Source organism: Vibrio splendidus (genome assembly GCF_003345295.1).
In the GTDB taxonomy this organism is placed as follows: Bacteria; Pseudomonadota; Gammaproteobacteria; order Enterobacterales; family Vibrionaceae; genus Vibrio; species Vibrio splendidus_K.
Genome location: NZ_CP031055.1, coordinates 807,402 through 922,744 on the forward strand (window position 1 = coordinate 807,402; position 115,343 = coordinate 922,744).

General features: G+C 44.3%; 110 protein-coding genes, 1 riboswitch and 1 other annotated feature (1 of these 112 only partly in view). Of the genes, 70 read left to right on the forward strand and 40 right to left on the reverse strand.

All coding sequences use genetic code 11. The features are described from left to right. The first annotated feature begins 537 nt into the window (after positions 1 to 537). The 4 genes from DUN60_RS03610 to DUN60_RS03625 all read left to right on the forward strand — a co-directional run bounded on the left by DUN60_RS03610 (position 538) and on the right by DUN60_RS03625 (position 4,151). Entirely contained in the window at positions 538 to 1,473 is a 936-nt protein-coding gene (locus DUN60_RS03610; protein ID WP_114633199.1) for a LysR family transcriptional regulator, read from the forward strand. Between the two features lie 217 nt (positions 1,474 to 1,690). Further along, the gene (gene gloA / locus DUN60_RS03615) at positions 1,691 to 2,068 is read left to right on the forward strand and encodes a lactoylglutathione lyase (protein WP_054546693.1); all 378 of its coding nucleotides are present in this window, start codon (positions 1,691 to 1,693) and stop codon (positions 2,066 to 2,068) included. A 14-nt stretch (positions 2,069 to 2,082) separates the two neighbouring features. Continuing rightward, on the forward strand, positions 2,083 to 3,180 hold the full coding sequence (locus DUN60_RS03620; protein ID WP_114633200.1) for an alkene reductase: 1,098 nt from the start codon (positions 2,083 to 2,085) through the stop codon (positions 3,178 to 3,180). A 110-nt stretch (positions 3,181 to 3,290) separates the two neighbouring features. Continuing rightward, the gene (locus DUN60_RS03625; protein WP_114633201.1) at positions 3,291 to 4,151 is read left to right on the forward strand and encodes a DMT family transporter; all 861 of its coding nucleotides are present in this window, start codon (positions 3,291 to 3,293) and stop codon (positions 4,149 to 4,151) included. Between the two features lie 90 nt (positions 4,152 to 4,241). Here the strand turns inward: DUN60_RS03625 and DUN60_RS03630 are convergent, their stop codons facing one another. Together DUN60_RS03630 and DUN60_RS03635 are read right to left on the reverse strand one after the other, a co-directional pair. After that, positions 4,242 to 4,670 carry a MarR family winged helix-turn-helix transcriptional regulator gene (locus DUN60_RS03630; RefSeq protein ID WP_054546690.1) on the reverse strand — a complete coding sequence of 143 codons (429 nt, stop codon included), beginning with the start codon at positions 4,668 to 4,670 and terminating at the stop codon, positions 4,242 to 4,244. A 16-nt stretch (positions 4,671 to 4,686) separates the two neighbouring features. After that, entirely contained in the window at positions 4,687 to 5,331 is a 645-nt protein-coding gene (locus DUN60_RS03635) for a cytochrome b/b6 domain-containing protein (protein WP_114633202.1), read from the reverse strand. A 208-nt stretch (positions 5,332 to 5,539) separates the two neighbouring features. Here DUN60_RS03635 and DUN60_RS03640 point away from each other — a divergent pair, with 208 nt between their 5' ends. Next, the gene (locus tag DUN60_RS03640) at positions 5,540 to 5,977 is read left to right on the forward strand and encodes a c-type cytochrome (RefSeq protein ID WP_114633203.1); all 438 of its coding nucleotides are present in this window, start codon (positions 5,540 to 5,542) and stop codon (positions 5,975 to 5,977) included. Positions 5,978 to 6,107: 130 nt separating this feature from the next. Here DUN60_RS03640 and DUN60_RS03645 read toward each other — a convergent pair whose 3' ends face one another. From DUN60_RS03645 to DUN60_RS03660, 4 genes are all read right to left on the reverse strand, one after another. Beyond that, positions 6,108 to 6,602: a peptidylprolyl isomerase gene (locus DUN60_RS03645; protein ID WP_004736286.1), complete on the reverse strand. Its 495-nt coding sequence runs from the start codon at positions 6,600 to 6,602 to the stop codon at positions 6,108 to 6,110. 202 nt (positions 6,603 to 6,804) lie between these two features. Continuing rightward, positions 6,805 to 7,404 carry a thiol:disulfide interchange protein DsbA/DsbL gene (locus tag DUN60_RS03650; protein ID WP_114633204.1) on the reverse strand — a complete coding sequence of 200 codons (600 nt, stop codon included), beginning with the start codon at positions 7,402 to 7,404 and terminating at the stop codon, positions 6,805 to 6,807. An 89-nt stretch (positions 7,405 to 7,493) separates the two neighbouring features. Next, positions 7,494 to 7,868, reverse strand: a complete 375-nt coding sequence (locus DUN60_RS03655; protein WP_065205574.1) for a hypothetical protein — start codon at positions 7,866 to 7,868, stop codon at positions 7,494 to 7,496. 102 nt (positions 7,869 to 7,970) lie between these two features. Then, positions 7,971 to 8,579, reverse strand: coding sequence for a TetR/AcrR family transcriptional regulator (locus DUN60_RS03660; protein ID WP_114633205.1), 609 nt, complete (start codon positions 8,577 to 8,579; stop codon positions 7,971 to 7,973). Between the two features lie 197 nt (positions 8,580 to 8,776). On the opposite strand from DUN60_RS03660, the gene DUN60_RS03665 reads away from it, so the two are divergent. Further along, positions 8,777 to 9,733, forward strand: a complete 957-nt coding sequence (locus DUN60_RS03665) for a glycosyl transferase family protein (RefSeq protein WP_054546684.1) — start codon at positions 8,777 to 8,779, stop codon at positions 9,731 to 9,733. Positions 9,734 to 9,832: 99 nt separating this feature from the next. Here DUN60_RS03665 and DUN60_RS03670 read toward each other — a convergent pair whose 3' ends face one another. Further along, positions 9,833 to 10,129, reverse strand: coding sequence for a hypothetical protein (locus tag DUN60_RS03670; RefSeq protein ID WP_114633206.1), 297 nt, complete (start codon positions 10,127 to 10,129; stop codon positions 9,833 to 9,835). A 184-nt stretch (positions 10,130 to 10,313) separates the two neighbouring features. Next, positions 10,314 to 10,547, reverse strand: a complete 234-nt coding sequence (locus DUN60_RS03675) for a hypothetical protein (RefSeq protein WP_004736278.1) — start codon at positions 10,545 to 10,547, stop codon at positions 10,314 to 10,316. 283 nt (positions 10,548 to 10,830) lie between these two features. On the opposite strand from DUN60_RS03675, the gene DUN60_RS03680 reads away from it, so the two are divergent. From DUN60_RS03680 to udp, 4 genes are all read left to right on the forward strand, one after another. Next, positions 10,831 to 11,247 carry a CBS domain-containing protein gene (locus DUN60_RS03680; protein ID WP_054546682.1) on the forward strand — a complete coding sequence of 139 codons (417 nt, stop codon included), beginning with the start codon at positions 10,831 to 10,833 and terminating at the stop codon, positions 11,245 to 11,247. 185 nt (positions 11,248 to 11,432) lie between these two features. Beyond that, positions 11,433 to 12,896 (forward strand): MATE family efflux transporter, encoded by a 1,464-nt coding sequence (locus DUN60_RS03685; protein ID WP_114633207.1) that lies wholly within the window; start codon positions 11,433 to 11,435, stop codon positions 12,894 to 12,896. 174 nt (positions 12,897 to 13,070) lie between these two features. Then, positions 13,071 to 15,419: a zinc/cadmium/mercury/lead-transporting ATPase gene (locus DUN60_RS03690; protein ID WP_114633208.1), complete on the forward strand. Its 2,349-nt coding sequence runs from the start codon at positions 13,071 to 13,073 to the stop codon at positions 15,417 to 15,419. Positions 15,420 to 15,704: 285 nt separating this feature from the next. Next, positions 15,705 to 16,463 (forward strand): uridine phosphorylase, encoded by a 759-nt coding sequence (gene udp, locus DUN60_RS03695; RefSeq protein WP_004736272.1) that lies wholly within the window; start codon positions 15,705 to 15,707, stop codon positions 16,461 to 16,463. A gap of 239 nt (positions 16,464 to 16,702) precedes the next feature. On the opposite strand, the gene DUN60_RS03700 is transcribed toward udp, so the two are convergent. After that, entirely contained in the window at positions 16,703 to 17,869 is a 1,167-nt protein-coding gene (locus DUN60_RS03700) for a DUF1887 family protein (protein WP_004736271.1), read from the reverse strand. Between the two features lie 197 nt (positions 17,870 to 18,066). Beyond that, on the reverse strand, positions 18,067 to 20,058 hold the full coding sequence (locus DUN60_RS03705; protein ID WP_054546680.1) for a methyl-accepting chemotaxis protein: 1,992 nt from the start codon (positions 20,056 to 20,058) through the stop codon (positions 18,067 to 18,069). 277 nt (positions 20,059 to 20,335) lie between these two features. On the opposite strand from DUN60_RS03705, the gene hinT reads away from it, so the two are divergent. From hinT to DUN60_RS03740, 7 genes are all read left to right on the forward strand, one after another. Then, positions 20,336 to 20,686 carry a purine nucleoside phosphoramidase gene (gene hinT / locus DUN60_RS03710; protein ID WP_004736268.1) on the forward strand — a complete coding sequence of 117 codons (351 nt, stop codon included), beginning with the start codon at positions 20,336 to 20,338 and terminating at the stop codon, positions 20,684 to 20,686. A gap of 486 nt (positions 20,687 to 21,172) precedes the next feature. Then, complete coding sequence (locus tag DUN60_RS03715; protein ID WP_054541057.1) at positions 21,173 to 22,564, forward strand: COG3014 family protein; 1,392 nt, start codon at positions 21,173 to 21,175, stop codon at positions 22,562 to 22,564. Next, positions 22,564 to 22,947: a YcfL family putative periplasmic lipoprotein gene (locus tag DUN60_RS03720; protein ID WP_017060222.1), complete on the forward strand. Its 384-nt coding sequence runs from the start codon at positions 22,564 to 22,566 to the stop codon at positions 22,945 to 22,947. The genes DUN60_RS03715 and DUN60_RS03720 overlap by 1 nt, the downstream gene beginning before the upstream one ends. A gap of 86 nt (positions 22,948 to 23,033) precedes the next feature. Then, the gene (gene lpoB / locus DUN60_RS03725) at positions 23,034 to 23,624 is read left to right on the forward strand and encodes a penicillin-binding protein activator LpoB (protein ID WP_004736264.1); all 591 of its coding nucleotides are present in this window, start codon (positions 23,034 to 23,036) and stop codon (positions 23,622 to 23,624) included. 205 nt (positions 23,625 to 23,829) lie between these two features. Continuing rightward, the gene (locus tag DUN60_RS03730; protein ID WP_065205568.1) at positions 23,830 to 24,684 is read left to right on the forward strand and encodes a phosphotransferase; all 855 of its coding nucleotides are present in this window, start codon (positions 23,830 to 23,832) and stop codon (positions 24,682 to 24,684) included. Positions 24,685 to 24,792: 108 nt separating this feature from the next. Beyond that, the gene (ycfP, locus tag DUN60_RS03735) at positions 24,793 to 25,332 is read left to right on the forward strand and encodes an alpha/beta hydrolase YcfP (RefSeq protein WP_017093527.1); all 540 of its coding nucleotides are present in this window, start codon (positions 24,793 to 24,795) and stop codon (positions 25,330 to 25,332) included. Between the two features lie 510 nt (positions 25,333 to 25,842). Continuing rightward, positions 25,843 to 27,132: an NAD(P)/FAD-dependent oxidoreductase gene (locus tag DUN60_RS03740; RefSeq protein ID WP_004736261.1), complete on the forward strand. Its 1,290-nt coding sequence runs from the start codon at positions 25,843 to 25,845 to the stop codon at positions 27,130 to 27,132. A 95-nt stretch (positions 27,133 to 27,227) separates the two neighbouring features. On the opposite strand, the gene DUN60_RS03745 is transcribed toward DUN60_RS03740, so the two are convergent. The 4 genes from DUN60_RS03745 to DUN60_RS03760 form a co-directional block, all read right to left on the reverse strand. Continuing rightward, positions 27,228 to 27,773, reverse strand: a complete 546-nt coding sequence (locus tag DUN60_RS03745) for a GNAT family N-acetyltransferase (RefSeq protein WP_114633209.1) — start codon at positions 27,771 to 27,773, stop codon at positions 27,228 to 27,230. Between the two features lie 147 nt (positions 27,774 to 27,920). Further along, a complete protein-coding gene (locus tag DUN60_RS03750) occupies positions 27,921 to 28,688 on the reverse strand; it encodes a peptidoglycan binding protein CsiV (protein WP_114633210.1) in 768 nt (255 codons plus the stop codon). Between the two features lie 63 nt (positions 28,689 to 28,751). After that, positions 28,752 to 32,213 carry a transcription-repair coupling factor gene (mfd, locus tag DUN60_RS03755; protein ID WP_114633211.1) on the reverse strand — a complete coding sequence of 1,154 codons (3,462 nt, stop codon included), beginning with the start codon at positions 32,211 to 32,213 and terminating at the stop codon, positions 28,752 to 28,754. Between the two features lie 6 nt (positions 32,214 to 32,219). Next, positions 32,220 to 32,789: a hypothetical protein gene (locus DUN60_RS03760; protein ID WP_004736257.1), complete on the reverse strand. Its 570-nt coding sequence runs from the start codon at positions 32,787 to 32,789 to the stop codon at positions 32,220 to 32,222. A 227-nt stretch (positions 32,790 to 33,016) separates the two neighbouring features. On the opposite strand from DUN60_RS03760, the gene lolC reads away from it, so the two are divergent. The 3 genes from lolC to lolE are packed head-to-tail and all read left to right on the forward strand — an operon-like array spanning position 33,017 to position 36,155. After that, complete coding sequence (lolC, locus tag DUN60_RS03765) at positions 33,017 to 34,225, forward strand: lipoprotein-releasing ABC transporter permease subunit LolC (protein ID WP_162808206.1); 1,209 nt, start codon at positions 33,017 to 33,019, stop codon at positions 34,223 to 34,225. Further along, positions 34,218 to 34,910: a lipoprotein-releasing ABC transporter ATP-binding protein LolD gene (lolD, locus tag DUN60_RS03770; RefSeq protein ID WP_017073299.1), complete on the forward strand. Its 693-nt coding sequence runs from the start codon at positions 34,218 to 34,220 to the stop codon at positions 34,908 to 34,910. Before lolC ends, lolD begins: the two co-directional genes overlap by 8 nt. Further along, positions 34,911 to 36,155, forward strand: a complete 1,245-nt coding sequence (gene lolE, locus DUN60_RS03775; RefSeq protein ID WP_102551560.1) for a lipoprotein-releasing ABC transporter permease subunit LolE — start codon at positions 34,911 to 34,913, stop codon at positions 36,153 to 36,155. A 226-nt stretch (positions 36,156 to 36,381) separates the two neighbouring features. Here lolE and DUN60_RS03780 read toward each other — a convergent pair whose 3' ends face one another. Next, positions 36,382 to 36,894, reverse strand: coding sequence for a DUF2062 domain-containing protein (locus DUN60_RS03780; protein ID WP_017078948.1), 513 nt, complete (start codon positions 36,892 to 36,894; stop codon positions 36,382 to 36,384). Between the two features lie 17 nt (positions 36,895 to 36,911). Between DUN60_RS03780 and DUN60_RS03785 the strand changes: the two genes are divergently transcribed. The 11 genes from DUN60_RS03785 (at position 36,912) to pyrF (ending at position 48,511) form a co-directional block, all read left to right on the forward strand. After that, positions 36,912 to 39,239, forward strand: coding sequence for a DNA internalization-related competence protein ComEC/Rec2 (locus DUN60_RS03785; RefSeq protein ID WP_114633213.1), 2,328 nt, complete (start codon positions 36,912 to 36,914; stop codon positions 39,237 to 39,239). A gap of 31 nt (positions 39,240 to 39,270) precedes the next feature. Then, a complete protein-coding gene (gene msbA, locus DUN60_RS03790; protein ID WP_114633214.1) occupies positions 39,271 to 41,019 on the forward strand; it encodes a lipid A ABC transporter ATP-binding protein/permease MsbA in 1,749 nt (582 codons plus the stop codon). Positions 41,020 to 41,033: 14 nt separating this feature from the next. Further along, a complete protein-coding gene (gene lpxK / locus DUN60_RS03795) occupies positions 41,034 to 42,041 on the forward strand; it encodes a tetraacyldisaccharide 4'-kinase (RefSeq protein ID WP_114633215.1) in 1,008 nt (335 codons plus the stop codon). Continuing rightward, the gene (locus DUN60_RS03800) at positions 42,022 to 42,201 is read left to right on the forward strand and encodes a Trm112 family protein (protein WP_004736429.1); all 180 of its coding nucleotides are present in this window, start codon (positions 42,022 to 42,024) and stop codon (positions 42,199 to 42,201) included. The genes lpxK and DUN60_RS03800 overlap by 20 nt, the downstream gene beginning before the upstream one ends. Then, positions 42,201 to 42,947 carry a 3-deoxy-manno-octulosonate cytidylyltransferase gene (gene kdsB / locus DUN60_RS03805; RefSeq protein WP_114633216.1) on the forward strand — a complete coding sequence of 249 codons (747 nt, stop codon included), beginning with the start codon at positions 42,201 to 42,203 and terminating at the stop codon, positions 42,945 to 42,947. Before DUN60_RS03800 ends, kdsB begins: the two co-directional genes overlap by 1 nt. A 292-nt stretch (positions 42,948 to 43,239) precedes the next feature. Then, on the forward strand, positions 43,240 to 43,920 hold the full coding sequence (gene cmk, locus DUN60_RS03810; RefSeq protein ID WP_017060237.1) for a (d)CMP kinase: 681 nt from the start codon (positions 43,240 to 43,242) through the stop codon (positions 43,918 to 43,920). A gap of 106 nt (positions 43,921 to 44,026) precedes the next feature. Beyond that, positions 44,027 to 45,697 (forward strand): 30S ribosomal protein S1, encoded by a 1,671-nt coding sequence (gene rpsA, locus DUN60_RS03815; protein ID WP_017057038.1) that lies wholly within the window; start codon positions 44,027 to 44,029, stop codon positions 45,695 to 45,697. A gap of 121 nt (positions 45,698 to 45,818) precedes the next feature. Continuing rightward, positions 45,819 to 46,103 carry an integration host factor subunit beta gene (ihfB, locus tag DUN60_RS03820; protein WP_017073307.1) on the forward strand — a complete coding sequence of 95 codons (285 nt, stop codon included), beginning with the start codon at positions 45,819 to 45,821 and terminating at the stop codon, positions 46,101 to 46,103. Positions 46,104 to 46,232: 129 nt separating this feature from the next. Continuing rightward, positions 46,233 to 46,505: a LapA family protein gene (locus tag DUN60_RS03825; protein ID WP_004734544.1), complete on the forward strand. Its 273-nt coding sequence runs from the start codon at positions 46,233 to 46,235 to the stop codon at positions 46,503 to 46,505. A 12-nt stretch (positions 46,506 to 46,517) separates the two neighbouring features. Next, positions 46,518 to 47,693 carry a lipopolysaccharide assembly protein LapB gene (gene lapB, locus DUN60_RS03830; RefSeq protein ID WP_114633217.1) on the forward strand — a complete coding sequence of 392 codons (1,176 nt, stop codon included), beginning with the start codon at positions 46,518 to 46,520 and terminating at the stop codon, positions 47,691 to 47,693. A gap of 122 nt (positions 47,694 to 47,815) precedes the next feature. Further along, entirely contained in the window at positions 47,816 to 48,511 is a 696-nt protein-coding gene (gene pyrF, locus DUN60_RS03835) for an orotidine-5'-phosphate decarboxylase (RefSeq protein WP_017078954.1), read from the forward strand. A gap of 105 nt (positions 48,512 to 48,616) precedes the next feature. On the opposite strand, the gene miaE is transcribed toward pyrF, so the two are convergent. Further along, the gene (miaE, locus tag DUN60_RS03840; protein ID WP_012604394.1) at positions 48,617 to 49,411 is read right to left on the reverse strand and encodes a tRNA isopentenyl-2-thiomethyl-A-37 hydroxylase MiaE; all 795 of its coding nucleotides are present in this window, start codon (positions 49,409 to 49,411) and stop codon (positions 48,617 to 48,619) included. 102 nt (positions 49,412 to 49,513) lie between these two features. Then, positions 49,514 to 50,278 carry a hypothetical protein gene (locus DUN60_RS03845; RefSeq protein ID WP_004734562.1) on the reverse strand — a complete coding sequence of 255 codons (765 nt, stop codon included), beginning with the start codon at positions 50,276 to 50,278 and terminating at the stop codon, positions 49,514 to 49,516. A 322-nt stretch (positions 50,279 to 50,600) separates the two neighbouring features. On the opposite strand from DUN60_RS03845, the gene cysB reads away from it, so the two are divergent. After that, on the forward strand, positions 50,601 to 51,575 hold the full coding sequence (gene cysB, locus DUN60_RS03850) for an HTH-type transcriptional regulator CysB (RefSeq protein ID WP_114633218.1): 975 nt from the start codon (positions 50,601 to 50,603) through the stop codon (positions 51,573 to 51,575). A 342-nt stretch (positions 51,576 to 51,917) separates the two neighbouring features. Beyond that, positions 51,918 to 53,126, forward strand: a complete 1,209-nt coding sequence (locus DUN60_RS03855) for a methyltransferase (RefSeq protein ID WP_114633219.1) — start codon at positions 51,918 to 51,920, stop codon at positions 53,124 to 53,126. 200 nt (positions 53,127 to 53,326) lie between these two features. Here DUN60_RS03855 and ald read toward each other — a convergent pair whose 3' ends face one another. Continuing rightward, positions 53,327 to 54,451 carry an alanine dehydrogenase gene (ald, locus tag DUN60_RS03860; RefSeq protein WP_004734559.1) on the reverse strand — a complete coding sequence of 375 codons (1,125 nt, stop codon included), beginning with the start codon at positions 54,449 to 54,451 and terminating at the stop codon, positions 53,327 to 53,329. 156 nt (positions 54,452 to 54,607) lie between these two features. Between ald and lrp the strand changes: the two genes are divergently transcribed. The 7 genes from lrp (at position 54,608) to DUN60_RS03890 (ending at position 62,467) form a co-directional block, all read left to right on the forward strand. Next, a complete protein-coding gene (lrp, locus tag DUN60_RS03865) occupies positions 54,608 to 55,102 on the forward strand; it encodes a leucine-responsive transcriptional regulator Lrp (RefSeq protein ID WP_004734558.1) in 495 nt (164 codons plus the stop codon). A gap of 14 nt (positions 55,103 to 55,116) precedes the next feature. Then, complete coding sequence (locus tag DUN60_RS24650) at positions 55,117 to 55,284, forward strand: hypothetical protein (protein WP_157940053.1); 168 nt, start codon at positions 55,117 to 55,119, stop codon at positions 55,282 to 55,284. Then, on the forward strand, positions 55,265 to 58,447 hold the full coding sequence (locus DUN60_RS03870) for a DNA translocase FtsK 4TM domain-containing protein (protein WP_114633220.1): 3,183 nt from the start codon (positions 55,265 to 55,267) through the stop codon (positions 58,445 to 58,447). The genes DUN60_RS24650 and DUN60_RS03870 overlap by 20 nt, the downstream gene beginning before the upstream one ends. Positions 58,448 to 58,522: 75 nt before the next feature. Further along, positions 58,523 to 59,119, forward strand: coding sequence for an outer membrane lipoprotein periplasmic chaperone LolA (gene lolA / locus DUN60_RS03875; RefSeq protein WP_004734556.1), 597 nt, complete (start codon positions 58,523 to 58,525; stop codon positions 59,117 to 59,119). Between the two features lie 64 nt (positions 59,120 to 59,183). Further along, the gene (locus DUN60_RS03880) at positions 59,184 to 60,539 is read left to right on the forward strand and encodes a replication-associated recombination protein A (RefSeq protein WP_017089177.1); all 1,356 of its coding nucleotides are present in this window, start codon (positions 59,184 to 59,186) and stop codon (positions 60,537 to 60,539) included. Positions 60,540 to 60,681: 142 nt separating this feature from the next. Then, positions 60,682 to 61,989 (forward strand): serine--tRNA ligase, encoded by a 1,308-nt coding sequence (serS, locus tag DUN60_RS03885; RefSeq protein WP_004734554.1) that lies wholly within the window; start codon positions 60,682 to 60,684, stop codon positions 61,987 to 61,989. Positions 61,990 to 62,200: 211 nt separating this feature from the next. Then, positions 62,201 to 62,467, forward strand: a complete 267-nt coding sequence (locus DUN60_RS03890; protein ID WP_004734553.1) for a DksA/TraR family C4-type zinc finger protein — start codon at positions 62,201 to 62,203, stop codon at positions 62,465 to 62,467. A gap of 104 nt (positions 62,468 to 62,571) precedes the next feature. Here the strand turns inward: DUN60_RS03890 and bioA are convergent, their stop codons facing one another. After that, entirely contained in the window at positions 62,572 to 63,849 is a 1,278-nt protein-coding gene (gene bioA / locus DUN60_RS03895) for an adenosylmethionine--8-amino-7-oxononanoate transaminase (RefSeq protein ID WP_114633221.1), read from the reverse strand. Between the two features lie 160 nt (positions 63,850 to 64,009). On the opposite strand from bioA, the gene bioB reads away from it, so the two are divergent. From bioB to bioD, 4 genes are read left to right on the forward strand one after another with little or no spacing between them, the layout of a single operon-like run. Beyond that, the gene (gene bioB, locus DUN60_RS03900; RefSeq protein ID WP_114633222.1) at positions 64,010 to 65,062 is read left to right on the forward strand and encodes a biotin synthase BioB; all 1,053 of its coding nucleotides are present in this window, start codon (positions 64,010 to 64,012) and stop codon (positions 65,060 to 65,062) included. Then, on the forward strand, positions 65,049 to 66,260 hold the full coding sequence (bioF, locus tag DUN60_RS03905; protein ID WP_114633223.1) for an 8-amino-7-oxononanoate synthase: 1,212 nt from the start codon (positions 65,049 to 65,051) through the stop codon (positions 66,258 to 66,260). The genes bioB and bioF overlap by 14 nt, the downstream gene beginning before the upstream one ends. After that, positions 66,261 to 67,064, forward strand: coding sequence for a malonyl-ACP O-methyltransferase BioC (gene bioC / locus DUN60_RS03910; protein WP_114633224.1), 804 nt, complete (start codon positions 66,261 to 66,263; stop codon positions 67,062 to 67,064). Further along, positions 67,061 to 67,744 carry a dethiobiotin synthase gene (gene bioD, locus DUN60_RS03915; protein ID WP_054546661.1) on the forward strand — a complete coding sequence of 228 codons (684 nt, stop codon included), beginning with the start codon at positions 67,061 to 67,063 and terminating at the stop codon, positions 67,742 to 67,744. The genes bioC and bioD overlap by 4 nt, the downstream gene beginning before the upstream one ends. A 110-nt stretch (positions 67,745 to 67,854) precedes the next feature. Here the strand turns inward: bioD and DUN60_RS24520 are convergent, their stop codons facing one another. Next, the gene (locus DUN60_RS24520; RefSeq protein ID WP_133146056.1) at positions 67,855 to 68,043 is read right to left on the reverse strand and encodes a hypothetical protein; all 189 of its coding nucleotides are present in this window, start codon (positions 68,041 to 68,043) and stop codon (positions 67,855 to 67,857) included. A gap of 256 nt (positions 68,044 to 68,299) precedes the next feature. On the opposite strand from DUN60_RS24520, the gene htpX reads away from it, so the two are divergent. Beyond that, complete coding sequence (gene htpX, locus DUN60_RS03920; protein WP_054546660.1) at positions 68,300 to 69,163, forward strand: protease HtpX; 864 nt, start codon at positions 68,300 to 68,302, stop codon at positions 69,161 to 69,163. Between the two features lie 260 nt (positions 69,164 to 69,423). Here the strand turns inward: htpX and purB are convergent, their stop codons facing one another. The 3 genes from purB to mnmA all read right to left on the reverse strand — a co-directional run bounded on the left by purB (position 69,424) and on the right by mnmA (position 72,740). Beyond that, a complete protein-coding gene (purB, locus tag DUN60_RS03925; RefSeq protein ID WP_114633225.1) occupies positions 69,424 to 70,794 on the reverse strand; it encodes an adenylosuccinate lyase in 1,371 nt (456 codons plus the stop codon). A gap of 143 nt (positions 70,795 to 70,937) precedes the next feature. Beyond that, positions 70,938 to 71,555 (reverse strand): high frequency lysogenization protein HflD, encoded by a 618-nt coding sequence (hflD, locus tag DUN60_RS03930; RefSeq protein WP_004734565.1) that lies wholly within the window; start codon positions 71,553 to 71,555, stop codon positions 70,938 to 70,940. 48 nt (positions 71,556 to 71,603) lie between these two features. After that, positions 71,604 to 72,740, reverse strand: coding sequence for a tRNA 2-thiouridine(34) synthase MnmA (gene mnmA / locus DUN60_RS03935; RefSeq protein ID WP_114633226.1), 1,137 nt, complete (start codon positions 72,738 to 72,740; stop codon positions 71,604 to 71,606). 203 nt (positions 72,741 to 72,943) lie between these two features. On the opposite strand from mnmA, the gene DUN60_RS03940 reads away from it, so the two are divergent. Then, positions 72,944 to 73,213 carry a hypothetical protein gene (locus DUN60_RS03940; protein ID WP_004734567.1) on the forward strand — a complete coding sequence of 90 codons (270 nt, stop codon included), beginning with the start codon at positions 72,944 to 72,946 and terminating at the stop codon, positions 73,211 to 73,213. Positions 73,214 to 73,315: 102 nt separating this feature from the next. Then, positions 73,316 to 74,620, forward strand: coding sequence for an inosine/guanosine kinase (locus DUN60_RS03945; RefSeq protein ID WP_004734568.1), 1,305 nt, complete (start codon positions 73,316 to 73,318; stop codon positions 74,618 to 74,620). A gap of 173 nt (positions 74,621 to 74,793) precedes the next feature. Here DUN60_RS03945 and DUN60_RS03950 read toward each other — a convergent pair whose 3' ends face one another. Continuing rightward, positions 74,794 to 75,204: an H-NS family histone-like protein gene (locus DUN60_RS03950; RefSeq protein WP_004734569.1), complete on the reverse strand. Its 411-nt coding sequence runs from the start codon at positions 75,202 to 75,204 to the stop codon at positions 74,794 to 74,796. A 364-nt stretch (positions 75,205 to 75,568) separates the two neighbouring features. Further along, positions 75,569 to 75,746: riboswitch (Lysine riboswitch) on the forward strand. Positions 75,747 to 75,858: 112 nt separating this feature from the next. Between DUN60_RS03950 and DUN60_RS03955 the strand changes: the two genes are divergently transcribed. From DUN60_RS03955 to hisIE, 9 genes are all read left to right on the forward strand, one after another. Next, positions 75,859 to 77,451: a Na+/H+ antiporter NhaC family protein gene (locus tag DUN60_RS03955; protein WP_102557357.1), complete on the forward strand. Its 1,593-nt coding sequence runs from the start codon at positions 75,859 to 75,861 to the stop codon at positions 77,449 to 77,451. A gap of 189 nt (positions 77,452 to 77,640) precedes the next feature. Next, positions 77,641 to 77,776 (forward strand) — a sequence feature (His leader region). Positions 77,777 to 77,829: 53 nt separating this feature from the next. After that, positions 77,830 to 78,726: an ATP phosphoribosyltransferase gene (gene hisG / locus DUN60_RS03960; RefSeq protein WP_065205548.1), complete on the forward strand. Its 897-nt coding sequence runs from the start codon at positions 77,830 to 77,832 to the stop codon at positions 78,724 to 78,726. Next, the gene (gene hisD, locus DUN60_RS03965; RefSeq protein ID WP_017094422.1) at positions 78,726 to 80,045 is read left to right on the forward strand and encodes a histidinol dehydrogenase; all 1,320 of its coding nucleotides are present in this window, start codon (positions 78,726 to 78,728) and stop codon (positions 80,043 to 80,045) included. Before hisG ends, hisD begins: the two co-directional genes overlap by 1 nt. Before the next feature lie 9 nt (positions 80,046 to 80,054). Further along, complete coding sequence (hisC, locus tag DUN60_RS03970) at positions 80,055 to 81,095, forward strand: histidinol-phosphate transaminase (protein WP_017108410.1); 1,041 nt, start codon at positions 80,055 to 80,057, stop codon at positions 81,093 to 81,095. A 131-nt stretch (positions 81,096 to 81,226) separates the two neighbouring features. Beyond that, positions 81,227 to 82,315, forward strand: coding sequence for a bifunctional histidinol-phosphatase/imidazoleglycerol-phosphate dehydratase HisB (gene hisB, locus DUN60_RS03975; protein ID WP_114633227.1), 1,089 nt, complete (start codon positions 81,227 to 81,229; stop codon positions 82,313 to 82,315). A gap of 25 nt (positions 82,316 to 82,340) precedes the next feature. Continuing rightward, positions 82,341 to 82,955, forward strand: a complete 615-nt coding sequence (hisH, locus tag DUN60_RS03980) for an imidazole glycerol phosphate synthase subunit HisH (RefSeq protein WP_114633228.1) — start codon at positions 82,341 to 82,343, stop codon at positions 82,953 to 82,955. Positions 82,956 to 82,998: 43 nt separating this feature from the next. After that, positions 82,999 to 83,736 carry a 1-(5-phosphoribosyl)-5-[(5-phosphoribosylamino)methylideneamino]imidazole-4-carboxamide isomerase gene (gene hisA, locus DUN60_RS03985; protein ID WP_012604374.1) on the forward strand — a complete coding sequence of 246 codons (738 nt, stop codon included), beginning with the start codon at positions 82,999 to 83,001 and terminating at the stop codon, positions 83,734 to 83,736. Further along, on the forward strand, positions 83,718 to 84,491 hold the full coding sequence (gene hisF, locus DUN60_RS03990; protein WP_004734577.1) for an imidazole glycerol phosphate synthase subunit HisF: 774 nt from the start codon (positions 83,718 to 83,720) through the stop codon (positions 84,489 to 84,491). The genes hisA and hisF overlap by 19 nt, the downstream gene beginning before the upstream one ends. Next, positions 84,488 to 85,138 (forward strand): bifunctional phosphoribosyl-AMP cyclohydrolase/phosphoribosyl-ATP diphosphatase HisIE, encoded by a 651-nt coding sequence (gene hisIE, locus DUN60_RS03995; protein WP_004734578.1) that lies wholly within the window; start codon positions 84,488 to 84,490, stop codon positions 85,136 to 85,138. Before hisF ends, hisIE begins: the two co-directional genes overlap by 4 nt. Positions 85,139 to 85,322: 184 nt before the next feature. On the opposite strand, the gene DUN60_RS04000 is transcribed toward hisIE, so the two are convergent. From DUN60_RS04000 to DUN60_RS04015, 4 genes are all read right to left on the reverse strand, one after another. Continuing rightward, a complete protein-coding gene (locus DUN60_RS04000) occupies positions 85,323 to 85,847 on the reverse strand; it encodes a YchJ family protein (protein WP_114633229.1) in 525 nt (174 codons plus the stop codon). Positions 85,848 to 85,965: 118 nt separating this feature from the next. Beyond that, on the reverse strand, positions 85,966 to 87,183 hold the full coding sequence (locus DUN60_RS04005) for an EAL and HDOD domain-containing protein (protein ID WP_114633230.1): 1,218 nt from the start codon (positions 87,181 to 87,183) through the stop codon (positions 85,966 to 85,968). A gap of 123 nt (positions 87,184 to 87,306) precedes the next feature. Next, positions 87,307 to 88,041, reverse strand: coding sequence for a UDP-2,3-diacylglucosamine diphosphatase (lpxH, locus tag DUN60_RS04010; RefSeq protein WP_017078987.1), 735 nt, complete (start codon positions 88,039 to 88,041; stop codon positions 87,307 to 87,309). Between the two features lie 84 nt (positions 88,042 to 88,125). Further along, entirely contained in the window at positions 88,126 to 88,620 is a 495-nt protein-coding gene (locus DUN60_RS04015; RefSeq protein WP_004734582.1) for a peptidylprolyl isomerase, read from the reverse strand. 191 nt (positions 88,621 to 88,811) lie between these two features. Between DUN60_RS04015 and cysS the strand changes: the two genes are divergently transcribed. Together cysS and DUN60_RS04025 are read left to right on the forward strand one after the other, a co-directional pair. Then, positions 88,812 to 90,197, forward strand: coding sequence for a cysteine--tRNA ligase (cysS, locus tag DUN60_RS04020; protein WP_004734583.1), 1,386 nt, complete (start codon positions 88,812 to 88,814; stop codon positions 90,195 to 90,197). Between the two features lie 97 nt (positions 90,198 to 90,294). After that, the gene (locus tag DUN60_RS04025; RefSeq protein WP_004734584.1) at positions 90,295 to 90,873 is read left to right on the forward strand and encodes a thymidine kinase; all 579 of its coding nucleotides are present in this window, start codon (positions 90,295 to 90,297) and stop codon (positions 90,871 to 90,873) included. 135 nt (positions 90,874 to 91,008) lie between these two features. Here the strand turns inward: DUN60_RS04025 and DUN60_RS04030 are convergent, their stop codons facing one another. The 3 genes from DUN60_RS04030 to DUN60_RS04040 form a co-directional block, all read right to left on the reverse strand. Beyond that, entirely contained in the window at positions 91,009 to 91,701 is a 693-nt protein-coding gene (locus tag DUN60_RS04030; protein ID WP_114633231.1) for a YdcF family protein, read from the reverse strand. Beyond that, a complete protein-coding gene (locus DUN60_RS04035) occupies positions 91,694 to 92,548 on the reverse strand; it encodes an NAD(P)H-binding protein (protein WP_114633232.1) in 855 nt (284 codons plus the stop codon). The genes DUN60_RS04030 and DUN60_RS04035 overlap by 8 nt, the downstream gene beginning before the upstream one ends. A gap of 114 nt (positions 92,549 to 92,662) precedes the next feature. Further along, complete coding sequence (locus DUN60_RS04040) at positions 92,663 to 92,893, reverse strand: TIGR02647 family protein (protein WP_004734587.1); 231 nt, start codon at positions 92,891 to 92,893, stop codon at positions 92,663 to 92,665. Positions 92,894 to 93,150: 257 nt separating this feature from the next. Here DUN60_RS04040 and DUN60_RS04045 point away from each other — a divergent pair, with 257 nt between their 5' ends. Together DUN60_RS04045 and focA are read left to right on the forward strand one after the other, a co-directional pair. Next, entirely contained in the window at positions 93,151 to 94,458 is a 1,308-nt protein-coding gene (locus DUN60_RS04045; protein ID WP_114633233.1) for an ATPase, read from the forward strand. A 363-nt stretch (positions 94,459 to 94,821) separates the two neighbouring features. After that, positions 94,822 to 95,664 carry a formate transporter FocA gene (gene focA / locus DUN60_RS04050; protein ID WP_114633234.1) on the forward strand — a complete coding sequence of 281 codons (843 nt, stop codon included), beginning with the start codon at positions 94,822 to 94,824 and terminating at the stop codon, positions 95,662 to 95,664. Between the two features lie 352 nt (positions 95,665 to 96,016). Here focA and DUN60_RS04055 read toward each other — a convergent pair whose 3' ends face one another. Continuing rightward, positions 96,017 to 96,811: an ABC transporter permease gene (locus tag DUN60_RS04055; RefSeq protein WP_054546649.1), complete on the reverse strand. Its 795-nt coding sequence runs from the start codon at positions 96,809 to 96,811 to the stop codon at positions 96,017 to 96,019. Positions 96,812 to 97,248: 437 nt separating this feature from the next. Here DUN60_RS04055 and torE point away from each other — a divergent pair, with 437 nt between their 5' ends. The 3 genes from torE to torA are packed head-to-tail and all read left to right on the forward strand — an operon-like array spanning position 97,249 to position 101,152. Further along, positions 97,249 to 97,431, forward strand: coding sequence for a trimethylamine N-oxide reductase system protein TorE (gene torE, locus DUN60_RS04060; protein ID WP_004734591.1), 183 nt, complete (start codon positions 97,249 to 97,251; stop codon positions 97,429 to 97,431). Between the two features lie 52 nt (positions 97,432 to 97,483). After that, positions 97,484 to 98,665, forward strand: a complete 1,182-nt coding sequence (gene torC / locus DUN60_RS04065) for a pentaheme c-type cytochrome TorC (RefSeq protein ID WP_114633235.1) — start codon at positions 97,484 to 97,486, stop codon at positions 98,663 to 98,665. Positions 98,666 to 98,689: 24 nt separating this feature from the next. Next, positions 98,690 to 101,152: a trimethylamine-N-oxide reductase TorA gene (torA, locus tag DUN60_RS04070; protein WP_114633236.1), complete on the forward strand. Its 2,463-nt coding sequence runs from the start codon at positions 98,690 to 98,692 to the stop codon at positions 101,150 to 101,152. 431 nt (positions 101,153 to 101,583) lie between these two features. On the opposite strand, the gene DUN60_RS04075 is transcribed toward torA, so the two are convergent. Continuing rightward, entirely contained in the window at positions 101,584 to 102,798 is a 1,215-nt protein-coding gene (locus DUN60_RS04075; protein ID WP_114633237.1) for a putative manganese transporter, read from the reverse strand. A gap of 201 nt (positions 102,799 to 102,999) precedes the next feature. Between DUN60_RS04075 and DUN60_RS04080 the strand changes: the two genes are divergently transcribed. Together DUN60_RS04080 and DUN60_RS04085 are read left to right on the forward strand one after the other, a co-directional pair. Continuing rightward, a complete protein-coding gene (locus DUN60_RS04080) occupies positions 103,000 to 103,905 on the forward strand; it encodes a manganese-dependent inorganic pyrophosphatase (protein WP_114633238.1) in 906 nt (301 codons plus the stop codon). 149 nt (positions 103,906 to 104,054) lie between these two features. Beyond that, a complete protein-coding gene (locus DUN60_RS04085; RefSeq protein ID WP_004734596.1) occupies positions 104,055 to 104,444 on the forward strand; it encodes a DUF2750 domain-containing protein in 390 nt (129 codons plus the stop codon). Between the two features lie 94 nt (positions 104,445 to 104,538). Here the strand turns inward: DUN60_RS04085 and DUN60_RS04090 are convergent, their stop codons facing one another. The 7 genes from DUN60_RS04090 to pspF all read right to left on the reverse strand — a co-directional run bounded on the left by DUN60_RS04090 (position 104,539) and on the right by pspF (position 111,718). After that, positions 104,539 to 105,318: a DUF2927 domain-containing protein gene (locus DUN60_RS04090; protein WP_114633239.1), complete on the reverse strand. Its 780-nt coding sequence runs from the start codon at positions 105,316 to 105,318 to the stop codon at positions 104,539 to 104,541. A 36-nt stretch (positions 105,319 to 105,354) separates the two neighbouring features. Then, a complete protein-coding gene (locus DUN60_RS04095) occupies positions 105,355 to 106,137 on the reverse strand; it encodes a peptide ABC transporter ATP-binding protein (protein WP_004734598.1) in 783 nt (260 codons plus the stop codon). Beyond that, complete coding sequence (locus DUN60_RS04100) at positions 106,134 to 107,135, reverse strand: peptide ABC transporter ATP-binding protein (RefSeq protein ID WP_017078997.1); 1,002 nt, start codon at positions 107,133 to 107,135, stop codon at positions 106,134 to 106,136. The genes DUN60_RS04095 and DUN60_RS04100 overlap by 4 nt, the downstream gene beginning before the upstream one ends. After that, entirely contained in the window at positions 107,135 to 108,022 is an 888-nt protein-coding gene (gene sapC / locus DUN60_RS04105) for a putrescine export ABC transporter permease SapC (protein ID WP_114633240.1), read from the reverse strand. The genes DUN60_RS04100 and sapC overlap by 1 nt, the downstream gene beginning before the upstream one ends. Further along, positions 108,009 to 108,971 (reverse strand): ABC transporter permease, encoded by a 963-nt coding sequence (locus DUN60_RS04110; protein WP_114633241.1) that lies wholly within the window; start codon positions 108,969 to 108,971, stop codon positions 108,009 to 108,011. Before DUN60_RS04110 ends, sapC begins: the two co-directional genes overlap by 14 nt. Beyond that, complete coding sequence (gene sapA / locus DUN60_RS04115; protein WP_061022627.1) at positions 108,971 to 110,593, reverse strand: ABC transporter substrate-binding protein SapA; 1,623 nt, start codon at positions 110,591 to 110,593, stop codon at positions 108,971 to 108,973. Before sapA ends, DUN60_RS04110 begins: the two co-directional genes overlap by 1 nt. A gap of 102 nt (positions 110,594 to 110,695) precedes the next feature. Next, a complete protein-coding gene (pspF, locus tag DUN60_RS04120; RefSeq protein WP_114633242.1) occupies positions 110,696 to 111,718 on the reverse strand; it encodes a phage shock protein operon transcriptional activator in 1,023 nt (340 codons plus the stop codon). Between the two features lie 316 nt (positions 111,719 to 112,034). On the opposite strand from pspF, the gene pspA reads away from it, so the two are divergent. The 5 genes from pspA to DUN60_RS04145 all read left to right on the forward strand — a co-directional run. Continuing rightward, the gene (gene pspA, locus DUN60_RS04125) at positions 112,035 to 112,706 is read left to right on the forward strand and encodes a phage shock protein PspA (protein ID WP_076676587.1); all 672 of its coding nucleotides are present in this window, start codon (positions 112,035 to 112,037) and stop codon (positions 112,704 to 112,706) included. A gap of 14 nt (positions 112,707 to 112,720) precedes the next feature. Beyond that, positions 112,721 to 112,954 (forward strand): envelope stress response membrane protein PspB, encoded by a 234-nt coding sequence (gene pspB, locus DUN60_RS04130; protein WP_004734605.1) that lies wholly within the window; start codon positions 112,721 to 112,723, stop codon positions 112,952 to 112,954. Further along, the gene (gene pspC / locus DUN60_RS04135) at positions 112,947 to 113,333 is read left to right on the forward strand and encodes an envelope stress response membrane protein PspC (protein WP_029405178.1); all 387 of its coding nucleotides are present in this window, start codon (positions 112,947 to 112,949) and stop codon (positions 113,331 to 113,333) included. Before pspB ends, pspC begins: the two co-directional genes overlap by 8 nt. A gap of 157 nt (positions 113,334 to 113,490) precedes the next feature. Beyond that, on the forward strand, positions 113,491 to 114,525 hold the full coding sequence (locus DUN60_RS04140) for an efflux RND transporter periplasmic adaptor subunit (RefSeq protein WP_017086192.1): 1,035 nt from the start codon (positions 113,491 to 113,493) through the stop codon (positions 114,523 to 114,525). Position 114,526: 1 nt separating this feature from the next. Next, a protein-coding gene (locus DUN60_RS04145; protein ID WP_114633243.1) for an efflux RND transporter periplasmic adaptor subunit crosses the window boundary here: on the forward strand, positions 114,527 to 115,343 show its 5' portion. The gene runs 269 nt beyond the window's last position; the window shows 817 of its 1,086 coding nt (coding positions 1-817); it begins with the start codon at positions 114,527 to 114,529; the stop codon falls past the right edge of the window.

Sequence of the window (115,343 nt, forward strand, 5' to 3'; positions counted from 1 at the left end):
AATTGATTTGTTAGCAGGATAATAGGAAGAGTTTTGACCAGTATCTACCCAGAATTACGATTTGATAATATCGTAATTACGATTAGTAGTTATAACTCTAAATCGGTAGGTCGATTTATTTGAAAAGGCTCATATAGACATAGAAAACATTGTTCATTAACTTGGTTTGGATCAAGGAAATGATTAATAAAATCATCAGTAAGTAATTTATTGAAATTGATATTTTTACACATTTTTTACACTAGAAAGAGTGATGGATATGAATGATGAAATATATATGACTGATAATAAGTTTGGTCCGTAAAGGGAGTTATTCACTGAGTATTTGCAAGCTATATTAATGATATGCCAAATGTATGAGTATAGTTGTTAGAAAAGAAGTCTTTGTTGAATGTTGAATTAAAAATATTGTAGCTATTATTGGTCAAATGTATATCCCAATGCGTTGAACAAAGTGTCATGAAAAGCGAGACAATTGTATGTTCTATCGTTTTTACGATAGCATAGCACTAATGGTCGCCTAATGAGTAATGATATATGAGCAACGACATCCCCAACTTCAACCTACTTGCCGTGTTTTCTGCGGTGATGGAGCAGGGCAGTTTAAGTAAGGCTGCGGATCAGCTCAGTACCAATCAATCGACCATCAGTACCGCATTAGCACGCCTAAAAAAAGAGATTGGCCAAGAGCTTTTTGTTCGAAAAGGACGTGGTGTTGTGCCCACATCCTATGCCCAAAGTTTGTATGAACAGATCAAAGCGCCGATCAATGAATTGAATGGCGTGTTTCAATCGATGGCTAGCTTTGATGAGCGAGTCTCTGAACGTAAGTTTGTTATTTCTTGTCCCGAACATCTTCAGTGGGTACTGCTCGACAGCTTTGCGGCGCTTCCCAATCAAAATTTGTCGCTAGAAGTCTTTGATCAACCAGACAGTGATGATCGCATCTATGAAGATCTTTTGACGCAAGAGTTCGATGCCATGATTGAGATAGTGGTTCCTGAACACCCAAGTATTGCGAGTGAAACCCTGTATCAGGGAGACTTTGCCATCGTGTGCCGTTCGGGGCACCCTCGCATTCAAGGTGAGATCAGCGAAGCGCAGTTCATGAGTGAAAAGCATGCCGTATTAGACAGAACGCGACGTAAAGTTCGCAGCTTGAGTCATTATACTTCTTTGGATTTAACCAAACGCAAAATCGCATTTCACGGACGGTCGCTGTTTAGCAATATTTTGCTGTGTAGTCAGTCGGATTATATCACGGTAGTCCCACTCTCTATGGCTCTGCAGTTCCAAGAGAGGCTCGGCTTACAACTCTTTAAGCCTCCTTTTGATTATGAGCAAATGTCTCACTACCTGATTTGGTTGAAGAAGCAGAATAGCGACCCTGCTCATAAATGGTTCAGAGAACAAGTGATTAATACGTCTGATGCAATGTCGAAAACTCTTAAAGATAGGCGTTTACGGTTTTAGTTAAGAGTCTAACTCGAAGGGAAGTATTGGCTTCCCTTTTTTGTGTCATTGAGTTCGATCTAGCCATAAAATGCATAACAAAAAATTATCACATTGAGAATTTTTGATAATTTCCTTAATTCCTCGCTGAATCGTATTATTTCACTCAGAGATTAGTGGATAACCTCCACTCAAAATAATAACGGCGCCATGCTTGTGGTGCTAATAAGGGCGAAATATGAAATTCCTACACACAATGATCCGAGTTACTGATTTAGACAAGTCTATCGAGTTCTACACCAAGGTATTGGGAATGACGGAACTTGAACGCCATGAAAACAAAGACTACCGCTACACATTGGTTTTTGTTGGCTACGAGCAAGGTGGTACGACGATCGAGCTAACGTACAATTGGGATACGAATGAGTACGAGATGGGCAGCGCGTTTGGTCATCTGGCATTGGGTGTAGACGATATTTACGCAGCATGCGACAAGATCAAATCGCTAGGTGGTAACGTCACTCGCGAAGCGGGTCCAGTGAAAGGTGGTTCAACTCATATCGCTTTTATTACTGACCCAGACGGCTACCAAATCGAACTGATTCAACTAGGTTAATCGAGGATATAACAATGACAAATGCATTATTTCAACCAATTCAACTTGGTAATATCGAGCTTAAAAACCGTATTGTTATGCCACCGATGACTCGCTCACGTGCGACGCAACCTGGTAATTCAGCAAACGACATGATGGCGGATTACTACGCTCAACGCGCTTCTGCAGGTTTGATTATCGCTGAAGGCACACAAATTTCACCTATGGGCCAAGGTTACGCTTGGACTCCGGGTATCTATTCTGACGAGCAGATTGCGGGTTGGAAAAAAGTCACCGATGCAGTACATGACAAAGAGGGTGTTATCTTCGCTCAACTTTGGCATGTAGGCCGTGTAACACACCCAGATAACATCGGCGGTGAACAGCCAATCTCGTCTTCTGCACTTAAAGCAGAAAACGTAAAAGTATTCATCGATAACGGCACTGATGAGCCGGGTTTTGTGGATGTGGTTGAACCTCGTGAGATGACGAAACAAGACATCAAAGCAGTGGTTGAACAGTATCGCCAAGCGGCTTTGAATGCGATTGAAGCGGGCTTTGATGGTATCGAACTTCACGCAGCGAATGGTTACTTGATCAATCAATTTATCGATTCTGAAGCAAACAACCGCAATGACGAATACGGTGGTTCAATTGAAAACCGTTTACGTTTCCTTGGTGAAGTGGTTGAAGCTATGGTTGAAGCGATTGGTGCTGACCGTGTTGGTGTGCGTCTTGCTCCGTTCACATCGTTGAATGGTACGGTTGACGCTACGCCAGTAGAGACTTACACAGCAGCGGCAGCACTACTTAACCTATACAAAATTGTTTACCTGCACATTGCAGAAGTAGATTGGGACGATGCACCTGAAACGCCAAAAGCATTTAAAGCGGCAGTTCGTGAAGCTTACGATGGTGTCCTAATTTATGCGGGTAAATACGATAGCGAGCGTGGCGAAAAAGCCGTTGCTGAAGGCGTAACTGACATGGTTGGTTTTGGTCGTCCATTCGTTGCTAACCCAGATTTACCTGCTCGCATTCAAAATGGTTACCCGCTAGCGGCGCACGATCCAAACACATTGTTCGGTGGTGCTGAAAAAGGTTTAACGGATTACCCAGAATACGCAGGCTAAAAACAGCTGCCTGAAGCAGAGTATTGAGATAGTATCTTGATCCTGTTGAATGTTTATAAAAAGCAACCTTGCAGAGTCGGGTTGCTTTTTTTGTTATTGGACCAAGTAAAATGATGAAAGCGATGCGCGGAGAGCTTTACCTCCTATTTGCAACCCTGTTAGCTGGGATTGGATGGATTGCATCTAAGCTGGTGGTATTGGAAATGCCGGGGCCAGTGTTCATTGGTGTGCGATTCCTCGTCGCGAGTTTGATTCTTTTGCCATTTTGTATTCATCATATTCGTAAGCTTTCGCTTAAGCAGGTTCTTTCTCTTTGCGGCGTTGGTTTGCTGCTGTCTGCCTCTTTGCAGGTATGGGTGTTTGCAGTATCGGTGACAGAAAGCTTGTCGGAAGGGGCATTCATCATGAGCCTCGCCATGATCATTGCGCCGTTTGTTTCTTGGATTATCTTCCGAGTGAAACCGAATCGTGCATTTTGGATGTCTTTCCCGATCGCGATTATCGGCATGCTACTGCTGACTTTGGGCAATGGTTGGAATGTAGAGCAGAGTCAGATTTACTTCTTGCTAGCATCGATGTTGTTGTCTGTTCACTTTGTGATGAACAAACGTGTGATTACCAATATTAAACCTATCGCATCAATCTGTGTGCAACTGTTTGTGGTGGGTGTGAGTGGTTTAGCCTTTGCTTCCATGACGACTCAGCCGGAGTTCGAAATCACCAAAACTTTAGTCTTCTGGTTTATCGTGTCTGCGGTGATCGCGACGTCTATCCGTTACTTATTACAAACCGTTGGTCAGCACTCCGTGAACATGGAAGTGGCGGCATTGATCATGATTCTTGAGCCCGTGTGGACATTGTTATTGAGTGTCAGCGTGTTGGGTGAAACGGTTGAGATGCAAAAGTTGCTAGGCGGAGCGGTGATTATTGGTTCGCTATTTTGTTATATCAAATGGTCGAGACGAAAATAAAACACTCGGCGCAAGGCCGAGTATTGTTTGTTAGTGTATGTTTAGAACTCATTAAGCATGCACTAGCAATAAGATCCGGTCACAGTAAGATCAGATCGCTGCGACCATCTTTTGAAGTAGCTTGATCATCTGCTGTTGTTCTTCAGCGTCCAACTCATTCATTAATTCTTTGTTTAAACGAATAGGGATTGGAACGAGTTGTTCTTCGAGTGCTTTCCCTTTTTCCGTTAAGTAGATTCTGAAAGAACGACGACTGTTTGGATCGGCTCTGCGTTCAACCAACTCAAGCTTTTCTAGCTTGTCTAATGTTCGTGTTGTTGTCGAATTCTCGACTTTGGACTTCGCAGCAATATCACGCTGTGTAAGTCCCTCTTCTTCCCAAAGGCACATCATGGTTGGCCATAGAGCAATGGTTAAGCCATGTTCCTTCAATTCCGTGTCAAAATCTTTGGTCGCTTTATTGGCGATCACATTGATCATCCAACCAAAGCTTTTTTGTCTATCAAACTCTTCTGGCATCTTTCGCTACCTAATTTTACTGTGATATTACAACTATTGTCATCGTAACTAATACCGATGCAATTAGCACCAACAACGCTTTCCTATTTGATGAAAAAGCTAATTGACTGCCATTTATGAAATAATCCGTTGACGCTGAATGGTTTTGTTTACCTGTAATCATGGCAAGGACCAGCGGCTTTGAACGCAGTTTGTAGATGATAATGGCCACCAAGTGCAGTATGACAAATACCACTAACATACGTGCTGCAATGCCATGCACCGTACATAACACATCGAATACTACATCAGTAATTACGAGTTCCGAACCTGGAATCGCATCAAAGAAACCAGCAATAACAAGCCCAGTCATACATTGGACAAACAGAGTCGTGATCATTCCTATCACCATCCACGCACCTAACGGATTATGTCCCGGTTTTGGTCGTGCTTTTCCGCGGAAGTAATTCCAAGCCGATTTTGGGGAGCTAATAAATTGAGAAAAGCGACTGGTATCGCTGCCGACGATTCCCCAAACCAAGCGCCATAAAATCAGACTGAACAGTGTGAGGCCTAAGTAAACATGAGGGCCTTGTCCGTTAAACCCTGACGCAGCAAGACCAATAAAGAGTGCGGCTTGAAGCCAGTGATAAAGTCGAGTTGGTAGATCCCAGATTTTCATAATGCTTTTCCTGTTTGCGAATTTGCTTGGCGGGAACAATTTACACAACAATAGTTGCTTAAGCAACTATTGTTGTGTAAGTTGAATGTATATCTTCGATTACGGTTGAACTATCAAGCCGTAATTTACTAAGAAACCAATCAGTAATTAACGAAGAAATCACTCAGTCAATTAACCACTCAATCAATTAATCACTAGGAATGACATTATGAAAAAATTCACTATCGCTCTAATCATCGCACTGCCTACGATTGCTCTACCTATGATATCTATCGCCGCAGCGGATGCTGTAAATAATCGTCAGCAAGCTTTCAGTTCTATTGAAGAGGTTACTAAACAAGTTGATTCAGAATTGAATAACAGTGATGTGGATTGGCTGAAAGTGGGTGAGCTAAGTGAAATGTTGGTGGAACATGGAACCGTATTGAATGTGAGTTTTGCTGAAGGTGATACTGGAGGTAAGGCAAAAAAGGAGATTTGGAGCAAGCCTGAGAAATTTAACCAACTGATGTTGCAGATGAACCAAGGCTTTTCAGAGCTTTATCAAGCGAGTGTTGAGCAAGATATGTCGAGCGCAGAACAAGGGTTAGATTCTGTGAACAATACTTGTAAAGGATGTCACCGTACTTACCGCTCTCGTTGGTAACGGTTCTAACAACGAGCTTTGAATACAGGTGGTAAAGTCGAACCCTTACCACCATAGCCCTATCGCGCTGCCTTCTTTTCTTTGTGCAATTAATTCGAATGCACTAGGGGCAGGAAAGCGCGTGAGTGAATTAGTCGCGAACAGTGACTTTAGTAATCACGATGTCTTCACACGGCACATCTTCATGTCCCCAGCGAGTGGTGGTTGGTGCAAGCGCAATCTTGTTTACCACATCCATACCTGCTGAAACCTTGCCAAACACAGCGTAGCCCCAACCTGAGTTGCTGGTTGCTGTATGATCAAGGAAATCATTGTCGTCAAGGTTGATAAAGAACTGCGCCGTTGCTGAATGGGGTGCGTCAGTGCGAGCCATTGCGAGAGATCCAATCACGTTCTTTAAGCCGCGGTTAGCTTCATTCACAATAGGTGCACGAGTTGGCTTTTCTGTCATGTCGATAGTGTGTCCACCACCTTGAATCATGAAACCTTCAATAACACGGTGAAATGTTGTGCCTTCGTAGAAGCCATCTTGGCAGTATTTAAGGAAGTTTTTCGACGTTACCGGCGCTTTTTCAAGGTTCAGTTCAATTTCAATGTCGCCAAAGTTTGTGGTCAGAATGATCATAAAGGTCCCAATATTTGAGTGCTAATATTTTGAATGCTACAGCACTGTGGATAGCTTAATTGAGTGCAGTATATGAAAAATTGTGGAGGATGCCAGTTAACAATACTTCCCAAGCGGATTTACGGGAATGGTGAGTGGCTAGGGAGACTTCATATATAAGAAAGCCAGCGATGGAATCACTGGCTTTGAGATAAAAACGGACTTAGAGCGTTAGCAGGTACTTAACTAGTTGGTTGTACTCTTCGTAGCTCTTTATTTGATCCGGTTTTACGATGTATTTGTTGTTAACCAGAACTCCAGGAACACCAGTTAGTGTGCTTTGATCAAACTCTTTATCGAAACGTTTTTGCATCGAGTTCACTGCAAAGCTGTTGTAAGCCGCATCAAACTTCTTCGCATCGATACCGTTATCAATGAAAACTTCACGCAGTTCAGCTTCATTTTTTGGTGTTTGTTGCTTCTCATGGATCTGAGCAAACATGGCAGGAACCAAGCTTTCTTCAGCGTCTAGAGCAATCATGGTCGCGTAAGCCTTCGCCATTGGTACTGCCATGTTGTTACCCATAAAAGCGACGTGCACTTTTTTGAAGCTTGCAGACTTTGGCAAGTCTGCTTTTAGGTACTTAATGACCCCTTCAAACTTGTAACAATGCGGGCAGTAGAAAGAGAAAAATTCGGTAACGACAGGCTTGTCGGCCTTTGCTACATCAAGGATTTTGTAGTGCGTGCCTTCTTCAAATTGTGCGGCGTTTACTGAAGCGCTCAAGAGTAGAGCGGCAAAGAGACTAAATAGTTTTTTCATGTGTTCATTTCCTAAATTCGGATGTCATTTGATACAGCAAAAGTGCTGTTATAACTTGGTGGCAGATATTACCAAACAGGGACAAACGATTAGGAAATAGGGGGGCGGTATGGCGCTTGTGGTGAAACAATCGCTTTGTGCGAAGGCTCTTTTTCTATCAGTGCCAGTGACTCAATCTGCGGTTCGAAAGATTCAGAAACGATAAGTGGTGGCATTTTCAGTAGACAGACTGATCCACAGCAGTGGTGCTCAACGTTGGGTTGTGCACTGGAATAAGGTGTTGGGGTGCTCTCTACAGAACTGATGTTAGAAGCAGAGAAAGAGAAGCTATTGGCAGAAGTTGATTGAGCTTGGGGTGCTTGCAGAGCATTGCTGCTCGCGATGCTGTCCACACTAATGGTGGCCATTAGCATAGCGAAGAGCATGAAAGCGTGTACCCAAATTTTGTTAATCAACTTTGGCATGAATTCTTAGTCTTGGTAAACGAGTGAAGCGGGCGAATCATACCTCACTCGTTTGTGCATCTCTAATCAAACCCAATAAAACTTAGCCGAGCTCAACTTTTATTACGCTTGATACTGTTTCAGGAACATCTCGACACTGGACTGGATGATCACCTGTTTGTGTTCCGCATTCGGTGACGGCGCATGACCAATGATTTGTGGCCAAAATGCAGAAGACTTTAACAGTGCAATAAATTGGGTAGATGCAAATAGAGGGTCTAGTTCAATTAAGCGGTCATCTGCCTGTGCTGCTTTAATCCAGGTTGTGAGTCCACTTTCTGCTTGGGAATATTTCTCCATAGCTTGATGCGCCAGTTCGGCGTTATGGAAATACTCTGAGAACAGCACGCGAGATAAATCGATAAAGCCTTCTGATTCTAAAAGCTCGAGTTCTTGATTAGCAATCGAAGCGAGCTGCTCATTAAGAGGCAGTTCTGCTTGATAAGGGAAATGCGTCGCGGCGAGAGTCTTGCTCCAAATACTGTCTAGAATCTCATCTAAAAGCAGTTCTTTGCTGGCAAAGTGGTTGTATACAGTGCGCTTTGATACTTCCGCGCGGCTCGATATTTTATCCATGCTGGTGGCCTTGTAACCGTGCTCAGTAAACTCTGCGATAGCAGCAGCAACGATCGATTCACGTTTTCTTTGGCTCAGCGTTTTTTTTACAGTCATTTGGATGTTACTCAATAGGTCGCAGTTAGCATTGCATACGATAATTTTACACCAGTAAGTTTACTTTTAGAACACCAATCCGCGTATTGGTAATTAGGTCGATAGCAACTGAATCGCTTTGCAATGCACTGTGGGTATCATAGAATCGAAAGCGTATTCGAATTTTATTGATATCAACGGAAGAGAATAAACAATCAATGAGTAGTATTTTAGAGTGTATTCGTACAGTTGGACGAGGAGAAAGAGGGCGTAAGCCTTTATCGTTCGAACAAGCCTACCGCATCATGGATGAGTATTTAAGCGGAGAGGTCGGTGACGACCAAATGGCTATGCTACTGATGTTGATTCGTGTGCAGAATGAAACCAATGAAGAGATCGCAGGCTTTGTAAAAGCCTTTCAATCTCGAGTACCAGACTTAGGCGCTGATATTGACTGGCCGTGCTACGCAGGTAAGCGTAACGATACTGCCAGTGGTAAGCCTTGGAACTTGCTGGCGGCAAAAATCTTAGCTGATAATGGCTATAAAGTCTTAATGCATGGCTATATGGATAAGCCGAGCGGTAGGACGCACGTTGAGACTCACCTAGAGTGTGTTGGTGTTCGCCGAGCTCAAGACCCACAAGACGCCAAGCAGATACTTGAAGCGGATGGTATCGCCTATTTGCCTTTGGCGAACTTCGCACCTGAAGCGCAAACTATGATTGGTTGGAAACACCGCTACGGACTGAGAACACCGATCAACACGGTAGTTCGAGCATTGAACCCAGGTGGTGGCCGTTTGGGTTTACGTGGAAGTTTTCACCCGGGCTTTCCTCAGTTACACGCTGAAGTTGAGCATGTCATTGGTAATAAATCCCACTCGGTTATTTCATTTAAAGGTATGAATGGCGAATCAGAATACAACCCTAAGGTGAGTCAAACTGTGTGGATGAGTTCTCCTGAGAAGGTGGAATCTTTCTACTGGGAAGGCACGATGAATGTTGAACTGCCTCTGCCTTCTGAATGTGTGCTGGGTACACCGGAAGATGAGATGGAGCTGATGGCGAACAGTGTTGTGGACAGTATGACTGCGATTTTATTCGCAGAAACGCACGATAAAACTGAGGCATACCAGAAAGCGGTGCGTCTGTGGCATGAGTATTGTGCGCGTTAGAGGATGGTTTTTAATCAATGATAGAAGGTCAGCGAGTGCTGGCCTTTTTTGTGCTTGATTTCTAGCAAAGGGCTTTCGTGAATGATCAAACAATAAGAGTTACTTTACTCGCATCAATCGATGCATCTTGTCTTCAAATTGAATCTCAATGACTTGTGAGATTTTCATCTTCTCTACTCGTTCAAGCATTGCTGTTTGATAGGCTCGTTTCTTCATCCACTCTAACGGTTCTTTAAAGCCATCTTCATTTATCACAAAGGACTGATCGGTGATGGAGTCTTCAAAGATATGAACCACCCAAATGCGCGATTGGAAATCTAACAATTCGCTAAAGTAGTTTTTTAGCTTAGGTATAAAGTGAGATAGAACAGTGTGAGGGGAACGAAGCGAAGTCATAGTGAACCGTTTGGACAATGAAAAGCGGTGCGACGGATGTCTCCAATTCGAGCGCTTATCGGTTAAAGCAGGTAATCATCGTCAATGTGATTACCTACTCAAGAACTTGCCACAAAATACGGTATTCATGTGTCGTTGACAATGCTTGTTGAGCTTGTGAGTCAAGACATGTGCGATGAGTCTGCTATTTAACGAACAAGCCGAAGTCGATTTCTTGCTCTCTTTGGTATTTGACCAGCTTTACTTTCAAATTGTGTTTTGCCGCCAGATCAATCGCTAAGCTAGACATGTGTTTTATCTCATCGACGCAGCTAGAGATAAGCGGCTTTTCTTGGTTATCGACAGTGGCGATGAGGGTGTTTTCTGTACCATCGACACCGGAATAAATGTACGCGTACATACTGTTGTTGTGTTGCATAAATGGCCTAATTGTAACGATATAATTATTTATGGTGTGAAGAGTACAAGGTTTATTCATTCAAGCCAGTGTCATAAAGTAAGGCTTTGTAAGGACTCTATTTTTTATTTTTTTGCTCGCGTAAAAATGCTCACAAGCCTTTTGTGACCTTGTTTTCTCGCCTTGGTAGGTTTTACCTATCAATAAAATTGTTGAAATCCATTTAGTAAAATCAAGATTTTAGACAACAATTAGGTTAACAAGATAGAAAAAGACATGACGAAAAGTATTTAGGGAGAACGAAATGCATTCAATAAAAGTGAAAGATTACATGACGCCGCAGGTTGTGACATTCACTCCTGACATGCCGTTAAGTCTCGCGTTAGATAGAGTAATGAGCAGCCATCACATGGGCGGTCCAGTAATTGATGATAATGAGCAAGTTATTGGTTTCCTTTCTGAGCAAGATTTATTAGAAAAATTGGTGAAGGTGAGCTATTTCTGCCAAGACACACACATTGTGGGTGATTGCATGTACCAAGAGGTGCTGTCGGTATCACCAGACTTATCCATCATTGAATTGGCAGATATGATGCAAGTGGGTAAACCCAAAGCTTATCCAGTGCTCGATAACAAAAAGCTAGTGGGTATGATCACCAGAACCGATGTTTTGAGAGCAATTGGCAAGAACTTGGAAGAATGCTTCAAACATCAGGTATAGTAGCGTGTTAAGAACGATTATTTTTCTCAATACCCTCAATTGAAAAAGGCGCACTAGCGCCTTTTTTCTGTATAGAGCTTTTCTTGGTAGATCCTTTCTTTGTGGCTCCCTAGCTTGTGGAACGCTAGTTTTGGGTCACTAGTTTAGAGAGCTTGCTTGTGGGTGTCCCAGCTTTTGGAGGTTTCATGTCAAATCAAACGGCAAAGTTTGTAGAAGGTTCAACGATGCGCCACATATTGGTGATGTCGGGGGCTGGCTCAGTCGGTTTGATGGCGTTATTCGTGGTCGATTTACTCGATATGTTGTTCATCAGTATGTTGGGACAAGTCGAATTGGCCGCTGCGGTGGGTTTTGCAGGCACGCTGACTTTTTTCTCTACCTCCGTTTCGATCGGTACTTCCATTGCTATGGGCGCGTTAGTTTCCAAAGCGATCGGTTCAAAGAATCAGGAACACGCTCGAAACCTCGCCACCAGTATTATGCTGACCGCTTTTGTCATCAGTTTGACGATTACCGCGGTGATGTTTGCTTATATCCCAGAACTGTTAGCCGCTATAGGGGCAAAAGGGGTTGCCGCAGAGCGAGCTCAAGCTTACCTACAAATATTATTACCAAGTGGCCCTTTCTTAGCATTGGCAATGGCGGCCGGTGCTGGCTTGAGAGCGGCGGGTGACGCTAAACGTTCGATGTGGGCGACCTTGTCGGGTGGGATTGTTAACGCGATTCTCGACCCTCTGTTTATTTTTGGTTTTGGTTGGAACATCGAAGGGGCGGCTATCGCTTCTGTTTTTGCTCGTTTTTCGGTGCTCTTTTTCTCGCTTTACCCTTTGGTTCGCAGTCACCAGCTGGTGGCTCCGCCTTCTTTGACACAATGGCGCAATAATATTCGCCCGATTTTAGCGATAGCAATCCCTGCCATTATCACCAATACCGCAACGCCTATCGGTAATGCGATTGTGACAACCGGTATCGCACAATATGGTGAGGATTTTGTGGCAGGCTTTGCGGTGATAGGTCGTCTAACACCGGTTTGTTTTGCGGTTATCTTTGCTTTGTCTGGCGCTGTAGGCCCCATCATTGGGCAAAACTTTGGTGCCGAGCGAATGGACAGAGTAAAAGAAACACTCAACAACTCATTGTTGGTTACTACGGCATACACCATCGCCGTTTGTATTCTCTTATACTTTGTCCAAGACTATGTGATTCAAGGCTTTAGCCTACAAGGTGATGCGGCAATTATTGTTGCGGCATTTTGTACTTATGTCGCCTTAACCTTTACTTTTAATGGCGCGCTGTTTGTTGCCAATACTTCTTTCAATAACCTGGGTAAACCGCTTTACTCGACAGCACTGAATCTGGGTAAAGCCACTCTCGGTACATTGCCGTTCGTCTACTTAGGCTCGCAATGGTATGGCGCATTGGGTGTGTTGTATGGGCAAGCTTTGGGTAATGTTTTGTTCGGAATACTCGGTACCTTGGTGCTTCGCTATCATATTGCCGAGCTTATGCAAGGTTCTCAAGTTGACCCTGTAGAAGACGATGTATCGATAGTGAGCTTGAATACACAGCCGTTTTGTTCACACGATGCGGTTCTTATTGATGATGTATCTACGAACAGAGAAGAGTGTAAAGAGTTCAAGTCGCAATAAAACCGGCATTCCAATATGAGGTTGGTCGGTTTGCAAATTTCTTCTTGGCCTTGGACAATTTCTTCTTGACCTTGGAGTTACCTCCAAGGTTTATACTTTTGATGAACTTAAGGTTTGGTTGCTGTGATTAGCCGGCAACAACCTCAAGGCTTTTGAGTATTAAGGAGATACATTATGTGCGCAAAACATGCAGCGTGCCGCTCAACAAAAGTGGACGTTCAACCTCAAGCGGTAGAAGCAAGCTGTTCCAGTCCTAAAATTTCCAGCATCACGGCAGCGGGTACTTCATCATGCTGTAGTTCTACGACGGCTTCTGCATCAGCAGATGATTGTTGTGGTTCAGACAGTGGAGAAGAAGACCGGCTGCCCTTAACTGAGTCTCTTAACGCCCAATTTTCCAAAAGTTGGCTGGTTGCCGGAATGGACTGCCCAGCTTGTGCAAGAAAAATAGAAAACGCGATCAGTAATATTGACGGTGTTATTCAAGCGAAGGTTCTCTTTGCTACCGAAAAACTGGTTGTTAAATTCGATAATGAAAGTCTTGCCGACACCATTGAACAGGTCTCTATCAAAACGGGCTTCCCTCTTTCGGAAGTCGGTTCTAAGAAAGAAAAACAACAACCTGAGACTTTTTGGCAAGCGTACATCCAACCTAATTTTCAGATTATCGCGATTGCAGCGGCAATGCTGTTCGCTGCGCTTCTGAAAAGTACATATCCTCAATTAAGTGAAGGCTTATTTACCGCAACCTGTCTACTCGGATTATATCCGGTTGCTAAGAAAGCGGTTCAGTTGGCACGTTCAGGTACACCTTTCGCAATAGAAACTCTAATGAGTGTTGCCGCGCTGGGTGCCTTGTATCTGGGCGAAACCGCGGAAGCGGCGATGGTTTTACTGTTGTTTTTGATTGGTGAGCGCTTAGAAGCGTTTGCTTCATCAAGAGCAAGAAGTGGCGTTCAAGCGCTAATGGCATTGGTACCAGAAAACGCGACTAAGATTGTCAACGACGAGCGTGTCGAAGTTGCAGTCAGTGAACTGGTTCCCGGTGATGTGATTGAAGTGGCGGCGGGCTCTCGTTTACCTGCTGATGGCAAACTGATTACCGACGCAGCAAGCTTTGATGAAAGTGCGTTAACCGGTGAATCTGTTCCTGTTGAACATATCGAAGGCAATAGCATCATGGCTGGCGCTGTGGTGGTCGATAAAGTGGTGCGCATTACCATCACTTCAAAACAGGGTGAGAACGCGATCGACCGTATTCTTCACCTGATTGAAGAAGCAGAATCTCGCAAAGCGCCACTCGAGCGATTCCTCGATAAGTTCAGTCGCTGGTATACACCGTTAATGATGTTGGTTGCTCTTTTAGTCATCATCACACCACCATTGCTGTTCGCCCAGCCGTGGGAAACGTGGGTCTATCGTGGTTTAGCGCTATTGTTGATTGCTTGTCCGTGTGCGTTGGTTATCTCGACTCCAGCCGCGATTACGTCTGGTTTGGCAGCCGCCGCGAAACGTGGTGCGCTAATTAAAGGCGGCGCAGCACTGGAGCAGCTTGGTAAAATTCAAACTATTGCCTTCGATAAGACGGGCACACTGACTGAAGGTAAGCCTCAGGTTACGGACATTCAGCCTCTATCGGGTTGGCAACAAGATGCGATGCTTCGTGTGGTTGGAGCAATTGAAGTGGGTTCTACTCACCCATTGGCGCAGTCGCTAGTTGCTAAAGTGAAAGAACTGAATATTGAGATTCCTGAATCACACAACAAGACTGCGCTGATCGGTAGTGGTGTTGAAGGCGATGTCGACGGAATTAAGTATCAGGTTCTATCGCCTTCTAAGGTGACGTTCGATCTTGGTGCCGATGTTGTTTCTCAGGTTGAGGCATTAGAAGGCGAGGGCAAGACGGTTGTGGTTGCTCTTGAGCTTAAAGATCAAGAAGAATCAATCGAGCAAGCTGCGACTGTGATTGGTCTGATTGCTTGGCAAGACACGTTACGTAGTGACGCTAAGCTTGCGATTGAACGACTCAATGACTTGGGAATTCAATCTATCATGCTTACTGGGGATAACCCGCGAAGCGCGGCAGCGATCAGCAGCAAGATTGGTATGCAGTATAAAGCAAGCCTATTGCCAAGCGATAAGGTGTCTTACGTTGAACAGTTATCTCAGCAGTCACACGTGGCCATGGTGGGCGATGGCATCAACGATGCGCCGGCTATGAAAACAGCAAATGTAGGTATCGCAATGGGCGGTGGCACAGATGTGGCGTTGGAAACGGCTGACTCAGCTCTGACTCATAATCGCTTAACAGAACTCCCTGCGATGATTGAACTGTCGCAAGCGACCATGAATAACATCCGTCAAAACGTCGCACTTGCACTCGGTTTGAAAGGCGTGTTCTTGGTGACAAGCTTACTGGGTATTACCGGTTTATGGGTGGCAGTCTTAGCGGATAGTGGCGCAACAGCTTTGGTGACACTCAACGCTCTGCGTTTGCTTCGATTCAAATCAAAAGCGGATTAAGCACTTCTCGCTAATATTCACTATTTTGATGCAAATAAACGCCTTTAGTCTTAATAAGCTAAAGGCGTTTTTTGTCTCATTAGTATGCAACGTAGGCGTATGGATTGCTTATTTTTGTGATGCCAATCGGTTTTTCGTGAAACTTGAAATCTTGTTGCGATCATTGGTGTGACGCTCGTCACTTCATTTTGTAATGAGCTTGGTTAGAGTGTGTTCGTACCCCACGAATTTACTATGAGCTTAAATAAGGGTTAACAAAGCCCAATAAGCCAAAAGGAGCGAACTATGTCTCAAGCTGTTTTCCATTTAGGTGTTACTGAAGCAGATCTTAACGGTGCTACTCTTGCGATCATTCCTGGTGATCCTGCTCGTGTGCAAAAAATTGCCGAAGAGATGGAGAATCCTGTATTTCTTGCTAGTCACCGTGAATACACGCTTTACCGCGCAGAGCTAGACGGCAAGCCAGTTGTTGTATGTTCAACAGGTATCGGTGGTCCATCTACTTCTATCGCAGTTGAAGAGCTTGCTCAACTTGGTGTTCGCACTTTCCTTCGTGTTGGTACTACTGGTGCTATCCAACCACACGTAAACGTGGGTGACATGATTGTTTCTACAGGTTCTGTTCGTCTAGACGGCGCTAGCCTGCACTTTGCTCCAATGGAGTTCCCAGCAGTTGCTGACTTCGAAGTTGCAACAGCAATGAAAGCGGCAGTTGATGAATCAGGTGCAACAGTTCACATGGGCGTAACGGCTTCAAGTGATACGTTCTACCCAGGTCAAGAGCGTTACGACACGTTCTCTGGTCGCGTTGTTAAGCGTTTCCAAGGCTCTATGCAAGAATGGCAAGACATGGGCGTTCTAAACTTCGAAATGGAATCTGCAACGCTTCTAACTATGTGTGCAAGTTCTGGTCTTAAAGCGGGTTGTGTTGCTGGTGTAATCATCAACCGTACTCAAAAAGAGACGCCTGATCACGAAACACTAAAAGTAACAGAAGCTCGTTCAATCAAAGTGGTTGTAGAAGCTGCTCGTAAAATGCTTTAAGTTGTAAAAATACTTTTAGTCTTAAAGTGCTTTAAGTCTGTTTCCAAGATTTAAAAATGGCCGCATCGAATGATGCGGCCATTTTTTATGAGGCAAAGAAATTAAAGGCATAGATAGTTGAAAGATGAAAATAGAGCAAAACAGACGAATAGCTGGAGAAAAAAAGGCGAGTGACTCAATAGTCATTCGCCTTTTTAGATTTACTTAAGAGCGTTCAGCTCTCAAGAGTCTATTGGCTTTTAGCACTCTAAATCTTCATCACCACCGGCGGCGGTAAACCATGCCGCTAGGTGTGTTTTAAGATCTTTTAATTCGTCAGGGCCAATCAATGCAAGGCCAAGATCTTCTGCTCGTGTGATGTCGTTATGACGAAGAGGGCGGAAACTCACTAACATTGCACGTGCTTGTAAGCCACCCAAAAGGTCTCTAAGCGATTCCAACTTGTACAAGGTATCATCGCCATCATCACGCATACCTTTGGTCTTACACTCGATGATGTGCAGCTTATTGTTCACTACAGAAGCAACATCAAGCTCATTACGTACCTCGCGCTCACCGAGTTGACGATAAACCTGAACATTCAAAGAGCGATCTTGAATGGTCGGCATGTCATCTTGGATCTGCTTAACTGTGCTATGAACCAATGTTTCAAGCCATTCGCCGTTTGAGAAGCGTCGTGCGTCTTCATTGGCAAACGTCAAAATACCATTGTCATAAGTGGCGATCTTAGCTTCAACCAAATCGCTCAACAGCATGTTTAGCTCGCGATAGCCTTGTTGTTTCTCTGACAACCCTACATCAAGCCTCTGTTCTTTGCGGCAGGTCGTTGCAAGGTAGTTCAATGTAGCGAGGCCTGGACCGAGTTCTAGTGCATTACTTGCCCAGCGTTCTCCCAGCTCATAAAGCTTTTGATCAAGTTGCGGAGACAGTTGTACATCGCTGAATTCACCACGAGCGCCGAACACAGTCAGGTAGTCGTCGATAGTGATTCGGTCTTGAACTTGTGCGTCTTCTTTGCCATTCGGGTAAAGCCAGCACAGCTTGTCACTGTTTGGTTCAACAACAAAGATTGGCCAGTGGTAAGTACGAAATACTTCGTAGACAGAAAGTAGGCGGTGACGAAGGCCACAACTTGCATTGAGTTTCACTTCTTCACCACGAGCTTTGAGGTCTTCGGCAAGGTTTTGGATAGACTCTTTAATCGCGGATGTATTTACGAGGGTTGGAATCTCGAAAAATTCACTCGTAATGTCGCGTTTTTGCAAAACGCTGTCTAAGCGTTGGTAAATACTGACTTGATTCTTGTCACCGATGAACACGATGTGAGTGCTGATCGTTCGGTTATCGAGTAGTGGGGTGATCAAGCGAATGGGATCTTGATCGATAATGCCAACATGAACAGCCATATAAATTCCTTAATAGCGGCTCGCTCATAAAGGTGAAAGAAAAAACGGGAAGCAGCAAGCCTTAATAATCATATAATGACAAAGATCATAAAAAACAAGGGCAACCCTTGATAAAAGTTGCCCTTGTTCAAATAGTTATCACTATTGGGTAAGAAGTCCCAATATTCTCACTAAATATCTATCAATTTCTCAGCTATCTATAGCTTGAACTGATGAACCAAATCACCTTGCTGGTTTGCGAGAATTGTTAGGTTTTGGCTTGCCTCAGCAATTGAAGACATCGCTTGGTAACTCTTATCTGCGATGTGGTTGATGTCTTCTATATTCCGCGCAATATCACCAGAAGTTTCACTCTGCTCAGCGGCTGCTTGAGAGATGTGTGTACTCATATGGCTGATCTCTAGAATCAAGGCTTGGATCTCTTCCATCGCACTGTTGGCACTTGAAGCTTGTTGAACCGACATGTCCATATCGCTCATACAACTTTCAATCACGTTGCTTGCTGTTTTCGAGCTTGATTGCAGGTTGCTGATCATGGTCTCGATTTCAGACGTTGATTGAGTGGTCTTCTGTGCTAGCACGCGTACTTCATCGGCAACCACTGCAAAACCACGGCCTTGCTCACCGGCACGCGCCGCTTCGATTGCCGCGTTGAGTGCAAGTAGGTTGGTTTGTTCTGCAATACCACGGATCACGTCGAGGATTGAGCCAATCTGGCTACTCATCTGCTGCAACTCACCTACAGCACCAACAGATTCAGTAAGACGAACCTCAAGCTGGTTAATGGTACTGATGTTGGTGTTCATTATCTGACGACCAGACTCAGAAGCCGATTCTACTTGTTGAACCATGGTAAGTGAGCTTTGCGCGCTGTTCGCCACTTCTTGTACAGAATGAGACATTTCTGTCATTGCGGTCGCGACAGTTGCCGTTTGCTCACGTTGGCTGTTCAGTTGAGCTTGCGTCTCTGTAGAGGTTTTCTGGTTTACGCTTGCGGTCTTCGTTAAGTCATCTGAAGCGTCATTCAGTTTCACCAGAATATTGCGTAGGTTGTCGGCTAAGGTGTTGATGTGACGACTCACTCGGCTGAATTCGTTGTCATAACGAATATCGATTCGCTGAGTCATATCGCCTTCAGTTAGGCCTTCTAATGTACCCAGGATGCGAGTTAATGGCTCTCTTACGCTATGTGCAATATGGTAACCAATTGCTGCAGCGAATACGGTGACAACAATACCAATTGCAATCGCATTGAACAGGCCTTTGTCGTAGATGCTGCTTGCGTCTTCAAGTGAAGCGTTCAGTTGCTCTTCCGCAGTTACGTTGAATGAGTCTAAAACAGCCATGGCTTGGTCTATTTCTACGGCTAAGTTAGCAATGTTGATGTACAGAGCTTGTTTCGCTTTCAAGTAGTTGTTGTGCTTGTCCAACACACCGCCTTTTTGACCAACGTCTTTGGTGAATTTCTGAACCGATTCATCAAAGACATTTTTAAGTGCTGGCAGTTGTGTGGATAGGCCGCGATAAGCATAGTTAAGGTGAGTAACGGCCTTTTTGTTTTGGTTAACGGCTTTCTGAACGAAGGCAACATCAGAACTAGCTAGCGCATCAGAGGTAATCACTTCAGCATCTTGAAGTTTAATGAAGTAGCTTTTTGCCATCACTTTTACAGAGATGCTTTTTTGGTCGGCAACGTACTCTTTCATGCCAACAGCTAACTCTGAATGTAAGCGTTGGAAATCGCGAGATGCTTTCTGTACTTGCTCTTGAGCTTCAAACATCGCGACGTAGTTGTTCATCGCTTCGTCAGCTTCAGCGAAGTAGCGTTCTTCCATTGCTCTTAATTGGGCAATGCGTTCAGTGAGCGAAACATTGTTTTGGCTTGCCGCTTCTAAACTTCCGAGAACTTCTGAAAACGAGTTTTGTGACGCAGCAAACTCAGTACGCATTGCAGACATGCGTTCAGCGTTTTGTGTGGTTAAGTAATCTTTGAATGATTTATCAGCAGAAAGCAATTGAACACTTGTTTGATTTGAAAGCGCGACAAGTGGTAGTGAGGTTTCTGAGACACTCTCAAAATTGCTGTGTATCTGATTCATGCTGTTCATCATGATGGTTATCGTGACTGCGAACATGATGATGATCAGTGCGAAACCAGCGTACATACGCTTGATCACAGATCCCTTCATGGCTTTCTCCCTAAATAAAAATGCAGACCTAATGTCAGGTCAAAGTAAAACTAACAAAATTATCAGCATTCTATTGAGCTCCGTTTACGCATTTTATGACGCACACGTCAAAAATAGCCCTCAGTTATAACCAACATGCCATTCTTGAGAGCTAAGGCTCGTTTTCTTTGATTTGAACGGTGTTTTTTATTATGCTTTAAAGCAGGTTTATTGTGGTTTGATGCGGCATAGCGCATACTCAAAGCATTAAAAAATAAATGTTTTATCGGAGAGAAACATGGCTGAAGAAACCATTTTTAGTAAGATCATCAATAAAGAAATCCCAGCAGATCTACTATACCAAGACGATTTAGTAACGGCATTTCGCGATATCAACCCTCGCGCGCCAAGCCATATCTTAATCATCCCAAACAAGCTGATTCCAACAACGAATGATGTTGAAGTAGAAGATGAAGCCATGATGGGGCGCATGTTTACCGTGGCTCGCAAGTTAGCAAAAGAAGAAGGCATCGCAGAAGATGGCTACCGTCTTATTGTGAACTGCAATTCTCATGGCGGCCAAGAGGTTTACCATATTCACATGCATTTGGTTGGTGGCCGTCCACTTGGTCCGCTATTAATGAGCTAGTTTAAACGAACTCATTAGTGGCTTAATCCAAGTAGTTAGTTGGAAAATTTGTAGTTTGTATGCCAACTTTAAGTTCTATCTGTTGTCTGAATGTCGGCATCGCCTAGGCAGAAGCTAAATCAGTAGGGTTTCAACTGGCTTGAGATCCTTTTTACAACACGTTTCGTTTTGACAATGAGACTAGGGTCTGTTGATCTTTCGAGCTGATTTTTGCAGCACTTTGTGGGAGATTTCTACAAGGCAGAGGCTTTGAAGTGTAGCTAGCCTACATGAGAAGCTGATAACGCAGTAGAAATGAACCACAAAGACTGCCCGAAGGGTTCGGCTAGAATCGTTTTATGCTTTGTTAAGAAGTATTAACTTAGAATGACTAGGCTACATAATCCTTGCCGCGCCTAAAACGATTCTATCTCGAACAAAATTTAACCACGAAAGGTCAACAGACCCTAACAAAGTTGGCATTTTAAACATGCACGGAGACGATAAGTGAAGCAACAGTTTAGATTCGCTTCCATTGCCCTGTTATCGGCGTTGACTGTGGGCTGTGCAAGTATGTCTGCAGGAAACCTGTTCAGTCATTACAGCGCGCAAAACAAAGAGATCTACCAAGCCGTTAAATCTGGAGATTATTCAGAGGCTCAACAAGAGCTACCAGATTACGCTGCGGGTGACATCCTTGATAACTTTGAAAGAGGTAGAATTAACCTTCTGGATCAGCAATACCCAGAAAGTAAGTCTTCGTTTGAAGTGGCGGATCAGGCGGTAACTGAGCAGCAAAGAAAAGCCGTTATCTCGATTTCAGACAGTGCAACCAGCGTGGGTGCGTTGGCGGTGAATGATAATATTACCGAGTATGTGCCAGCCGATTATGAGCTGGGGTTTCTTCATCTGTATCTCGGTTTAAATTATCTCAAGAAAAACGATTTAGAAGGTGCGGTGATTGAAATGCGTCGCGCCAACCAAGTTCAAGAACAAGCAAAGAAGCAACGTGAAGCTGAGTTAGACCGTGCAGCCAGCGATGCGAAGAAGCAGGGGTTGTCTGCCAATGTGGGGAGCATTCTTGCGAACTATCCTGATGCGGGTAAAAAGCTGCAGTCGGTACAGAATGCGTATTTGATGTTTTTGTCTGGACTGCTTTATGAAGCTTCGAATGATTTAAACAGCGCATACGTTGACTATCGTCGTGCTTTGGCTGTTATGCCAGACAACCAAGAAATTATTGACAGAACAATGGCAACTGCCGCGCGTTTAGGGATGCGACAAGATTTAGCGACATTGGAAAAGCGTTACAAGCAATCATCTAAGCTTGGCGCAGGTGAGGGGCGAGTGATTGTTCTTCAAGAACAAAGCGCTGTACAAGCAATGGACAGTTGGCGATTAGATTTACCTGTTTATGACAGTCGCGATCAGGGCGCAATATACTCTCTGGCACTGCCCTATTATCCGAGCCAAAACGTGGAGCGTTTTTCTGCCTTGCGAATCAGCGGGCAACCGCTACAAGAACATTTGATCACTGATGTAAACGCGATGGCGCAGAACGATTTATCTGAACGTATGACGAGCATTGTTATCCGTCAGGCTTTACGTGTGGTCGCTAAAGACCGTATCCGTAAAGAAGCGACCAAAGGCAACGATGTCGGTAATATCTTGTTCAATGTGTGGAATACATTCACCGAACAACCAGACACTCGCAGTTGGCAATCTCTACCGGCTGAGATTAAGAGCAGCACGTTCGTAGCAAACAGCGGTCAATATACGCTAGAAGCGGGCGCTAAAACGTACGACTTTGATATCCGAGAAGGGCAGACCACTTTGGTGTGGATTTCTCGACAAGGTAACAATGCAACAATGTGGCATAAACAGCTAGGGAGGCTGTAATGAAAAAGTGGTTAGTGAGTTTAGCAGCGGTTATGGCTCTGGCTGGTTGTGCTGATAATACAGCTGGCGTAAGGGTCGATAGTCTGACTCAGAACGTTTTCTTTGGTGACAAGGTATTGGGCAGCCGTTTACAGGTTGAAGATATCCGTACCGATCTGGTCGACGGTCATACGCGCGGAATCGTTCGTTTAAACAGTAACTATAAAGGCGATCAACATATCCTTTATCGTTTTTACTGGTACGACGATGCCGGGCTTGAGGTCAACCTAAAGCAAGGCCCTTGGAAGCAAGCGATCGTTCGTGGTTTTGAAAGTATTTCGTTGTCGGAAGTGTCGGTAAACCCGAAAGCGACTCAGTTCAGAGTTCAGTTCCGAGAGCAGTAAGTTAGATAAAACGGATCTAATGATTCGCCAATACAAGAATTTAAGAGTGAGGGTAAACCCACTCAGTGATAAGTTGAGGAAACAAAATGAAAAAGAGTGTCGTTGCGCTACTAGGTTTAGCGGTTATTTTAGGCGGTTGTTCAAACAAGGTAAGCTACGGTGATGCACAAGCAGTAGAAACCACGACAATCGATTTCGGTTCAACTGACCTTCAAACGATTGCGGGTGAAATGGTCGATAGCATGATGGCGTCTGGTTCTGTGTCTTACATTACTCGTGAACAGCGTCCAATCGTGTTTGTAGAGCGAATCAAGAACAAAACAAGTGAGCACATCGATACTGAGTCAATCACGGACACTATCAGTACTAAGATGCTGAACTCTGGTAAGTTCCGTTTCGTTGATATGGACCGTGTAGAGTCTGTTCGTGACCAATTGAACTTCCAAAACAATGATGAGCTTGTAAACCAAAGCTCAGCAATTCAATTCGGTAAAATGGTCGGTGCTCAATACATGCTGTACGGCAACCTATCAAGCATCGTTAAGAAAGACGGTAGCGACGAAGACGTTTACTACAAAATGACGATGCGTCTAATGGATCTTGAGTCTGGCTTGATTGAATGGGCTGACGAGACTGAAATCCGTAAGCAACAATCTAAGAGCCTATTGGGCCTTTAATTTCGCTTACTTGCCAACTAAACGCAGCCAGTTTTGACAGCGTTTAGTCTTGGCAGCGCATAGCTTGGCCACACATAGCTTGGTTACACGCCAATGCAGTGGATGATGTGCTGCTTATGAAGAGACACTGGCTTTTGGTCAGTGTCTTTTTTGTAGGGAAATGAAGACGTTTATAGGGAAGTTAAGACGTTTATAGGGAGTAAATATGGCAATTTTTTCTTGGTCTGAAGCCAAGCTTCTTGATACCAGTTTGAGTTCGCTTGATGGATACTTTTCTGAGCCACCTGTTAGAGCGCAAACGCTGACCGGCGGTTTGACCAATCGATGTTGGAAGTTGGTTGATGCTGATGGTACTGCGTATGTTTGGCGGCCCATCACTTCCATCACCAAAGCCTTCTTCATCTCTCGTCATGAGGAGTATCAAGTGCTTTCCGCAATTGAGCGTCTAGGTATTGGACCAAGTCCAATAGTGGTTAATGAGCAAGGCTTATTGGTTGAATGGATTGCGGGTGAGACGCTTTACGAAGGCTTAGAGCTTGATGATTTGTTGAAGACTCTGATCTCGGTGCATTTGGTGAATACCGCGCGATTGCCGCTCCAACCGTTCAGTTTCACAGCGCGAGTCGATCATTACTGGCTGCAGCTTGATGCTGTTCATAAGACGGAAGCCTGCACTAAAATTTACCAAGAGTGGCGAGTAGCACCGAGTGTTACAAATGTTGACCTGTCTTTGTGCCATTTTGATTTAGGTGGTTATAACTTAGTGAGAAATAGCGATGGGATTAAGATTATTGACTGGGAATATGCAGCATTAGCAGACCCTAGACTTGATCTTACACTGACCATTGCTGTTGCAGGATTACCAGTTGCTGAAGCCGTAAACAAGTACTGTCAGCTGCGAGGCATCCATGATGTCCAACCTTGGCTTGATGGGGTAGAAGCATGGTTACCAAGAAGCCAAATGATGGCGATGCTGTGGTATTTACTTGCTCATCAGCTCTGGGGAGATGAAAGTTATCTGCGTGAAGCAGAGGCGCTGAGTCACACTTTATGTAGCTAGGATCACGTTTAGGAAGTGAAAAATATAATTTCGTTCGTGTTCCCTTTAAAACCTTATTTTTCATGTTAGATTAATTAAAACGTACCAATATTCAACAAGGAGGTACTAATGATTATTTATCTACATGGCTTCGACTCAACTAGCCCGGGCAATCACGAAAAAATACTGCAGTTGCAATTCATTGATGATGACGTTCGTTTCATCAACTACAGTACTTTGCATCCAAAACACGATATGCAACATTTGCTAAAAGAAGTGCATAAAGTGATAGAGCAATCCGATGACCCGCATCCAATCATTTGTGGTGTAGGCTTAGGTGGTTTTTGGTCTGAACGTATTGGTTTTTTATGTGGTATCAAGCAGGTGGTGTTCAACCCGAATCTGCACCCTGAGAACAACATGGTAGGTCGAATTGACCGTCCAGAAGAGTACGAAGACATCGCGACTAAGTGTGTTGCTCAATATCGTATGAAGAACAAAGGTCGCTGTTTAGTGGTGCTTTCTCGTGAAGATGAGATTCACGACAATACCAAAACAGCTGCCGCGTTAGAAGATTATTATGATGTCATCTGGGACGAAAAAGAGAGTCATAAGTTCAAAAAAATCTCTCAGCACTTGCAGACAATGAAAGCGTTTAAAAACGCTTAATTATTCCAGTTATTTTATAAAAGCAGCACTCAATTGAGTGCTGCTTTTTTTACATCTGAACCCAAGAGCCGAACATTAATCAAATGGTTGTAGTTATTTTTTGAAGAGTTTGAGCATTTAAAGATAAGTTTGCGCAAACGTTAACTAATTCGCCGCGAATCCTCATTGTGGGTAAGGATTTTTGTTGCGGTCATCTTTTTGCTATATATAATGTTCCCAAGCAAAATATTTTGATAAATATCAAGAAAAATTGAGAGCGAGTGATAAAACTTGCCCATTATTTGTGCTCTACCTCTCAGGTAGTCACCTTTTTATCCAAGTGAGCAAAGCGGCAAGCCAATGTTTGTTGCTTGTAACCCCTCTAACTACTCGGTGAGCTGTCGTTATTCTTTTTCGCGGTAATCCAATTTGTAACAGCCTTCGCATTCAAGGCCGAGTAGATACATAGAATTTATCGGTTGGAGTAATCGAGCCGAACCCCATTTATTCATTTTGTAGAGGATTGTCATTGTGACAAAAATTATCGTAGTAGGCGGTGGAGCTGGTGGTTTAGAACTAGCAACTAAGCTAGGCCGCACTTTAGGTCGTAAAAAGCGTGCCCAGATTACTCTGGTAGATCGTAAAGCAAGCCACCTATGGAAACCATTACTTCATGAAGTAGCAACGGGTTCATTGGACGAGGGTGTTGATGCGTTAAGCTACCGCGCACACGCAAAAAACCATTACTTCGATTTCCAAATGGGCAGCCTGAACGACATCGATCGTGAACGTAAAGTGATCGCCCTGAGCGAACTGAAAGATGACCACGGTGAACTGCTTATGCCAAGCCGTGAACTTGAATACGATATTCTTGTGATGGCGCTAGGCTCAACGTCAAACGACTTCAACACACCAGGCGTTCGCGACAACTGTATTTTCCTTGATAGTCCAGAGCAAGCGCACCGTTTCCGTACAGAAATGAACAACCAGTTCTTAAAGCTTCACGCTAAGAACGGCCAAGGCACAGTAGATATTGCTATTGTTGGTGCTGGCGCGACAGGTGTTGAGCTTTCTGCGGAATTGCACAACGCGGTTAAAGAGCTTCGTACTTATGGCTTTGGCGATCTAGATTCAAGCAAGCTGAACGTTAACCTTGTTGAAGCGGGTGAGCGTATTCTTCCAGCCCTACCTCCTCGTATTTCGAGCGCAGCGCACTCTGAGCTTACGAAGCTTGGTGTAACTGTGCGTACGACTACAATGGTTACACAAGCTGATGCTGACGGCCTAACGACTAAAGATGGTGAGAAGATCCCAGCACAAATCATGGTTTGGGCTGCAGGCATTAAAGCGCCAGATTTCATGAAAGATATCGGTGGTCTTGAGACGAACCGTATCAACCAGTTGGTTGTGAAAAATACGCTACAAACTACGCTTGATGACAATATCTTTGCTATTGGTGACTTAGCGCAATGTACGCAAGCAGACGGTTCATTCGTTCCACCACGTGCACAAGCGGCTCACCAGATGGCAAGTTGTGCGTTTAGCAATATCATTGCTAAGTTAAACGGCCGCGACCTGAAAGATTACATCTACAAAGATAAAGGCTCACTTGTTTCGCTGAGCCGATTTTCTACGGTAGGTAGCTTGATGGGTAACCTAACTAAAGGTTCGATGATGGTTGAGGGTCGTATTGCTCGTATCGTTTACATCTCTTTGTACCGTATGCACCAGATGGCACTTCACGGACTAATTAAAACATCGCTGATGATGTTAGTTGGTCGTATTAACCGTGTACTTCGTCCAAACCTAAAGCTTCACTAATCAGGTAAGCCTTCTAAGGTTATTACGCTGATAATAAAAAAGAGCTCTTCGGAGCTCTTTTTTGATCGTGTCGACTACGTGTTGTTTTAGCCTACTTAAGAGGTTGGAGGTAATACGGAGTAAACCACGCCATCTCTCGGCTTACCGTTAAAGATAAAGCGATTCTTAGCAATGGTTTCACGTTCAGCGCCACATTTCTCGATCAGCTTTTGGCTGGGTAGGTTCTCTGTATCGCAGACAATCTCCAAACGCGTTAACTTGAGCAGTGCAAAGCAAAATTCAAATAAGGCAATCATCGCTTCCTTGGCTATCCCTTTTCTTTGAAATTCATCACCCACCCAATAACCTAAACTTGCCATGTTAAAGGTGTGGTAAAGCTCATTAATGGCCACCATACCGACTAACTTATCGCTTTTTCGCTCGAAGATACCAAAGCCAAACGCTTCGGCTTTAACCCAGTTTAAGCGAGTCGCCAGAATGAATTTCTCGGCCTCGATGATAGAAAACTCGTCGTGGCACCAGTCGAGCCATGGCAATAAACTCGGGGAGGACTTAACTAGCTGCGAAAATTCTTGAGCGTTTGAGACTTCAATAATTTTGAGGCTGAGATTTTGTGTATTGATCTGAAAGTCAGGGCTCATAGGACGTACCAAGTAACGTATAAGTAAGTACCGCGTGAATATAGCCTGTACTAATAAAACGCCCTCACAATGGAGGGCGTATTGAATGCATCAAGTTCGGTTCTATATAAGAATAGCTGAGTTACTGAGCTATTCTTATTATGCTAATTATTGCGCCACACGTCGAACTTGAATCACCATGCCAAGAAGCGGGTGATCAAGGTAGTGAGTCTCAGTACTGCGCATACGACGTTTTTGGTCCATGCGGTAGCTCTTAAGGAACTCTTCCACTTCAACCGTGGGAGAAATCTCAGTGAGGTTGCCCACTTGAACATTGCTTTCGGCGCCACTTACTGGTGAATCTAGCTCGATTTGTTGCTCTTGAAGAGTCACTTCACGAACGCTCGGTGCTTTTAAATCCAATGTTGTTTCAGCGTAGAGGTAATGCTGAACGTAGATTTGCAGCTTGCCGTCTAATTCGTACAGTGGCTTATCAATGGTCTCTTCTTTGAAGCCATCAGTATTTGCTGCAGTTACTGCACCTTTCTCTGAACCGTCAGCGTTGAAGTCTTTTGAGAAATCTTTACCTGCTTGAATGTGGAATACAGGTGCCGAGCTCTTACCTTGGTCGCCCTGACGCCAAGCGGTATGCATTAGCACTTCAAAACCAGCGTGTTTACGTAGTTTGTCTTTCTGAGGCGTTAACTTGTATTCCGAGTAAGGCAGCATTTGTACGCCTTTCTTTGCTCGGTATTGGGTGTCTTGAAATGAACCAACGCGCTCAAGTGAAATCTTAGGCTGTGTGTTAGGCCAAGATTCATTCACTTTTTCTGCTTCAACAGCACGCTTAAAAATGATCACTTCTATATCAAATTGTCTCTGCGCCAAACTTGGCAGTGAGACGAACAATAGTAGCAGTGGGATCAGTCTTTTCATTTTTACTCCGTCTTCCAGCCGATCTATCGGCTGGATAATTTATATGTGCAAGTGGATTGGGTCTTATGCTGAAGGCAGCAAGTTCTGTCTGAATTCGCCCAATAAATCACTAACAAATTGAATTCGTTTCCGTCTGTCGACCAATGGTATCGTAAACTTGAACTTTGTTGGTCCTTCCATTGAAAACTTTTGCGGTTGAGATTGCAACAGTTTAACAAGGTAGGCCGGGTTTATGTCAGCATCTGGGTAGAATTCTAAGAATCCACCTTTATCGTGAGCTTCAATTTTCTTCGCTTTGATTGACGCAGCGGCTAATTTTAGCTCAGAAACTGACAACAAGTTCTTGGTAGCATCAGGTAGAAGGCCGAAGCGATCAATCAGCTCGACTTTCAACTCGGCCAATTCGTCGGTGTCACTCACGCTCGCAATACGCTTATAGGTAGACAAACGTGTATTGATGTCTGGGATGTAGTCATCAGGCAACAGTGCAGGCAGGCGCATCTCAATTTCAGTTTGTTCACGCAGTAGGTCATCAAGCGATGGCTCTCGTCCCTCTTTTAATGCCTCAACTGCTTGTTCAAGCATCTCCATGTAAAGCGTAAAGCCAACCGACTGGATTTGACCACTCTGTTCATCACCTAGTAGTTCACCTGCACCACGAATCTCTAAGTCATGGGTTGCTAGCGTAAAGCCTGCACCTAAGTCTTCAAGGGAAGCAATGGCGTCTAATCGCTTGACGGCATCTTTGGTCATTGCTTTCGGGGGAGGTGTTAGCAAGTAGGCATAAGCTTGGTGGTGAGATCGACCCACACGCCCACGCAATTGGTGCAGTTGCGCTAAACCAAGGTTATCGGCTCTGTCCATTAATATGGTATTTGCCGTTGGTACGTCGATACCTGTTTCTATGATGGTTGTACACACTAGCAAGTTAAAACGCTGGTGATAGAAGTCATTCATGATGCGTTCTAGCTCTCGCTCTCGCATCTGACCATGGGCAACGGTGACACGCGCTTCTGGAATCAGTTTTTGCAGTGACTCAGCCGTCTTTTCAATCGTGTCGACTTGGTTGTGCAGGAAGTAAACTTGACCACCACGCATGATTTCACGCAGTACCGCTTCTCTGACTATTGCGTCATCACTCTCGCGAACAAAAGTCTTTATTGCTAAGCGTCGTGCGGGTGGTGTGGCGATGATGGAAAGATCTCGCATACCGCTCATTGCCATATTCAACGTTCTCGGAATCGGTGTCGCGGTTAGCGTGAGGATATCGACATCCGCGCGCATCGCCTTCACTTTCTCTTTTTGGCGCACACCGAAGCGGTGTTCTTCATCAACGACTAACAAGCCAAGGTCTTTAAACTTAAGGTCACTGGAAAGCAGCTTGTGAGTACCCACTAAGATATCGACCTTACCGTCGGCAACATCTTGCATGATCAATTTCTGTTCTTTAGCTGATTTAAATCGCGACAGAACTTCGACACGTATCGGTTGGTTTGCGAAACGGTCTCGGAAGTTTTCAAAGTGTTGCTGAGCAAGTAGCGTTGTTGGTACTAACACAGCCACTTGTTTGCTGTTGTCGGTACATACGAATGCCGCTCGCATCGCGACTTCGGTTTTACCAAAACCAACGTCACCACACACTAAGCGATCCATGGCTTTTGCTTGGCACATATCCGACATAACAGCATTGATGGCCATTGCTTGGTCATCCGTTTCTTCAAACGGGAAGCCAGACTTGAAGGTCGCGTACTGGCCACGATCGAGTACAAATTTGTAGCCAGGTTTTAGCTCACGCTTGGCGTATACATCAAGTAATTCCGCTGCAACATCACGTACTTTTTCAGCCGCTCGTTTACGAGCTTTCTGCCATGCTTCACCGCCAAGTTTGTGTAGCGGTGCGGAATCTTCAGCGCCACCAGAGTAGCGGCCGATTAAGTTCAGAGATGCAACGGGCACGTAGAGCTTGGCATCATTTTGATACTCAAGCGTTACGTATTCGGTTTTCATGCCACCGGCTTCTAGAGTTTGCAGGCCGATGTAGCGACCAATACCGTGGTCTATGTGAACGACAGGTTGACCCGGTTTAAGTTCGGCTAAGTGACGAATGACAGTGTCGCTGTTAACGCTTTTCTTGTCTTTCTTACGACGTTGTACAACGCGATCACCTAACAGGTCGCTTTCACAGACAAGGGCGATGTTTTGCTCTTCGTGGATAAAACCATGCTCAGCCGAACCTAGGATCAGGCTGAATTTATCTTTACCTTTAATCGCCGCGTCGAGGTTTTCAACTTCGCTTGGACGAACTTTGATGCCTCGAAGCAATTCACTCAATGCTTCACGGCGGCCTTCAGACTCAACCGAAAAGACCACTTTGCCGTCGAAGGCTTCAGTGAACTTTCTTAGGTTAGACAAAGGTTCTTTATTCTGATGTTGAACACTGAGATCAGGCAGAGATACAACCGGAAGGTTGGTACGTCCGGCTTTTTCTTCAATTAAATCTAAGCTCAGATTGACCTGTGGCTTTTGTTTGAAATGTGCGAACAGTTCGTCTTTTTGTAGCCAAAGTTGTTCAGGTTTCAGCAGTGGTCGTAACGGGTCAACACCGCGTTGTTCGTATCGATGAGAAACGTCTGTTAGGAATGAATCTACCGCGGTCTCGACATCACCTAGAACGAGGATTTGCGCTTCATCGGCAACATAATCAAACAAGGTTTCAGTATGGTCGAAGAACAGCGGCTGCCAGTATTCAATACCTGCGGGCCAAGTGCCTTTTGAAACCTGCATATAAACCGATTCTGGTTCACGGCGCGCATCAAATTGTTGGCGCCAGCGAATGCGGAAATCTTCAATAGCACTTTCAGAGGTTGGGAACTCGTGAGCTGGCAGCAAACGGATCTCAGAGATATCTTCAATAGAGCGCTGATTTTCAGGATCGAAAGTACGGATGGTGTCGATCTCGTCATCGAAGAAGTCGATACGATACGGGTCTTTGCTGCCCATTGGGAACAAGTCGAGAATTGAACCTCGGCTCGCATACTCACCCGGGCCAAACACTTGGTCTACGTAACGATAGCCAGATTTTTCAAGTTGAAGACGCAGCTTCTCTAACGAGTACAGATCGCCCGTTTTCACCATTAAGGTGTGCTGCAACAAGAAGTCACGTGGCGACTGACGTTGTAGTAGCGTGCTGATCGGAACGATCGTGATGCCATCTTGTAATGTTGGCAATGCATAAAGGCGAGCGATACGATCAGAAATGATCTCTTGGTGCGGTGAGAAGCTGTCGTATGGCAGAGTCTCCCAATCAGGGAATAGTGCCACTTCATGTGACGTAAACTGTTCAATTTCTGATTGAAGCTTGAGTGCGATTTGAGGATCGGGCACTGCAAGTAAAGTATGGCTGTTATGCTGCTCCGCAAGTCTAGCGATAGCAAGCGCGAGAGATGAACCAACTAGGTTGCCGATGTGTTTTTTATCACCGGCACCTTTGAGCTTAGGTAGTGTAAAAATGGATTGTTTTGTCATGTCTATTTACTTGTTATCTCGTTCTAGAGAGCGTTGACGTAAGAGCTTTTGTTGTTGATGAAGTGCAGCCTTGATCAGCAAGTCTTGGTCAGTATCACGAAGATGAGCGTATTTGAATTTGATTTCGAAGCCTGAATCTTTTGGTTCGCTAGCGAAGACTTCTGCGTAGCAGTAAATAGCGGCGGCAGGGTGCTCGATAAAGAGCTTGGCTTTAACTAAGCGACCCGCTTCGATATCTGTTTTGGAAAAACAAGAGAACTGACTCGCGCCAAATGAATACGTGTGGGTACGAAATTGTTCATCATCTTGTTGCGATAACATAAAGCTCAACAAGAGGTTTAATTTAGAGTTCTGTGCATCTAATAAACTGATGACATTCTTCAAGTCGCTGTTTTTCAGTTCGTTGCGAGCACTGTCAGCTAATAGATCCAATTGGCTAAATTCACTTGCCACGACAAACGGGGCAGGGATCTCAGATTCGAATTGAATTTGAGAAGGTAAAGTGAAGCCGCTGTCCATTGGTTCAATATTCGCGGTGAGGCTGTGGTGAACGGTGAAAAACTCTTGTTCTGTCATGCGTTAGTTCCTTGAAGTGATCTATTGATTATCGCTATGTGGCCGCAGTAATCAAGGTCAGTTAATTGAAAGTCTCAAATAGTTGTTTGAAAGTTGGCTATTTGACAAGGTTCTGTTTTTCAAGCCTAACTAATTGAGTTAATTCACTCTATATTTTCAATTAACCCCTACACAGTAACAGCAATACCCGTTACATTAACCCGCATCCCCTTTAGATGGTTCAAAGTATGTTTCATCCTATTTCGTTGTTTGTTGGCCTGCGCTATTTGAAAGGTCGTTCAGGTGATCGCTTTAGCCGTTTTGTTTCTTATATGTCGACGGCAGGTATCACTATTGGTGTGCTGTCTTTAGTTACTGTTTTATCGGTAATGAATGGATTCGAAGCGCAGTTAAAAGACCGGATTCTCGGTGTCCTTCCTCAAGCGGTGGTTTATGAGCAAGGCGGTATCACCTCTCTTTCTGCTCAAGCGCCTAATTTTGCAGAGCAAATGTCGCTCAATGGTCACGTTGAACCTATTGTTCGCAGTGAAGCGGTAATTCAAAGTCCTGCTCAGTTATCTGCAGGTCTGTTGATCGGCATTGAACCTAATTCGGATGACCCACTTCAAAACCACTTAATAGCGGGCAGATTGTCTTCACTGAAAGCAGGGCAATATCAGTTGTTTCTCGGTCATACTTTGGCGAGAAATTTGAAAGTATCAATGGGTGACAAAGTTCGTTTAATGGTGACCAGTGCTAGTCAATACACGCCTCTAGGACGTATTCCAAGCCAACGAAATTTCACAGTAGCCGGTATATTTAATACAGGTTCTGATATCGATGCTCAATTGATGGTGACAGATATCCAAGATGCCGGGCGTTTGATGCGTTACAAATCGGACACGATTTCAGGTTGGCGACTGTTTTTTGATGACCCATTTGAAGTCGCAGAATTATCAAACCAGCCTCTGCCGGAAGGTTGGGTATGGAGCGACTGGCGTGACCAACGCGGTGAACTATTCCAAGCCGTTCGCATGGAAAAAAACATGATGGGTTTGATGCTTGGGCTGATCATTGGTGTTGCTGCATTCAATATTATCTCAGCGTTGATTATGGTAGTGATGGAGAAGCAATCTGAGGTTGCGATTCTTAAAACCCAAGGCATGACCGATGGTCAAGTTATGGGGATTTTCATGGTTCAAGGAGCAAGTAGCGGCGTGATTGGTGCTTTATCTGGTGGCGTATTAGGCGTTATTTTAGCCATGAATCTCAATACTATTTTAGAAGCGATGGGCGTTGCTCTGTTCTCGTTTGGTGGGCAACTGCCAATCATGATTAACCCAATCCAAATCGCCGTTGTTGTGGTTCTGGCTATTGCACTTAGCTTGATTGCCACTGTGTTCCCTTCTTATCGTGCATCGTCTGTGAAACCTGCTGAGGCCCTTCGTTATGAGTAATTTTCTTCAATGTAATGATATCCGTAAAACGTACCGTGAAGGCTCGTTAGATACAGAGGTGCTCAAGGGAGTCAGCTTCGAAATCGATAAAGGTGAGCTGGTTGCAATCATTGGTACCTCTGGTTCTGGTAAAAGTACCTTACTTCATATCTTAGGTGCTCTAGATGATGCTTCAGCGGGAAGTGTGAGCTTTCTCGACCAAGATTTAGCGTCTTTGAGCTCGAATAAACAAGCGAAGCTTCGCAACCAACATCTTGGGTTTGTTTATCAATTCCATCATCTTCTTTCAGACTTTTCAGCGTTAGAAAACGTGGCGATGCCTTTGCTTATTGGTGGTGAAAAGCCAGCTAAAGCAAAAGAAGAAGCGCAACGTCTGTTGGATAAAGTTGGATTGAGTCATCGTGTTGACCACCGACCTTCAGAGCTTTCTGGTGGTGAGAGGCAGCGTGTGGCGATTGCTCGCGCGTTGGTTAACAAACCGGCGTTAGTGCTGGCTGATGAGCCAACCGGCAACCTTGACCACAACACGGCACTGTCTATTTATGACTTAATGCGTGAGTTGAACCGTGAATACGACACTGCCTTTTTGGTCGTCACTCATGATGGGGAACTTGCAGGCAAGATGGATCGTCAATTGCACATGCAAGACGGATTGTTGGTCAACGTAGAAAAAGAGGAGAGCTAAGTGTTTTCTTCTTTATCCTTATTGATTGGCGGCCGATTTAGCCGAGCAAAACAACGAGACAAGATGGTGTCGTTTATCTCTTTGTCATCGACGATTGGTATTGCAGTTGGTGTGGCTGTGATCATCATTGGCTTATCTGCCATGAATGGCTTTGAGCGTGAACTGCAATCACGAGTGCTTTCTGTTATCCCACATGGTGAATTCGAGGGAGTGAATGAGCCAGTTACTCGCTGGGAGCATGTGATTGAGCAATCGGTGAAAAATGACAAAGTCGTCGCGGCTGCGCCTTATGTTAAAATTACTGCGCTTGCTGAAAAGGGCAAAGAGTTAAAAGCGATTGAAGTCAGAGGCGTTGATCCTCAACTTGAGAAGCAGGTATCTAGCCTTTCTAGTTTCATAGACAAACAAGCTTGGAGTGAATTTAAAGCGGGGCAACAACAGATCATTCTGGGTTCTGGTGTGGCGAATGTGCTTGGCGCGAAAGTCGGTGACTATCTGACTTTGATGATTCCTACTGTTAATGGTTCAGTGAAGGTGCAAGCACCGAAGCGTGTACGCGTTAAAGTGGTCGGTTTGTTGACGCTTAACGGTCAGATAGATCATAGCTTAGCTTTAATCCCTCTTGGTGATGCCCAAGTTTATGCCAACTTAGGTGAGGGTGTTACTGGAGTTTCTTTGAAAGTCACCGATGTTTTGAACGCGAACTCCATTGTGCGTGAAGTGGGTAATCAGCTTGATGTTTATGTCTACCTGCGCAGCTGGCAACAGAAGTTTGGTTTCTTATATCGTGATATTCAATTGGTTCGCACTATCATGTATCTAGTCATGGTATTGGTTATTGGCGTGGCTTGTTTCAACATTGTCTCAACGCTGATGATGGCAGTAAAAGACAGAGCCTCTGAGATCGCCATTTTAAGAACCATGGGCGCATCAGACGGCCTTGTTAAACGTATCTTTGTTTGGCAGGGCGTATTTTCGGGCGTACTAGGAAGTTTAATTGGCAGTGCGATAGGTGTCTTAGTGGCACTCAATCTAACGACTATTATCAAAGGGCTCGAAAAGCTGATCGACCATCAGTTCTTATCGGGCGACATCTACTTTGTCGACTTCTTGCCATCACAACTCGACATGATGGATGTCGTTGTAGTTTCAGGTACGGCGATTGTTTTAAGTCTACTGGCTACATGGTATCCAGCCTCACGAGCGGCTAAGCTAAACCCGGCCTCGGTGCTTAGCTCGAAGTGATTTTCGAAGTAATGCGCTAAGTAAACGTCACGTTGCGCGATAGACTAACGGCATAAACAAAAAAAGGATCCCTGATGGGATCCTTTTTTATTGAATTCAATTCGTGTTCTTTACGACTTTCGTTACATGTCAATCTTGCAGAGTTCAGTGGCTCATCTGATTTTAACTTGTGTACGTTTTAAGTGAAGCGCATACAAGGATAGATTGAATAACAGGGTACGGTCGTTCAGTACCTTGCTTGTCGCTTCTTCCAGCTTCTTACTACTGAGTAACGCCATAACCCGCGAATACCAAAGTAGCCAACCATTGCAGAAACCACACCACAAATCAGACAACCCAGCAGGAACGGAGGTCCTATGGTGCTCATTTGCGCCAAGATGAAATCCCAAGACAGTTCGAAATGAAAGGCTTGAGGCGGCACATGCATCACAAACGCGCCTACTTTATAAGCAAAGTAGAACAGCACCGGCATAGTCACAGGATTACTGATCCAAACCAGTGCGACAGACAGTGGTAGGTTAACACCACATGCGACCGCAAGACCTGCAGACATAATCATTTGACTTGGTAAAGGGACAAACGCCATGAATAACCCAACAGCGAACGCACCAGCCGCAGAGCGACGATTAAGGCACCATAAGTTGGGGTTGTACAAAACATTGCCAAAAACTTTCAATGCTTTCTGACGTTTGATTAGCTCATGGTCAGGCATAAATCGTTTGATAAACTTTCTTGGCATAGGAGGAAGCTACTCTCTTGTTTAACACTTGGTTCTTGATTTCATTTGCTGCGACAGTTGTGTCTGCCAGCTTCTGGCCTGTGATGCCACATTGGGTTTGGGCACCATTGATGCTGTTGTTACTGCTAGCATCAACAAAGTATAGCGTTTTCCGGAGAGCAAGAGGTCTAGCAACAGCACTGATACTAGTTATCTGCCTAGGGAATGCGATTGAAATACAAACGAGTCGCTTATTCCAATCAGGGCAGAATACTACCATAAATGCTTCGGTTGTTAGCCTTTTTAGTGAAAATAGCCACGGTTTTGAAAGCGTAATAGTAGCCAGATCAATTGGCGGCGAAAAATTAATCTTTCCCCAATTGATAAAATTGCGTTTGTTTACTCCTTTTAAGTTGACGCTCGGGGACGATGTCTATTTATCTGTCTCAATAAAACCAGTGTGGGGTAAACTTAATGAAGCAGGCTTTGATCTAGAAAAGTATTTGTTTAGCACCGGTGTGGTTGCCAATGCAACTTACAGGGCCGATACCAAATATCGAATTCACACCAATACCAACATGCGGTCTCATTGGTTTGAAAACCGTCTTGAAAGGTTAAGTGAGTTAGCAAATCAAGACCTCATTATGGCTTTGAGTTTTGGTTATCGAGACCTTATCCATCCTCAGCGTTGGGATTTGCTTAAAAGCAGTGGTTTGATTCATTTGATGGCTATCTCGGGGCTACATATTGGGATTGCCTTTGGTATTGGCTATCAGGCAGGAAAGATATTCAGGTTACTCTCAGCTTCATTTCTTTGGTTTCCCACAATATTCGGGCTTGGCTTAGCCTATTTCTACAGTTGGTTTGCTGGATTCACGCTGCCAACCTTGAGAGCTTTAGTGATGTGTATTATCGCGAGCTATTTCTTGTGGCGTGGGCAAAATATCAGTGTGCTTCGGTATGTCGTCTTAAGCCTGTGCGTGGTTCTGCTGATTTGGCCGTTTTCAGCATTGTCGAGTAGCTTTTGGCTATCCTTTGGTGCGTTGGGTGCCGTTATTTATATCGCCTTGAATAGTCGGTCATCATCTTCAAATGCCACTTTTATCGATCGAGGGCTGCAGCTCATCAAGATTCAGCTGATGCTGACATTTCTTATTGCTCCCTTTTCGATACTGTTTTTCAAAGGGGTGAGTCTAGTCTCTGTTCTCTACAACTTACTCCTTTTGCCTTGGGTATCAATGGTGACGATCCCGCTACTGTTTCTTGCGATGTTACTTAGCTTAATATTGGAGTCAGTGCCGGAGGTGATTAGTTTAACAGCGTTAAGTAATGGTTTTTCTGAACAGCTATGGATGTTGGTCGACTTGTCGCTTGATCCTCTCGTATTTAGCCTTCCTTTCTCTGAACGATTTTGGATTCAAGTTGATAATCACAGTATGGTGTTGTCTGTATTCCTCATCTTATTTTTCGGGTTCGTCAGTCGATATCTCAAACGAACACTATCAATATTGGTCATTGCAGTGTTTGTATTGTGGTGGGAGTTCGGTAAGCAGCAAAACAAATTAACAATCGATATCTTGGATGTAGGGCATGGGTTGTCTTTAGTTTTGGAAAAGAACAATCAGGTCGTTGTTTACGATCTCGGCAACGCGTGGCAGGGAGGTTCGATTGTTGAATCCTTGCTGATTCCCTCCTTGAATCAGAGAGGAGTTCATGAGGTGGAAGGTGTGATAGTGAGTCATTTCGATTCTGACCATGCTGGTGGCTATCCGGCGTTACTTGAAAACTACAATCCTAAGTGGATAAGAGCCAGTCAGAACATCAATCAACAAACAAAATCTACTGTTCAAGTTCAGTCGAATATCCAAACATGTACTATTGGAGAGGTGTGGAACTGGCAGGGTCTAGAGTTTGAGGTTTTATGGCCACCTCAAAGAGTAAAGAGGGCGTACAACCCACATTCGTGTGTGGTCAGGATTTTTGAGCCCAATTCTGAGTTCTCGATGTTGCTAACTGGTGATATTGAACGGGTAAGTGAGTGGCTACTTGCTCGTGAAGGTCAGCGGCTCAAGAGCGACGTGATGCTTGTCCCGCATCATGGTAGTAATTCGTCGTCGATTAAGCCGTTTATTGAGGCAGTTTCACCTCAGCTAGCAATTGCTTCTTTGGCCAAAGGTAATCAGTGGGGAATGCCAAGCAAATCTGTGATTGAACGTTATCATGAAACGGGTAGTGCTTGGCTTGATACCGGAGAAAGCGGACAAATAACCATCACTATCAGCAAGGAAGGTTGGAAATATCATACGATTAGAGAACAACAAGGCAGGCAGTGGTATAGGCAGATGCTTCGTAAGGGAGTAGAATAGATAGATTATTGTGAGAAAATTAAGCGATTCTATGTCAACACAAACAGATGAAACTACCTGGGTCACATTTAAAAGACTTTGGACTTATATTCGACTGTATAAGGCCGGCCTTGGTGTTGCGGTTATTGCGCTTATTATAAATGCCGTCTCTGATACCTATATGATTTCCTTACTAAAGCCTTTACTTGATGAAGGCTTTGGTAACGCTGAGTCTGATTTTTTACGCACTCTCCCTATTATTATCTTTGCCATGATGTTCATTCGTGGTGTGAGTGGCTTCGTCTCAACCTACTGCTTGAGTTGGGTCTCTGGCAACGTGGTGATGGAGATTCGTCGTAAAATATTCAGTCACTTTATGCACATGCCGGTATCTTTCTTTGATAAAGAGCAGACGGGTGCACTGCTATCTCGCATTACTTACGATTCAGAACAAGTTTCTGCAGCAACCAGTAAGGCTTTGGTCAGTATTGTGCGTGAAGGTGCCAGCATCATTGGCTTGTTGACGCTGATGTTCTGGAATAGCTGGCAGTTGTCTTTAGTTCTATTTGCTGTCGCTCCTTTTGTTGCTTGGGCAATTAGTATTGTATCAAAGCGATTCAGAAAAATTTCTAAGAACATGCAAACCAGCATGGGACATGTTGCTTCTTCAGCAGAACAAATGCTGAAAGGTCATAAAGTGGTTCTAACTTACGGTGGTCAAGAGCTAGAAAGAGGCCGTTTTGATACGGTTAGCAACCAGATGCGCCAACAAAGCATGAAGCTGGTGACGGCTCAAGCTGCCGCTAACCCAATTATTCAGATGATTGCCTCTATCGCGATTGTTGTTGTTCTTTATCTCGCCAGTGTTGAATCGATTAAAGCTGAGCTAACGGCAGGTACATTTACGGTTGTATTCTCGGCTATGTTTGGCTTACTACGTCCACTAAAAGCGTTAACCAATGTAACGTCGGAATTCCAACGAGGTATGGCGGCGAGTACCACTCTATTTGGTTTAATGGACTTAGATACTGAGCAAAACAAGGGTACGCTGAAACCTGAAACCGTAAATGGTGAAGTTGCGGTAAAAGATGTGATATTTACTTACCAAGGTGCTGAGAAACCAGCGCTTGATAAGGTCAGTTTTAATATACCGAAAGGCAAGACCGTTGCACTTGTCGGCCGATCAGGTTCAGGCAAGAGTACCATTGCTAATCTGTTTACTCGTTTTTATGACGTAGATTCAGGCTCTATCGAACTTGATGGACATGATATTCGTGATTACGAATTGAGAAATCTACGTGAGCACTTTGCGCTTGTTTCTCAAAATGTACACCTGTTTAACGATACGGTAGCCAACAACATTGCTTACGCAGCAGAAGCTAAATATTCTCGCGAACAAATCGAACACGCGGCTAAGCTTGCTCATGCTACTGAATTTATCGAAGGCATGGAAAACGGCATTGATACGATTGTTGGTGAGAATGGGGCAAGCCTATCTGGCGGCCAAAGACAACGTATCGCTATTGCAAGAGCGTTGTTAAGAGAGGCTCCAGTATTGATTCTTGATGAAGCTACATCGGCTTTGGATACTGAATCAGAGAGAGCGATCCAATCTGCGTTAGAAGAGCTGCAAAAGGACAAGACAGTATTGGTTATCGCACACCGACTCTCTACTATTGAACAAGCCGATGAGATCTTAGTGGTTGATGATGGTCGTATTGTAGAAAGAGGTGCACACGCGGAGCTAATTGCGCATGATGGCGCTTATGCGCAACTACACCGAATTCAGTTCAGCGGATAAGATTAGGTCTTGTTGTGATCGAAAAGATTTGGTTTAACAATCATCCGTTAAAATACCTTCTTTGGCCGCTACTGTGGTCATTGAGTCTGCTTTTCAAAATGATCAGCGGTCAACGACGTGACGCCTATCTATCCGGTAAAAAAGAGACCTACCGTCCGCCCTTACCAGTAATTGTTGTTGGTAATATTACCGCTGGTGGCAATGGTAAAACACCGGTTGTGATTTGGTTAGTTGAGGTGCTTCAAGCTAACGGCTTTAAACCTGGAGTGGTTTCTCGAGGTTATGGGGCAAAAGCGCCAAGCTACCCGTTAGTATTGGATGAAAACACGCCGGCTGAACATTCTGGTGATGAACCTCGTTTAATCAGAAAGCGAACGGGTGCGCCTGTCGCAGTCGATCCTGTGCGTGCAAACGCGGTGAAAGCTTTATTGAACGAAGGTGTTAATGTCATTATCACTGATGACGGCCTTCAGCATTATGCACTTGAACGTGATATTGAGTTTGCGGTTATCGATGGTGCGAGACGCTTTGGTAGTGAATGCCTCATTCCTTTGGGTCCATTAAGAGAGCCAGTATCTCGTTTAGATGACGTAGACTTTTTGGTTAACAATGGCGGTGAAGTGCAGGGGCGGGAATTCTCTATGTCTTTGCGACCAAGCCAAGCCGTTAACCTAAAGACTGGTCAGAAAATATCGGTAGCAGAACTACAGAAGTTGGTCGCTTTTGCTGGTATTGGTCATCCGCCACGCTTTTTTAAAACATTGGAAGATCTTGATGGTGATGTGGTTTTCACACAGGGCTTCGCCGACCATCAAGATTTCGATAAAGATGAACTTTATGCCTTAGCAAAGAAAGGTATGAATATGATTATGACAGAAAAAGACGCTGTAAAATGCGAAGAATATGCTCAAGACAACTGGTGGTATCTTCCGGTATCTGCGCAGTTCGATGAAGATTCGCAACAGCAAATTTTAAAAAGAATAAAAGAGGTTATGGAATACTATGGATCACCGTCTGCTTGAGATCGTTGCTTGCCCTGTATGTAAAGGTAAACTAACTTTTGACAAGGATAAGCAAGAGCTTGTTTGTAAAATTGATCGCCTTGCTTACCCAATTAAAGAGGGTATTCCTGTTCTTTTAGAACCTGAAGCTCGCACCGTTTCAATGGATGAGGGTAAGTAATGTCTTATACGGTTGTTATACCTGCGAGATACCAATCGAGCCGTTTACCTGGGAAGCCGCTTGCTGACATTGGTGGAAAGCCGATGATTCAATGGGTATACGAACAGTCAATGAAAGCGGGTGCCGATAACGTTATTATCGCTACCGACGACGCTCGAGTTGAAAAAGCGGCTAAAGCATTTGGCGCGACCGTTTGTATGACATCACCGAATCATGAGTCAGGTACTGAACGCCTAGCTGAAGTGATTGAAGTTATGAAGATTCCTGATGATCATATTATCGTGAATGTTCAAGGTGATGAGCCACTTATTCCACCTGCGATCATTAATCAGGTTGCTAACAATCTTGCGAACAGTACAGCTCCGATGGCAACACTCGGTGTGGAAATTACTCATGCTGATGAAGTGTTTAATCCTAACGCCGTAAAAGTTGTGACGGACAAAGATGGGTATGCCCTGTACTTTAGCCGAGCTACGATTCCTTGGGATCGCGATGCTTACGCGAACAGCGGTACAGCAGCGGAATCTCCACTGCTTCGTCACATTGGCATCTACGCTTATCGTGCGGGTTTTATCAATACCTATATCAATTGGGAACCAAGTACCCTTGAGCGTATTGAGTGCCTAGAGCAGTTACGTGTACTTTGGTATGGTGAAAAAATCCATGTGGCAGTTGCAGAAGAGGCGCCTGCTGCTGGTGTTGATACGCCTGAAGACCTAGAAGCGGTTCGAGCTATTATTGGCTAAGCTTCTTGGAGCTACTTCTTCTTTGCTCTACAAAATGCAAATTCATGAGCCTTGCTAGTTGCAAGGCTTTTTTCTATCTATCGAAAAGTGCGCTATCGAAAATCGCGTGCGTGTCTTATTGACCTAAGCAAACGGATATTGGGCTGGTTGCATTGGTTTATGCATCATCAACTCGGAATTATCTGAGATTTACCTCGCTCGACTTCCAATTTTTCTCTATAATATGCCGCCTATAAAGTAGTGGCGAATCGCTAGTACAGAATAAAACTTACGACAAAACGTGGAGTAAAAGATGCCTTCTCAAAGCCCAGTGATTACGGTTGATGGACCAAGTGGTGCAGGTAAAGGTACCCTGTGTATGTTGCTAGCAGATAAGCTAGGCTTTCATCTTCTAGACTCAGGCGCGATCTATCGCGTATTGGCTTTAGCGGCAATTCACCATGGTGTGGATACTGAATCAGAAGATGCTTTAGTACCGCTTGCGACACACTTAGACGTGCAGTTTATTGCTGAAGGCGATTTAGTTAAGGTTATCCTAGAAGGTGAAGATGTGTCTGGTGAACTTCGCAAAGAAGAAACTGGCATGGCAGCTTCAAAAGTAGCAGCTTTACCTCGCGTTCGTGAAGCACTGCTTCGTCGTCAACGCGCATTCAGCGCGGCACCTGGTTTGGTTGCTGATGGCCGTGACATGGGAACGGTTGTGTTCCCTGAAGCTGAAGCGAAAATATTTTTAGATGCAAGTGCTGAAGAGCGTGCGAGTCGCCGCCTTAAACAGTTGCAACAGAAGGGGTTAGATGTTAAATTTGACGACCTTTTGAGCGAGATCCAAGAGCGAGACGATCGAGATCGTAATCGCCCAGTGGCGCCACTTCGCCCTGCAGAGGATGCTCTAGTGCTTGATTCCACCTCAATGAATATTGAGCAGGTAGTAGAAAAAGCACTACACTATATTGAATCGAAACTGGCTGGGTAATTTCGCCGAGCTAGTACGAACGTTGGTCGCAAGGATGATGACCGGCGAATTTATCAACCCCATGCGGTAGGATACCCATGGACGTTTAATTATTGAAGATTAAATAATGACTGAATCTTTTGCTCAACTCTTTGAAGAGTTTCTATCTGAAACTGAATTCCAACAAGGCAGCATCGTTAAAGGTACTGTAGTAGCTATCGAGAACGGTTTCGTTCTTGTAGATGCTGGTCTTAAGTCTGAATCTGCTATCCCTGCTGAACAATTCAAGAACGCTGCTGGCGAACTTGAAGTTGAAGTTGGTGCTGAAGTAGACGTAGCTCTAGACGCTGTTGAAGATGGTTTCGGTGAGACTCAACTTTCTCGTGAGAAAGCTAAGCGTCATGAAGCTTGGATCGTACTTGAGAAAGCTTGTGAAGAAGCTGAAACTGTTGTTGGTATCATCAACGGTAAAGTTAAAGGCGGTTTCACTGTTGAACTTAACGGTATCCGTGCTTTCCTTCCTGGTTCTCTAGTAGACGTACGTCCTATCCGTGACACTGCTCACCTAGAAAACAAAGAGCTAGAGTTCAAAGTAATCAAGCTAGACCAGAAGCGTAACAACGTTGTTGTTTCTCGTCGTGCTGTTATCGAATCTGAAAACAGTGTTGAGCGTGACGAACTTCTTGAAACTCTACAAGAAGGTACTGAAGTTAAAGGTATCGTTAAGAACCTTACTGACTACGGTGCATTCGTTGATCTTGGCGGTGTTGACGGTCTTCTACATATCACAGATATGGCTTGGAAGCGTGTTAAGCACCCATCAGAGATCGTTAACGTTGGTGACGAAATCCTAGTTAAAGTTCTTAAGTTCGATCGTGAGCGCACTCGTGTTTCACTAGGTCTTAAGCAACTTGGCGAAGATCCATGGGTAGCAATCGCTAAGCGTTACCCAGAAGGTCACAAACTTTCTGGTCGTGTTACGAACCTAACTGACTACGGCTGCTTCGTTGAAATCGAAGAAGGCGTTGAAGGTCTAGTACACGTTTCTGAAATGGATTGGACTAACAAGAACATCCACCCTTCTAAAGTTGTTAATGTTGGCGACGAAGTTGAGGTTATGGTTCTTGATATCGACGAAGAACGTCGTCGTATCTCTCTAGGTCTGAAACAGTGTAAAGCTAACCCATGGCAGTCATTTGCAGAAATGCAAGCTAAGGGCGACAAAGTTACTGGTAAGATCAAGTCTATCACTGACTTTGGTATCTTCATCGGTCTAGAAGGCGGTATCGACGGTCTTGTACACCTATCTGACATTTCTTGGAACGCTGCCGGCGAAGAAGCTGTACGTGAATACAAGAAAGGCGACGAAATCTCTGCTGTTGTTCTAGCAGTAGATGCAGAGCGTGAGCGTATTTCTCTTGGCGTTAAGCAAATGGAAAACGACCCGTTCAACGCATACGTTGCTGACAACAAGAAAGGTGTTCTTGTAAACGGTACTGTAACTGCAGTTGACGCGAAAGGCGCTACTATCGAGCTAATCGAAGGCGTTGAGGGTTACCTACGCGCTTCTGAAGTATCTCGTGACCGTATCGAAGATGCATCTCTAATCCTAAGCGTTGGCGACAGCGTTGAAGCGAAGTTCACTGGTGTAGACCGTAAGAACCGCGTAATCAACCTATCTATCAAAGCTAAAGATGAAGCTGATGAGCAAGAAGCAATGGCTTCACTGAACAAGTCTGATGAAGGCGCGTTCGGTAACGCAATGGCAGACGCATTCAAAGCTGCTAAAGGCGAATAATAGCTTCTCATTAAGAGAATTATAGCTATATAGCCAAGAAAGGAGCCGCAAGGCTCCTTTTTTTTTGCTTATTTTTCCGATAGGTCTATAATTTCTAAAAAGAAAACCAACGAGGGTAACTATGACTAAGTCTGAATTGATTGAAAGACTGTGCGCTGAGCAAACGCACCTTTCTGCAAAAGAAATTGAAGACGCTGTAAAAGACATTTTAGAGCACATGGCTTCAACACTAGAAAGTGGTGATCGAATCGAAATTCGCGGTTTTGGCAGTTTTTCTCTGCATTTCCGTGAACCTCGTGTTGGACGTAATCCTAAAACTGGTGACAAGGTTGAGTTGGAAGGCAAATACGTTCCTCACTTTAAACCAGGTAAAGAGCTACGCGAACGAGTAAACTCAGGACTGTAGACTACTTATCGGAATTAAGAAAAGCGGCATACTATAATGTATGCCGCTTTTTTATGACCATAATATGGTGGTCTGATTAGTAATTTTCCTGCATAATCGTACAGCTAACTAACCAATGAGTGATGAACTATGAAAATTATAAAAATAGTCGCCGTTATCGCACTTTTCCTAATTGCACTGGCTTTAGGCTCTCAAAACCAAACAAGTGTGAATTTCAACTATCTGCTAGCGCAAGGTGATTTTCACCTATCAAGCTTGTTAGGTGTTGTCTTTGTTTCAGGTTTTGGTCTTGCTTGGTTAGTCTTCGGCAATATGCACATGCGATCTCAACTGAGAATTCATCGTTTGAAGAAACAACTCAATAAGCAATCAAAGCAGGTAGCTGCTGATACCAAAGCTTAAAGGTCTTATTTGATGTTAGAGTTACTGTTCTTGCTCTTACCTATTGCCGCCGCTTACGGTTGGTATATGGGTAATCGTAATGCTCAGCAAGAAAAACAGAAACAATCACACCAGATTTCCCGTCAATACGTGACGGGTTTGAACCTATTACTGTCAGATCAGTCTGACAAAGCGGTTGATCACTTCATTGAACTCCTTCAAGTCGACAATGAAACCATCGATACTCACTTAGCTTTGGGCAACTTGTTCCGCTCTAGAGGTGAAGTCGACCGTGCTATTCGTATCCACCAAAACCTTATCTCCCGTTCGGGGCTTACTCTCGATCAGAAAAACCTCGCACTACAACAATTAGCTAAAGATTATATGGTCTCTGGCTTTCTTGATCGCGCCGAAAAAATCTTTGAACAGCTTGTAGAAGAACCCGATCACAAAGAGGGTGCTCTACAGCAGTTGGTTGCTATTTATCAGCAAACTCGAGAGTGGAACAAGGCTATTCATTACGGAAATATCCTAGTTAAGCTCGGTAAGAAGAAAATGAAGATGCGCGCGACCGTTGCACATTTCTGGTGTGAACTTGCGATGCAAGAGCAAGCCGATGGTAATCGCTCTAAAGCGCTTCAGAATTTCAAAAAGGCACTTTCTGAAGACCCTAAATGTGTTCGTGCTAGCATTGCTCTAGGCAAGTTCCACTTAGCGAACGAAGACTACCAAAAGACAATCGATTGTTTGGAGTCGGTACTCGAGCAAGATATCGACTTTATTAGTGAGGTGTTGCCAACCCTTGCTGAGTGTTACCACAAGCTTGGGCAAGAGGCTCAATTGGTCGAGTTCCTTAAAGCTTGTATTCAGAATAAAGCTGGTGTATCCGCTGAACTGATGCTCGCTCAATTGGTTGCTCACCATGAAGATGTTGGTTCTGCTCAAGAGCTACTAACAAAGCAGCTAGTCAAAAATCCAACCATGAAGGGTTTTTATCGATTAATCGATTATCACCTAGCGGAAGCAGAAGAAGGTCGTGCGAAAGACAGCTTAACCACACTTCAATCTATGGTTGGTGAGCAACTTAAGGTTAAGCCTCATTATCGTTGTCGTCAGTGTGGTTTCTCAACACACTCAATGTATTGGCACTGCCCTTCATGTAAGGGGTGGGGAACGATCAAGCCTATTCGTGGGCTTGATGGTGAATAGATTTGTGGTCATTTTAAGACCAAATTATTAATTGCAGCTTTCGGGCTGCATTTTTATGACTGTTATTTATGGCCTGATTGGTATAAATATTTTGTAGAAAGTTAACTGCGTTAGGAGATGAAATGAACGACCAAAAAATCATTGTAGCATTGGATTATGATAACCAAGCGGATGCGTTAGCCTTTGTTGATCGTATTGACCCAGCATCTTGCCGTCTAAAAGTGGGCAAAGAGATGTTTACCTTGTTTGGTCCTGAATTTGTTCGTGAATTGCATAAACGTGGTTTCTCAGTATTTTTGGATCTTAAATTCCACGACATCCCGAACACATGTTCAAAAGCTGTGCGAGCTGCCGCGGAATTAGGCGTTTGGATGGTGAACGTACATGCAAGTGGCGGTGAGCGCATGATGACGGCGTCTCGCGAAATTTTGGAACCGTATGGTAAAGATCGTCCGTTGCTAATTGGCGTGACAGTACTGACTAGTATGGAGCAATCTGACTTGGCGGGTATTGGTTTGGATCTTGAGCCACAGCAGCAGGTGATGCGCTTGGCATCTCTGACTAAAAACTCAGGCTTAGACGGCGTTGTATGTTCGGCACAAGAGGCGTCTTTACTTAAAGGTGCACTTGGCCAAGAATTCAAGCTAGTAACTCCTGGTATTCGTCCTGTAGGTGCTGATGTTGGTGACCAGAAGAGAATCATGACGCCTTCTAAAGCGATTGAGTCAGGTTCTGACTACCTTGTTATCGGTCGCCCTATCACTCAAGCGATAGACCCTGCCGCTGTACTTGCAGAGATCAACGGCACGCTAGCTTAGGTTTGCATCAGAAAGCTATTCAAATAAGAAGGCCAGCAAATTGCTGGCCTTCTTATTTGTGTACGAGATACCGAATTGGTCTGGACTTGAGTTATCTTGCGTAGTCTAAACCGGAGCGCCACTATGGAACTTAAAATCGCTGTCTTCTGAAGTAATAAGTTCCGCTTCTACTTGCGCGAAATGAGCAATACGCTCTGAGATATCTTTCCCTGCGATCTGCTCTGCTAACTCAAGATAATCTTGGTAATGACGAGCCTCTGAGCGAAGCAGAGACACGTAAAACTTCTCCATATCTTCTTCCAAGAATGGAGCCAATTTTGCGAAACGCTCACAAGAGCGAGCTTCGATAAAAGCACCGATGATGAGCTTATCAACTAGAGCATCGGGTTCGTAAGTTTTGACTTGCTTGATTAAACCCTTAGCGTAGCGACCCGCTTCAATCGGTTGGTAAGTGACGCCTTTCTTTACCATCAATTCCATGACTTGGTAGAAATGATGCAGCTCTTCTTTGATCAGCAATACCATTTTATCGATCAGGTCAGCGCCGTAATTACAGCCTTCTTTCGCTGTAATTTGCTTTGATACGTTGCTTTTACCACGCAGAGACTCTAAGTCTCCGATACGACGGTAAGCAAATTGCTCGTAGGGCAAAATCCATTCATTCAGTTGTTTTGCGCTTTCTTTATCAACTGCGTACTTGCGGATAAGGAACAAAGCACTCTGTGCCGCCTTAAGCTCACAAAGCATGTGATCGCGTAGAATGATGTGAAGGTTTTCAGGCTTTTTGGCTTCATCGATCCATGAATCTGGCGTTTCAGCTTTAAGAAAAGAGTGGATTGGAGCTAATAATTCTTGATACATGGTCAGGGCAAGTTTGTTGATAATGCGAGATTTTATCACAGCTCAAGAGATCTCCCTATACAGAGAAAGGAAATTCAACAGCTACAAAAAAGGCCGCTAATTTAATGTAAATAAGCGGCCTTTAAGTATTGCGTTAGACAGTTACCATTTCTTCTTCTGACCGAAGAGGGCGTCCATGTCTTCGTCACGCTCTTTAGATTCGATCTGTTGTAAATCTTGTGCGTTTTTATCTTGGCGCTTCTGATCAAGATCGTTAAGCATCTGCTGAAGCTTTTCTTTCGCTTGAGTAGAGTATGAATCGTTCTTAGTTGCTAATGCGTCGATACCTTTACGCAGTAACTGAATTGCTGTGCCTGGTTGTCCTCGAGAAATCGAGTCGTTTGCACGCTTGATAACATTTTCGATGTTGATACGAATTTGAATCGTCTCTAAACGAGCGTTTTCAACCACATAAGCTTGAGTCTCGAAGCGGCCTTTATTGTGCTCGTTACGGACCGTATCACGTAGGCGCTTAACTAGCTTCAGCATCATGATCGCTTGTTTGTCACTGCTTGGAACGCGGAAGGTAGTACTTTCACCACCTTGGTAGTTCTCTTTAAGCTGAGTGATTTGTTGTTTTACGCTTTCAATGCGTTGGGCAAGCTGCTTGTTTTTGGGATCGAGCTGATACATGTTTTCTAACGCATCAAGAATTCGATTGTTTAAGCATATAAGAAGATCTTGGCTAAACGGCATGTGATGAGCATTACCAATCAACTCTTCTGTTCCGTCAATAATGGTTAGATAACGAGAAGCTTCCTGTTTCTTCGCTGTTTCTACCTTAACTTTGTATTGAAGCATGATGTTGTAGCCTAAAACCAACACCAAAAGAACGGCGACTAAGGCGATTATTAAACCAATATTCATATATTTGTGTCTGCTTGTTGTTTTCTATAGCTAACTTGAGAGGATACACGATTCCATTGTGTATCGGCACTCGTAAATTGCAATTTTTGATTATCTCTTGTTGAGCACAATCGGCAATCAAAACTTACCAACTAATGTATGAGAATGAGGTGTGGGTTGCAAAGCGTTAGTGATGTTTTTGTTTGTTAAGCTAGAAAAACTCATTATTTCTGTCATTTTGGTTCTCGAAGCGTTATAACTATTAATTATATTACACGAGACTATAAAGCTCTATTTGCAAATAAGTTAGCGCAGAAATGAGTAAAGGATTACGAGGTTAGATATGAAGTTACAGCAACTGAAGTACATTGTTGAGGTTCTAAACCATAACCTAAATGTTTCAGCGACAGCAGAGAGTTTGTATACATCTCAGCCCGGCATTAGTAAGCAAGTTAGGTTACTTGAAGACGAGCTAGGCATTCAGATTTTTGAACGTAGCGGTAAGCATTTAACTCAGGTTACACAAGCCGGTGAGGATATTATTCGTATCTCTCAAGAGATTTTGGCACGTGTAGATAGTATTAAAGCAGTAGCGGGTGAGCACACTCATCCTGAGATGGGCACATTGAATATTTCAACCACTCATACTCAAGCTCGTTATGCGCTCCCTGATGTGATTAAAGGTTTCACGGCACGTTATCCAAAAGTGTCGCTTCACATGCACCAAGGTACACCAAGCCAGATGTCAGAAGCGGTCGCTAAAGGGACTGCGAACTTTGCGATTGCAACGGAAGCGCTGCACCTATATCAAGATGCAATTATGCTGCCTTGTTATCATTGGAACCGTTCGATAGTGGTAACGAAAGATCACCCTCTTGCACAGAAACGAAATATCTCGATTGAAGATCTTGCTGCTTATTCCCTCGTGACTTATGTATTTGGTTTTACTGGCCGTTCCGAGCTTGATACTGCATTCAACAAAGTAGGATTAACACCTCGAGTTGTATTTACCGCAACGGATGCAGACGTAATCAAAACTTATGTTCGTATGGGGATCGGAGTTGGTGTAATCGCAAGTATGGCGATTGACCACGAGCAGGATACAGATTTGGTTGCTATTGATGCGAGTCACCTATTTGGTGCTAGCACCACAAGCATTGGCTTTAGAAAAGGCACTTTCCTACGTTCTTACATGTTTGATTTTATGGAGCGTTTTGCTCCGCACTTAACTCGTCCTGTGGTTGAACAAGCTATTTCTTTGAAATCGAATGAAGAAATCGAAGAGATGTTTAAAGACATCGACCTGCCTGTTCGCTAAGGGGCACAGTCTTTAATTCGATTCCTATTCGGCCTGTTTACAGGCCGTTTTCATTTGAACTCGGTTTTGGTTTATACCAATCGTAGTAAATAACTGGTCACCCTAGCTTGTTAAAACGCTCGATAACGTTGTTAGAACTTTTGATTGCAGAATAAGTACTTATCGAAACGACTTGCCGAACAGAGCTGCCTTGTTCTCAAGCCTTTACCTGCGCTACTTCTGTTCACTGACTTTCCGTGATTGGTATTACTTACTGATAGCCTGTCCCTATAGCCTCGATTTGTATCCTTCCTTTCCATTTCGGCCTCTTACCCCTACAATTCTCGCACCATAGGGGGAAGCATGCATTCACGATTTACAATACTCGACTCATTCTTGTTAGAGCACCAAGTCTATTGGCGTTCGGAGCCTTTTCATCTATGCCAAACTCACCATCAACCATGGAAAGATGTGAATCGCCCACTTGTCGATTGGTTAGAAAGTTTGAGTATTGAGCGCATTCAAACGTTAAAAGAGCAGCCTCAGCTTTTGGTCGAGGAACTGACTCGCTTCCTCCCTCGATTAGATGCTGCTAACCAAAATATCCAGTTTGATAATACGGCTTTGGTTGGATTAGACCTCCCTCGTGGTGCTGCTGATGGTATTCCCGGCAGAAAGCTGCAACAAATCGTGGCGATGGGAGAGGCTGCACTTGAACACCATCACGGTAAAGAGTGGCTTGAATGGTGCTCTGGCAAAGGCTTTCTCGGTCGAATCTTATCTCAGCAGTCAGATCAAAAGGTCACTAGCTTTGAGTGGCAACAGTCACTGTGTGAAAGCGGGCAAAAGATTGCAGATGCTCAATATCTAGATATGAGCTTTGTTCAAGGTGACGCGTTTTCAAAAGATGCAGATCGGGTGTTTAACTCAAATCAACACGCTGTTGCTCTTCATGCTTGTGGCGACCTTCATGTTGAACTAGTGAAGAAATCTGTTTCACATGGGCTTCCTGCAGTGACCATTTCTCCTTGCTGCTACCATCTTATTCGTGGTGAAAACTACCAAGCCATGTCTTCCGTTGCGAAAAGCTCTGCATTAGCCCTAAGTAAAAGTGATTTAAGAATCCCGCTTCAAGAAACCGTCACTGGTGGTGAAAGAGTAAAGAGACATCGCCAACTAGAGATGAGTTATCGTTTGGGCTTCAGCAAACTGCTCCAAGCTGAACGTCATATTGACGAATACATTCCGGTGCCAAGCATTAAAAAATCAGAGCTATCTAAGGGTTTTGAATCATTTTGCCACTGGGCATCTGAAGTTAAAAAAGTATCGCTGGGCTCAGACGTCGATTTTGATTTCTACTTAGCCCAAGGCGAGGCGCTTTTCTGGGAAATGGAGAAGTTGAGCTTAGTACAACAAGTCTTTAGACGCCCATTGGAGATATGGTTGGCCTTAGATCGTGCCATCTATCTGCAAGAACAAGGCTATGAAGCTTCGATTGAAGAGTTCTGTGAACGCAGTATTACGCCAAGAAACCTATTGATTCATGGGGTTAAAGTTGAGCGTTATCAGTAAACAGAACTGTTGCGTGTTTTACGATCTAAACTCATAAAAGCAAAGTCATAAATGAAAAATGAAGCTATAAATACAAGACAAAGCTATAAATGTAAAAAAGCCAGCGCGACATAATGTCGTACTGGCTTTTTGTTTAATGCGTATGAGTTAACTGAACGCTTCAACGAGAAGGTTATTGCGTTCAGTTAGCCATTACATCATTAGTTAAACATCGCGATTGCTTCAGCTGGATCTACGTATTCAAGGTCAAAGCTCTCTGCAACTTCTTTGCAAGTTACTTTACCGTGAATAACGTTAAGACCTTCTAGGAAGCCTTCATCAGATAGAAGTGCTTCGCGGTAGCCTTTGTTCGCTAGCTTAACAATGTAAGGAAGTGTTGCGTTGTTTAGCGCGTAAGTAGAAGTACGAGCAACGGCACCTGGCATGTTAGCAACACAGTAGTGAACTACGTCATCAACAATGTAAGTTGGATCTGCGTGAGTGGTTGCGTGTGAAGTTTCGAAACAACCACCTTGGTCGATTGCAACGTCAACAACAGCTGAACCTGGCTTCATCTTAGCGATGTGATCTTTTGTAACCAATTTAGGCGCTGCTGCACCTGGGATCAGTACTGCACCAATCACTAGGTCTGCTTCTAGAACATGCTTCTCGATAGCGTCTTCAGTAGAATAAACCACTTTTGCGCGACCTTGGAATTCTTCATCAAGACGACGAAGCGTATCTACGTTGCGATCAAGAATGGTTACGTCTGCGCGAAGGCCAACAGCCATACGTGCTGCGTTAGCACCCACAACACCGCCGCCAACAACAACAACTTTCGCTGGTTCAACACCAGGAACGCCGCCAAGAAGAAGGCCACAACCACCGTTAGATTTTTCTAGTGTTTGTGCACCTGCTTGAATAGACATGCGACCAGCGACTTCAGACATTGGTGCTAATAGTGGCAAGCGACCCATATTATCTGTTACAGTCTCATAGGCTACGCAGACAGCTTTGCTCTTGATTAGCTCTTCCGTTTGTGGAAAATCTGGTGCAAGGTGTAAATAGGTAAATAATATTTGCCCTTCACGAAGCATAGCTCGCTCGACAGCTTGAGGTTCTTTAACCTTTACAATCATCTCTGCTTTCGCGAAAACGTCAGCAGCAGTAGGAAGAATGGATGCGCCTACAGCGATGTAATCATCGTCTGAAAAACCGATACCAGTACCGGCATTGGTTTCAACAAAAACTTGGTGGCTATGTGAGATTAGTTCTCTCACGCTAGCTGGGGTCATACCAACGCGGTATTCGTGGTTCTTGATTTCCTTCGGTACGCCAATGATCATCCTGACTCCTCATTATATTATGGTTGTTTTATCTATGTGTAGGGTAATTCTGTCGAATTAATATCTAGTATAGATAGGTTCAGATAGAATTTGATACCGAATATTAAAAAGTTGTAGTATATTTTTTTGCAAGGAAGTAATAAGGTGGAATAAAAAATGGCAGACAATTATAAGAAGCCGTCCAAGGAACTAGATCGTATTGACCGCAACATTCTTAATGAGTTGCAAAAAGACGGTCGTATCTCAAACGTTGAACTCTCAAAACGAGTAGGACTTTCTCCCACTCCATGTCTTGAGCGTGTTCGTCGTTTAGAACGTCAAGGTTACATTACTGGGTACACAGCGTTGCTGAACCCACAGTATCTTGATGCTTCACTTTTAGTGTTTGTTGAAATTACGTTGAACCGTGGTGCTCCAGATGTGTTCGAACAATTCAACACCGCTGTGCAGAAACTGGATGACATCCAAGAGTGTCATTTAGTGTCGGGTGATTTTGACTATCTTCTAAAAACACGTGTATCGGATATGGGTGCTTACCGTAAGCTACTGGGTGATACGTTACTTCGTCTACCGGGCGTAAACGACACTCGAACTTACGTAGTAATGGAAGAAGTGAAACAAACCAATCAACTTGTGATTAAAACTCGTTAGTCACAATTGGTGAAATGAAAGAAAGCGGACATTTGTTCCGCTTTCTTGCTTTCTGGAATTGGGTTTTTCTGTTTGATATGGTTAAATCAACAGTAGTTTCATTGAAACGGGCGGCTTTGGTCGCTCGAGATGTTTTATTCCGTTTAATTATTAAGTTGGTTTATGTTCAAGCAGAGCAGTAATAAAGTAGAAACAATCATTAAAACGAGTGAAGAGCCTCAGTCTCCTCGTTTGAATGGTTCTCAACGTCTAAAAGAGTGCAGCCTGATTATGGGTGTTCTCTTCTCTATTCTACTTGCCGTTGCGTTATTAACTTTTAGTCCTGCAGACCCATCATGGTCGCAAACGGCGTGGGGTGGTGACATTCAAAATGCGGGTGGCTACCTAGGTGCATGGTTGGCGGATACGCTTTTCTTTGTGTTTGGTTCTTTGGCTTACCCTTTACCTATCTTGGTAACGGTTGCTGCGTGGGTATTATTCCGTAAACGTAATGAAGACGAGCAGATCGATTTCATGCTGTGGGGCACTCGCTTACTTGGCCTTACTGTCCTTATTCTTACTAGTTGCGGTCTAGCCGATATCAACTTTGACGACATTTGGTACTTTTCGTCAGGTGGCGTCGTGGGTGACGTACTAACAAGCCTTGCGCTTCCCACGTTAAATGTTCTCGGTAGTACGCTAGTTCTTCTTTTCTTATGGGGAGCTGGCTTGACGCTATTAACCGGAATTTCTTGGTTAAGTATTGTGGAATGGCTAGGCGAATGTGCCATTAAATTTTTTACATCTGCTGTTAATAAGGCTCGTGGCCAAGATCAAGAGCTACTTGAGCCTGAATTGAAAGAATCGACAGACAGAGATTCTCTAACGGAACGTCATCAAAAGCCGACTTTCCCTGATGTTCATGCGTTAGAAGACAATCTTATCGAAGGTAAGGCTATAGAAGGGTATAAAGAAGCAGAACAAGATCAGCTCGACCCTGCGATGAGCTTCTCTGCGACCAACGACTCTTCAGACACTGGCGTAAATGCGTTGGACAACAGTGCAACGTCGAAGCGTCATTACAATATCCATATGCCAGTAGAGGCTCCAGCTAAGCCAGAGGTTTCTACTTATGAAGCTCCGCAAGTTCAACCTGAAATTCAACCAGAGCAACCTATCTCTGTCGCTCCTGTTTACCACGCGCCAGAAGAACCTTTAGAAGAAGGTATTGAGCGCTCGAAGCAGTTGAATGCGACGATAGAGCAGCTAGAAAATGCCGCTATGTATGAAGATGATCTTGCTGAGCAAGATCAGACTGATGCTCACGAATCTCAGGCTGCGTACCAACAATACATGCAGCACGACCAACCAGAAGTTGTCCCTACTGATATAGGCCTTGAAAGTGCCGAGTCAGCAGTCGATAGCATTTTAGAAGTTGATCGCATTCCAGAAGTTGAGAGCGAATTCGATACGGAAGATGTTCAACCAGAATCGTTATACGCTTCGCCAATGGGCGAACTAGAAGAAGCAAGTGAAAACGATTTCTCAGTACAAGCATCACCGTTTGATGTGGCTGAAGAACAAAGTTATGAACAGTCTACAGAGTTCGAGTCCGTATCGACTGAAGAAGATAATGTAGAGCAACCTGAGTCTTTAGTTAACCAACAAAATAATTCAGAATTTGAGCAATCAAACGAACAAACTCAAGAGCCAACGGTTGATCTTCCTTGGGAACAAGTAATAGAAGAAGAGCCTCTGCACCAAGATCAAGATGTTGCAGCCTTCCAAAGCCTTGTCTCTGAGGCACAAGCGAACATGGCGGCGACACAAAACCCGTTCCTGGTACAGCAAGATGTTAACTTACCGAAACCGGCCGAACCATTGCCAACGCTTGAGTTGTTGTTCCACCCTGAAAAACGTGAAACCTTTATTGACCGCGATGCACTAGAGGCGATCGCTCGTCTTGTTGAATCGAAGCTAGCGGACTACAAGATCAAAGCTGATGTGGTTGATATTTTCCCTGGTCCTGTCATCACTCGATTTGAACTCGATCTGGCTCCGGGCGTCAAAGTAAGCCGTATTTCTGGCCTTTCTATGGACTTAGCTCGTTCGCTTTCTGCATTGGCAGTACGTGTCGTCGAGGTAATACCGGGTAAACCTTATGTTGGTTTAGAATTGCCGAACATGAGCCGTCAAACCGTATTCTTCTCTGATGTGGTGGGCAGCCCTCAGTTCCAAGAAGCGAAGTCACCAACGACCGTTGTTCTAGGGCAAGATATTGCTGGTGAAGCGGTTATCGCTGACCTATCGAAGATGCCACATGTTCTGGTTGCAGGTACAACCGGTTCTGGTAAGTCTGTCGGTGTAAACGTGATGATATTGAGTATGCTTTACAAGGCATCACCAGAAGACGTTCGCTTCATCATGATCGACCCGAAAATGCTGGAATTATCTATCTATGAAGGTATTCCACATCTGCTGTCTGAAGTTGTGACTGACATGAAAGATGCGTCTAACGCCCTTCGTTGGTGTGTAGGTGAAATGGAACGTCGTTACAAACTGATGTCGGCTCTCGGTGTTCGTAACATCAAAGGCTACAACGACAAATTGAAGATGGCCGCGGAAGCGGGTCACCCAATTCATGACCCACTGTGGAAGCCGGGCGACAGCATGGACCCTGAAGCACCATTGTTGGAAAAACTGCCTTATATTGTGGTTGTCGTCGATGAATTCGCCGATTTAATCATGGTAGTCGGTAAGAAAGTGGAAGAACTGATTGCACGTTTGGCGCAGAAAGCGCGTGCGGCTGGTGTTCACTTGATCTTAGCCACTCAACGTCCTTCGGTGGATGTTATTACTGGTCTTATTAAAGCAAACATCCCAACTCGTGTTGCCTTTACGGTATCAACCAAAACAGATTCAAGAACTATTCTTGACCAAGGTGGTGCAGAATCATTATTGGGTATGGGTGATATGTTGTACTTACCACCGGGTTCAAGCCACACAACGCGTGTACACGGTGCGTTTGCATCTGATGATGATGTACACGCGGTAGTGAACAACTGGAAAGCACGCGGTAAGCCAAACTATATTGAAGAGATTACGAACGGCGACCAAACCCCGGAAACACTGTTACCGGGTGAGAAGATGGAAGGCGATGAAGAAGTCGATCCACTGTTTGATCAAGTGGTAGAACACGTTGTCCATTCACGTCGTGGTTCAGTTTCTGGCGTACAACGTCGATTTAAGATTGGCTACAACCGTGCGGCACGAATTGTTGAGCAGCTTGAAGCTCAAGGCATTGTGAGTACTCCGGGCCATAACGGTAACCGTGAAGTCTTAGCGCCAGCGCCACCAAAAGATTAGTTCCATTCGGAACTCATAACTATTAAGTCGGTCAAATCGAAAATATGACCGACGTATGTTCTAACAGGATTATTGATGAAAAAAGTATTCGCACTTTTATTTATGAGCTTTTCAGTATTGGCTTCTCCGAAAGAAGAACTGAGTAGCCGCTTGTCATTGAATGCAGGTTTTAGCGCCGACTTTAAACAAGTCGTGACTAGCCCTGATGGTGATGTTGTTATGGAAGGCGAGGGCACAGTTGAGATTGCACGCCCAAGCTTATTCCGTTGGGAAACGACTTTCCCTGATGAAAACGTGTTGGTATCTGATGGTCAAAGCTTGTGGTACTACAGCCCGTTCATTGAGCAGGTTAGTATTTACTGGCAAGAGCAAGCAACATCACAAACACCTTTTGTCTTGCTGACTCGTAATCAAGAAAGCGATTGGGACAACTACAATGTCGCGCAAACGGGTAACCAATTTACGCTAACGCCGACAGCTGTGGATTCTAATCAGGGTGACTTCCAGATTAAGATCACTGAAAAGGGTATTGTTCAGGGCTTTAACGTGATTGAACAAGACGGTCAGAAAGGTGAGTTTACCTTTAGCAATGTTGACTTAGGTAAACCTGCAGCAGACCGCTTTACTTTTGTGGCACCGGAAGGTGTCGAGGTCGACGACCAAAGAAACTGATCTAATGAAGCAGATCATTTGGTAATACGTCGATAGGCACAGATGCCATCAACGAATCAAGAGATTGCAATTGAGTAATTACAGCTTAGATTTTGCAGGGGACGAAGATTTTCGTCCCCTTGCTGCTCGTATGAGACCTGAAACTGTCGAACAGTACATCGGTCAGCAGCATATATTAGGCCCAGGTAAACCACTTCGTAGAGCGTTGGAAGCGGGCCATATTCACTCGATGATTTTATGGGGGCCTCCTGGCACCGGTAAAACCACGCTGGCGGAAGTGGCAGCAAACTATGCGAATGCTGAAGTTGAGCGCGTATCAGCGGTAACCTCGGGTGTTAAAGACATTCGTATCGCGATTGAAAAAGCGCGTGAAAACAAACAAGCAGGGCGCAGAACGATCCTGTTTGTGGACGAAGTCCATCGCTTTAACAAAAGTCAGCAAGATGCCTTTTTGCCACACATTGAAGATGGCACCGTGACCTTTATTGGCGCGACCACGGAAAACCCATCCTTTGAACTGAACAACGCTTTGTTGTCACGTGCGCGTGTTTACAAGCTGACTTCGCTTCATACAGATGATATTTCTCTCGTTATTCGCCAAGCTATTGAAGATAAACAGCGCGGTCTGGGTGATGTGACAGCTGATTTTGCTGATAACGTCTTAGATCGCCTCGCTGAACTGGTCAACGGTGACGCACGTATGTCGCTCAACTATCTTGAGCTGCTGTACGACATGGCAGAAGACAACGACAAAGGCGAGAAAGCGATAACGTTACAGTTGCTGGCTGAGGTAGCAGGGGAGAAAGTCGCTCGCTTTGATAATAAGGGCGATATTTGGTACGACTTGATCTCCGCTGTTCACAAATCGATTCGCGGTTCAAACCCTGATGCGGCGTTGTATTGGTCAGCAAGAATGATTGCTGCGGGTTGTGATCCTTTGTATATCGTAAGGCGTTTGCTGGCGATTGCTTCTGAAGATATTGGCAACGCTGACCCAAGAGCAATGCAGGTCGCAATGTCCGCTTGGGACTGCTTCACTCGAATTGGTCCTGCCGAAGGGGAGCGTGCTATTGCACAGGCGGTTGTTTATCTCGCGTGTGCACCAAAGAGTAACGCAGTCTACACCGCTTGGAAGCAAGCGTTAACGGATGCACACAATCTGCCTGAGTATGAAGTTCCTCATCATTTACGAAATGCACCCACAACTTTGATGAAGGACATGGGCTACGGGCAAGAATACCGTTATGCTCATGACGAACCTGGTGCCTACGCAGCTGGCGAAAAGTATTTGCCCCCTGAAATGGGAGAGAAGCAATACTATTTCCCAACAAAACGAGGCTTAGAGACTAAAATTGGCGAGAAGCTAGATTATCTGGCGGATTTGGACGCAAAAAGCCCACAAAAACGCTATGAAAAGTAGTCTTTTTTGGATATCGTTACCTAGTCATAAAAATTCAATTAAATCGTTTGAAATTGGTCGAAATAGCACCAATTTTAGGGGTTTAGCAGTGATTCAGTAGCAATCTACTGAATATTCAAATAACTAAAGCATAGGATTAGCAATGCTGGATTCTAAATTACTTCGAGCTGAGCTGGATGAAACAGCGGCAAAATTAGCACGTCGAGGCTTCACCCTTGATGTAGAGACAATTCGTGAACTTGAAGAAAAACGTAAGTCCCTTCAGATGAAAACTGAAGAGCTGCAAGCGTTACGTAACTCTCGATCGAAGTCCATTGGTCAAGCGAAAGCAAAAGGCGACCATGAAGAAGCTGAGCGTATCCTTGCTGAAGTAGGCAACTTAGGCGCAGAACTAGACCAAGCTAAAGTAACATTGGCTGAGCTTCAATCTGAGCTAGAAACGATCACAATGTCGATTCCTAACCTACCTGACGCAGAAGTGCCAGACGGTAAAGATGAAGACGACAACGTAGAAGTTTCTCGTTGGGGTCAACCTAAGACTTACGACTTCGAAGTGAAAGATCACGTGGATCTAGGCGAAATGTCTGGCGGTCTTGATTTTGCTAGCGCAGTTAAAATTTCTGGTTCTCGTTTCATCGTGATGAAAGGCAAATTCGCACGTCTACACCGTGCTATTGCTCAGTTCATGCTGGACCTTCACACTGATGAACACGGCTACACAGAAATGTACGTACCGTACCTAGTGAACCACGATAGCCTATACGGTACTGGTCAACTTCCTAAGTTCGGCGAAGACTTGTTCCACACAAGCCCGCTAACTGAGCAAGTAAGTGATGTACCTCTTAAGACGCTATCGCTTATCCCTACTGCAGAAGTACCGGTAACGAACATGGTTCGTGACACGATTACTGATGAAGCTGAACTGCCACTTAAGATGACAGCTCACACTCCATGTTTCCGTTCTGAAGCGGGTTCTTACGGTCGTGACACTCGTGGTCTTATCCGTATGCACCAATTCGACAAAGTTGAATTAGTACAAATTACTAAGCCAGAAGATTCAATGGCAGCGCTTGAAGAGCTAACAGGTCACGCTGAGAAAGTACTTCAACTTCTAGAGCTTCCTTACCGTAAAGTGATTCTATGTACTGGTGACATGGGCTTCGGTTCTGCGAAAACTTACGACTTAGAAGTATGGGTTCCAGCACAAGAGACATACCGTGAAATCTCTTCTTGTTCAAACATGTGGGATTTCCAAGCGCGTCGTATGCAAGCTCGTTTCCGTCGTAAAGGCGAGAAGAAACCTGAACTTGTACACACGCTAAACGGTTCTGGTCTTGCTGTTGGTCGTACTATGGTTGCTATTCTTGAGAACAACCAAGAAGCAGACGGCCGTATTGCTATCCCAACAGTACTTCAGCCATACATGGGCGGCGTAACGCACATTGGTTAATCAGTAAAACTGTTATACGAAAACCCAGTCAATCGGCTGGGTTTTTTATTATCTGTTACACCGGAAAGCAGTGAGTCGAGGGTCAATTTTATTACTCATTTGTAATAGTGTTTCTCTAATTTAGGTTATTATTACATCACTAAAAAATGGTTATAATGCGCTCTTATCGCGGTAGGTACAAATTTTCTCATGCAAATACAGAGGAGGACTTATGGCCGTAGGATGGGCAGGTGACGATAGCGTCAGTCAGCAAATTCAAAATACCATTGATGATGAGATCTCTCGTGTAAGAGGGAACATTCAAAGTGGGGAAAGCTTGCATTATTGTGACGAGTGCGGTGATGAGATATCAGAAAAGAGACGGCTAGCGATTAAAGGCGTGCGTTTCTGTATTGGATGCCAGTCCATGTTTGAACACGTTGCGCATCGTCACTCATTGTTCAATCGCAGAGCAAGTAAAGACAGCCAACTTCGTTAGAAGGCAGTCGCTCTCTATTGTCGATAATAATGAACCGACCTCTCCTTAACTTCAATATTGCAGATAGCAAATGAACCAGTAAGGAGAGGTAATAGCTTTGTCTTCTATTTAAAGCAGTGGCGATCTTTTAATGCGCAATTAATAGCGGAAACAAGTTTCTCGATGTGCTCAGGCTTGCTAATGAAGGGAGGCATGATATAAATCAATTTGCCAAACGGGCGTATCCAAACGCCTTGCTCTACAAAGTGAGCTTGGATGGTTTCCATATCCACAGGCGTGTGAGTCTCAACAACGCCAATAGCCCCTAACCAACGCACGTCTTTAACCAGTTCATGCTCTCGCAACGGTGGTAGCAACTCAGAAAAGAGTTGTTCAATCTGTTGAGTCTGAATTTTCCAATGGCCTTGCTCGATGATGGATAAACTTGCCGCACCGACTGCGCAAGCCAATGGGTTGCCCATAAAGGTTGGCCCATGCATAAAGCAACCTGCTTCACCGCTACATACGGTGTCTGCGACTTCTTTGCTCGCAAGCGTCGCTGACAGCGTCATATAGCCACCAGTTAGCGCTTTACCTACGCATAGAATGTCCGGTTGAACACCGGCATGCTCACAGGCAAACAGTTTCCCAGTGCGGCCAAACCCGGTCGCAATCTCATCCAAGATAAGTAATACGTTGAATTCATCACACAGTAAGCGAACCTGTTTTAAGAACTCAGGGTGGTATATGCGCATGCCGCCAGCACCTTGAACTATTGGCTCTAAGATCACGGCTGCAACCTCTTCATGATGGGTTGTGAGTTTCTCTCGAAAGCTATTGATGTCACTTGAATTCCACTCATCCCAAAAGCCAGTTTTTGGCGAATCAGCGAAAATATGCTCAGGCAAAAAGCCTTTGTAAAGGCTATGCATCGAGTTATCCGGATCGGTCACTGACATCGCCGCGAAGGTATCTCCGTGGTAACCATCTCTTAGCGTTAGGAACTTTGAACGAGGTTGCCCTTTAGCATGCCAGTACTGCAGTGCCATCTTAAGGCTAACTTCCACGGCCACTGAACCTGAATCGGCCAAGAATACGTGCTCTAGATTACTTGGCGCTAAATTCAGCAGTTTCTTACATAAATCGATAGCGGGCTGGTGGGTGATACCGCCAAACATAACGTGTGAAACCTTATCGATTTGGCTGTGAGCCGCAGCATTGAGCTCTGGATGATTGTAGCCGTGGATGGTTGACCACCAAGATGACATACCATCAATAATTCGTTTTCCGCCTTCTAATTCTAAGTAAACACCGTCTGCGTTGGTGACTGGGTAGCAGGTCAGAGGTGTTAACGTTGATGTGTAAGGATGCCAGATATGCTGGCGATCAAAGGCGAGATCCATAGTAACTTCCATTCTTGAAGTGATTAAAAAATAATCAGATGTAAACTTTTGATATTATCAATGTGTTGACAGTCTAAAGCTTGTCGGTAGACTAGCCAAGCATAAATGCAATCTCTATTGATGGAGGTGCAATATCAAAAAAATAAAAAAGGATCGACACGTGGAAGTTCGTCATGACTGGACAGTTGCTGAAGTAACAGCGCTGCTTGAAAAACCGTTTATGGATTTAATGTTTGAAGCTCAAGTTGTTCATAGACAGTACCAAGAGCACAACCACGTGCAGGTGAGTACGCTTTTATCAATTAAGACGGGTGCTTGCCCTGAAGATTGTAAGTACTGCCCTCAAAGTGCTCACTACCGAACAGATGTCGACAAAGAACGCTTAATGGAAGTCGAGCGTGTTTTGGATGCGGCGCTAAAAGCTAAGAACGCGGGTTCGACTCGTTTCTGTATGGGCGCGGCATGGAAAAATCCGAAAGAGCGCGATATGCCTCACCTAACTGACATGATCAAAGGTGTGAAAGGCATGGGCCTAGAAACGTGTATGACGCTAGGTATGCTAACGCCAGATCAAGCGGGTGAGTTAGCGGACGCAGGTTTGGATTACTACAACCACAACCTTGATACGTCTCCTGAGTTCTACGGCAGCATCATTACTACTCGTACTTACCAAGATCGTTTAGACACTCTATCTCACGTACGTGATGCCGGAATGAAGATTTGCTCAGGCGGTATTATTGGTATGGGTGAAAGCACCAATGACCGTGCGGGTCTACTTGTAGAACTGGCTAACCTTCCAGTACACCCTGAGAGTGTGCCAATCAACATGCTCGTGAAAGTGAAAGGCACACCGATGGAAAACGTCGATGATGTTGAGTCTTTCGATTTTATCAAACTTATTGCCATTGCTCGTATCATGATGCCAATGTCTGCGGTTCGTCTATCAGCGGGTCGTGAGAATATGAATGAACAGATGCAAGCGATGTGTTTCATGGCTGGCGCGAACTCTATCTTCTACGGTTGTAAGCTACTGACTACACCAAACCCAGACGAAGACACGGATATGCAGTTGTTTAAGAAGCTGGGTATCAATAGCCAACAGGTGGCTCAAAAGCCTGACGAAATTCAAGAAAATGAACTGTTAGATCAAGTGGTGGAGCGCGTTGCTGCTCGTCCAACGAAAGATGACATGTTCTACGATGCCACTGTTTAAATCTCGCATCAAAAGTGCCCTTGCTCATCGCCGTGAGCAAGGGTTAACTCGTCAACTTAAGGTGTTAGAAAGCAGTGATAGTCCTTTGCTTACTAGCGAAGGTTCTAGCTTCATTAATTTTTCGAGTAATGACTATTTAGGCTTGGCAAACGATCCTGAACTGGTCGATGCATGGCAAACCGGACTTTCCCAATATGGTTCCGGCAGTGCTGCATCGCCATTGGTCACGGGTTTTAGTCCTGCTCATCGAAATTTAGAGACTCAGCTGTGTGAATGGCTTGGCTTTGAACGTGCCATTCTCTTTAGTTCTGGTTTCAGTGCTAATCAAGCTTTGTTGTTTTCTCTGCTCGAAAAAGACGACTCTCTGTTGCAAGACAAACTTAACCACGCCTCCTTGATGGAAGCGGGGATACTTTCACCTGCAACCATGAAACGCTTTAAGCACAACGACACGCAACACCTCGATTCTTTACTAAGCCGCTCTCCACAATCGTTAGTCGTGACTGAAGGTGTGTTTAGCATGGATGGCGACGAAGCGCCTCTTAGTCAGATATTTAACCTGACTAATCGATACGATAGTTGGTTGGCGGTTGATGATGCCCACGGTATCGGCGTACTAGGTGATAAAGGGGCTGGGAGCTGCAGTGCAGCACAAATCTCACCTGATATCTTGGTGGTGACCTTTGGTAAAGCATTTGGCCTTTCTGGTGCTGCGATTCTTTGTTCGTCAGAGGTGGGAGACTACTTAACTCAGTTTGCTCGTCATCATGTGTATTCGACCGCGATACCCCCTTCACAAGCGGTGGCTTTGTCTCATGCGTGTAAGATGATTCAGACGCAAGAGTGGCGTCGTGAGAAGTTGACAGAACTTGGCGCCCTTTATGCTGAGCAGATGAGTGGCGTGAAAGGCTTTATTGATACTCAGACCCCAATCAAGCCGTTCGTTATTGGCGAAGCCCAAGCTGCATTATCTATTGCCGAAGAATTAAAGCGTAACCAAGTTTGGGTAACGGCGATAAGACCACCAACCGTACCGACAGGGACGGCTCGTTTACGAATTACGTTAACGGCCAATCACAGTCAGGAACAGATTCTTCAGTTAACTGACTCGTTGCTTCAAGCAATAGAGCGAAGCAATGACTCTGGAAGCAAGCCAAGCATAGAATCAAGCTTTGAATTAAAGAAAGAGGCTCAGTAAATGTCACAAGAAGCAGTAGTGCATAATTACGTAAGCCAAGATAAGAATGCGATTGCCGAAGCCTTCGGTAAAGCAGCGACAACGTATGACAAACACGCTGAGTTTCAGCGAGATGTTGGCCACCGACTCCTAGACAAGCTACCGAGAGACCTCTCTGGCTTAAAGGTGCTCGATTTAGGTTGTGGTACTGGCTACTTCTCTGAGCAGATGGTAATGCGTGGTGCTGAAGTAGTATGCGCTGATCTTTCTGCTGGAATGTTAGGAAGGGCAGAGCAGCGTTGTGGTACATCGGTTTCTTTATATCAACAAGCCGATGCTGAGCAATTACCGTTTGAAGATGGGTGTTTTGACATCGTTTTTTCAAGCTTAGCGTTGCAATGGTGTGATGATTTATCGTCACCTTTAAAAGAGATGAAGCGTGTTTCCGCGGTTGGTGGGCGTGTAATTTTCTCAACTTTGCTTGATGGGTCACTGTTTGAACTGGAAAAATCATGGTCCAAAATTGACGCACATCAACACGTTAACCATTTTATTACAATCAATCAGGTAAAAATTGCGTTAGCGCAATCTAGCTGTACTGCTCATCAACTAGACTTGCCCACCATCACCGTTTGGTACGACACTGCGTTTGAACTGATGCGCGACCTTAAAGGTATCGGCGCTAATCACGTAAGTGGTCGCTCACAAGGTTTAACAAGTCGCCGCATGTTGCAGCTTGTTGAACGGGAATATCGAGAGTTTAAAAACCATCAAGGTTTCTTACCAGCAACATATCAAGTTTGTTTAGGGGTTATTCAATTATGATTGATGCATTATTCATTGCAGGTACGGATACCGAAGTGGGAAAAACTGTGGTTTCAAAAGCGATTCTTCAAGCTTTGGCCGCACAGGATTTATCAACAATTGGCTATAAGCCAGTTGCTGCAGGGTGTGAACAATACCCTGAAGGGTTACGTAACAGTGATGCATTACACCTTCAAGAAGCTGCGACGCAAGATGTTGCTTACGAAGACGTTAACCCGTATGCATTGTTGCTACCATCATCACCTCATATCGCAGCTAAGCATGACGGTGTCGTGGTTGATGAAGCGGTATTATCAGCGAAGCTAGAACAGCATAAGCAAAACTCTGACATCGTTTTAGTTGAAGGTGCTGGTGGTTGGCGTGTGCCGGTTTCAGATGACGAATACTTGTCTAGCTGGGTTAAAAAAGAGCAGCTTCCAGTTGTCCTAACTGTTGGTATTAAGCTGGGTTGTTTGAGCCACGCTCTGTTAACTGCTGAAGCGATTCGTGCAGATGGTCTAAACCTAGTAGGTTGGGTAGCGAACCGCATTAATCCAGGCACTGAACATTATGCTGATATTATTGCGATGCTTGAAGACAAGCTAGGTGCGCCGAAGTTAGGTGAAATCCCTTACGTACCAAGAGCAAAGTCTAAGAACATTGGTAAGTACATTGATGTGCAGCCTTTGCTTACGCTTTAATTCTCACCTAGTGTACTAAACAAGAAAAGGGCTGCGATTGCAGCCCTTTTGCTATTTTAAGCCTTTAGACCATACGTTTGTAAAAACCGGTCTTTTGAACAAGTTTGGGATTAATGTTCTTTTGTCAGTCCCATTAATGCTTGTTGCGTTTCTGTGATTTTTGTCTGTGCCGTTTGCGGTGTTAGGATTCCAATCTGCTTTTTCGCTTCTTCTTCAGTAATCCCTAGGTGACAGCACAGTAAATCAATAGCCATTTGAGTGTTAGTACCTTCAACCATGATCGTTCCCTTTTTGTACATGGACTAGCCAATAAATCATCTGAAGTCACTGTAAACGGATTGTTATATTGGCACCATACGACTTAGGTCTAATAGACTAAGGTTAATTCGAATATAGTCTCGTAATCAAATGTTGCAATTTAATGCTTAACCTTGTTTTCTTAATCTAAGACTATATGTATAAGTAAGTATAAGTCTTCAAGGTTGGAATCTATTGCTGTCTGCCTTGCCTATAACAATAAGTTTTATAAAAACAGCTTTCATGCGGAGATAAGTAATGAAGCGAGTAATGTTGTTCCTTGCAACCAACCTTGCGGTTGTATTGGTACTAAGTGTTGTTCTTAATATTGTATATGCAGTCACAGGTATGCAACCAGGAAGCCTTTCAGGCTTGTTGTTAATGGCTGCAGTATTTGGTTTTGGCGGTTCATTCATTTCATTAATGATGTCAAAGAAAATGGCGCTACGCTCAGTAGGCGGCATGGTCATTGAAAGCCCACGTAACGAAACAGAACATTGGTTGATGGAGACGGTAAGCCGTCAAGCTCAGCAAGTTGGTATTGGTATGCCAACAGTGGCGATCTACGACTCGCCAGACATCAACGCATTCGCGACAGGTGCTAAACGTGACGATTCATTGGTAGCAGTATCAACAGGCCTGCTGCACAACATGACGCGTGATGAAGCTGAAGCGGTATTAGCGCATGAAGTGAGCCACATCGCGAACGGTGATATGGTGACCATGACGTTAATGCAAGGTGTAGTGAACACGTTCGTTATCTTCCTATCTCGTTTCATCGCCAACATTGTTGCGTCGAATGACAACGAAGAAGAGGGCGGCAGCAACATGATGGTGTACTTCGGTGTGTCTATGGTGTTGGAATTGGTATTTGGTTTCTTAGCAAGCTTCATTACGATGTGGTACAGCCGTCATCGTGAATTCCATGCCGATGCAGGTGCAGCGAACCTAGTAGGTAAAGAGAAGATGATTGCAGCGCTAGAGCGTCTAAAGGTGAGCCATGAGCCACAACTGGAAGGTTCTATGATGGCGTTTGGTATCAACGGTAAGAAGTCTCTAACAGAGCTTCTAATGAGCCATCCACCACTAGATAAGCGTATTGCGTCTCTACGTAACATGTAATCGCTACATATTCTTTTGTCACTAATCGACAAGATACATTTGAAAGGCTTCCTTCGGGAGGCCTTTTTGGATCTTGGCATTTAAGGATGTTTGTCTAATGTGGCTTGCAGTATTTGAATGGGGGAGGTGAGTAGGACAAGTCAGGTTTGATTGACGACTGTTGTTTACTTAGGGACTACTGTTCGAGACATTTGTTCTACGCAACAAAAAGGCTTCCACATGGGAAGCCTTAGTCTATTCTGTGATTCGAACTTCGAATTTTACAGCTTGTCAGTTAGCTCGATTGCTTGACCGATGTAGTTCGCTGGCGTCATCTCTTTTAGACGTACTTTCTCGTCTGCAGGGATTTCAAGACCATCGATGAATGCACGCATGCCTTCGCCATCTACACGTTTACCACGAGTTAGCTCTTTTAGCTTCTCGTATGGCTTCTCGATGCCGTAACGACGCATTACTGTTTGTACTGGTTCAGCCAATACTTCCCAGTTTTTGTCTAGTTCAGCAAGTAGCGCAGCACGGTTAACTTCTAGCTTGCTAATACCTTTCAGAGTCGAAGTGTATGCAATGATTGCGTAGCCAACACCCACACCTAAGTTACGAAGAACTGTAGAGTCAGTAAGGTCACGCTGCCAGCGAGAAACTGGAAGTTTTTGTGCTAGGTGGCTAAATACTGCGTTCGCTAGACCAAGGTTGCCTTCAGAGTTTTCGAAGTCAATTGGGTTAACTTTATGCGGCATTGTAGAAGAACCGATTTCGCCAGCAATAGTCTTCTGCTTGAAGTGACCAAGAGCGATGTAGCCCCAAACGTCACGGTCGAAGTCAAGAAGGATAGTATTGAAACGAGCAACAGCATCAAATAGCTCAGCGATGTAATCGTGAGGTTCGATTTGAGTTGTGTACGGGTTCCAAGTTACGCCAAGAGATTCAGTGATGAACTCTTCGCTGAACTGGTGCCATTCAACTTCTGGGTATGCAGAAAGGTGTGCGTTGTAGTTACCTACAGCACCGTTGATTTTCGCTAGGATCTCAACGTTTTCGATTTGCTTGTATTGACGTTCCATACGGTATGCAACGTTAGCCATCTCTTTACCCATAGTAGAAGGAGAAGCAGGCTGACCGTGTGTACGAGACAGTAATGGAATGTCACGGTACTCGTTCGCAAGCGCTTTGATAGCTTCAATTACGTTACGGATTTCTGGAAGAATCACGGTATCACGAGCTTCTTTAAGCATAAGCGCGTGAGAGGTGTTGTTGATGTCTTCAGAAGTACATGCAAAGTGAATAAATTCGTTTACAGCGTGAAGTTCAGGAACGCCAGCAACTTTCTCTTTCAAGAAGTACTCAACCGCTTTAACGTCGTGGTTAGTCGTGCGCTCGATCTCTTTGATACGTAGAGCATCTTCTTCACTGAAGTTAGCAGCTAGTTCATCAAGAAACTGGTTAGCTTCTGCACTGAACGCTGGTACTTCTTTGATTGCATCTGTAGCTGCAAGCTTTTGTAACCAACGAACTTCAACGATAGAGCGGTACTTTAGTAGGCCAAACTCACTAAAGATGCTGCGTAATGCAACAGTCTTGCTTCCGTAACGGCCGTCTACTGGTGAAACAGCAGTCAATGCTGACAGTTCCATGGTGTTCTCCTGAATTGAGTTTTCTAAATTTTGAGAGGTTTATACCAGTAACAATCTCAATTGTCACGCATATTGCGCAATCGTTTGCGTGAGAATTGTGTTGGTACAAAAAACAAGCTCGCGACGAGGCGCGAGCTAATAAATTACATGCGAGCTAGCAGGATTTGAGCCTGCTCGATCATTTTTTTGCGACCGAAGATAAGGTGGCGACGTTTGCCGCCAACTTGACGCCATAACACAGCGCTTCGAATTCCTGATAGCAGCAGAGCACGAACCTTGTGTTGGCTCGATGTCTGTTGAAGTACTGCTGGCGTACCAGAAACCTGAATACGAGGGCCAATAGGGCTCACTACATCTAAGTAGATGCTCGCAAGGTTGCTGATCATTTGCTCGTCAAACAGATCGAAGTGCTCAGTTTGACGCTCTGCAGTTTGAATACGATCACCAAGCTGTGACATAGAGTCATTGCGAGCAGATAGTTTACGTTCAAGCGCCATCAAGCTGATGATGTAGCGAGTAATGTCGCTACCAGCAGGAGTACTGTCGATACCTTTTACTAAGCATTCAAGGCCTAGCTTTAGGTTCGCCTCACGGCCAAATACACCCACAGTGTTCGCTGGGTTAGTATTTAAAATGGCATTGAGTGAAGCTTCGAAGGCATCTTTATCACAACGGCCGTCTTTCGCTACTTGTTGAACCAAAGCCACAGCTTGGCAAATTCCAGCGAAAGCAATAGTACGGTCATAAAGTGTATTAGCCACGTAGTAACTCCTAGTTGTTTTCTATCGTTTGTTGTTCGTTCGATTAGATTAGATGCGTTTTTCGATGATACCACCACCAAGACAGACTTCATCTTGGTAGAACACAGCCGACTGGCCTGGCGTTACAGCGATTTGCGGCTCATCGAAGATAACCTTAATGTTATCATCGTCAATTGGGATGATTGTACAAGGAATATCGGTTTGACGGTAACGTGTTTTTACCGTGCATGTCATAACTCCAGTAATTGGTGTGCGATTAACCCAATGAAGCTGAGATGCGAACAAGCCTTCTGATTTAAGAAGCGGGTGGTCTTTACCTTGAACCGCGATCAGAACATTACGCTTAAGATCTTTTTCACCAACAAACCATGGTTCTTCGTTACCGCCGCCACCTTTAGTGCCGCCAATATGAAGACCTTTACGTTGACCCAAAGTGTGGTACATCAAGCCTTGGTGCTGACCAATAACTTGACCGTCTGGCGTCTCGATATTACCCGGTTGAGCAGGTAGGTATTTGCCTAAGAACTCAGTGAACTTACGCTCACCGATAAAGCAGATACCGGTAGAGTCTTTTTTCTTCGCAGTGATCAAGTCTTGCTCTTCAGCAATACGGCGCACTTCAGGCTTCTCTAATTCACCCACAGGGAATAGGCTGCGTGCCACTTGATCTGAACTTAGCGTGTATAAGAAATAGCTTTGGTCTTTGTTGCCGTCTAGGCCACGTAGCATTTCTGGTTTCACGCCAGCGTCTAGCTCTTCTTGAGTTGGGAAAGTACGACGAACATAGTGACCCATCGCAATGTAGTCTGCGTCTAATACTTCATCCGCAAACTCTAAGAATGCCTTGAATTTAATTTCTTTGTTACAAAGGATATCTGGGTTCGGTGTACGACCCGCTTTGTATTCTTCAAGAAAGTACTCGAATACATTATCCCAGTACTCTGCTGCAAAGTTGATAGTGTGAAGGTGGATACCTAACTTGTCACATACCGCTTGAGCATCAGCAAGGTCTTCAGCTGCCGTGCAGTATTCTTCGTTATCGTCTTCTTCCCAGTTTTTCATGAAAAGGCCTTCTACCTGATAGCCTTGTTGCTGAAGAAGATACGCCGATACTGACGAATCTACACCGCCGGACATACCGACAATTACTTTCTTTTCGCTGTTTCCAGAGCTGATATCTGACATGTCTAAACACCGTTACTATTACTTGGTCGCAGATTCTAACAGAAAGAGAAACACCGCGACAGATCCGAGACCGGAATCACAGTTTCATTTGCACAAATATTGCGCTGACTTCGTTAGATAATCGCATGAACGCGAGGAGACTCGCTAGGATGTCAGATCTATATGTGGCATAGTCGCTCGAAATCCAAGACCTGAGATAAAAAATGTCTGAACAAAATGAGTTTATGCAAGAAGAACAGTTGATCGAGATTATCGAGAACCAACTTGAAGATGGCCAACCTGTAAAAGTGAAAGAGACGCTGATGCGTTTAATGATGACAGGTACTCCTCGTGAAGAGGCGATTGCGGCTATGGCATGTGCACTGGCTATTGAAGTATTTGATGTAATGAAAAACGGCGCTGAGTTTAATCAAAAACGTTACGCCGAGCATTTGGGTATGCTACCTGACTTAAGCTTTATGGAAGGCGAATAAAAAAATACCCTAGCAAACGTTTGCTATAGTTTGAAAGATTGCCGCGTTAAATATAGCGCGGTAGAATCCGCCACCTATTTCCCCTTGACTTAGACTAGCCTTATGAAATTCCCTGGACAACGTAAATCAAAGCACTATTTTCCGGTTCACGCTCGTGATCCTTTAGTAAGCCAAGCTCAAACTAGCAAAAGAATGTCACGTACTCATATTATCGGTATTGACCAAACTTTGGTGGATATTGAAGCGAAAGTGAGTTCTGAGCTAATCGAAAAATACGGGCTAAGTAAGGGACACTCACTGGTAATTGGTGATGAAGCTGCTGAATCCTTGTATCAAGAATTAAAAGAACAGTGCCTGATCACCAATGAATACGCTGGTGGCACTATTGGTAATACATTACACAACTATTCAGTACTTGCGGATGACCGTTCAACGCTATTGGGTGTAATGAGCCAAGATATTAAAATTGGTAGTTACGGTTACCGCTATTTATGTAATACATCAAGCAGAATGGATCTGAACCATTTACAAGGGGTAGATGGCGCAATTGGTCGCTGCTTTGCATTAATTACAGAAGATGGTGAACGTACTTTCGCAATTAGCGAAGGACAAATGAACCAATTAAAACCAGAAAGCATCCCTGAGAAAATTTTCAAAAGTGCTTCTGCTTTAGTATTAACGGCGTATTTAGTTCGTTGTAAACCAGGTGACCCTATGCCTGAAGCAACAATGAAAGCTATCGAATACGCGAAGAAATACGATGTGCCTGTTGTTTTAACTCTTGGTACTAAGTTTGTTATTCAAGATGATCCAGAGTTCTGGAAAGATTTTCTTGAACAGCACGTCACCGTTGTTGCAATGAATGAAGACGAAGCTGAAGCCTTAACAGGAGAAAGCGATCCGCTTGCTGCTTCAGACAAAGCACTAGAGTGGGTAGACTTAGTTCTATGTACGGCAGGCCCTGTTGGCTTATTCATGGCGGGTTATACTGAAGACGCGGTGAAGCGTGAAACTTCATTGCCGTTGTTACCAGGCTCGATTGCAGAATTTAACCGCTATGAGTTTAGCCGTCCTGCACATAAAGAGTTATGTGACAACCCAACGAAAATCTATTCGCATATCGCGCCTTACATGGGTGGTCCAGAAAAGATCAAGAATACCAATGGTGCAGGGGATGCGGCGCTGTCGGCTTTATTACATGATATGGCAGCAAATAAATATCATAAAGAAAATGTACCGAATTCTAGCAAGCACCAACATGCATTTTTAACGTATTCATCTTTCTCACAAGTTTGTAAATATTCAAACCGTGCAAGTTATGAAGTGTTGGTTCAGCACTCTCCTCGCTTGTCTCGCGGCCTTCCTGAAAGAGAAGACAGTCTAGAAGAAGCATACTGGGAAAGATAAGATATTTTTATCTTTTTCATTTATATTTCTAATAGTGAAATATAAAAAAAGGCTCCGAAAGGAGCCTTTTTTGTTTCTGAATATATTGAAGCCGTAAATAATACTTTAGTCGACTTAATATTAATTCTATTGCTTAGTGTTTTATTGATTATTCACTTAGCAGACACGATGCCTTAAAGAGCAAACTCTTCTAGAGATTTACCAGCATCTAGTTGTTCTTGGATAGCTGAAGGCGTACGGCCTTGACCTGTCCAAGTTTTCTCGTCGCCGTTTGCGTCTACGTATTTGTATTTCGCTGGACGAGGAGCACGTTTAGCTTTAGTTGTTTTAGATTTTGCTTCACCAGAAAGTGCAGCAATAAGATCTGCAACATCAATTCCGTCTTTTGCAATTTGTTCAGCAATAGCAGAAAGCTTAGCTTCTTGCTCTGCTTTAGCAGCGCGTTCTTCAGCTTCAGACTCTTGACGCTCTTGTACAACAATAGTCAGCTTGTCTAGCGCTTCTTCAAGTTGCTCAAGAGTTAATTCACGTGAGAACGCACGAAGGCTGCGGATATTTAATAGTGTTTTTGTTAATTCAGACATGATATTTCCCATCAAGGTAAACTAAATAATCCTCCTAATAATAAACAGTGCCTAGGAATAAAACAAATAGTATTTCTTGTATTGGTTATTTAAATATAAAAGTGAGATGAATAGTTGAAAAAGAAACGACTCACTTTTGATGAATTTATAATAATTATTAAGATTATCTTAAAAATCGATATGTGACTGGTGGAGTAATTGCTATATGTAGACTATTTTTTTATTGATTAGTTCATTAACAAAAAGACATTTTTGTCGGAATGATATGTTGCATTGTTGCTCTTGATGGGTACAATTGCGGCTACCTGATGCGATGCTTTGGTTAATTTGTTGTTAAACTCTGGTTTACACAGTTAATAATGTTATCGCACGTAGAGGCGCAATTATAAAAAGTAGTTTTCGTTGGGGTGATGCCAATGAACGGGAATGAAAGGTGTAATTGCCGAAGTAAATTGTATATCTAAACAATTTGCTGGGGTTGTGCTCAATAGGTACAACACTGCCATAGTCTTAATTTTAAACTATGGAGCGCTACTGTAGGGTTGGGTGAAGTGTTCACTTCCCTTTCGCTTAGTTCAACATGAGCTTGATAAACTGTATCAAGTTTGTCTGCAGTAGATCTCTAGCCAAATAAAAAACTGGTTTTTGAAGATCATGAATTTAATAGATTTTGCAACATCGCCTTTATCGCTGCTTCCTCCTTTGGTTGCATTGACTCTAGCTATTGTTACCCGCCGTGTATTGGTTTCCTTGGGTGTTGGTATCGTTATGGGTGCGATTCTACTTGCTGACTACTCAGTAGGTAACGCAGCTAGTTACGTGTTCACTAAAGCATCTGGTGTTTTCATCGAAGATGGTGGCATTAACACTTGGAACATGAGCATCATCGCATTCCTAATTATTCTCGGAATGACAACTGCATTACTCACACTATCTGGTGGTACTCGCGCATTCGCTGAGTGGGCACAGTCTCGTGTGAAGAGCAAACGTGGTTCAAAACTACTTGCTGCCTTCTTAGGCGTATTCATCTTTGTCGATGATTACTTCAACAGCTTAGCGGTAGGTGCTATCTCTCGTCCTGTAACAGACCGCTTCTACGTATCTCGCGCTAAGCTAGCTTATATTCTAGATTCTACCGCTGCTCCAATGTGTGTGATTATGCCGGCTTCTAGTTGGGGTGCTTACATCATCACTATTATTGGTGGCATCTTAGTGACACACGGTGTGACTGAGTATTCTGCACTGGGTGCTTACGTTCGTCTTATCCCAATGAACTTCTACGCTGTGTTCGCACTATTAATGGTATTTGCCGTTGCATGGTTCGGTCTAGACGTTGGTAAGATGCGTGAACATGAGATTGAAGCCTCTCAAGGCCGTGGCTTTGAAGGCGACAACGATCAAAAGCAAGCTCACGATCTAAACGAAGAGCTAGACATTCAAGAGAGCGAAAACGGTTCTGTCTCTGATCTTGTTATGCCAATCGTATCGCTAATCGTAGCAACAGTTGCTGCTATGCTTTACACAGGCGGCCAAGCGCTGACTGCTGACGGTCAAGCATTTAACCTGCTTGGTGCGTTCGAAAATACAGATGTAGGTAAGTCTCTTGTTTATGGTGGCGTTCTAGGTCTGCTTGTTGCGCTAGCGACAGTGTTTAAGCAAAAGCTACCAATGTCTGATATCGCAAGAACAATGTGGATCGGTGCTAGCTCTATGTTTGGCGCTATCCTGATTCTTGTGTTCGCTTGGACTATCGGTTCTGTCATCGGTGACATGAAAACAGGTTCGTACCTATCATCTCTAGCAACTGGCAATATTGATTACCACTGGCTACCCGTTATTTTGTTCCTTCTTGCTGGCCTAATGGCGTTCTCGACAGGTACATCATGGGGTACGTTCGGTATCATGCTACCTATCGCGGGTGACATGGCTGCAGCCTCTGACATCGCGCTAATTCTGCCTATGTTAAGTGCGGTTCTTGCTGGTTCTGTATTTGGTGACCACTGTTCTCCAATCTCAGACACAACGATTCTGTCTTCTACCGGTGCTCGTTGTAACCACATTGACCACGTATCGACTCAGCTTCCTTATGCGCTGTCTGTGGCGTTCGTATCGTGTATCGGCTTCATCACTCTAGGTATGACATCATCAACTGGCATCGCGTTCGGCGCAGCGTCTCTAACGTTTGTGGCAGTATGTTTTGCATTGGCTTATTTCTCACGTTGTAAAATGTCGACGTGCAAAAGCTAATCATCACTTGATTGAATAATGAAAAGGGAGGCGTTTGCCTCCCTTTTTTTGTGCTCGTTAATTTAATTTTAAATTTCGTGAAAAAAGTTCGAATAAATGGTTGAAAAAGGGTGTCAGCTTAGTTAGTGTGGATACAAGACAGCAAACAACCTAAGAGCCGATAAGTATGCGTAAATTAGTAATGAACATTCATCACCATCATCACCCTATCTAGTCTTTCGGGGAGATTTACGTATACCCGGGAGCAAGAATTCTCCCGGAGGTTAAGTCAAAGAATTTAGATTTAAACCCTCGGGACGACAAAGTCTTCCGAGGGTTTTTTAGTTTTAGCACTTTTAAATAATCAATAAATTCAAATATTTGCACAGGGATACAGCAATGCAGACACAACGCCTAAGAATCGCAATTCAAAAGAAAGGTCGCTTAAGTAAAGAGTGCCAAGATCTACTTAAAAAATGTGGTGTTAAATTTAACATCATGGGTGAGCAGTTAGTTGTTCATTCACTAAATATGCCAATCGACTTGTTACTGGTTCGTGATGATGACATCCCAGGTCTTATCATGGACGGTGTAGTTGACCTAGGTTTCATTGGCGAGAATGAACTAGAAGAAGTTCGCCTAGACCGTATCGCTCTAAACGAGCCATCGCAATTCAGCACTCTACGCCGCTTAGATTTCGGTGGTTGCCGACTTTCTATCGCTATCAACAAAGATCAAGAATACAACGGCCCACAAGATCTTGCGGGTAAACGTATTGCGACAACCTACCCACAACTACTTAAAGCCTACATGGACGAGCAGGGTGTTGAATTCAGCACTTGTATGCTAACAGGTTCGGTTGAAGTTGCTCCTCGTGCAGGTCTAGCTGACGCTATCGCAGATTTGGTTTCTACAGGCGCTACGCTAGAAGCGAACGGCCTGAAAGAAACGGAAGTTATCTTCCAATCTAAAGCAACTCTGATTCAACGCACTGGCGAATTTGATGCAGACAAAATAGCATTGATTGAAAAACTACTGACTCGTATGCAGGGTGTTCAACAAGCGAAAGAGTCTAAGTACATCATGCTTCACGCGCCAACGTCTCAGCTAGAGCAAATCAAAGCGCTATTACCTGGAGCTGAAGATCCTACTGTTCTTCCTCTATCTACAGACAAAGACAAAGTTGCCGTTCACCTAGTAAGTACTGAGAACTTGTTCTGGGAAACTATGGAACAGCTGAAGGAGTTGGGTGCAAGCTCGATTCTAGTATTACCAATCGAAAAAATGATGGGGTAGTGACGATGAGAACCGTTGTTTGGCAATCTTTAAGTGAATCACAGCAAGACTCGGTACTAGAGCGTCCAGCTATTACTGAAGGTGCAAACATCACAGCGACTGTTTCTGATGTTATTGCAAAAGTACGAAATGAAGGCGATGCCGCACTTAAAGAACTGACTGAAAAGTTCGATCGTGTGACTCCAGAATCCATTCGAGTCAGCTCGACTGAGATTGAAGAGGCATGTGCTCGTTTAACACCAGAAATGAAGCAAGCGTTAGAACAAGCTTATAGCAATATTGCTAAGTTTCACGAAGCTCAGAAGCCGCAGCCAATTAAGGTTGAAACACAGCCAGGCGTTGTGTGTGAGCAAGTGACACGCGCTATTAATACTGTTGGACTCTATATTCCGGGTGGCAGCGCGCCACTTCCGTCAACGGTTCTTATGTTAGGTGTACCCGCTCAAATCGCGGGTTGCCGCAAGGTTGTGCTTTGTTCACCTCCGCCAATCGCAGATGAAATCTTGTATGTAGCTAATCTTTGTAAAATCGATGAGGTTTACAATGTCGGTGGTGGTCAAGCTGTTGCTGCCATGGCTTACGGTACGGAGAGTGTCTCTAAAGTAGATAAAATTTTCGGTCCTGGTAATGCGTACGTAACGGAAGCTAAGCGCCAAGTGAGTAACGACTTCCGTGGTTCTGCGATTGATATGCCAGCAGGCCCATCGGAGGTGATGGTGATTGCAGACGAAACTGCGGATGCTGACTTCATTGCTGCTGATCTACTGAGCCAAGCAGAACATGGCCCAGATTCACAGGTTGTATTAGTAACACCATCGCCAGTGATTGCCGACCAAGTAACCGATGCGGTTCAGAAGCAACTGAAAGAACTGTCTCGTGCGAACATCGCTCAGCAAGCATTGGCTTCAAGCCTAATCATCATTGCTGAATCGATCACTCAAGCGATTGCGATTTCTAACTTCTACGGTCCAGAGCACTTGATTGTTCAGACCAAGAACCCGCGTGAATTACTGCCGTTGCTAGACAATGCAGGTTCAATCTTCTTGGGTGACTGGTCTCCAGAATCTGCAGGTGACTACGCATCAGGTACAAACCACGTTCTTCCTACTTACGGCTATACCAAAACCTATTCAAGTCTAGGTTTGGCTGATTTCTCTAAGCGTATGACGGTACAAGAGTTAACTGCTGATGGCTTGAAAGGCCTAGCGCCAACGGTAGTCACAATGGCGGAAGCCGAAGGTTTGGATGCGCACAAACGTGCTGTGACTATCCGAGTTGAAAAATTAAATCGATTTGAACAGTTAAATAAAGCGAAATAAGGGTAGGGCATGGAAAAGTTAGCAAGAAAACAAGTTCAGGCTCTTACACCTTACTTGTCTGCAAGACGCATTGGTGGCAGCGGAGATGTGTGGCTAAACGCTAACGAGTCTCCGTTTGATAACGAGTACAACCTAAACTTGTCTCGTCTTAATCGCTACAGCGAGTGCCAGCCTAAAGAGCTGATCGATGCTTACGCTCAATATGCAGGCGTGAAATCAGAGCAAACGCTGACCACTCGTGGCGCTGACGAAGGTATCGAACTTTTGATTCGAGCTTTCTGCGAGCCGAACGAAGATTCGATTCTGTACTGCCCTCCGACTTACGGTATGTATGCTATCAGTGCCGAGACGATTGGTGTTGAGCGTAAAGTTGTGCCTCTGACGTCTGAATGGCAATTGGATCTTCCCGCGATTGAAGCGCAACTCGACAACGTAAAAGTGGTGTTTGTTTGTAGCCCAAACAACCCAACGGGTAACTTAGTTGATCGCAAAGACATCATCAAACTGCTTGAAATGACGCAAGACAAAGCGATTGTGGTGATGGATGAAGCGTATATCGATTTCTGTCCAGAAGCGTCAACTGTTGACTTGCTTGAGCAATACCCGAACCTTGCGATTCTGCGTACCTTGTCGAAAGCTTTTGCTCTGGCGGGTTTACGTTGTGGCTTTACGCTGGCGAACAAAGCGCTTATCGATGTACTGTTGAAAGTGATTGCGCCTTACCCAGTTCCAATTCCAGTTGCTGATATTGCCGTTCAAGCGCTTTCTGAACAAGGGCTTGCGCGAGCGAAGTTCCAAGTTTTGGATTTAAGTGCTAACCGAGCGTATTTGCAAGCTGGTTTGTTGGGTATGCCTCAAGTGACGGTATTTGATGGTTGGGGTAACTACCTGCTGGTTAAATTCCCGAACGGCGATGAGTTGTTTAAAGCGGCATGGGACACGGGCATCATCTTGCGTAATTCGCCAATTGAAAACTGTGTTCGTATTAGTATTGGTAACCGCGAAGAGTGCGAAAAGACACTTGGATTCATTCGTAACTTTTTTCAGTAACGAAAGGCTTACCATTAATAACATTTGTCAGTCTGAGTTGATTAAAAACAGACTGGCAAATGAAACCAATATTTTGGGTTAGCGTTTGATTTTAGCTAGGCCAGCAGATTTAAAATTAAAAGGAAGTTCAAGTGAGTAAACAACAGAAAATACTTTTTATAGACCGTGATGGCACCTTAATTGTTGAGCCACCAGTCGACTTTCAAGTAGACCGTTTAGACAAACTAAAATTCGAACCGCTAGTGATCCCTAGCCTACTGGCATTGCAAGATGCGGGTTACCGTTTAGTGATGGTGACTAACCAAGATGGTCTAGGCACAGATAGCTACCCACAAGAAGAGTTCGATGCTCCACACAATATGATGATGGAGTTCTTTGAGTCTCAAGGCGTTAAGTTTGACGATGTGCTTATTTGCCCTCACTTTGACGAAGACAACTGCTCTTGCCGTAAGCCTAAACTGGGTATGGTTAAAGAATACCTACAAGGCGGCAAAGTCGACTTCCAACACTCTGTTGTGATTGGCGATCGAATGACGGATCTTCAACTTGCTGAGAACATGGCAATTCGTGGTATCCAATACGGCCCGGATGCAGAAACGGAACGCACACTCAACTGGCCACAGATCGTTAAAGATTTAACGGTTAATGCTCGTGTTGCTGAAGTGGTTCGTACAACGAAAGAAACTGACATTAAGGTAGCCGTAAACCTTGATGAAACTGGTGGTAACAAGATCGATACTGGCATGGGTTTCTTTGATCACATGCTTGATCAAATCGCGACACACGGCGGTTTCCAAATGAACCTGACTGTGAAGGGCGACCTACACATTGATGATCACCACACAATCGAAGACACCGCTCTCGCTTTAGGCCAAGCACTTAAAGATGCATTAGGCGATAAACGTGGTATCGGCCGTTTCGGTTTTAGCCTGCCTATGGATGAGTGTTTAGCTCAGTGCGCGTTAGATCTCTCTGGTCGTCCGTACCTGAAATTCGATGCTAAGTTTAGCCGCGAGCAAGTGGGTGACCTTTCTACGGAGATGGTGGTTCACTTCTTCCGTTCTTTAACCGATACACTGGCTTGTACATTGCACCTTTCTTCAGCTGGCAATAATGATCACCACATTATTGAGAGCCTGTTCAAAGCGTTTGGCCGTACTCTTCGTCAAGCAATCAAAGTTGAAGGTAATGAGTTACCAAGCAGCAAAGGCGTTTTGTAAGGCTAACGTTAGCAAGGAAAAAACAATGAAAGATCAAAAAGTCGTTATTATTGATACTGGTTGTGCCAACGTTTCCTCAGTGAAGTTTGCGATTGAACGTCTGGGCTACGCAGTTGAAATTTCGAAAGAACCAAAAGTTGTTCTTGCTGCGGACAAGCTATTCCTACCAGGAGTAGGTACAGCAAGTGAGGCAATGAAGAACCTGCAAGAGCGTGACCTTGTTACCCTTGTGAAGCAAGTAGAGAAGCCTTTGCTTGGTATCTGTTTAGGTATGCAGCTGTTAGGCAAACTGTCTCAAGAGAAAGGCCAAAAAGCTGACGAGTTAGTTGAATGCTTAGGATTGTGTGATGGTGAAGTTCGTTTACTTGAAACAGGTGATTTACCGTTACCACACATGGGTTGGAACACAGTTACCGCGACACCTAACCACCCTCTATTCAAAGATATTGAAGAAGGCGAGTACTTCTACTTTGTACACAGCTTCGCAATGCCAGTGGGTGACTACACCATCGCACAATGTGATTACGGCAATCCGTTCACAGCGGCGGTGCAAAGTGGCAACTATTATGGTGTTCAGTTCCACCCAGAGCGTTCGTCAAAAGCTGGCTCTAAGCTGATTCAGAACTTCTTGGAATTGTAATAAGGATTAGGCAGCGGCTAACGTTGCCAGATAAGGAATGTAAATGATTATTCCCGCATTAGATTTAATTGAAGGCCAAGTAGTTCGCTTATTCCAAGGCGATTACGGGCAAGTAACAGAATACAAAGTAGACCCTGCAGAGCAGTTCAATCTGTATCACCAAGCTGGCGCAGGTTGGCTTCACCTTGTTGACTTAACGGGTGCAAAAGACACAACAGCTCGCCAGTTGGACTTGATCGCTAAGCTACTTGCTAGCACGCCTGCGAACATCCAGATTGGTGGTGGTGTGCGTAACGAACAAGATGTCGTTGATCTGCTAGAAGCTGGCGCACAGCGCGTTGTGGTTGGTTCTACGGCAGTTAAGCAACCTGAGTTGGTTAAAGGTTGGATGGAGAAATACGGCGCTGAAAAAATCGTGCTGGCTCTGGACATCAATATTGACGAAAGCGGCACACGTAAAGTCGCGATTTCAGGTTGGCAAGAAGATTCAGGTGTGACGATTGAAGCGCTGATTGAAGACTACCTCACGGTTGGCCTTAAACACGTTCTGTGTACCGATATTTCACGTGATGGCACGCTAGAAGGATCAAACGTAGAGCTTTACGTTGATCTTTGTAAGCAGTACCCACAAGTACAATTCCAATCATCGGGCGGCATTGGCAGCTTAGCTGATATTGAAGCGCTTAAAGGCAGCGGTGTTGCTGGTGTGATTGTTGGTCGCGCACTGCTTGATGGAAAGTTCACAGCAGAGGAGGCATTTGCATGTTGGCAAAGCGAATAATCCCCTGTTTGGATGTCCGTGATGGGCAAGTGGTTAAGGGCGTTCAATTCCGCAACCACGAAATTATTGGTGACATTGTTCCGCTAGCACAACGCTACGCAGAAGAGGGCGCTGATGAATTAGTATTTTACGATATTACCGCATCAAGTGATGGCCGTGTGGTCGATAAGAGCTGGGTGAAACGCGTAGCAGAAGTGATTGATATCCCTTTCTGTGTGGCTGGTGGTATTAAGTCAGCAGAAGATGCAGCGCGCATTCTTGAGTTTGGTGCAGATAAAGTATCCATCAACTCGCCTGCATTGGCTAACCCACAGCTGATCACTGACCTAGCTGATAAGTTCGGCGTGCAGTGTATCGTTGTCGGTATCGATTCATACTTCGATAAAGAGACGGGTAAATATCAGGTTTACCAATTCACAGGCGATGAAGCGCGTACCAAAGCAACCAAGTGGGAAACCAAAGATTGGGTGCAGGAAGTACAGAAACGTGGTGCAGGTGAGATTGTGTTAAACATGATGAACCAAGATGGCGTTCGCAACGGCTATGATATCGACCAGTTAAACATGGTACGTTCAGTGTGTAATGTACCCCTGATTGCATCAGGTGGCGCTGGTGCGATGGAGCACTTTGCTGAAGCCTATAAAAAAACCAACGTGGACGGAGCACTTGCGGCTTCGGTATTCCACAAGCAAGTCATCAATATTGGTGAACTTAAACAGTATTTGAAACAACAAGATGTAGAGGTGCGACTATGAGTTTTGAACCCGTAAGCTTATCAAAAACAGAAGTAGGCGCATTGTCAGAGCGTATTGATTGGGAAAAAGTAGATGGCTTAGTGCCGGCTATTGTTCAAGATTACCAATCGAGCCAAGTGCTGATGATGGGATACATGAACCCAGCAGCGCTCGAGAAAACAGGTGAAACTGGCCAAGTGACGTTTTTCTCTCGCACTAAAGAGCGCCTTTGGACCAAAGGTGAAACGTCGGGTAACGTATTGCAACTGCAAAACATGTCATTGGATTGTGACAACGATACCTTGCTGGTTAAGGTTAATCCCATTGGCCCAACGTGCCACACAGGTACAACAACGTGTTGGGATGGCGATAAGCAAGAAGAAACACAGATGGTGTGGCTTCATCAGCTTGAGCAGCTACTGGCTGCCCGCAAGGACGCAGACCCTGAGTCTTCTTATACTGCCAGTCTATATGCCCGTGGCACCAAGCGTATTTCGCAAAAAGTGGGCGAAGAAGGCGTTGAAGTTGCGCTTGCGGCGACGTCGGGCGATAAGGCGGAGTTAGTGTGTGAATCTGCGGATTTGATTTACCACTTGATGGTTCTTCTTCAAGACCAAGGCTTATCGATGAACGACGTGGTAAATAAACTAAAAGAGCGCCATAAGTAAGCCCTCATTAGATTAATAGAACCACGTAAAAGACAAATAAAAGCCCCGTAAACAAACATGTTTACAGGGCTTTTTTAGCGTTCAATTCTTGAGTACATCTCTTCACCTTTAGGCGTTGTCATTCCGAGGAGCCCAAGCGACATCAGGAATCTCTTCTCTTAATCTGACTTCCTAGATGTACGAGTTACCCACAGCACTTTTTATATTTCTTACCACTACCACAGATACATGGGTCATTGCGGCCGATTTTGAAACTCTCAACCGTTTGGTTTAGACGCGGGTCAATCTCTGGCTCTGATCGTTCTTCTTGTTCATCTTCTTGCTCAGGGAAGGTGCCATCAATGTAATACCAAATACCGTCTTCACGAACAAAGCGAGAACGTTCTTGCATACAGAACTGCTCAGCCCCGTCGTTGAAGTAAGCTTTAAACTCAACAAAGCCTTCATTCTCATGTGAACCTGTGGCTGTACCGATGACTTCTAAACCCGCCCAATCACTATCTATGGATTCAGCAATACCTTCTCTCTGCGCTTCTGCATTACAAGTCGGGTGGTAAGTAGCAACCACATAATCAACTAAACCAAGTACATGTGCAGAATAACGTGAGCGCATTAATTGCTCGGGTGTTTCAACTGCACTGTGGTTAAGGTGTGCTGATTCGCAACATTGTTGGTAAGTATTTTTGCTACCGCATGGGCATAAAGGCATAGTCAGATCCTGTAAAAATGGCCTCTATTAAGAGGCCATATATGAATGCGTTGGAGTTTACCAAGAAACGATCGCTCACCAAAGCTTAGTTTCTATTGAAGCAGCAATGTGAAGTGAACTATTTCAACGAAGGTGATAACAGCTCTTGAGCCCAAGTAGTCGCTTCATCGTAAGCTTGACCAAGTTCCGCTTCACTTAGCTTGAGAAGTTTACGGATGCGCGTTGCTTCGTCCCATCGAGCTTGCTCATAAGCGATAACCATCGCCAAAATTGCACCCAGCACACCTTTTCGTTGAATCAGAGCTTGCTTGATCTCTTCATCGATTGGTACTGAGTCCAAGACTTGCTGTAACGGTTGGTCAAAGAGTGAATCAAGTAGAGAGAACATACCGGTCAAAAAGGCTTGTCCGGGTTCTACCTTTACATTCATTTTTTCTACTAAGAGTTCACACTCACGTGCTCGTAACACGGCTAAACCATAGAGTGAATCCGGCTTATCTTCTTTCGCTGAGGCAATCGCTACCAGTGAAACGAACTTACGCAGCTTTTGCTCGCCAAGGAAAATAAGTGCTTGGCGGAATGAACGAATGGTCGTTGCTGAGCCGCCTGCGGAGTTCACGTAGGCAAGTAACTTGTAAGACAGCGTGACATCTAGCGTAATTAAACGTTCTACTTCGCCAAAGTCGATAGGGTCGTGCGCAATCTCTTTTAACAGCTGAACAATCGTCAAAAACGCAGGGTTGAGAGCGCGAGTTTGAATCATTTCCGGCTTGCTGAAGAAATAACCTTGGAAGTAGGTGAAGCCTGCTCTATTTGCTTCTTGATATTCATCGTAAGTCTCGACTTTTTCTGCGAGGAACTTAATATCCAACCCTTTGAGAGAGTTCATGAACATCGAAGCTTTCGCGATTGAGATCAAACGGATATCAAACTTGATAATTGAAGCGTACGGTAAAAAGCGCTTCCATGCTTTGCTTGGTACAAAGTCGTCTAACGCGATAGTGTAACCCGCGTCATAGATAGCTTTTATTGCTTCAAGTAGTTCGTCTGTTGGTTCGCAGTCTTCAAGAACCTCAACAACGAGGCTTTCTTTGGGGAACAGAGTCGGGACTAAGTTGATTAGGCTTGCATAAGGGAAGTTCACGAACCCCAATTTATCACCCAACGTATTATAGTGAGTTGATAAAAAGTGATCGGAAAGCAAACGGCTAGTAGCGAGCTCCGGCTCTACTTCAGGGAAAGTGTTCTTAGGACCATCCCTGAATAGCAACTCGTAACCTATGGTTTTCTTGTCTGTATCGAGTATTGGTTGACGCGCTACGTATGAATATTTCAACTTGGTACTGTGTTCGGTTTATTTCTGGTAGAGAGATAATAGCTAATTCAGTAGAAATTACCATACACTTTCTATGAAAGTCTGACCGATAATAATAATCAAAGTGAAAGTTTAAGAGTGATGTTAAAAGCGGTTGCTAAACTCTCGATTCTGTAGTTCAAAACTTTGCGGAGTGAACACCAGCACTGAACCTTGCGTATACCAATCACCCAATACGATACGAGTTTTAGTGCAATCATTGACGTTAAAGGTGTGGATGTCAGGGCGATGAGTATGGCCGTGGATCATAAGATCGACGCTGTTTCGTTCCATCACATCTTCCACTTCCTGTTGTGTCACATCCATGATGTCGAGGGATTTGGTCTGCTTGTCATCTTTGATGTCAGATTGAACCTTCGAGACAATTTTCTTCTTGATGAAAAATGGAATTCTGTTGAAGACCCATTGCAGCCAGGGTTGATGCACTTTTTCACGGAAGGCGAGGTATTTTACATCTTCGGTACACAGGGTATCACCATGCAACACCACCGCTTTTTGTCCGTAGATATCGATTGTTGATACTTCATCTAGAAGTTGCACGCCCGTTTGCTTGGCAAATTTTTTACCAACTAAAAAGTCGCGGTTACCTTGAGTGAAGTAGCAAGGTACGCCCGTTTTCACTAAGTCGATAAACGCTTGGCGGATAGAAGTCGCGAACTCACTCTTATCGTCGTCACCAATCCAGAATTCGAAAAGGTCGCCTAACACGTAAAGCGCATCCGCTTCTACGGCTTCTTTCTTCATAAAGGTTAAGAAGCAGTCAGTGATGTCTTGTCGTGACGGAGTAAGGTGCAGGTCTGATATAAAATATGTTTTCATAGGTCTAAAAAAAGGGAGCGATTCGCTCCCTATATCCTGATTTTATCGGCTCATCAATTATTAATACTAACCGAAAGCAAGTGATTAAGCTTCGATTGTAGTACCAGTGATGATCACTTCTTCTAGAGGTACATCTTGGTGCATACCCATAGAACCAGTGCTAACACCTTTGATCTTGTTTACGATGTCCATGCCTTCAACAACTTCTGCGAATACACAGTAGCCCCAACCGTCTAGGCTTTCGCTACGGAAGTTTAGGAAAGAGTTGTCGTTAACGTTGATGAAGAACTGAGAGCTCGCTGAATGCGGTTCCATAGTACGAGCCATTGCTAGCGTACCAACTTTGTTCGCTAGGCCGTTGTTTGCTTCGTTCTTGATAGTTGCACGAGTTGTTTTTTCTTTAAGGCCAGAAGTCATGCCGCCGCCTTGAACCATGAAACCATCGATAACACGGTGGAATAGCGTGTTGTCGTAAAAACCGTCACGGCAATACTGTAGGAAGTTTGCGCTTGTTTCTGGTGCTTTTTCTTCGTTAAGTTGAACTTTGATGTCACCAAAATTTGTGTGAAGGATGATCATGATTGTTACCTTACTGTCTTTTTAATATGAAGTTCGAATTCTAGCGCATGTTGGCGGACTTTCAAATCACCAAATCATTAACTTAACTTGGTTGTTTGAGGTAATTACTGCTTTGGGGGATTACCTAATAACGCATGAATTGATATACTTGACCTCTTATTTTGATTAATACACAAATATAGATAGAGATCATGCTGAAAATTTATAACACACTCACAAGACAGAAAGAGGAATTCAAACCAATTACAGCTGGCAAAGTCGGCATGTATGTCTGTGGGGTAACCATATACGATCTCTGTCACATTGGTCATGGCCGCACGTTTGTTTCTTTCGACGTAGTAACTCGTTACCTTCGTTACCTTGGTTACGATTTGAACTTCGTTCGTAACATTACTGATATCGATGACAAGATCATCAAACGCGCTAACGAAAACGGCGAGTCTTGTGATTCTTTAACTGAGCGCTTGATTGGTGAAATGCATGCAGATTTCGATGCATTGAATATGAAACGCCCAGATGTAGAGCCTCGTGCGACTGAATTCATCACTGAAATCGTTGAGCTTGTTGAAAAGTTAATTGAGCGTGGTTTTGCTTATGTTGCAAGCAACGGCGACGTGATGTTCGAAGTTAAGAAATTTGACGAATACGGTAAGCTTTCAAAGCAAGACCTTGATCAGCTTCAAGCTGGTGCTCGTGTTGATGTTGATTCTGCAAAACGTAGCCCGTTAGATTTCGTTCTTTGGAAGATGTCTAAGCCAGGTGAACCTACGTGGGAATCACCATGGGGTCCAGGTCGTCCGGGTTGGCACATCGAGTGTTCAGCGATGAACTCTTCTATTCTTGGCAATCACTTCGATATCCACGGTGGTGGTTCAGATCTACAGTTCCCGCATCACGAGAACGAAATCGCACAATCTTGCTGCGCACACGGCACACAGTATGTGAATACTTGGATGCACAGTGGCATGGTGATGGTAGACAGAGAAAAAATGTCTAAGTCACTGGGTAACTTCTTCACTATCCGTGACGTACTTCAGCATTACGATGCAGAAACAGTGCGTTACTTCCTAATGTCTGGTCACTACCGCAGCCAACTGAACTACAGCGAAGATAACCTAAACCAAGCTCGTGCATCACTTGAGCGTCTTTACACATCACTTCGTGGCCTAGACGTTACAGCAGCTCCGGCTGGTGGTGAAGAGTACGTGACTCGTTTCTCTACAGCGATGAACGATGATTTCAACACTCCAGAAGCTTATTCAGTACTGTTTGAAATGGCTCGTGAAATCAACCGCATCAAAACTGAAAGTGTCGAAAAAGCAAGTGCACTAGGTGCATTGATGCGTGAACTAGCAGACATCATCGGTATTCTTCATCAAGATCCAGAGGCTTTCTTGCAAGGCGATGCGGCAGGCAACGATGACGAAGTGGCTGAAATCGAAGCGTTGATCAAACTGCGTAACGACTCTCGTGCTTCGAAAGATTGGGCGAATGCCGACCTTGCACGTGACAAGCTAAACGAGTTGGGTATTGTTCTGGAAGATGGTCCAGAAGGTACGACTTGGCGTCGTAAGTAAGTATTATAAAAAGGGCTGATTTTCAGCCCTTTTTTCTAGCAAAAATTCTCTAATTTCACCTTTTTATCTTCAACTTTTAATTAACAGGAATATTTCTGTGGCTCAGATGTATTTTTATTACTCGGCAATGAATGCGGGTAAATCAACAACGCTTCTTCAGTCTTCATTCAACTACCAAGAGCGTGGCATGACGCCAGTGATCTTCACGGCTGCATTGGATGATCGTTATGGTATCGGTAAAGTTAGCTCTCGAATTGGTTTGCAATCTGAAGCTCAACTTTTTAAAAATGACACCAATATGTTTGACGCAATCCAAAAACTCAATGAAGAAGAAAAGCGTCATTGCGTTTTGATTGATGAGTGTCAGTTCTTGTCGAAAGAGCAGGTGTACCAGTTAACAGAAGTGGTCGATAAACTGCATATCCCTGTACTTTGCTACGGTTTACGTACTGATTTCTTGGGTGAACTGTTTGAAGGTAGCCGTTACTTATTATCTTGGGCAGATAAACTGGTTGAGCTTAAAACCATTTGTCACTGTGGCCGTAAAGCTAATATGGTAATCCGTACCGACGAGCACGGTGTGGCGATTGCTGAAGGTGACCAAGTGGCTATTGGCGGGAATGATCAGTATGTTTCTGCTTGCCGTTTGCACTACAAAGAAGCGTTAGGCAAATAATCGGCTTTTTGGTTGATTCTTTTTAAGTGAACAAAGCTGAAATCAACAAGCTCAAGTAATAGCTAAAAATAAGAAACGGTGGCCAAGTGCCACCGTTTTTGTTTTCTGAAAAGGTGTATTGCGTTACTTAAAGTTTTATTCGAAACCCAGTTGCTTCAATGCTTGATAGGCATGATCAACGTCATCGGGGATTGGCATCTCAATTTGAAAGCCTTGGGCTGGGTAGAATTTGATTCGTTCATAATCAGCAATTAATGCGCCCAACACCATGTCTAACGGCAACTCTTCATTAAAGTAATCATCCCAATTTTGCCATTGCGAAGTCACGGTAATTTCTACACTCTCTTCAGGCCATTGTTTACTAAACGTGGCGTAGGTGCGTTTCTCCATAAAGGGCTTCTGTACTAAGGTTAGTCTTTTCGGTGACAACCCTTGCTCAGTCAACAGCTCGTGGGTGAATCGTACATTTTCCCCAGTATTGGTTGCGTGTTTCTCAATGATAATGTCAGAGTCTGGCACGCCAGCATCTCGTGCAATAGCCGCGAATGTTTCGGCTTCTGAACGCTCAAAGCTCCCTTCTGTAAAGCGCCCCACACCGCCAGAAAAAACGATGTATGGAGCAATTTTTTGATGATATAGCTCAGCAGCGTATTCAGCGACACGAGTATCATTACTGCACAACACAAAGATGCAATCTGAAGGCGTAACCTTGTGGCCCATAGACATGAAGTTCCAAAGGGTGTCGATCGAACGATGTAGCTTAATCCTCGATTTATTTGTTACAGATTGCTTAGCTATGTCTTGGTTAGCTATGGATTGATTAGTCATAAAGAGCGTCCAGTGTGGAATCGAATTTAAACGAGTAACCTAAGTCGAGAATCTTTTTCGAAGAGATCAGCTTGTCTGGTGTATCGACCACGAGGGGCAGCGGCTCACTGCTGTTGGCGCTTTTCAGTGCAGCGGCATAAAACTCCGCCTTACTCACCGTGTTTGGGGTCGTAACATTAACCACTTCGTTGCGCAGTTGGTTGATAGCGAAGTTGACCGCGCCAATCGCGTCGTCAAGATGAAGCATGTTGGCAGGAGCTTGAGTGCTGACCTGTTTCAATTTACTTGCAAACCTAGATGGGTGGCGGCTAGGGCCGATTAACCCACTGAAGCGAAGGATAGTGTAGTCGATACCGGAATCAATGATGTACTGTTCTGCTTGTAGCATCACGCGTGCATTGTCCGAAAATGAGTTGGCTTGTTCATCACTCGACGTAGAAATCGCTAATGAGGCATCTTGCTCGTATAAGATCCCTGGCTTGGTCGGGTAGACCGTAGTCGAGCTAACCATGATCAGCTTTTTGACATTGGCTTTCTGACAAGCATTGGTTAGCTGTTGCCAGTATTCAGCATATTCTTGTCCCGCACCTTTTCTAAAGCCGGGAGGGAAGCTACCAATGACGATCTCTGCATTATTTTCGAGTAACAGTGAATAGAGTTGGCCGATAGTATGCTCAGGCTCCGATGAGTCAAAGCTGAAAACTTCACATGGGATACGTTTGTTACCAATGGTGTCTGCACCCGCTCGGGTCGTTTTTGTGACCACCACTTGGTTACCATGTTTTTCTAGATGTTTAGATAAAGGTGCACCGACCCATCCTGCACCAACAATAAATATAGAAGCCATGTGTTCCTCACAACTGCAAATGACGAATTTACAATAAGCCTAACAAACCTTTGGCCAAAAATGAAAAAACTCCACGGCCGAGGCGAGTGGAGTTTTTACTGGAACAATGGAGATTTAGTTTAGTACGCGAAGTAGTTTGTCTGCGCGCTCTGCCATCTGTATACCTTCATCTGTTAGGTAACCGCCGTCTGGCTGAGTACAAAGGTTCTTTTCGAATAGGCGCTTAACAGCGTCTTGAGTTTCTTGAGCTGCCTCTTGATGAACTTTAATTCCAGTAGCGGCACTACTTACATCAAATTGAAGAAGGAGGTTTAAATCAGCAATGTTTTCAGCGTTGTACTTCATAATTAACCTATATATTCATAACGTTCTCTACCTTCACCTTAGTGCGCATTCACGGCTCAGGCAATAGCAAATAAAGAGAATTGATAAGTGATACCAAATTGATTGATTAATCATCGAGTGATGAGTTTATTTTGGTTATATTGGGTGATTTGCATCCACTTAAATCATCAGTGATGTTTATTGCTAAGCGGTTGTAATATATTGTGACTAGAAATAATTTGCATTGAGCGAATATTGTATAAAAAGGATATGCATAAGTGAGAGCGAACAAAGTAGCATTAATGATCAGTATGCTATTTGCTATCGCAGGGTGTCAGAGTACACCTTCAGAGCAGACAGACGCGAACCAAACCACAAACAACAATAACCAATCTACAATCGAGGTCCGTTCATTTCAGTCTGTCCAAAGCGTTTACTCCGAATGGGAGGCTAAGCTCGCAGACCACGCTCAGTTGTCTCTCTATGCTCCAGAGAATTACAATGAACTATTAGACGCTTGGGACGACGCTGAAAGCATTTATGCGGATTTACTGAAAGACGAAACTCGGCTCACCAAGAGTTATTCAATTTTTTCGAGCCTGACTTACGCTGAAGCTTTTGATGAAAAAATTGCGTTGATCAAATCAAACTATGACTCGATATTAGTGCTAAAGAAGAAGGCTGACCGAGTACTAGCGGATTCGATTGTGCAAATGGATTACCTCAAGTTCCTTGGCGCAGATACCATGTTTACCTCGAGCTACAAACGCTTGTATTCAGAATACAGCGAGTTGTTTGAGTATGTGCTGGTCGATGAGCTTGAAGACGCTCAAGAAGCACAGGTGGAGTTTCTTAATAATGCTCGCTTATTGGAAGTTAAAGTGGCACATAAGAAATACATCGAACCATTGAAGGACGAGTTAGAGTTCTTGGAAGATGAAGATTTTGATGACGTTGCTCCACTGACGTTTGCTAAAGCAGCATCTCAAATTGCTTTGGCAGAAAGCCAAGTCAAAGCCAGTCCTCGTGAAAAGTCGATCATTGAAGATGCGGTGCACGCTGCGGAGTTTGAGTTGAACCACGTGCGCAGTGTCGCTCATGAAGTCAAAGTGCTAGCGAGCGTAAAAGGCGACAAATTCGAACAGTCGGTTTTGAATGCAGAGAATCAGTTGTTGAGCATTTCACAAGTCGTTAATGATGAAGATTACCGAGATGTTGGGTTGCGTCAGCAATCTCAGAAAATTGTATCGAGTGTGAAAGCGTTAAAAAGCTTAGATATGACAGCGTCATTAAAGTCAGAAATTGAAACTTTGACTGAACAACTCGCTAAGCTAGAGAGTGATAATCAGAAGCAGGCGCAACAATTGTCTGAGGCGACTAAGCATAGCAATCTTCTAGATGAGCAGATTACCAAGAGTGATGCGCATATTAAGAGTTTAGAAGAGCTAGTGGACAGTTTGAGAAATCTAGGTGGTAAAGTTGCCAATGAAAGTGATTCTGATGTAATCCCTTTGAGTACTGGATCGAATCTAGAGGGCTCTGCTCTAGAACAATCATCAGAAGAAGTGATTGAACCTTCGGTTTAGCATCACTAATTTCTTTATTTGTGATTCAGTTAAAAGCGCCTAAGGGCGCTTTTTTACGTTCTGTTGATCTATATCAAAATCTAGAGGCAACAGCGATCTGTGAGTCATTATAGTGTACGTTATTCCTTTGCTTTCTTTCGTAACTTATTGATATTTATAAGTGTGCCATTTTTTAAGTTGATAACCTTTCATTCAGCATAGTTTTCTTTTTACTACTAAAGTTGTATGAATTTTGAATAACTTGGGCTATTTCCTTTCCACAAGGTTGTGGGAGGTATTTTGAGTCCCAAATAGCTCTTGAATTCAGAAATGAAAGAGAGGATTATCTCGCTCCCGACAACATGTTTCAAAATGTAAATCATCATGAATCTGAACCAATTTGACTCATTATTACCGCCACAAATGGCTGAGCGCGCTGCAGATATTGGCGTAGGTAAAGCAACCAAAGATCCAACCAAATCTTTTCTCCTAGCGATTTCAGCTGGCATACATATCGGTATTGCGTTTGTGTTCTACACAATTGTAACCACTGGCGCTGGTGATTTACCTTGGGGTATTACTCGCGTCCTAGGTGGCCTTGCATTTAGCTTGGGCTTAATCCTCGTTGTTGTTACTGGCGGCGAACTGTTTACCAGTTCGGTGCTCACTCTTGTTGCTCGCGCAAGTGGCAAGATTAGCTGGGGAACCCTAGTAAAGAACTGGGCGACCGTTTATATCGGTAACCTTATTGGTGCTTTATTGCTAGTGGCATGCATGCTTCTGACTAAACAGTACATGTTCGACCATGGGCAAGTGGGTTTGAATACGATGGCCATTTCTCAGCACAAAATGCACCATGGTTTTATCCAAGCTATCGCGCTTGGCATCATGTGTAACGTATTGGTTTGTATCGCGGTATGGATGACATTTAGTGGACGAACACTGACTGACAAAATTGCAGTACTGATTTTACCTGTCGCGATGTTTGTATCATCGGGTTTTGAGCACTGTATTGCGAATATGTTCCAAGTCCCTTTAGCTATCGGTATCAAAACATTTGCTCCAGCTGAATTCTGGACAATGACAGGGGCTAATCCAGCAGACTATGTTGACCTAAACATGATGGACTTTCTGATGAACAACTTGCTGCCCGTTACTATCGGTAACATCATCGGCGGCGGGATCTTTGTTGGCATGTGGTATTGGTTGATTTATTTACGCGATTAATAAAGATGGCGGATCTACAAAGCTTGTGTGACTAGCTCAGTGACAAGATTAGTTAAAGCTCAGTGAAAACATTGAACTGACTTATGACATTTACAAGACGGCCTGCATTGCAGGCCGTTTTTTATTTGTGGAAAACTTACTCGTTGATTTCTTAAATTATCATCTGAACGTTTAACAACGCAGTTCTGCGCGTGTGTATATGTCTTTGAAATCACCCAAGGATCAATGGTAATGATCTTTGCTCGAGCCGAAATGGACAAAAAAGGATCTATATTGATTTGGTTATCCACAATTTCTGTGGATAACCTGTATCAAATTCAGTGAGTAACCAGATCTAAGAGGAGACGGGAGGTTATTTTGAAGGCTGTATTTGAGCGAGAACTCGCCCTTCTTTGGTCAAGGAAGTCTTTAACGATAGATGAAGTACAAGCGCTAAGGAGCAGCTCATCATCACGAAAATAGCCAACATGATCATCAGTTGATACTTAATTGCGATCATTGGTGAAGCTCCCCCTAAGATTTGTCCTGTCATCATCCCCGGTAGCGTTACTAAGCCTGTGGTTGCCATTGAGGCCATAATAGGAGACATCGCTTTCTGTATAGCATTACGCACAAAAGGCGCTGCAGCATAGGAAGGAGACGCGCCTAACGCGATTGCTGCTTCATATTCTGATTTCTGTGTTTCAAAAGCACCAAACAGGTTCTGCAATGCCACTATATTACTGCTTAAGCTATTACCCAATAACATCCCTGCGATCGGGATAAGGTACTGAGCGTTAAAAACCGGTGTTGGTTTAATGATAAATAAGCAGATGAACAAGACAATGGGTACACAGGTTACCGCTAGGCTCACAGCGACAGGGACTAACAAGAGGTTTCGGGGTAACTTGGACTTTTCAACAATCGAGCTTGCCCCAACGATAATCATCGTAAATAACCACAGTAAATTGACCCACAAGCTATTCAAAGTGAACAGGTATTCTAGGTAGAGGCCAACCAGAAATAGCTGAACAGTCATGCGAATGATGCTGATAGAAGCCTCTTTTCCAAGGCCAAGTTTTAGCTTGTGGTTGATTACAATTGGCAGCAAGAGAAGTGAACTGAAAAACAATAATTGCCACCAAGATATATCAATAACGTCTTGCATAATGCTTCCTTTTAATAAGGCTTCTATCATATCTGAAAGTGCCAAATGATGCATTTCGACTGCAAAGTCATCGATTCTAAAAACGATCAATCATTTAACATTCAAAGTACAAAATAATGGTTATTTGAGGGTTTTTTGGCTACTACTTAGTAGGTAAAACGTTAAAATTGGTTACAATGTGGTTGCGCAAATGTTGGTTTTTAACATTTGTGAAATATACTTAATTCTTCACATTTGTTAATACTTTTTAATAACTTTGTTTAACTAAAAACAAGTTTGGATGACCTCAAAAAAGTATTGATTAGCAAGGGATATAACAGGAGATTTGATTGAACCCTACTTTGTGTATGGTCTAAAATTTGTTGTTAGATACTCAAGAACTTTAGCTCCTTAGAATGAGCTACTCGAAATTACTAAATACAAAATAGGCAAAATGTATGAGTGATGTTAATAAAATTGAAACTGGCGAAAAACGCTCGTTGGAGTGGAAGTCATTCCTCTTCATTGCAGTGGTTCTCTTTCCAATATTAAGTGTGGCTTTTGTAGGAGGCTACGGCTTTCTAGTTTGGGCACTGCAAGTGTTTGTATTAGGTCCTCCAGGTGCACACGGCGGCATGTAATGCCCTCTTGCTATCACATTTTTATTAGAACTAATTTTTAAGAGAGCTAAACATGAAATCATTTTTAGTTAAATTATGGCGCACAATGACTCGCCCAGCAGTACACATCAGTCTTGGTGTACTAACTATGGGTGGCTTTATCGCCGGTGTTATTTTCTGGGGCGGTTTTAATACAGCGCTAGAACATACAAACACAGAAGAGTTCTGTGTAAGCTGTCACACCATGCGTGACAATGTATACGTAGAACTACAAGAAACGGTTCACTGGAAAAACACTTCTGGTGTGCGTGCTACTTGTCCTGACTGTCACGTTCCACATGAATGGACAGCAAAAATTGCTCGTAAGATGCAAGCATCTAAAGAAGTCTTCGCTCAAGTATTTGGTGACCTAGATACGCCTGAAAAATTCGAAGCTCGTCGTATCGAGCTGGCTAAACACGAATGGGATCGTTTCTCTTCGAACAAATCTCTAGAGTGTAAAAACTGCCACAACTACGATTCAATGGATTTCGAAAACATGCGCCCAACAGCGCGTATCCAGATGAAGAATGCGGCAGAGCGTGATCAAAGCTGTGTTGACTGTCACAAAGGTATTGCTCACAACCTTCCATTAGATATGGCATCAGCGAGCGGCATTGTTGGCGAGCTAGAAAATGTAGCAAGCAGCACATCTTACGCAAATGGTTCTGATGTGATTTCTATTCGTCACCTACCAATGTACACAGATGAAACAGCAACAGTTGAAGCGGGTCTACTAAGCCCTGCAAGTAAAGTTGCGGTTATCGACGAAAAAGGCGACATGATCAAGATTCAAATCGACGGTTGGCATAAAGCGAAAGGCTTCGGACGTGTAATCCAAGAAGACTTCGGTATGAACATCTCGACTGCAATCTTGACGAAAGAAGTATCTCAAAGTGACGTTATCACTGTTGGTGAGAAGAAAGAAGATGAGCTTACTGGCCTTCCATGGGAAGAAGTTAACCTAGCACTTTGGATGAAGAAAGAGTCTATGGTTGATAACTTCGATCCAATCTGGAACGCAGCGGGTCAAGCGTACCAATCTAACTGTTCAACGTGTCACTCACAGCCAGATGAAGCTCACTTCAGCGCTAACGGTTGGGTAGGCATGCTAGATGGTATGATTGCGTTCGTTAACTTCGATACAGATACAGAAGCACTTGTTCTTAAGTATCTACAGAAGCACTCATCAGATTTTTCTGAAGGCCATCACTAATAAGACGTCAATTGGAGTAACACAATGGCAATTACAAGAAGAAGTTTTCTGAAAGGTGTCGCTACTACAAGTGCGGCATCGGTTATCGGTCCAAGCTTATTGGCGTCGGCATCAGCGTCTGCTGCAGAAACAGACGGCGCGTGGAAAGTCTCTGGTTCTCACTGGGGTGCATTCCGAGCTCGCGTTTACGCGGGTAAAGTGCAAGAAATTAAACCTTTAGAAATCGATCAACACCCAACTGAGATGTTGAAAGGTATTAAAGGTATTATCTACAGTCCATCACGTGTGCGTTACCCTATGGTTCGCCTAGATTGGTTGAAGAAGCATAAATACAGCGCAGACACGCGTGGTAACAACCGCTTTATTCGTGTGACTTGGGATGAGGCACTAGACCTTGTTTACCGCGAACTAGAGCGCGTACAGAAAGATTACGGTCCATGGGCACTTCACACCGGTCAAACTGGTTGGAGACAAACGGGTCAGTTCCACAGCTGTACTAACCATATGCAACGTGCAATGGCACTTCACGGTTACTCTGTGAAGAAAATCGGTGACTACTCAACAGGTGCTGGTCAAACGATCATGCCTTACGTGCTAGGTTCGACTGAAGTTTACGCACAAGGTACATCTTGGGAACTTATCCTAGAAAACAGTGACAACATTGTTCTTTGGGGTAACGATCCAGTTAAAAACCTTCAAGTAGGTTGGACATGTGAGACTCACGAGTCGTTCGCATACCTAGAACAACTGAAAGAGAAAGTTGCTAAGAAAGAGATCAACGTTGTTTCTGTTGACCCTGTTCAAAACAAAACAGGCCGTTACCTAGAAAACGAGCAGATGTACATCAACCCACAAACTGATGTGGCGTTCATGCTTGGTGTTGCTCACGTTCTTTACAACGAAGACCTATACGACAAGAAGTTCATCGAAACTTACTGTCTAGGTTTTGAAGACTTCATCAAGTACGTTCAAGGTGAAACGAAAGATAAAGTTGAGAAGACACCAGAGTGGGCTTCGGCTATCTGTGGCGCAAGCGCGGACTCTATCCGTGAATTCGCTAAGATGCTGGTTAACGGTCGTACGCAAATTCTTGTTGGTTGGAGTATCCAACGTCAAGAGCACGGTGAGCAGCCTTACTGGATGTGTGCAGTTATCGCAGCAATGGTTGGCCAAATTGGTCTTCCGGGCGGTGGTATCTCTTACGGTCACCACTACTCAGGTATCGGTGTATCTTCAACTGGCTTCGCTGCTCCGGGTTCTTTCCCGTTGAACATCGACCAAGGTCAATCACCTAAACACACGAATACAGATTACAACGGTTATAGCCGCGTAATTCCAGTAGCTCGTTGGGTTGATAGCTTGCTTGAACCAGGTAAAAAGATCAAAGCGAACGGTTCTACTGTAACGCTACCAGACATTAAGATGATGGTATTCAGTGGTAACAACCCGTGGCACCACCACCAAGATCGCAACAAGATGCGTAAAGCATTCAAGAGTCTACAAACTGTAGTGGCTGTTGATTTCGCTTGGACTGCAACTTGTCGTCACTCTGATATCGTGCTTCCAGCATGTACTCAGTGGGAACGTAACGATATTGATGGCTATGGCGCGTACTCTGGCCGTGGTTTGATCGCAATGCACAAGCTAGTGGATCCTCTGTTCCAGTCTAAGACGGACTTCGAGATCATGTCTAGCCTAACTAAGCGTTGGGGTCGTTACAACGATTACACGCGTGGTATGGACGAAATGCAGTGGGTTAAATCTCTGTATGACGAATGTCGTGCATCAAACGAAGGCAGCTTCGAAATGCCTGAGTTTGCTGAGTTCTGGGAGAAAGGTTTCCTAGACTTCGGTAAAGGTAAGCCATGGACTCGTCACGCTTCATTCCGTGAAGATCCAGAGATCAACGCACTAGGTACTCCTTCTGGTTTCATCGAAATCACAAGCCGTACTGTTGGCAACATGGGTTACGAGCACTGTCAAGAACACCCAATGTGGTTCGAGAAATCTGAACGTTCACATGGTGGTCCAGGCTCTGACAAACACCCGTACTGGCTACAATCTTGTCACCCAGACAAGCGTCTTCACTCTCAGATGTGTGAATCTGAAGAGTGGCGTGCGACTTACGCGGTACAAGGCCGTGAGCCTATCTACATCAACCCAGTCGATGCTAAGAAGAAAGGCATCAAAGATGGCGATGTAGTACGTGTGTTCAACGACCGTGGTCAACTACTAGCAGGTGCTGTTCTAATGGATAGCTACGCTCCTGGTGTTGTTCGTATCGAAGAAGGTGCTTGGTACGGCCCGATCAACGAGAAAGTGGGTGCGCTAGATACATACGGCGATCCAAACACACTAACTCAAGACATCGGTACGTCTGAACTTGCTCAAGCAACGTCAGCAAACACATGTTTGGTTAACTTCGAGAAGTTCCAAGGCAAACTGCCTCCAGTAACTTCATTCGGTGGTCCAATCGAAGTTTCTTAAGTCTTGTACTTAAGAACCAAGACTAAAGCTTGAATTAAAGCCCCTGTAAGTACTCTTACAGGGGCTTTTTGTTTTTCTAGTGTACGTGTTGGGATTTCTAACTAAGCATTGTAACAGCGCCAGAGGGGCGTTTTTGAGACCAGCTGTAACGTGCTGTTTGAGGTAGGCTGTAGAAACATAAAGCATTAGCATGAAGCCGGAAGGGAATGCACAAAGGACCTGTTGTAAGGGCTTAGGCAGATGGAAACAAAAAGGCCGATACAAAGTACCGACCTAATAGAAACCTATGGAGTAAAGCTAAAACCTTGAATAAAAGCTTAAGCCTCGGATATAAACTTAAGCTTAAATTGTAAACCTAAGCTTAAATTGTAAACCTAAGCTTAAATTGTAAACCTAAGCTCCAATTATAAACCTAAGCTTCGAACGTAAGCCTAAAGTTCGAACATAAACCAGTAACCGTATGCACAAATCAAAGCGGGAACACTGGAATACAAGGTCGCGACAAGAGCGGCTTTCGGTGCCATCGCAATCGCAGGGAATAGCGCATCACCGTCATTAGAAATTGCGTTACCTACCTGAGCTGATAGTGGCAGTGCACCAGAAAGGTATAGGCTAGTGACCAGCAATTGCGGACCACACCCCGGTAGCAATCCCATCAACACTCCCGCCAGGGGGAGCATCATGCCCCAGCTTGAGAATAGCGTCGCAAAATCGACATTTGCTATCACAGAGCCAAATTCGAAGAAAAGAAAAGCAACCACCACCCATGCAGTAACGAAGTTAGTATCTTGAGCCGTTTTTTGTAGTGGATGAGAGCCTACACATTTCTCGTCTTCACTGACGGCTGACTTGTAATCTTCAATTTCACGGGTGAGACCCCATAGAAACATCGAGCTAATCAGCAAAATAGTTCCTGCCCATTCCATCGACATTTCGGGCAAAGCGAGCAACTCATTCACATCCACTTGAAAAGAGCCAAGTAGGGCAACCGCAGCACCTGGAATAATGAGTACAGACCATAGATAACCTTGTAGGTTGATCGCTTTTTTCGATACTGCTTCTTTGTCTTGAGATTGAGAAGCACAGCTTCTCACCGCTTCATTTTTCTCTGCTTTTTTTGGGCGCAAGAAGTCATCTGCGTGAAACAAGTTAATGATTCGACCTGACGCAGTTCCGACAATCACGCCCATCGCCATCATGGCTAAACCAGTCTTGGGTTCGCTTGCAATGAGCAGGAAGGCCGCATCACCCATGGTTGAGACGAGAACAGCAACAACTGCGCCAAATCCGAGTTTGCCCGAGATAAATTGTGTGGTAACCACGATCGCACCGCCACAGCCGGGTAGCGCCCCCATAAGTGCAGCGAATACAACTTGGTTTGAACGGGATTGATGGACGAGCTTGTTGAAGACGTTATCTTTGTTGATATACAGGCTTAACCCGTGGTAAATCGCTAAGGTCAAAGCAACATAACAAGACACGGCCCAAAAGGCGTCTGACAAGGTAGTGACCGTCAATTCTCGCGTGGCAGGCGCCATAACTAAAGCTGCAAGTGAGATAGGTAAAAGCAGGCGCTTAAATGACAGTGAAAACTGAGTTGTTTTCGCAGCGCTACTGCTTGGCAAAAAAGAGATTAGTCGATCCATAGGTGTTACTCAAAATTAGTGGCTTAAGATAAATATATACGAATGATAATAATTATCAATTGCATTTGTTGTTTTTTTATCTATTGTTACCATTGGCTAAACCTACGAAACATGACCAACCTGAAAAAATGAGGTAAAGTATGGCTAATAAAGAGAGACTCTAAAGGTAGAGTCATAATTGTTAGTGTAATAGGAAGAAACATGATTTTAGTTGTTGGTCACAAAAACCCTGATAGTGACAGTATTTGTAGTGCGTTAGTTGCAACAGAGCTTCTTAAAGCTCGTGGCGAGGAAGCGACACCAATTCGCCAAGGCGAGATCAACCGCGAAACTCAACACATTCTAGAAGTCGCTGGTGCTGAAAAACCAGAACTTCGTACTTCTGTTGCTGGTGAAAAAATCTGGCTAGTAGACTACTCAGATCTAGCACAAGCACCGGACGATGTTGCTGAAGCTGAGATCGTAGGTATTGTCGATCACCACCGTTTAGGTGACGCGATGACAGTTAACCCTATGGAAGCTTGGATCTGGCCTGTTGGTTGTACAAATACTGTACTTTTCAACATGTTCAAGATTGAAGGTCACGCTATCTCTCAACAAATCGCTAAACTGATGATGTCTGCAATTCTTTCAGACACGGTTGGTTTTGCTTCTCCAACATGTACTCAAAAAGACAAAGACGCGGTTGCTGAGCTTGCTGAAATCGCTGGCGTGACTGACATTGATGCATTCATCAAAGCGCTTCTAATCGCTAAGACAAACATCGAAGGCCTATCTGCTGCACAACTAGTAGAAAAAGACCTTAAAGGCTACCCATTCAACGGTCGTGATGTTGTTGTTGGTCAAGTTGAGCTTGCGACTCTTGAGCAAGTAGATGGCATGATTGAAGCGCTAGAAGCGGATCTTGAAGAACGTTGTGAGAAAGACGGTCTAGCATTTGCTGCGGTAATGCTAACAGACATCACTACTGCGCAAACTCACCTTCTATACAAAGGCGAGTGGGCTGATAAACTGGTTAAGCACGAGAAAGACGGCGTATTAATGATGGAAAATACATTAAGCCGTAAGAAGCAAGGCTGGCCTTGGTTACAGGGTGAGCTTGTTTAATCAAGTCGCTTAATTATAAACGCCTGCTAATTTAGCAGGCGTTTTTCTTTGAAGTGGATTTTCTTCTTCATCGAAAATGTTTGAAGTTAAAAGCTCTCGGCATAAAATAGCTTTAAGAGCAAAGTTACTGACTAAAGTAGGAAATTAAGATGACTACACAGCTAGACGATAAAAAAATCGCTGAAATCAATAAGTATACGGGTGAGCAACGCCTAAAGTACTGTGTGAAAGAAATCGTAGCGAACCGTGAAGTATGGATCTTAACCGATGAACACGGTTGTGTAATGCTGAACACAGAAGATGAAGACTGTGTTCCAGTATGGCCAAATCAAGAGTTTGCTGAATCTTGGGCTACGGGTGATTGGTCTGAGTGTAAAGCTGAGTCTATCTCGTTGAACAAATGGCACAGCCGTTGGACTAACGGTCTAGAAGACGACGAGCTTGCAGTGGTTGTGTTCCCGAACGAGCAAGAAGAAGGCGTAATCTTGTTCCCTGATGAGTTCGATTTCGAATTAAAGAAGCAAGCTGCTAAGCGCTAATTCTGCCGCAATACAGTTCTTAAGTCAGCGTTGCCTTTTTTAGGCAGCGCTATCATTCAATTATCCCATCTAAGCTATTTACAACGCATTTTCGTTAGTACCCAATCAACTGATACAACGGCGCTTGCTGTGCGGCTTTTGAAGCTTGTTGAAGCACACCTGTTTTACTGTACCTCTTGAGTATCTTTCGAACGACAGGTTTTACTTCAGATTTTGTCATTCCAGCTTTCAATTCTGGTTCATACAACAGCTTTAGTAGTACCACATCTAGTGGTGATAATAAGTCTTCTGGCGTATGGTCATTAAAAATAGAAGGGTAGGCTTTATCTGAATCATTCGGCAGGCCTAGAACCTGTGTGATTTCTTCCACGATACAGGCGACGAGCTTACCTCGAGATCTTGCTTGATCAACGGGAATAACAATCCCAGCGTAAACAATCTCACCTTTAGAATTAGTTCGATAACCCGCCGTGCAAATAGCGTTGTTTAGATGCTGAGTTGATTTGAGTTTGAGCACCGATTTCGCCTCAGATACCCACTGACTTTGCCGCGTGTATATCCATTTTACGTTCGCTTCAGACTCTTTGTTGACGATTGTTATCGGGTGCTGAGTGACTTCGGATAAGTGTCGGATATGAAGCTCTGTGAGCTCTTGATGCAGTTCTTCATCACCCACTCGATGATCGATCCAAATCTTGATCGGTTGTTTCCATTTGGCTAGTGGCTTGTTGCCTTGGGAATATTCGTGTTGAAGTGCGACGTTATAAAAGGCAGTTTCGACGAAGCTTCTATCTAACCAAGTGAGCGGTGTGCTTGCTGCGTTAAAGGAAAACAGCGCCAACAAGAGGGGAAGCATTGAAGCTATTCTTAACATAGTTTTCCCCTCTGTTGAATGTAGCGTGATTCGAGATTAGTGGTTCGGCGCTTTGGAGAAATGGCTCTCAACCAATCTTTGGGTGATTTGGTGAGTTGGGTTGGTCAGCACTTGATCCGTTTCCCCACTCTCAACCACATTACCTTCGTGCATGACGATGATTTTGTCGGTGATGTGCTTAACAATACCAAGGTGTTGAGATACGTAGACGAAGGACACACCCATCTCTTCTTGTAGCTCTAAGAACAAATTGATGATTTGAGAGCGCATTGCCATGTCCAAACCATTCAACGCTTCATCAGCAACGATGATCGATGGTTGAAGAATCAAGGCACGAGCCAAACAAACTCTCTGTTTCTGGCCTGCCGCCAGCATCTGTGGGTAAAAGTAAGCATGTTCCGGTAGTAGACCCACACGTAATAGGGTGTCTTTCACACGACGCATACGGGCTTCTGGTGGCATATTGGTGTTTCGCTTTAATGGACCTTCAAGAATTCGACCAATCTGAATGCGCGGGTTAAGCGAGGTGTTCGGATCTTGGAAGATCATTCGAATCAGCTTACAGCGAGTCGAGTAGTCCTTGTGCTCTAGCTTTTCACCGTTCACACGAATCTCGCCCGCAGTTGGCTCTACCATGCCCGCTAGCATTCTTGCTAATGTCGACTTTCCTGAACCATTCTGACCGATAAAACCAATCGTCTGTCCCGCCTCAAGCGAAAAGCTGACTGGTTTCACTGCCTGATGAATCTTTTTACGGAAAAGACCAGAGCGAGTCGTAAAGTCTTTAGATAAATCAATGACTTCTAATAATGCACTCATGATTTCTTTTTCTTCTCCATATTAAGAGGGAAGTGACAATTGAACTTATGGTTTTTGATTCGTTTGGTATAAGGAATCTCAACACATTGCCTTTGCGCATACGGGCAACGTGGTCCTAGTCGACAACCAATAGGAAGGTGCTGCAACGGAGGGATTGAACCTGGCAAAGACTGTAGCTTCTCTTTATGAGGAATCCAGTCGTTAAAGTCAGGCATCGCTTTCAGTAGAGCGACGGTATATGGGTGTTTAGGTGCATCTAACAGCTTCTGCGTATCCGCTGATTCCACAGACTGACCACAGTACATAACGGTAATGCGAGTTGCCCATTGGGTAATGGTGGTTAAGTCATGGCCGATCAGCACGATGGTCGTGTTATTGATCTGATTCATACGACTCAACAGACGCAATATTTGAGACTGTGTGATCGGATCTAGATCGTTGGTTGGTTCATCAGCGATCAAGACTTTTGGTTTGGCTGCGATCGCCATGGCGATCATGACTTTTTGACACTCACCATCGGTCAACTCATAAGAGTAACTATCCATAAGACGAGAGTGATCTTTAATACCGACTTTGTGCAGTAGAGCGATGGCCTGTTTCTTACGCCATTTGAATCTCTGCCACCACCGACCTTCAAACGAATAGGAAGGAATCGCTTCAATCAGTTGATGGCCCACTTTTTCAGATGGATCAAGACAGGAGGATGGCTCTTGAAAGATCATCGCGATATCACGAGCAATAACTCGGCGTCGTTCTTTGGGTGTCAGTTGCAGGAGGTCGATATTGCCAAGGCGCATTCGGTCGGCAGATACTTTCCAGTTTTCTTTACAAACCCCAACGATCGCTTTTGCAACCAAGCTCTTGCCTGAGCCTGATTCACCTACTAAGCCGCGAATTTCCCCTTCATTGAGGGTAAGACTCATTCTATCAACGGCTTTAACCATCCCTTGAGGGGTCTCAATCTCGATGGTTAGATGTCGAATATCAAGTAAAGGCATTATTCGATTCCTGCATTTAGCGCTTGGCGAACACCTTCACCGACGAGGTTAATCACGATCACTGTAAACATAATGGCTAAACCGGGTAGGGTTACTGTCCATGGTGCGAGGTAAATCAGCTCTACAGAGTCACCCAAGATTGAGCCCCATTCGGTACTTGGTGCTTGAGCGCCAAGCCCTAAGAAACCCAAAGCCGTGATATCAAGAATGGCGACTGACAATGCCAGTGTAATTTCAAGTGCCACCACGGTAAGAATATTAGGAAGGATTGAATTCCATAACAGGTAGAAGTCGTTCGCACCATCAAGGCGAGAAGCCAAAATATAGTCTTTTTCTACCTCAGCGTGCACGGCAATGTATACCGAACGAATAAAGCGTGGAATCAATGCTAAACATAAGGCAAGCAAGATATTAAACTCGCCAAAACCAAGAAACGCCACGAAGATAATTGCTAGTAACAGAGACGGAATCGACATAACGGTATCAAGCAGGTGGTTTAGCGTGCTTGATAGTAATCCACGAGTCATCCCCGCAAGTACGCCAATCAGGCAGCCGATGACCGCTGCAATGAAGGTGATGATAACTGCTGCGCCAAAGGTCAGCTGCGAACCAATGATCAGACGAGAAAGAATATCTCGGCCTAAGTCATCGGTACCTAAGAAATACTCAACTGTTCCTGAGGGATCCCAAGAGGGTGGGGTTAACAGGTGTCCCGTTTGTTCTTGAGCATCATGCGGAGCTAGCCATGGTGAAGTGACGGTGATTAGAATGATTAAGGCCAAACACCACAGTCCAAACATAGCGAGATTATTGCCACGGAAGCTGCGCCAGAAACGCTCGAACTGGGTTGGAATCTGCTCTTCTTGGTAGACGTTATTTGTTAGCATACCATTCCTTCCTTACCAGTGGATTAACCATCGCGCCCAATAGATCGGACAGAATGTTTGCGGTCAAAACCAAGGTTGCTACCACGATTACGCCAGCTTGAATTGAAACGTAATCTTGATTAGATAAAGCATCCAATAACCAGCGGCCAATACCCGGCCAGTTAAAGATAGACTCGGTAATAATAGCGAGCGTTAACATACTTGATAGTTGAACGCCGACCTTAGGAATAATCGGTGGTATCGCATTTCTTAACACGTGTTGCATCACGATCTCTCTGGTAGATAGACCTTTAATTCGCGCCGCGCGGATGTAGTTTTGCGTCATCACTTCAGCCACTGACGCTCTCATCAGTCGAATTACCTGAGTCGTTGGGGCGAGTGCCAATACAAGACAAGGTAACGCCATATGTTCGATAACACTCTGCAGTGCGTGTGCTCGATAACGACCTTCAGCAAAAAAGGCATCAATGATAGCAAAGCCAGTGACGTGTTCAATTTCGTAAAGTAGATCGTATCTGCCGCCCACTGGAAACATTTCAAAGTGTAAAGAGAACACCATGATCATCAGTAGTGCGACCCAAAATATAGGTGCAGAGTAACCAGCCATTGAAGTAAACGATATGGTGGTATCGACAAACTTGCCCTGTCTCATGCCAGCAATAGTGCCGAAAGGGATGCCGATAAACAACGCAAGCACAAAAGCAAAGAAACACAGTTCTAACGTTGCAGGGAATACCACGACAAGCTCATCGATGATAGGCGCTCCGTGTTTGCTCAAGCCAAAGTTCAGTGTCGATAATTCTGTGATGTAGCTAAGCCAACCGGGCCAAAAATCTTGAATCGCCCAAGGTGAGGTTTGGTCTAGTCGAAGCAGAGCGAACCCCACTAACGTCAGGATCCCCAGTGTAATAATGAATAAGTTTACACGTCTTAATGTATACCAAAACATCACTGCACCTCTCTTCTGACTTGATCAAAAGGTTGAGCATTGAACGGGCTCTGCTTAAAGCCACTTAGCGAACGATCGTGCACGCGGAATTGCACGCCATGAGCGAGAGGAATCACAGGAACTTCTTCATTGAGAATGTTTTGGGCTTGTCGATACAAGTTCACACGGTGCCTTTGTTGATTGATCTCTAATGCTAAGTCGAGAAGGAAATCAAAGTCTGAATTACACCACATAGAGACGTTTAATCCTGCTCGTTCTGAGCTACATGAAAGAAGCGGACGTAAGAAGTTGTCCGGGTCGCCCGTATTGCCGATCCAACCTGTGAGCAACAAGTCTGTTGAGGAAATGGATGACAGCTGCGTACGATCAAATCGGTCGTCGGTATAGAGCTTAAGTTCGATACCAATATCAGCTAAATTTGCTTGGATTAATTCTGCCGTTTTCCTTGGGCTCGGATTGTAGGCTCTTGGCTCTAATGGCACCCACATTGAAAGCTCTAGCCCAGGTTCTACCCCGGCTTCTTTAAGAAGCGCAACTGCGTAGTTGCGGTCATAGCGAACTTGAACACTGTCTTTTTGATAAGCCCAAGAAGTAGGGGGAAGTAAGGTGTAGGCTTTTGTACCTGTACCGTAGTACACAGAATCAAGAATGTTCTGACGATTGATAGCTAAGTTCAGCGCTTTGCGCACTCGTGAGTCACGCAGTGCAGGGTGCTCGGTGTTCAGTGCGATGAAAGAGACATTAACCGCAGGCGTGGCGGAAATCTTCAACTCTTCATGTGCTTGAATAATAGGAATCTGACTAGAAATCGGTGAGTTCAATACATCACACTCACTACGAAGTAGCTTGGCAAGAGTCCCTGTCCCACGTTGTGAAGTATCAAACACAACTTGGTCCATTTCTACGTCACCCTTCCAATAGTGCTTGTTCTTTTTCAAGCGTACTAGGTCGTTTATTTGATATTCATCCAAGTAGAAAGGACCTGTGCCAACGGGCTTGGAGTCTATTTCATTTTTTTCATCCGTAGCAATGAGTTTATTGGCATATTCTTTAGAGTGAATGACCGCATAGCTGGTGGCGATATTGTTGAGGAATGAATTGTCTGGGCGACTTAATTGGAATTTCACTGTCAGGTCATCAACCGCAGTGATATCGACGATCAGGTTTTGGAAGTCGATACCAGCAAACCATGGGTATAGGCCGCCGCCCACATAATGAAATGGGTTTGAGCTATCAATGATTCGCTCAAAACTAAAGACCACATCTTGTGCATTCATACTGCGAGTTGGGGTAAACCAGTCTGTGGTTTGAAACGCAACATTAGGGCGCAGTTTGAAAGTGTACTCTGTACCCGATTCATCGACAGACCAGCTTGTTGCCAAGTTCTGTTTTGGTCGATAAGTCATTGGATCAAGAGTGAGCAGTGTATCGAAAATTTGAGGGCTCAGCGATTCTGAGGTAATGCCACTATCAACCAGTTGTGGGTTGAAAGTACTAGGATTACCTTGGCCGCAATAAATGAAGCCTTTTTCACGGATTTGCTCGTGATTCACACTCTCACCACATCCAGCTAAAAAGCTCAGCGTGCAGATGCTCAGTGATAGTCTTATTAGTGCTTTCATAAAAAGAAATACTTTTCGAAACGAGGCGTTAGAGGAGCCTCAAGATCCGGACAATTTAACATTTTATTTATTCGGCTCCAAATAATAATCAAGTGCTGACAGCTATTTATCGTTAGCTTGTCCGACAATCGCGTACTTCCTCACCATTCCACGTAATTGGTTGTAGGTTAATCCAAGTAATTCTGCTGCTTGTTTCTGGTTGTACTTGCTTTGCTTTAGGGCTTGATTGAGCAGCTTGATGTCTTGTTGTTCTTGCCATGCTTTGTAATCAAGTGGCAAAGAAAACGAGCTCTCTGATGAAGTATGGCTGTTGGACGGCGCATTGCCAATTTCATGCGTGGAATCTTGATCTATTTTCCATGCGGGTTTGAATGGGTTAAACACCAAAGATTCAATAGGATATGGGTCTTTACCGTGCTGGTAGACTGCGCGCTCAATAACGTTCTTGAGTTCTCGCACATTCCCTGGCCATGAATAATCTAGCAGCGCCTCTAAGGCAGACGGAGCAAAGCCAACAAACAACTCCAATTCTAATTCACGGCACATCTTAATGGCGTAGTATTCCGCCAGCAGCGTGATGTCTTCTTTTCGCTCTCGAAGAGGGGGAATAGTAATCACGTCAAACGCTAGCCTGTCCAATAAGTCAGCTCTGAATTCGCCCCTTAATGCCATGTCTGGCAAGTCAGCGTTGGTGGCGCAAACCAGTCTTACGTTGGCACTTAAAGCTTTTTGTCCGCCGACACGTTCATACTGCCCGTATTCAATAACGCGCAATAGCTTCTCTTGAACGGCTAGGGGCGTGGTTGCGAGCTCATCAAGAAACAGTGTTCCACCTTCCGCTCTTTCAAATCGACCCTGATGACGACCTTTTGAACCAGTAAAGGAACCAGACTCATGACCAAACAACTCAGAATCAATCAAACCTTCACTGAGCGTTGAGCAATTAAGTGAGATCAACGGCTGATCCCATCGCCTTGAAAGGTAATGCAGCCTTTGAGCTATGAGCTCTTTACCCGTACCACGCTCTCCAATGATCAGGATCGGTCTTTCGATTGGTGCGAGTTGAGATACTTTATCTAAAACGGAGAGAAAACTGGGTGATTCACCAATGAGGTTCTGCTGCATAGCGGGTCCTTGTGCGATTTGAGCGCCGATGGATGTGATTTAGAGAGCTTTATTTAAGTCACGTCATGTAAATAGCTTAAGTATAAGAGTCGTAGTGGTGAAAAATACCAATACTTGGCTAAATTCATCATAGCATGGTTCGGGTTAATCACCATTTTATTGTAAGTGTCTGATAATAAATGGCTTAAAAGTTGGCACGCTACTTGGATTACTTATGTTAGGTTTAACAACAAACGTAAATTTTTGAGCAAGTGGATTGAGAAATCGAATAACGCTTTAAAGAACATTTGCCATCATTGTAATTAAGGAGTTCCTCATGGGTATTTTTTCTCGCTTTGCAGACATTGTAAATTCGAACATCAGTGCACTTTTAGACAAGGCTGAAGATCCTGAAAAGATGATTCGCCTGATTATCCAAGAAATGGAAGATACGCTGGTTGAGGTTCGCACTAACTCCGCTAAAGCTATCGCAGATAAAAAAGAGTTAGCACGTAAAGTTGAAGCTATCGAAACTCAGATTCTAGATTGGCAAAATAAAGCGACACTAGCACTAACTAAACAACGTGAAGATTTAGCTAGAGCGGCGCTAATCGAAAAGCAAAAGCTTGAAGATATAATCAAAAGCCTTCACACAGAGCAAACCTTGGTTCACGAAACCATCGAAAAGCTGACCAGTGAGATTGGCAAGCTTGAAACTAAAATCGTAGAAACTCGCGCAAAGCAGCAAGCATTGATGATTCGTAATAATGCTGCGAGCAATCGTCGTGATGTTCAAAAACATCTGCATTCAAGCAAAACCAACGAAGCAATGGCGAAGTTTGAACAATTCTCGCGTAAAGTGGATGAATTAGAAGCCGAAGCGGACGTTTACGCGAAAACAGGTAACGCAAAATCTTTAGACCAAGAGTTTGCAGAGTTACAAGCTCAAGATGAAATTGAAAAAGAGCTGGCGAAACTGAAGCAACAAGTTGAAAACCGCGATAAATAATTCAGGAGTTGTCTATGTCAACATTTCTAATTGCAGGCCCACTGATTGTCTTTTTAATCTTCGTGGCACCGCTATGGTTGTTCTTACATTACCGCAGCAAGAAGAAATCCAGTAATGGTCTTTCAGAAACGGATCTTCAGCGTTTGCACAAGCTTTCTGCTCAAGCTGAATCAATGCAAGACCGAGTGAAAACACTGGAAAAGATACTGGATGCGGAGTCACCTAACTGGAGACGAAACTATGAGTAGAGAACTGTATCGCGACCCTATTAACGGTAAGCTGTCTGGCGTGTGTGCAGGGTTAGCGAACTATTTTGGCTTGGAAGTGTGGTTGGTTCGCATCTTGGTTATCTCGGCGGCACTGCTTGGTGGTAGCTTTTTGGTGTTATTAGCGTATTTAGCTTTGACATTTATGCTTGAAAAACAACCACCTCAGTATGTCGATCAGATGAAAGCCAAACAAGAGCACACGCTGAAGCAAAAACCTTGGGAAAAAGGGCAAACCGCAGAGTCGTTATTGGGCACTTTAGAGGGTGATTTCCAGAAATTAGAGACCAGTGTCCGCAATATGGAAGCTTATGTGACTTCGGATACTTTCAAAGTCGATCGCGCATTTAAGAACATGTAGTGGTAAACCTGAAAAACATTAGATAACGGTTTAGGGAAATTTATTCCAAGCCGTTATTTTTTTTAATAATTTTGTCTAAATAAATCTTACGATAACTGGTAAGTTACATGTGATTAATCTATGTTATAAAAATATTTATAGTTATGGATGATCACTAATGTATAGAGCCTCCGTTGTCCTATTGACAGCCTTAGCTGGGTTGTCTGGGTGTGGTAAGGAGCTTCCTCCCGTACCTGAACCTGATTCTAGACCCGCCAAACTCTTCACTGTCTCCGTCGGTAGTAATGCCTTTGAACGTAGCTTTCCTGCCACCACAGAAGCGGGTGACAAAGCAGTACTGGCATTTCGTGTTCCAGGGCTACTTCAGACTATCGATGTCACATCTGGTCAACAGGTTACCAAAGGTGATGGGCTTGCAACGCTTAATCCTGACGAATATCAGTTGTTAGAGAAGCAAGCGAGAGCCAACTTTAAGCTTGCCGATGTTCAATACCAACGTTCAATTAAGTTGCGCAAAGATCGCGTCGTATCTGAGCAAGACTTCGACCAAGCGAAAGCTAATCATAATTCTGCTAAAGCGGTGCTTAACCAAGCAAAAGCCAACCTACGTTATACCACTTTGGTTGCGCCTTACGATGGTACTATCTCCATCATTCCTGCTGAAAACCATGAATATATCGCTGCCAAACAAGGCGTGATGAATATTCAAACGAATCAAATCCTCAAAGTCGTATTCTTATTACCCGACCAACTTATCACGCGCTTTTCTTCAGGGTTTGAGACGGATGCAACCATGGTTTTTGATGCTTTCCCTGGTAGCTCCTACGCTTTAGCATTCCAAGAGGTTGATACTGAAGCGGATCCCAAAACCGGGTCGTACAAAGTCACCATGGTAATGGAAAGACCAACCGATGTTGGTATTTTGCCGGGTATGTCAGGCACAGTTCATTTAGTTTCAGCGTTAGCGGCCGCCACAAAAATTCCCACATCAGCAATGATGACTGATGGGGATGATGTCTCTGTGTGGCGCGTGAATAGCGACGGTATTGTTGAAAATGTCGCAATCATCATCGATGAAAAACGCCATATTGTTTCAGGGTTGAACGATGGTGATCGCATCGTAACTTCTGGTGTTAATGGTCTTGAACCGGGCGTTAAAGTTCGAGAGTGGATCAAGGAAAGGGGGCTATAACATGAAAACACTTAAAGTGGCCGCTGGACTGTCGTGTTTGGTTTTACTTACGGCTTGTGAAGATAAACAAGTTGTAGAAGTGAATAACACACCCTTGGTTAAAGCTATCGAGATTTCAGTCATCGACTTTAGCGACAAACTCTATTTCCCTGCGGTTGCAAACGCTGCCGAGAAGGCTCATCTCAGCTTTCGAGTCGCTGGTGAAATCAATAAGCTTGATGTGAAAGAAGGTGAGCGTGTTTCACAAGGAGACATCATTGCAGAGCTTGACCCTACCGATTATCAACTGGATGTCGACAATGCTCAGGCGCGTTACACGGTAATTAACAGTCAATACAGACGTTCAAGTCCGCTAGTGAAGAAAGGTTTATTGGCGAAGTCACAGTTTGATGAAATTGCTGCTCAACGCCAGATCGCTTATGCCGAGCTGGAACTCGCAAAACTGCGCTTGTCGTTCACTAAGCTTCGCGCCCCTGTTGATGGGATCATTTCTCGTGTCAGTGTCGACCAATATGAAAATATTCAGGTAGGCCAACAAGTGGTAAATATCCACAGTGTCGAAGATGTTGAGGTTGTTATTCAGCTGCCTGACCAAATCTACGTCAACCAACCGAGCGAACAGCTGTTATCGAATGTTGAGGCTGTAGTAAGAGTGCCCAGTGGCAATGAATACACAGCGGCTATTAAGGAGTTCACCACTGAACCTGACCCAAGCACGGGCACGTTCACGGTGACGCTTGCTCTACCTATGCCGGAAGATGATTTGATTCTGGATGGTATGGCCGTTGAGGTGACGTCAAATGGGCGAGATATCGGCT

Excerpts from the sequence above, each read along its gene's own strand:
- DUN60_RS03630 (WP_054546690.1), bottom strand. The coding sequence starts at position 4,670 with ATGCCAGAAGAGTTTGATAGACAAAAAAGCTTTGGTTGGATGATCAAT.
- ihfB (WP_017073307.1), top strand. The coding sequence starts at position 45,819 with ATGACTAAGTCTGAATTGATTGAAAGACTGTGCGCTGAGCAAACGCAC.
- pspC (WP_029405178.1), top strand. The coding sequence starts at position 112,947 with ATGAGTAGAGAACTGTATCGCGACCCTATTAACGGTAAGCTGTCTGGC.
- DUN60_RS24520 (WP_133146056.1), bottom strand. The coding sequence starts at position 68,043 with ATGTACAAAAAGGGAACGATCATGGTTGAAGGTACTAACACTCAAATG.
- DUN60_RS03745 (WP_114633209.1), bottom strand. The coding sequence starts at position 27,773 with ATGAGCCCTGACTTTCAGATCAATACACAAAATCTCAGCCTCAAAATT.
- DUN60_RS04110 (WP_114633241.1), bottom strand. The coding sequence starts at position 108,971 with ATGTTTTGGTATACATTAAGACGTGTAAACTTATTCATTATTACACTG.
- cysB (WP_114633218.1), top strand. The coding sequence starts at position 50,601 with ATGAAGTTACAGCAACTGAAGTACATTGTTGAGGTTCTAAACCATAAC.
- udp (WP_004736272.1), top strand. The coding sequence starts at position 15,705 with ATGTCTCAAGCTGTTTTCCATTTAGGTGTTACTGAAGCAGATCTTAAC.
- mnmA (WP_114633226.1), bottom strand. The coding sequence starts at position 72,740 with ATGTCAGATATCAGCTCTGGAAACAGCGAAAAGAAAGTAATTGTCGGT.
- lapB (WP_114633217.1), top strand. The coding sequence starts at position 46,518 with ATGTTAGAGTTACTGTTCTTGCTCTTACCTATTGCCGCCGCTTACGGT.
- rpsA (WP_017057038.1), top strand. The coding sequence starts at position 44,027 with ATGACTGAATCTTTTGCTCAACTCTTTGAAGAGTTTCTATCTGAAACT.
- hisF (WP_004734577.1), top strand. The coding sequence starts at position 83,718 with ATGTTGGCAAAGCGAATAATCCCCTGTTTGGATGTCCGTGATGGGCAA.
- lpoB (WP_004736264.1), top strand. The coding sequence starts at position 23,034 with ATGAAAAAGAGTGTCGTTGCGCTACTAGGTTTAGCGGTTATTTTAGGC.
- hinT (WP_004736268.1), top strand. The coding sequence starts at position 20,336 with ATGGCTGAAGAAACCATTTTTAGTAAGATCATCAATAAAGAAATCCCA.
- cysS (WP_004734583.1), top strand. The coding sequence starts at position 88,812 with ATGCTGAAAATTTATAACACACTCACAAGACAGAAAGAGGAATTCAAA.
- ycfP (WP_017093527.1), top strand. The coding sequence starts at position 24,793 with ATGATTATTTATCTACATGGCTTCGACTCAACTAGCCCGGGCAATCAC.
- DUN60_RS04040 (WP_004734587.1), bottom strand. The coding sequence starts at position 92,893 with ATGAAGTACAACGCTGAAAACATTGCTGATTTAAACCTCCTTCTTCAA.
- DUN60_RS03955 (WP_102557357.1), top strand. The coding sequence starts at position 75,859 with ATGAATTTAATAGATTTTGCAACATCGCCTTTATCGCTGCTTCCTCCT.
- DUN60_RS03690 (WP_114633208.1), top strand. The coding sequence starts at position 13,071 with ATGTGCGCAAAACATGCAGCGTGCCGCTCAACAAAAGTGGACGTTCAA.
- DUN60_RS04090 (WP_114633239.1), bottom strand. The coding sequence starts at position 105,318 with ATGTTAAGAATAGCTTCAATGCTTCCCCTCTTGTTGGCGCTGTTTTCC.
- DUN60_RS03665 (WP_054546684.1), top strand. The coding sequence starts at position 8,777 with ATGAGTAGTATTTTAGAGTGTATTCGTACAGTTGGACGAGGAGAAAGA.
- hisG (WP_065205548.1), top strand. The coding sequence starts at position 77,830 with ATGCAGACACAACGCCTAAGAATCGCAATTCAAAAGAAAGGTCGCTTA.
- focA (WP_114633234.1), top strand. The coding sequence starts at position 94,822 with ATGAATCTGAACCAATTTGACTCATTATTACCGCCACAAATGGCTGAG.
- DUN60_RS03670 (WP_114633206.1), bottom strand. The coding sequence starts at position 10,129 with ATGACTTCGCTTCGTTCCCCTCACACTGTTCTATCTCACTTTATACCT.
- hisC (WP_017108410.1), top strand. The coding sequence starts at position 80,055 with ATGGAAAAGTTAGCAAGAAAACAAGTTCAGGCTCTTACACCTTACTTG.
- purB (WP_114633225.1), bottom strand. The coding sequence starts at position 70,794 with ATGGAACTGTCAGCATTGACTGCTGTTTCACCAGTAGACGGCCGTTAC.
- gloA (WP_054546693.1), top strand. The coding sequence starts at position 1,691 with ATGAAATTCCTACACACAATGATCCGAGTTACTGATTTAGACAAGTCT.
- DUN60_RS03685 (WP_114633207.1), top strand. The coding sequence starts at position 11,433 with ATGTCAAATCAAACGGCAAAGTTTGTAGAAGGTTCAACGATGCGCCAC.
- torC (WP_114633235.1), top strand. The coding sequence starts at position 97,484 with ATGAAATCATTTTTAGTTAAATTATGGCGCACAATGACTCGCCCAGCA.
- sapA (WP_061022627.1), bottom strand. The coding sequence starts at position 110,593 with ATGAAAGCACTAATAAGACTATCACTGAGCATCTGCACGCTGAGCTTT.
- DUN60_RS04015 (WP_004734582.1), bottom strand. The coding sequence starts at position 88,620 with ATGATCATCCTTCACACAAATTTTGGTGACATCAAAGTTCAACTTAAC.
- DUN60_RS03800 (WP_004736429.1), top strand. The coding sequence starts at position 42,022 with ATGGATCACCGTCTGCTTGAGATCGTTGCTTGCCCTGTATGTAAAGGT.
- bioA (WP_114633221.1), bottom strand. The coding sequence starts at position 63,849 with ATGGATCTCGCCTTTGATCGCCAGCATATCTGGCATCCTTACACATCA.
- DUN60_RS03845 (WP_004734562.1), bottom strand. The coding sequence starts at position 50,278 with ATGAATATTGGTTTAATAATCGCCTTAGTCGCCGTTCTTTTGGTGTTG.
- pspB (WP_004734605.1), top strand. The coding sequence starts at position 112,721 with ATGTCAACATTTCTAATTGCAGGCCCACTGATTGTCTTTTTAATCTTC.
- DUN60_RS03720 (WP_017060222.1), top strand. The coding sequence starts at position 22,564 with ATGAAAAAGTGGTTAGTGAGTTTAGCAGCGGTTATGGCTCTGGCTGGT.
- DUN60_RS03760 (WP_004736257.1), bottom strand. The coding sequence starts at position 32,789 with ATGACAGAACAAGAGTTTTTCACCGTTCACCACAGCCTCACCGCGAAT.
- msbA (WP_114633214.1), top strand. The coding sequence starts at position 39,271 with ATGTCAACACAAACAGATGAAACTACCTGGGTCACATTTAAAAGACTT.
- DUN60_RS04095 (WP_004734598.1), bottom strand. The coding sequence starts at position 106,137 with ATGAGTGCATTATTAGAAGTCATTGATTTATCTAAAGACTTTACGACT.
- DUN60_RS03680 (WP_054546682.1), top strand. The coding sequence starts at position 10,831 with ATGCATTCAATAAAAGTGAAAGATTACATGACGCCGCAGGTTGTGACA.
- pspA (WP_076676587.1), top strand. The coding sequence starts at position 112,035 with ATGGGTATTTTTTCTCGCTTTGCAGACATTGTAAATTCGAACATCAGT.
- DUN60_RS04075 (WP_114633237.1), bottom strand. The coding sequence starts at position 102,798 with ATGGATCGACTAATCTCTTTTTTGCCAAGCAGTAGCGCTGCGAAAACA.
- DUN60_RS03780 (WP_017078948.1), bottom strand. The coding sequence starts at position 36,894 with ATGCCAAGAAAGTTTATCAAACGATTTATGCCTGACCATGAGCTAATC.
- lpxH (WP_017078987.1), bottom strand. The coding sequence starts at position 88,041 with ATGAAAACATATTTTATATCAGACCTGCACCTTACTCCGTCACGACAA.
- DUN60_RS03705 (WP_054546680.1), bottom strand. The coding sequence starts at position 20,058 with ATGAAGGGATCTGTGATCAAGCGTATGTACGCTGGTTTCGCACTGATC.
- pyrF (WP_017078954.1), top strand. The coding sequence starts at position 47,816 with ATGAACGACCAAAAAATCATTGTAGCATTGGATTATGATAACCAAGCG.
- bioD (WP_054546661.1), top strand. The coding sequence starts at position 67,061 with ATGATTGATGCATTATTCATTGCAGGTACGGATACCGAAGTGGGAAAA.
- bioF (WP_114633223.1), top strand. The coding sequence starts at position 65,049 with ATGCCACTGTTTAAATCTCGCATCAAAAGTGCCCTTGCTCATCGCCGT.
- DUN60_RS03945 (WP_004734568.1), top strand. The coding sequence starts at position 73,316 with ATGAAATTCCCTGGACAACGTAAATCAAAGCACTATTTTCCGGTTCAC.
- DUN60_RS04100 (WP_017078997.1), bottom strand. The coding sequence starts at position 107,135 with ATGCCTTTACTTGATATTCGACATCTAACCATCGAGATTGAGACCCCT.
- torA (WP_114633236.1), top strand. The coding sequence starts at position 98,690 with ATGGCAATTACAAGAAGAAGTTTTCTGAAAGGTGTCGCTACTACAAGT.
- mfd (WP_114633211.1), bottom strand. The coding sequence starts at position 32,213 with ATGACAAAACAATCCATTTTTACACTACCTAAGCTCAAAGGTGCCGGT.
- DUN60_RS04085 (WP_004734596.1), top strand. The coding sequence starts at position 104,055 with ATGACTACACAGCTAGACGATAAAAAAATCGCTGAAATCAATAAGTAT.
- DUN60_RS03640 (WP_114633203.1), top strand. The coding sequence starts at position 5,540 with ATGAAAAAATTCACTATCGCTCTAATCATCGCACTGCCTACGATTGCT.
- hisIE (WP_004734578.1), top strand. The coding sequence starts at position 84,488 with ATGAGTTTTGAACCCGTAAGCTTATCAAAAACAGAAGTAGGCGCATTG.
- DUN60_RS03655 (WP_065205574.1), bottom strand. The coding sequence starts at position 7,868 with ATGCCAAAGTTGATTAACAAAATTTGGGTACACGCTTTCATGCTCTTC.
- htpX (WP_054546660.1), top strand. The coding sequence starts at position 68,300 with ATGAAGCGAGTAATGTTGTTCCTTGCAACCAACCTTGCGGTTGTATTG.
- lolC (WP_162808206.1), top strand. The coding sequence starts at position 33,017 with ATGTTTCATCCTATTTCGTTGTTTGTTGGCCTGCGCTATTTGAAAGGT.
- DUN60_RS24650 (WP_157940053.1), top strand. The coding sequence starts at position 55,117 with ATGAAAGAAAGCGGACATTTGTTCCGCTTTCTTGCTTTCTGGAATTGG.
- DUN60_RS03750 (WP_114633210.1), bottom strand. The coding sequence starts at position 28,688 with ATGAAAAGACTGATCCCACTGCTACTATTGTTCGTCTCACTGCCAAGT.
- DUN60_RS03730 (WP_065205568.1), top strand. The coding sequence starts at position 23,830 with ATGGCAATTTTTTCTTGGTCTGAAGCCAAGCTTCTTGATACCAGTTTG.
- hisH (WP_114633228.1), top strand. The coding sequence starts at position 82,341 with ATGAAAGATCAAAAAGTCGTTATTATTGATACTGGTTGTGCCAACGTT.
- torE (WP_004734591.1), top strand. The coding sequence starts at position 97,249 with ATGAGTGATGTTAATAAAATTGAAACTGGCGAAAAACGCTCGTTGGAG.
- DUN60_RS03650 (WP_114633204.1), bottom strand. The coding sequence starts at position 7,404 with ATGAAAAAACTATTTAGTCTCTTTGCCGCTCTACTCTTGAGCGCTTCA.
- lolA (WP_004734556.1), top strand. The coding sequence starts at position 58,523 with ATGAAAAAAGTATTCGCACTTTTATTTATGAGCTTTTCAGTATTGGCT.
- DUN60_RS03855 (WP_114633219.1), top strand. The coding sequence starts at position 51,918 with ATGCATTCACGATTTACAATACTCGACTCATTCTTGTTAGAGCACCAA.
- DUN60_RS03635 (WP_114633202.1), bottom strand. The coding sequence starts at position 5,331 with ATGAAAATCTGGGATCTACCAACTCGACTTTATCACTGGCTTCAAGCC.
- DUN60_RS03940 (WP_004734567.1), top strand. The coding sequence starts at position 72,944 with ATGTCTGAACAAAATGAGTTTATGCAAGAAGAACAGTTGATCGAGATT.
- DUN60_RS03645 (WP_004736286.1), bottom strand. The coding sequence starts at position 6,602 with ATGATCATTCTGACCACAAACTTTGGCGACATTGAAATTGAACTGAAC.
- DUN60_RS04080 (WP_114633238.1), top strand. The coding sequence starts at position 103,000 with ATGATTTTAGTTGTTGGTCACAAAAACCCTGATAGTGACAGTATTTGT.
- DUN60_RS03950 (WP_004734569.1), bottom strand. The coding sequence starts at position 75,204 with ATGTCTGAATTAACAAAAACACTATTAAATATCCGCAGCCTTCGTGCG.
- serS (WP_004734554.1), top strand. The coding sequence starts at position 60,682 with ATGCTGGATTCTAAATTACTTCGAGCTGAGCTGGATGAAACAGCGGCA.
- DUN60_RS03620 (WP_114633200.1), top strand. The coding sequence starts at position 2,083 with ATGACAAATGCATTATTTCAACCAATTCAACTTGGTAATATCGAGCTT.
- kdsB (WP_114633216.1), top strand. The coding sequence starts at position 42,201 with ATGTCTTATACGGTTGTTATACCTGCGAGATACCAATCGAGCCGTTTA.
- DUN60_RS04140 (WP_017086192.1), top strand. The coding sequence starts at position 113,491 with ATGTATAGAGCCTCCGTTGTCCTATTGACAGCCTTAGCTGGGTTGTCT.
- DUN60_RS03660 (WP_114633205.1), bottom strand. The coding sequence starts at position 8,579 with ATGACTGTAAAAAAAACGCTGAGCCAAAGAAAACGTGAATCGATCGTT.
- DUN60_RS04055 (WP_054546649.1), bottom strand. The coding sequence starts at position 96,811 with ATGCAAGACGTTATTGATATATCTTGGTGGCAATTATTGTTTTTCAGT.
- DUN60_RS03870 (WP_114633220.1), top strand. The coding sequence starts at position 55,265 with ATGTTCAAGCAGAGCAGTAATAAAGTAGAAACAATCATTAAAACGAGT.
- pspF (WP_114633242.1), bottom strand. The coding sequence starts at position 111,718 with ATGCAGCAGAACCTCATTGGTGAATCACCCAGTTTTCTCTCCGTTTTA.
- DUN60_RS03890 (WP_004734553.1), top strand. The coding sequence starts at position 62,201 with ATGGCCGTAGGATGGGCAGGTGACGATAGCGTCAGTCAGCAAATTCAA.
- lrp (WP_004734558.1), top strand. The coding sequence starts at position 54,608 with ATGGCAGACAATTATAAGAAGCCGTCCAAGGAACTAGATCGTATTGAC.
- bioC (WP_114633224.1), top strand. The coding sequence starts at position 66,261 with ATGTCACAAGAAGCAGTAGTGCATAATTACGTAAGCCAAGATAAGAAT.
- lolD (WP_017073299.1), top strand. The coding sequence starts at position 34,218 with ATGAGTAATTTTCTTCAATGTAATGATATCCGTAAAACGTACCGTGAA.
- DUN60_RS03825 (WP_004734544.1), top strand. The coding sequence starts at position 46,233 with ATGAAAATTATAAAAATAGTCGCCGTTATCGCACTTTTCCTAATTGCA.
- DUN60_RS03625 (WP_114633201.1), top strand. The coding sequence starts at position 3,291 with ATGATGAAAGCGATGCGCGGAGAGCTTTACCTCCTATTTGCAACCCTG.
- DUN60_RS03675 (WP_004736278.1), bottom strand. The coding sequence starts at position 10,547 with ATGCAACACAACAACAGTATGTACGCGTACATTTATTCCGGTGTCGAT.
- hisA (WP_012604374.1), top strand. The coding sequence starts at position 82,999 with ATGATTATTCCCGCATTAGATTTAATTGAAGGCCAAGTAGTTCGCTTA.
- DUN60_RS03610 (WP_114633199.1), top strand. The coding sequence starts at position 538 with ATGAGCAACGACATCCCCAACTTCAACCTACTTGCCGTGTTTTCTGCG.
- cmk (WP_017060237.1), top strand. The coding sequence starts at position 43,240 with ATGCCTTCTCAAAGCCCAGTGATTACGGTTGATGGACCAAGTGGTGCA.
- sapC (WP_114633240.1), bottom strand. The coding sequence starts at position 108,022 with ATGCTAACAAATAACGTCTACCAAGAAGAGCAGATTCCAACCCAGTTC.
- DUN60_RS04035 (WP_114633232.1), bottom strand. The coding sequence starts at position 92,548 with ATGGCTTCTATATTTATTGTTGGTGCAGGATGGGTCGGTGCACCTTTA.
- DUN60_RS04030 (WP_114633231.1), bottom strand. The coding sequence starts at position 91,701 with ATGACTAATCAATCCATAGCTAACCAAGACATAGCTAAGCAATCTGTA.
- ald (WP_004734559.1), bottom strand. The coding sequence starts at position 54,451 with ATGATCATTGGCGTACCGAAGGAAATCAAGAACCACGAATACCGCGTT.
- DUN60_RS04000 (WP_114633229.1), bottom strand. The coding sequence starts at position 85,847 with ATGCCTTTATGCCCATGCGGTAGCAAAAATACTTACCAACAATGTTGC.
- DUN60_RS03700 (WP_004736271.1), bottom strand. The coding sequence starts at position 17,869 with ATGGCTGTTCATGTTGGCATTATCGATCAAGATCCCATTCGCTTGATC.